Here is a 111,220-nt window from a genome sequence, read left to right as displayed (position 1 = left end):
GGCACCGACCGCTGGGCCGTGGCGCAGGCCGCGCCGTTCCGCCGCATCCACGTCGAGGGCGGCCTCAACCTCGCGCCCAACGGCTACGGCTGGGCGTCCGGCGGCTACATCGCCGACTCGAAGATCGACGGCACGGTGGGCCCGTACTCGCAGCAGCAGTGGTACACCCGCGACAGCTCCGTGGGCGGCTGGACCAACGGCGTGTGGAACATGACCTTCTCGGGCGTGCAGGGCGCGCCGGCGACCAACTTCGACACCGGTCCGTACACCACGCTGGACACCACGCCGGTCTCCCGCGAGAAGCCGTTCCTCTACCTCGACGGCAACGACTACAAGGTGTTCGTCCCGGGCAAGCGCACCAACTCCCGTGGTGTGTCGTGGCCGGCCAACGCGGGCGGTACGTCGCTTCCGCTCAGCCAGTTCTACGTCGTCAAGCCCGGTGCTACGGCCTCGACCATCAACGCGGCGCTCGCCCAGGGCCTCAACCTGCTGTTCACCCCCGGGGTCTACCACCTCGACCAGACCATCAACGTCACCCGCGCCAACACCGTGGTCCTCGGCCTCGGACTGGCGACCATCGTCCCCGACAACGGCGTCGACGCCATGCACGTCGCCGACGTCGACGGCGTACGGCTGGCCGGCTTCCTCATCGACGCCGGACGCACGAAGTCCGACACGCTCCTGCAGATCGGCGGTGCCGGCGCCTCGGCCGACCACGCCGCCAACCCGACCACCATGCAGGACGTGTTCATCCGCATCGGCGGCGCGGGTCCCGGTCTCGCCACCAACTCGGTCGTGGTCAACAGCGACGACGTCATCGTCGACCACACCTGGATCTGGCGTGCCGACCACGGTGAGGGCGTCGGCTGGGAGACCAACCGCGCCGACTACGGCCTCGTGGTCAACGGCGACGACGTCCTGACCACGGGCCTGTTCGTCGAGCACTTCAACAAGTACGACGTGCTCTGGAACGGCGAACGCGGCCGGACCATCTTCTTCCAGAACGAGAAGGCATACGACGTGCCCAACGCGGCCGCCGTCACCCACGACGGGATCGTCGGGTACGCCGCCTACAAGGTCGCGGACAGTGTCGACACCCACGAGGCCTGGGGCCTGGGCAGTTACTGCAACTTCACGTCGGACCCGAGCATCGTGCAGCAGCACGGGTTCCAGGTGCCGGTGAAGGCGGGCGTCAAGATGCACGACATCCAGGTCGTCTCCCTCGGCGGAAAGGGCCAGTACGCCCACGTCATCAACAACACGGGAGCGCCGACCTCGGGAACGGACACGGTGCCTTCCAAGATCACCCTGTTCCCGTGACACCAGGTGACCGGCCGGCCGGCTGACGGACTCACCGGCTGACCGGCCTTCCGGGGCCCGCCGCACCCGCGGCGGGCCCCGGATCCGTCTCCGGAGGACGGCATCACTTGATCCTGCGCTCCGGCCCCGCCAGGATCCGGCCCTCCAGCGCCTCGTACTCCTTGCGCTGCCGATCCAGGCTGCGGCGACCCGACAGCATCGTGCCGAGCCAGCCGAACGCGAAGCCGACCGGGATGGACACCAGACCCGTCGTCGTGAACGGGAACCAGTTGAAGTCGACGTCCGGGAAGGCGGCCATCGGCGTCCCCGACACCAGCCTCGTGCCCGGCATGAGCAGCAGCACCGTGACCGAGCCCCCGATCAGCGTGCACAGCAGGCCCGTTCGCGTGTAGCGGCGCCAGAAGAGGCTGTAGACGAGGGCGGGGGCGATGGCCGAGGCGCCCAGGCAGAAGGAGACGGTCGCCAGCGGCTGAAGACTGCGGTCCTGGACCAGACTCGCCAGCAGGATCGCCGGCAGACCGACGACGACCGCGCACACCCGGGCGAGCCCCATCTCGCGCCGGGGAGCGAGCGGCTTGTCACGGCTGCCGAAGACGTCGTGCGCCAGCGAGTTGGCGCAGGCGAGGATCATCCCCGCCACCGAGGCGAGCAGGGTCAGGAAGATCGCCGTGGTGACGGTGGTGAACAGAAGCGTCTCGGCTCTCGACAGGTGCGGTCCGAGTGCCGCCCGTGACCCCAGCAGATACGCGGTGTGGCCCCTCGGGTCGGCAGAAGTGAGACCGGCCCGGCCCACAAGCGCCGCCGCGCCGACGGCCACGACGGTGATGATCGCCACGAACAGCGCGACGGACGACACCGCCCACGACATCGCGCGACGGACCTGTCCGGCGCTGTCCGCCGTGAACATGCGCATCGTGACGTGCGGCAGACACGCGCCGCCCAGCACGATGGCGAACTGCGAACTGATCATGTCCAGTTCGGGGTGGGGACCGCCCGCGAACTGGAGCCCGGACCGCAGGAACGCCGAGCCGCCTCCGCTGCCGGCCGACGCGGCACCGAACAGTGCCCCCAGGTCCCACCCGAAGCTCCGCAGGATCAACACGGTGACCACGGCGCCCGAGCCCAGGAGCATGACCATCTTCAGGATCTGGACCAGTGCGGTGCCCTTCATCCCGCCGATGGCCGCGTAGCTGATCATCAACGCGCCCACCCCGATGACGCACCCGGTCTCCATCGTGCTGCCGGAGAATCCGAGGATGTACGCCAACAGCTGCCCGGTGCTGGCGAGTTGCACCAGCATCATGGGCATCAGCGAGGCGATGGTGACCGCACACGTGGTGATGCGCACGGCACGCCCCGGCATCCGCCGGGCCAGCGCGTCACCCATGGTGAACCGCCCGGTGTTGCGCAGGGGTTCGGCGAGCAGGAACATCAGCAGCACCAGGGACAGCAGTGTGCTCAGGGCGAGCACGATGCCGTCGTAGCCGCACAAGGCGATGACCCCGCCGATGGTGAGGACCGTGGCCGCGGAGATGTAGTCGCCGGCGATGGCGAGGCCGTTGCGCATCGGCGGCAGTGAGCGGTAGCCCGTGTAGAACTCGTCCAGGTCGTCGTGGTCCGGGCCCGTCATCACGCACAGCAGGAGCGTCACGGTCACGACGGCGAAGAAGGCCACGAGCGACCAGGACTGCGCGGAGCCGCTGAAGTCCGTCATCGGCCCGGCTCCGGCCGGCCGAGGTGCCCTCTCCTGCGGCGCAGGCGGCGCGCGAGCGGATCGACGTACCGGCGCGCCGTGAGCTCGTAGAGGACGACGGCCAGCCAGGTGACGGGGAGTTGGATCAGCCCGACCAGCATGCCGGTGGTCAGGCCGCCGGTGACAGGTTCGGTCATGACCGAGGGGGCGAAGGCGGAGAGGCACAGGAAGAGGGTGAAGTAGCCGAGTGCCGCGAAGGTCGCCACCCGGCGCTGCCAGCGGTAGGCGCGCCGGAGGACGCGCAGGTCCCTGTGGTGACCGATCGGCGAGCGGAGCGAGGACCAGCCGCGTAAGGGCTCGCCGGAGGGCGGTTCGGCGCGGGGGACGGACGAGGCGGAATGCCGGGCGCTGTGCGGTCGGGCTGGGTACGACTCGGACGGGTCGTAGGACATCCCGGTTCTCCTAGCACGGCTCGGGTCCGGTGGGTACGGACCGCGGGAGGTGGGGGGAGCGGTTTCGATTTCAAGTTCGAGTCCCCGCACGCTATTCGGGGAAATGCGTGGCTCGCCGGACTTTCCGCGAACTGGCTGGTCGGACCGCCCGCAGCCCGCTGACCTCGCATGTTGTCCCTGTGAAGGCTGAGGTTCATGCGCCTGACGGGGCCGCCGACCCCCTCGCGACCGACGTCCGCGGACGGCCGGCGAGCGGGTGCCTGAGGGGTCGCCGGGACGGGTGGCGCGGACAGTCGAGAGGGCAGTTCGGCTCAGAGGTCGACCGTTGCGGGGGGGGGGGGGGCGTCACGGACGCCAGTACAGCGACGGGTCCGGGTGGTCGGTGAAACCGAGGGCGCGGTAGAGGGGTTCGCCGTCCTGGGAGGCGTAGAGGTCCACGCGGGCGACATCCCGTTCGCGGAACCAGTCGAGCAGACCGCGCATGATCGCCCGGCTGTGGCCGCGCCGCCGGTGCCCGGGGTCGGTGACGACGCCGATCACGTGCCCGATCCGGCCGTTGCGCAGATGCGGTCCCGGCAGGCGCTGCTCGATCGTGCCGATCCCGCAGGCGGCGAGGCCGTCGTCACCGCGCACGACGAGGATGCGCACGTCCTTCGACGAGATCTGCTCCCGGAGCACGGCGGCGAGGGCGACCTGCCAGTCCCCGTCCTCCGAGGGGGAGTTGAAGAAGTCACCGCCGAGCGTCTCGAAGAGCAGGGCCCGCAGGCGCACGAGCTCGGCGACATCCTCCGCGGCTGCCTGCCGCACCAGTGACATGTAATAAGCGTAGGCGCCCCTAGGGTGTTACGTCCAGAGGGTCGTGTCCGTCGGTGGATCAGGCGCGACACTTCGCCCGCGCAGGTCCGGACGGAGCGACGGGCATCGGACCGCCCGGCGCTCCGTCGATTTGGGGCGGGCCGGATCTCGGGTGTGCCTGTGGGTGCGGCGAGGGATTTCTGTGAATTCCAGGGGCGGTTGAACACGCCGGGGTTCCCCTCCGTACAGAAGGTGGCCATGCCGGCCCGGCAACGAAGCGGTAGGAGTACTTCCTTGGGACGCAACACGCGGAGACGTCCGACAGGTGCACGGCGCGCCAGCTTTGCGGCGGTCGCGCTGATGTTGGGCGGAGGCGGACTGATGGCGGTGAACGTGTACGCCACGGCCTCCGAAGGGGACGCGGCGCAGCCGGGTCAGAGCCGGACCGCGCAGGTCCTGGCCGCCGGAGGCGCCACGATCGACTGCCCGGACGTCGGCAGTCAGCTGACGGAGACGCCGGACGGTGCCAGGGCGGAGGTGGACAAGGAACTCGCCCTGCTGGACAAGCAGATCACCGAGGCGTACCAGCAGCTGCAGGACGCGACGCGGGACGGCGGGCAGGACGCCTCCTTCGCCGACAACGCGATCATGACGCCGCTGAAGGACAAGCGGGCCGCGACGATCGAGCGCATCGCGGTCGCCATCGACCGGGTGGGCGACCGGCCGCAGGGCCTCGACGCCTTCGCGCCGTGTACGCTCCGCGCCTCCGGAAACCAGGACCAGCAGGGCAACGGGGAGTCGGACGAGCCCGGTTCGGAGGGCCAGGACGACGCCGGCCAGCAGGACGGTCAGGGCCAGGACGGTCAAGACGAGGGCGACGGCGGCAACGGGGGCCAGGCGGGCAACGGCCCCGTCGCCGCCGACTTCCAGGACATCACCACCGTCCAGCCGAACGTGCGCACCCCGAACCCCCAGGGCGACGCCTCGCGCGGCACCTTCAGCACCAGCTGCGGCGTGAACGCCAACGGCCTGTTCAACTCCGACAACGTCATCGTGGCGCCGGGTGTCTCCAACGGCGCCCACCACTTCCACGACTACGTCGGCAACCAGGCCAACAGCGCCTTCGCGAGCGACGACGACCTCGCCGGCGGCGAGACGACCTGTGAGGACGAGGGCGACAAGTCCTCCTACTTCTGGCCCGTGCTGCGCGTGCAGAACGGCAACCAGGAGAAGGACGCGAACGCGCCCGGCGGCGGAGTCGAGGGCAACGCGGGCGAGATCGTCACGCCGAAGCAGGTCACGATGACGTTCGTGGGCAACCCGCGCGGCGAGGTCACGGCCATGCCGAAGCTCCTGCGCATCATCACCGGCGACGCCAAGGCGTTCGTCAACGGCACCGCCAACGCCAACGCGTCGTGGAGCTGCACCGGCTTCGAGGACCGGCAGTTGAAGGACAAGTACCCGCTGTGCCCGGACGGCAGCGACGTGGTGCGCACCTTCAAGTTCCAGAGCTGCTGGGACGGCCGCAACATCGACAGCGCCAACCACCGTACGCACGTGGCGTTCGCGGACGCCGAGGGTAACTGCGCGGGCGGCTTCCGGGCCATCCCCCAGCTCGTGCAGCGCATCGTCTACGACGTGGACGCGCCCAGCCTGGAGGACGGTGGCAAGACGACCCCGCTCTTCGGGGTGGACTCCTTCCCCGAGCAGCTGCACAAGCCGGTCACCGACCACGGCGACTTCATCAACGTCTTCGACGAGGACCTGATGCGGGAGATGGTGGACTGCATCAACGACGGCCGTAAGTGCGGCGCGGGCGCAGGAGGCGGCGGCGGTGGCGGCGGCGAGGAGCCCAAGCCGACGCCGAAGCCGACCGACAAGCCGGACCCGACCCAGAAGCCGGACCCGACCGAGAAGCCGGACCCGACGCAGAAGCCGGAGCCGACCGAGAAGCCGGAACCCACCGCGACGGCCTCCACCCAGGCTCCGTCCGGCGGCGACGACGAGGACGACTCGGCGGACACCGGTGGCGACCCCGCCACCGACGAGCCCGCCGAGGAACCGGCGGGCGGGTCGGACGGTGACGACGCGTCGCCGAAGGCCGACACGTCGCCCTCGGCCGTCCACCGCGATCCGGTCACCACGTCGGACGAGGTCGGCGGCCAGGAGAGCGCCGTCCCCGGACCCGAGCCGACCACGGTCGCGCAGGGCGAGCAGTCGGGCGGTTCGCAGGCCGAGGCGCAGGCCGACACCGGCGGGCTCGCCGACACCGGAGCCCAGCTGTGGCCGGCGGCCGCCGGAGCGGTGCTGCTGATCTTCGGCTTCGTACTGCTGCGGCGCGTCAACCAGAGGTAGGGCCGGAAGCAAGCAGAAGGGCGAGCGGAACCGCACGACGGTTCCGCTCGCCCTTCGGGCTTTCCCCCCGGGACTGCAAGCGACGGCCCGGACGGGATCCGACCGGCCCAGAAGAGCGGCAACCCGATCATCGTGTGAGAAGAAACGCTGATCACGAGCGAGGTCACACGTAAAACCCCGCTGGTGGCACCATGGACGGTATGGATGTAGCGAGCAGGAACAATGTCGTGGTCACCGGCCGCGAGGACGGGCCGGTGATCGTGCTCGCGCACGGCTTCGGCTGCGACCAGAACATGTGGCGCCTGGTCGTACCGGCTCTGGCCGAGCGTTTCCGAGTGGTCCTCTTCGACTACGTCGGCTCCGGCTCGTCGGACGTGTCCGCCTGGAGCGAGGAGCGCTACGGCTCCCTGGACGGCTACGCCCAGGACGTGATCGACATCTGCGAAGAGCTGGACCTGCGGGACGTGACGTTCGTGGGTCACTCCGTGAGCGCCATGGCCGGCGTCCTGGCCGCGGCGCGCGCCGAGGAGCGGTTCGCCAGGCTGGTCCTGCTGGTGCCCTCACCCCGCTACATCGACGACGGTGACTACAAGGGCGGCTTCACGGCCGAGGACATCGACGAACTGCTGGAGTCGCTGGACTCGAACTACCTGGGCTGGTCGGCGACCATGGCGCCGATCATCATGGGCAACCCCGAGCGGCCGGAGCTGGGGGAGGAGCTGACCAACAGCTTCTGCCGTACCGACCCCGACATCGCCCGGGTCTTCGCCCGCACCACGTTCCTGACCGACAGCCGCGCGGAGCTGGCCTCGGTGCGGCTGCCGACGCTGGTCCTGGAGTGCGCCCAGGACGTCATCGCCCCGCAGGGCGTCGGCGCCTACGTGCACGCCTCCATCCCCGGCAGCCGCCTGGTCACGCTGGACGCGACCGGCCACTGCCCCCAGCTGAGCGCACCCGAGGCCACCGCCGAGGCGATCGTGACCTTCGCGGCGCCGCCCCGATGACGTGCCGCACGGACCAGGATCCGGAATCATCCAGGCCCGCCGAGAAGCACCCGGAGAGCACCACACGAACCGATGAGGATCGCCCGTCCGACGCGGCGTTCAGCGCGCTGCTGGAGGACGACGTGGAAGACCTGTACGAGAACGCGCCGTGCGGCTATCTGTCCACGCTCCTCGACGGGCAGATAGCCAAGGCGAACACGACCCTGCTGAGCTGGCTGGGCCGCGACCGCGAGGAGACGGTCGGCCGCCTGTACTTCGCCGACCTGCTCACCGTCGGCGGCAAGCTCTACCACGAGACCCACTTCGCGCCGCTGCTGCGCATGCAGGGCGAGGTGAACGGCATCGCCCTGGAGCTCAAGGGGGCCGACGGCACCCGCCTGCCCGTGCTGATCTCCTCCAAGGTGAAGAAGGGCAGCGACGGACAGCCCCTGCTGATCCGCACGACGATCATCGACGCCCGGGACCGCCGCGCCTACGAGAACGAGCTGCTGCGACGGCGGCGGGAGGCGGAGGAGGCCCGCGAGGAGACGGAACGGGCACGGCGGGAGGCGGAGCGCGACAAGGAGCGTCTGCAGAGCGTGCTGGCCGTCCTTCAGCGCAGTCTGGTCCCGCCGTCCTTGCCCCAGGCCCCCGGGATGGAGGCGGCCGCCTACTACCACACGGCTTCCGCGGACCAGCTCGGCGGCGACTTCTACGACGTCTTCGCCCTGGGTGACGGCCGTTGGGGCTTCTTCCTCGGCGACGTGTGCGGCAAGGGCCCCGAGGCGGCCGCGGTGACCTCGCTGACCCGCTACACGCTGCGCGCGGCGGCGATGCACGACGCGGACCCGATCACGGTGCTCACCACCCTCAACACCGTCCTCCACCAGCACTACATCCGGGGCGACCCCCGCTACTGCACGGCCGTCTTCGGCACCCTCACCCCGCACGCGTCCGGCGTGACCATGCGTCTCGCCAGCGGCGGTCACCCGCCGGCCGTCCTGATGCGGGCCGACGGCGCCGCCGAGTACCTGCCGACACCGGGCGGCCTGCTCGTGGGTATCCTGCCGGACGCCCCGTTCAAGGACGTCACGCGGGAGCTGAGGGCGGGGGACACCCTGCTGCTCTACTCCGACGGCCTGACCGAGGCCCGTATCGGCCCCGAGGGCACCCGCTACGGTGACGACGCCCTGCTCGACTTCACCACCGACCTGGCGCCCGCCGGCGCCGACAAAGCCGTCTCCGCCGTCACCACCCTGCTCGAGAGCTTCGGCGACGGACTGGACGACGACACCGCCGTCCTGGCGATCGGCATTCCCGCACCCACCACATCCCACGAAGAACAGACGTGACAGAGCTGACCACCACCATCCGGAACACCCCGACCGGACCCGTGATCACCGTCGAGGGCGAACTCGACCACTACAGCGCCGGGAGGCTGCGCGAGACCATCCGCGGCCTGACGCTGCAACCGGGGCAGCTCCTCGCCCTGGACCTGGGGAGTCTGACCTTCTGCGACTCCAGCGGCATCTCGGTCTTCGTGGCCGCGCACCGCCAGGTCGTGGCCACGCAGGCCCGCATGGCACTCGTCGCCGTGCCCGCCATGATCACCCGGACCCTGGGGATCGTCGGCCTCGACCAGGTCCTGGACGTCCACCCCGACCTGGAACAGGCCGTCCGCTCACGCTCGGCGTGAGCGGGAAGCGGTCCGCGCGGTGACGCACGCCGCCGGACCGCTCGCGTCGCCCAGCAGTCCGGTCACGGTCCCCGCCCCGGCGGCACGCCCCCGCAGACGGAACGCGAAACGCTGCCCCGCCTCCAGGGGGACGGCGCGCTCCAGCCTGACCGTCACGGGAGCCAGGTGCAGCGGGCTAAGCGTGTCGAGACCGGCGGGCAGGGGCACCGTGCCGGGCAGCGATGCGGCGCCCAGATGGCACCACAGGACGCCGCCCGTGGACAGGTCCGTACCGCCCTGCGCCTCGGGCAGCAAGGCGATCTCGGCGGTGAAGGCCGCGTGCGCGCCGATCGAGCCCGGCGTGGCCAGTACCTGCCCCCGCTCCAGGGCCGACGCGACCGGGCCCGGGAGCAGCAGTCCCGGGTTCGAGCCCGCGCGGGCCTCCTCGACGTGCCGTGCGCCGAGTCGGATGCCGATGACGCGGACGATGCGGGCGGTACCGAATCCGACGATCTCCACCTCGTCGCCGCCGCGGACGCTGCCGCGCTCCGTGCCGCCCGTCACCATGACCGTCCTGCCCTGATGGAGCGGGAAGATGTCCTCCACGCGCATCAGGAACGGGCGTGACACGGCGCTCACCGGTCGTTCGCGGCGAGCCCGTGGGCCCCCGACCGGCCGAGGCGTCACAGGCGGCTGAAGGGCTCGGCGTACTCGAAGGTGCCCCGCGTGGCGGGGTCGTACGCGGTCAGGGTGCGGACCTGGAAGTACTTGCCCCAGGCGGGCTCCGGCGGGTCGATGCCGTGGTCCGTGCTGGTGCGGAAGCCGTAGCGGCCGTAATAAGCGGGGCTGCCGAGGAGGCCGACCAAGGGCTCGCCGAGGGCGTCCGCCGCCCCGAGCACGGCATGCATGAGCGCGAGGCCGACACCCCGCCGCTGGTGGCCTGGGTGGACGCTGAGTGGGCCGAGGCCCACGACGGGTGCCGTGCCGACATGCGCGCGCGTGCACACCACATGTCCGACGATCTGGCCGTCGTCGTCCAGCGCCACGAGGGACAGCGAGGGCAGCCAGCCGGCGCAGTCGCGGAGGGAGTCGAGCAGGGTCACCTCGACGGGAACAGGGGTGTCCGGTGCGACGAAGGCGGCGGCGGTGACGGCACGCACGGCAGCGATGTCGGCGGGTACCTCGCGTCGGATCAGCACCGGCACAGTCTGAGGCAGCCGCAACCAGGGCGCAAAGGAATTGAGGTGGGTCTCACGCCGGGGGACTCCGGGCACATGCCCGAGCCGTCGTGGACGCGGCGGCCCTTCCCCTCGTGGAGTCCCGCCGTGCGCTTCTCTCGGGATGCACCCATCCGTGTGCTGCCCGGGCGGCCCGTGTCCCGCTCGGCACCGCCGCCCGACACGCCGGTGCCTGACCCTCCCTCATGTCGAGTTGCGCGACGGCACCGTGGCTGATGTATGCTCGATCTTGAGCGTGCCGCCGAGTTCATCGGAGCCGCGTCTCGCGTCGATGGTCCAAGGAAAGGCGCCCCGCTTCCTGCGGGGAGATGCAGGTGCAAGGCCTGCTCGGCGCTCGACGAAGCCCCATCCCGGTTCTCCGGGGTGGGGCTTTCTTCTGTGCGTACCCGCGGTGGACCCGGAGCGGCGCCGTCCGCGGGCCGGCGGTTTCCCGCCGTCCTGGACGGTTCGACCGCGACCGCGATCGTCCCCGTCCTACTCTCCCTGGCATGCTGCTTCGCCGGATGTCGCGGATGGTCCTGGTTCTGGTCTTAGCGCTTGTGGCCGCCCTGACCGGGGTGGCCGACGGGGGCACCCACACGGCTCGGGCCGACGGGGAAAAGCCCTTCCCGGGGCGGCAGTTGCTGTTCTTCAACCATGCCTACGGCGTGCTCGACCGGGAGACCGCCGACGCCATCGAGCACTCCGGTTACCTGCGCTACTTCGCGAACTTCCAGGTCCGCACGACCACCGGAGCTGGCGGTCAGACCTGGACCGGCCGTTACCTGACGGGCCGTGAGACCTACCTCGAACTGTTCGGGGTCGGAGACCTCCCCGGCCAGGACGGCACCTTCGGCGCCGGGGGCATGGGGGTCTCGACCGAGCGCTCCGGCGACCTGAGGACGGTGACGGCGCGTCTGCGCGAGGCGGGCGTCACCGACCCGGTCGAGTTCCGCCAGACCCGCGACTTCGGCGACGGGGTCCCGGTGCCGTGGTTCGACGCCGTTTTCACCACGGCCCAGTACGACACCTTCGGGGCCTGGGCGATGGAGTACCTGCCCGAGTACTTCGCCGACCCGCGCGGCAACACCGAGCCCGCCGACCACCCCGGCGACGTGGGGCGGGAGCGCTACCTGTCGGACGCCTACCGCGACCACCTCATGCGTGACGTGGCCTCCATCCGCCTCGCGGTCTCCGAGCGCGACCTCGCCGCCACGGTGACGCTGCTGCGGGCGGGCGGGTTCGTCGTCCGTCCGGCGCCGGGCGGAGGCGGTACGGTCGCCCGGCGCGGCGGCACCACCATCCGGTTCGACGCCGTTCCCGTCGGCGAGGTGGGACTGCGCGAGGTCACGTTCGCGTTGAACCGGCCCGTGTCCGACCGGCACGAGGAGCGGATCGGCCGCTCGACCCTCGTCGTGGGCCCGGGCGCCCGCGCCGTGTGGAACTTCGCCGGGAGGCCGTGACGGCGGCGTGCCCGACGGACCGGGGCCGGGCGGGCCCGCGATCGACGGACCTACTTCGACGACCGGCCGGTGAGGTTGTCCGTGAGGGGGAGGAGGGCCGTGGTGCGTTTGCCCGACAGGCCGGGGCGCACGTCGTACTCCTGGCAGACCGCAAGGACTATCTCCAGACCGTGCTGGCCGATGCGGGCGGGGTCGGGCCCGCGGGGGGTCGGCAGGGTCGGGTCGCCGTCCCACACGGTGATCTCCACGCTGCCGTCCACGACGCGCAGGTCGAGCCGGCAGGGCCCGGGAGCGTAGCGGCAGGCGTTGGTGACGAGTTCGCTCACGACCAGTTGAGTCATGCCCAGCGCCCGGGCGGAGACCGGGACGCCGTGATCGGCCTGCACGCGCGTCAGATAGGCGGTGGCGAATCGGCGTGCGGCGCCGATGCAGCGGGTGTCCCCGTCGTAGGCGGCGCACGCCGCCGGAGCGGAACGTGCGCCGGGAGCCTTCTGCTCGCTGTCGTGCGCGGTCTGGTCCATACGGTCGCCTCGCGTTGCCTCGGTCACATGGCCCCGTTGGACGCGTACCCCTGAAGCGTGCCTCCACGTGACTGTCTGGCCGGTCTTTCGCCTCGGCCGCAAGGCCGCGGATCGGTCCAGGCTGATGGTGACATTAACAGGCGGCCGGTTGACACCAGAGTGATTGTTCCGTTTGCGTGGACGCAGCATCAGCGGAAAGGCCGCTGAAGACGATGAGGGAGATGGCATGAACGCCGCCCGTCTGGTCATCTCCCGCCACGTCACCCCAGAGGGTGTGAGCGTGCTGGGGATGGTGGGGGAGATCGATTTCAACACCGTCGGCGACTTCCGCGCGGCACTGGCGGACCGCGAGGGCGCCGAGGGGCATCGCACGGTGGTGGACTTCAGCCGCGTCACGTTCATGGACTCCAGCGGGATCAACGTCCTGGTGGCCGCGAACCGGGACGCCGCCGAGGGCGGCGGCTGGATCCGGCTGGCGTGCCTGCCCGCCGGAGTCCACGACGTCCTGCACATCGTGGGACTCGACGAGGTGCTCCCGCTGTACCCGACGCTGGACCTCGCCCTGACGTCCTGAGGACGGCCGGCCCGGGAGGCAGGGGTGCCGCCCGGGCCGGGCCCCGGCGGTGAGGGACGTAGAATCGCCGTCCACCCGCAAGGGTCCCCGTCCGCAGATCCGCCCCGCAGGTCCCGTCCCGTGGAGTCCGCCGTGTCCCGTCCGCGAAGCACGCCACGCTCCGTGGCGCACCCCGCTCCGGAGGAGTTCACGCTGCAGCGGCTGCTGGAGGCACTGGCCGACCCGGTGCGGCGCGCGGCCGTGCGCCGGCTGGCGCGGGCCGGCCAGGACCTCAGCTGCGGGAGCTTCGAGATGCCGGTCGCGCCGTCGACCTCCACGCACCACTTCAACGTGCTGCGGGAGGCCGGCGTGATCCGCCAGTACTACGTGGGGACGACGAAGATGAACGCCCTGCGCGCCGAGGAACTGGAGGCGCGGTTCCCCGGCCTCGTGTCCGCCCTGCTGTCGGCGGAGGAGAGCGAGCCGGACGCGCGGGCGGCCCGCTGAACCGGACCGGCGCGCGCGGCGGTCAGTGCCGGACGGTGACCACGATCTTGCCCACCTGGGCGTTGGACTCCATGTAGCGGTGCGCCTCGGAGATGTCCTCCAGGTCGAAGGTCCTGTCGACGACCGGGGTGAACGATCCGGTGGACAGCCCGGCGTTGACGAAGGCGACGGCGCGCGCCAGGCGCTCGGGGTCGGAGGTGACCTCGAAGAGGGTGTAGGTACGGGTGCTCAGTGCGGGGTAGCTCCGGGCGTTGGGCAGCGGGGTGGTCCGCGGGTCGAGGGTGCCGTACACGATGAGCCGGCCGCCCGGCGCGATGCCCAGGGCGATCGTCTCGACCCCGGGTCCGGCGACGGGGTCGAAGGCGGTGCGCACGCCCGTGCCGCCGGTGATCTCCTTCAGCCGGGCGGGCAGGTCCTCCTCGTCGGTGACGACGACGTGGGCGGCGCCGGCGTCGAGCAGGCGCTGCTTCTTGTCGGCGGTGCGGGTCGTCGCGACGGGGATCGCGCCGATGTGGTTGGCGGTCTGGATCGCGGCGAGTCCCACGCTGCTGGAGGCGGCGGTGATCAGGACGTGGTCCCCGGGCCGGGTGTGGCCGTCCTCGACGAGCGCGCCGTAGGCGGTCAGGTAGGCCATCCACACCGCGGCGGCGCTCTCGGCACTGACGCCGGCCGGGCGCGGGACCGTGGCGGACGCGGGGACCAGGACATGATCGCCGTAGGTGCCGTAGTCGGTCTGCAGGAACGACGGGACGACGCCGACGGGGTCCCCGACGGCGAAGCCGGTGACGCCGGGGCCGACGGCCTCGACCACTCCGGCGGCCTCGTAGCCCAGCCCCGAGGGGAAGACGGGCTGGTAGAAGTACGAGCCCTCGCGGAACATCAGCTCGGCCCGGTTCAGCCCGATCGCGTCGACGCGGATGCGCAGTTCGCCGGTGCCGGGCTCGCCGACCTCGACCTCCCGCACCTCCAGGACCTCGGGGCCGCCGGTCCTGTCGAACTTCACTGCCTTGGCCATGGGGTTTCCCGTTCCTTCGTCCGTGGTGACTGGGCGCTGCCCGGCCGCGTCGTGCGGCGGGCGCACGTCCACCAAACCCCAAATTACGACGAACGTCAAACTACGACGTGCATCGAATTAAGGGCCACGGAGGTGTGGCGCGTGGAGGTGTCACGGGGGCAGGGAAGGAGCGGCCGACGCCGCCGGCCCCCGGGTGTCCGGGGGCCGGCCCGGTGGTCAGTCGGACCTGAGGTTCTCCAGCGTCGATTTCGTGTCGGTCTTCAGCCAGCCGGACACGTCGGTGACGTCGGCCGGTGTGCTGCCGTAGGACGAGGCGTAGGCGCTCCAGCTCATCTGGTACGTCATCCAGCCGTCGCGCACGGCCAGGATGACCGACTTGCTGCCGCTGGTCCCCGAGCCGGACGTGGTGTCCTGGGTCACCAGGTAGGCCTCGTCGCCGAAGCCGTTGACCTCGTCCACCTCGTAGTCGTCGTACCGCTGGTCGTACTCCGACCACAGGGCCGTGAACTCGGCGGCGGGGTCCGTCTCCTTGTGGAGGTCCATCTGCACCGACAGGTACGCGTCCGAGTACGAGGAGGCGGAGGATTTCTTCAGGGAGATGCTGCAGTAGCTCTGGTCCAGGGCGTCGTGCTCCAGCGAGTTGTGGGTGGGCGCCGAGTCCTCCTCCGTGTACTCGGTCCGCACCGACGAGTAGTCGACCGCGGAGCAGAGATTGGACTTGGCCCGGTACCCGGCCAGGTCCGCCTTGTCGCCGTCGCCCAGGTCCAGCAGGAACACCCCGCCGGCCCACAGGGCGGAGGCGATCAGCGCCCCCACGGCCGCCCACGCGACGGCGTGCCCCGCCGTGCCCTTCCCCCCTGCCTGCGGCGGCGCGGGCTGGATGTAGCCCGGCTGCGCGTACGGATGCTGCTGTGCCGGGATGGACGGGGGCGGAGGCCCGTAACCGCCCGGTTGCTGGCCGGTCGCGTACGGGTCGGCGGCCGGTCTGGGTGGCGCCGCCGGCTGCTGGGCTCCTGGCTGCCCCGCGGGTGCGGCCTGCATGGCGGTCAGCGTGGGGTCGGCGTGGTTCCCGGAGCCCGCGGGCGGTGTCGCCTGCGGCTGGTGGGCGGCCTGGGCCGGAACGTCGTCGGGCCGATCCTTCATCGTTCTGCTCCTTCTCCATGGTCGGTGGAGACGCACTGGGCCCGGGGCGTCGCTCCCCGGGCTGCTCGGGCCGCCGTCACGCGGGCGCGGTCGGTCCGCGGGCGGCGGGGTGGGACGGGCACGGAACCAACTCGGACGATCACGACATCTCCCCGTGAGCCTCGGGACCGGACGGCGGAGCCGGGGTACAACACGCGCGGATGGCTCAACCAGCCGATTCTAGAGGGAAGTTCGGCCGGACGCCGCATTCCGGGAATGGCCGACTCGTGGGTTCTGTTCCTCTCCGTGAAGCCCCTCCGAGTACGTGGACCCGGGCACGGTGAGGTCTAGGGCCTGTCGTTTGGATCAGGCCGGTGTCGTGGGGTCTGGCACGCACATCTGCGGCGTTGTCGTCGGTCGCCGACTCCCCCACTCTCGGCTCCGCTCGATCGAGCGGGGGGACCCCCATCGCGTCGACGCCCTCCTCCGCCTTGCAGCTGCACGCACCAGACCCCGCTCGGGTCGGCCGGGACGAACCGTCTGTCACGGCCGACCTGATCCAAACGACAGGCCCTAGGTGCTCGGCGCGCGGAATCGACGTCTCCGCCTCCCGAGGGATACGGCTTCCGGCCTTCCGGCCGGGCGGGGCGGGAGCCGGAAAAGGATTCCGTGAGGCGGGAATGCGAAGGCGAGGGGCGCTGTTACACCCCACGTAGCTGACATGCGCGAGTCAAGAATCGCGTATGTGGGCGGAAGGAGGACCCTCATGGCACGCACCAGCGCACGCCCCGTCGTCACCCTGAGGTCGACGGCCGGGACCGGAGTCACCTACGTGACCCGCAAGAACAGCCGGAACGACCCCGACCGGCTCGTCCTGCGCAAGTACGACCCGGTGGTCGGCGAGCACGTCGACTTCCGCGAGGAACGCTGAACCGGTCCGGCGTCACCAGGCGAACAGCCACGAGGAGGGACAGCCCCATGAAGCCCCGCATCCACCCCGAGACCCGGCCCGTCGTCTTCCGCGACAGCGCCGCGAACGTCTCCTTCCTGACCCGTTCGACCGCGCGGTCCGCCAGGACCGTCGCCTGGGAGGACGGCAACACCTACCCGGTGATCGACGTCGAGATCTCGTCGGCGAGCCACCCGTTCTACACCGGGACCTCGCGGGTCCTGGACACCGCGGGCCGAGTGGAGCGCTTCGAGCGCCGCTACGGCCGCGCGCCCTCGGTCGGCCGCTGACCGCACGCCCGGACACGGGCGAGCAGAAGGAGAGCAGAGCCATGAAGGTACGCAAGTCCCTGCGCTCGCTGAAGTCCCTTCCCGGGGCTCAGGTGGTCCGCCGCCGCGGTGTGACCTTTGTGATCAACAAGAAGAACCCGCGTTTCAAGGCCCGTCAGGGCTGACGCCGCTTCTTCCGGCCCGCGTCGACGACGCGCCGGGCCACCGACGACCGAGTGCCCGGGCCCAGTTGGGCCCGGGCACTTCGGCGTCCGGGCCCACTCGGGCCTGGGCGCCCCCGTGTTCGGGCTCAGGGGGGCGGACGCGCGGACGTGATCGCGTTGTCAGTGGTCGCGTCTATGTTCAGTCGTGTCCCCGCCGGTGTGGCGGAAGGCTCCCTGGTGCATTGGAGAAGGTGCGTTGTCGGAGTGGGAGAGGTCGAGCACGGCACGGGTGGCGGCACCCGCGCAGCCCCGCAAGCTCGCCAAGGTCCCGTTCGTCGAGCTGGCCGACGGACGTGTGCAGGGCGTGGTGTCCAGCGGATCCGACATCGAGCGGGTCTACGTCTCGTCGGTCGCGTCGGGCACCTACGCGTACGCGTGCAGCACCAACAACAACCGGCCGTGCGGAGGCGCGCGAGGGTCGTTCTGCAACCACATCCGCGCCCTCGTCACCGAAGCGGTCCTGCAGTACGGGGCTGCCCGTGTCGCCCGCTACCTGAGAGTCGACACCGGCGACCAGGAACCGAGCGCGCCGGTCCTCACCGCGGCCATGACCGCCACGGGCCCGGCGCAGGGAGACACCAAGGCCGCGGCGCCCGTCTTCAGCCGGTTCCTGCGCCACCTCGCCTATCTGGAACTGGACGCGAGCACCGCCCCGTTGCCGGAGATGCAGTGGTTCCCGCCGACCAGGACGGCCGCGTGATGCGCGCCGACCTGCTCGCCGAAGGCGAGACCCCCGACGGGCTCGACGAAGCCCTCACCGCCGTCGACTCCTTCGACCGGGTCCTGGTGGCGGGCCTGCTCCGCCCCCAGCCCGCCCAGGCGGCCGGACTGGCCGCGCTCGCCCGGGCCGTCTCCGGGACACCTCTTGCCGCCCGGGTCGGCGAGGCCGCCGACAAGACCGCCGCCGGAGCCGCGGGCGAGGACCACTTCGTCGCCCTCGCCGCCGCCCGTACGGCCCTGCTCGGTTGTGTCCACGACGCCCTCGTGAGCCGCGTGGACGAGGCGACCGGCCGCACCCGCGGCGAGGCGCCGGCACCGGTGGCCGTCGAGCGGCCCGAGGTGAACCTGCTCGCCGCCGCCCGCTCCTGGCTCTGCGACCTGGTGCGCGCGGGGTGGCAGGGCATCGACCACGAGCTGGTGTCCGGCTCGGCGCAGATCGTCTCGGCGATGCTGCCGGACCCCGGGCTGCGCCGCCTCGCGACTCTGCTCGACGGGTTCTCCGCCGAACTCGCCGCCTCCTGCCCGGGTGCCACCCTGGAGCGCGTACCCACCCGCCGCTGGGCCGACCTGTGGTCACGTGCGCTGCTCCTGACGCTGCCCGGCGCGGCCGGCCTGCCGCCCACCGGCACGCTCACCGGCCGGCTGCTGCCGCTGGGCATCGACCTGCAGGAGCACCCGACCGCCGTACAGGCCCAGGTCCACGCGGTGTTCGAACCCGCCGACGGCTCCGCGTCCCGCCTGGTGCGCGCCGCCGTGTCGGCGCCGAAGCCCGACACGGTCGTGGGAGCCGGTCTGTGGCAGCTGCTGCGCCCCCACATGTCCCTGCTGGCCGCCGTGAGCGAAGGCCGGTCGATGGAGCTCACCGACATGCCGGCCACCGCCGCGGGCGACCTCCTGTGGAACGACGGGCACGCACGCACCGGCGAGCCCGCCGACGCCCTCGCCACCGCCCGCGTCGCCCTGCCCACGGCCACCGACCCCGCGACGGCGCCCCTGGACCGGCACCCGGCCGCGATCGCCGTCCCCGTCTTCCTGGAGGGCTACGAGAGCCGGCAGGAGGACGACATGGTCACCTTCACCGTCGCCGGACACCCGCTCCCCGTGGACACCGACCGCATCCCGGCCGCCGGACCGCTCACCCCCGAGGCCGTCGCCAAGTCCGGTGCCTGCGTCGGGCTGCTCCGCTGGGACGCCGGAGCCTTCCGCGTCCAGCCCCTGGCCGTGGAGACGACCGTGCGGAAGAAGGCGGTGGCGGTCCACGCCGGAGCCTGGGCTGGCGGCACCGCCGACAAGGCGGCCGTCAAGGCCGAGAAAGCCGCCATGGACGCCGTCACGGCACTGCGCGAGCGCGCGGGAAGGCTGTTGCGCAAATGACCGAGCACAGCGGTCCCGACACCGCCTCCGCACCCGAGGCCGACTCCGACGAGAACCGCCGCCAGGCCCTGTACTGGCTGCTGCTCGCCCGCCTCTTCGACCCGGAGGAGCAGCCGACCCTGGAGTCGGCCGGTCTCGGCGTCGTCGAGGACCTCGGCCTGCCTCCCGCGCTCCTCGATCCGCAGGCGTCCATCGACGCGATCGTGCAGCGCCACCCCGCTCTGGCCGACGAGTTCGACGCCCTGATGGTGCCCGCGCCGGACGAGGGCGGACGCGACCGGGCCGCCGAAGTGCGACGCGCGGCACTGGTGTCCAAGGTGCTCCTCAACACCTTCGCCACCGGCTCCGGCGCGGTCACCGCGGGACAGCTGTCGCGCTGGCAGTCCGACGCCGGCTGGCTGGAGCGCGCCCTCGGCTGCGAGCCCGGCGAACTGCGTGGCGGCCGGGCGGGCACGGGCGCCGCCGGTCGGGGCGCGGGCCGGGACGCCTCCGGAGGCGGGGGTACGACACCGGACCTCACCCACCTCGTCCCGGCGATCGGTCCGGAACTGGCCGGCATCGAGGCCGACCTGGTCCGGCGGATGAAGCTGCGCGAGGTGCTGGCCGACCCGAAGCTGGCCGCGCGGCTGACCCCGAGCATGTCGCTGATCGAGCAGCTGCTGAGGGACAAGAACAACCTCTCGGGCGTGGCGCTGGCCAACGCCAAGGCGCTCATCCGCCGCTTCGTCGACGAGGTCGCCGAAGTGCTGCGCACCCAGGTCGAGAAGACCACGGTGGGCGCCCTGGACCGCTCCGTCCCGCCCAAGCGGGTGTTCCGCAACCTCGACCTCGACCGCACGATCTGGAAGAACCTCACCAACTGGAGCCCGGAGGAGGAGCGGTTGTACGTCGACCGCCTCTACTACCGGCACACCGCCCGCAAGACGACACCCCAGCGGCTCATCGTCGTCGTGGACCAGTCGGGCTCGATGGTCGACTCGATGGTGAACTGCACGATCCTCGCGTCGATCTTCGCCGGGCTGCCCAAGGTGGACGTCCACCTGATCGCGTACGACACGCAGGCGCTCGATCTCACGCCCTGGGTGCACGACCCCTTCGAGACGCTGCTGCGCACCAAGCTCGGGGGCGGCACCGACGGCACGGTCGCCATGGCCCTGGCCCAGCCGAAGATCGCCGAGCCCCGCAACACGGCGGTGGTGTGGATCTCCGACTTCTACGAGTGGCAGTGCGAGCCGCTGTTCCAGAGCATGGCCGCCGTCCACCGCTCCGGAGCCAAGTTCATCCCCGTCGGCTCGGTGACCAGCGCAGGCCGCGGCAGCGTCAACCCCTGGTTCAAGGAGCGCTTCAAGGACCTCGGAACCCCCGTGCTCTCCGGCCACATCCGCAAGCTCGTCCACGAACTCAAGACGTTCCTCGCCTAGAAAGAGATCCCGAGATGTCCGACCTGCTGCGCGCCCCCGCCGAGATCAAGTACGCCGAGGAGCTGGACTGGCTGGAGTCCGTCGACGACAACCCCAAGCCCTTCTCCTGGCGCCTGTCACCGAAGATGGTCCGCCTGTTCGTCCTGGGCTCCGAGCGCTCCGACGGCCTCGACCGGGAGATCGCGCCCAAGTGGTTCGGCGACCGCAGCTTCGTCGAGCGGTCCATCGTCACGCTCGCCTCCGACCGCGGACTGCTGCTCATCGGCGACCCCGGCACCGGCAAGAGCTGGCTGGCCGAGCTGCTGTCCGCCGCGATCTCCCGCAACTCCACGCTGGTCGTGCAGGGCACGGCAGGCACCACCGAGGACCACATCAAGTACTCGTGGAACGTGTCCATGGTCATCGCCAAAGGCCAGTCACGCGAGTCCATGATCCCCTCACCCATCATGACCGCCATGGAGACCGGTGCGATCGGCCGCTTCGAGGAGCTCACCCGCTCCACCAGCGACGTCCAGGACGCGCTGATCTCGATCCTCTCCGAGAAGTACATCTCGGTCCCCGAACTCGACAGCGACAGCATCGTCTTCGCCAAGCCGGGCTTCTCCATCATCGCCACCGCCAACAGCCGCGACCGGGGCGTCAACGACCTCTCCTCGGCACTCAAGCGCCGCTTCAACTTCGTCCGCATCCCCGTGGTGACGAACAAGAAGAGCGAGGTGGAGATCGTCCGCTTCCGCACGGAGGAACTGCTGCGCCGCCACCAACTGGAGCTGGACGTGCCGCCGACGCTGCTCGACGTGCTGCTGCAGAGCTTCGCCGACCTGCGCGCCTCGGCGGCCGCGGCCGGCAGCGACGACGAGAAGCTGGAGTCCGCGCTGTCCACCGCCGAACAGATCGGCGTGCTGGAGGACGCCATCCTGCACAGCAACTTCTTCGGCGAGCGCGCCCTGACCGCCCGGACGCTCGCCTCCTCGCTCGTCGGCTCCCTGGCCAGGCGCGAGCCCGAGGACCTGGCCATCCTGAACAAGTACCTGCACGGCGTCGTGGAGCCGCGCAGCAAGGAGGAGGGCGGTTCCTGGCCCGAGTTCCTCGAAGGCGGGCGCGACGCGATCGCCACGCTGTCGTGAGCGCCCCCGAGGAGACCTTCAGCGCACTGCGCGGTCAACTCCACGAGGCGGCGCAGACGTTCGCCGGCGGGCCGGACGCCCTGGAGGGCATCCTCCTCGGCATCGTGGACGACGTCGACCGCGCGGTGCGCGAACCGCTGGAGATCTTCCCCGTCTGCCACCACTCGCCCGCCTCGGCGATCGCCATGGCCAGGCGCCTGCGGGAGAAACAGCCCAAGGTCGTGTACCTGGAGCTGTGCGAGGACATGACGCCCCTGCTGACGGAACTGCGCAACTGCAAGCTGCCGGTGGCGATCCAGGCGTTCGCCAGCGAGGTCGACGGTTTCCCGGCCGAGTGGTCCCCGCTGTCGGTGGTCGCCCCCATCACGGAGGCCTCGGCCGAGTACCAGGCGATCGCCTACGCCCTGGACACCCCCGGGGTCGAACTGGTCCTCGTCGACCGCTCCTCGGACCACGTCTTCCAGTGGGACGCCCGCGCGACCGGCTCGGACGAGCCGACCGACCCGGACGCGCCGCCGGCCGAAGAGGAAGCGGCGCTGCACGGCGACGCGGTCGGCGTGGAGATCGGCGACCTGCGGCCGCGCTTCGCCGAACTGGAGGAGCACCTGCTGCGGCACGGCAAGGTGCGGCACTGGTCGGAGTGGTGGCACCAGTACGTGGAACTGCCGCTCGGCGACAGCGACCACGACACCTACCGCCAGGTCATGTTCCTGATCGGCAGCCTCTTCCGGCGCCTGGCGCCGGGGGACCCTCACCGGGTAAGTGTCGACGAGGACCGCGAGCGGTTCATGTGGACCCGGATGCGCGAACACCTGGCGGCCACCGGCACCGACGTGGAGGACTGCCTCTACGTCTGCGGCGCCTACCACGCCGCCAGCCGCGTCGCCGAGTTCGGCGTCCACGGCACCGACACCTTCGAGATCAGCCCTCGTAGCGCAACCGAGTGGCGGTACGGCCTGATCCCGTCCAGCCACGCGGCGATAGAGGCGCAGTTCGGCCTGGCCGCCGGGTCCGTGTCCATCGCGGCGACGGTCTGGGCGAAGAACGTACGCCGGACGCGCGTGCGGCCGTACCGGCTGGCGGGCCAGGCCGGCACGAAGAAGCCGCGGAAGGCCGTGGCGGCGACCGCTTCCGTACCGGCGCCGCCGGCCTCCGACAGACTGACCGGCTTCCTCCAGCGGCCGCCCGTCCTCGACCGCCTGGACGAGACCGAGCTGCTCGGCTGGTCGGTGGACATCGTGCGTGCCGCCCGCCGCAACGGCTACCTCGCCTCCACCGCCGACGCCATCGCGGTGTTCGAGACGTCGATCCTGCTGGCCGGGATGCGCGACCGCGCCAAGCCCACGCCGTACGACTTCCAGGACGCGGCGGTCACCTGCATCGAGAAGGACTCCGTGCCCGGCCGGCGCGACGTGCGCCGCCTCGTCGAGATCATGATGGGCGGCGACCGGGTCGGCCAGGTCGGCTACGACGCGCTGCCGCCCCTGGCCCGCGACGTGCACGACAGGCTCGCCCCGCTCGGCCTCGGACTCCAACAGCGGGGCGTGCAGCGGGCGTTGCTGGACATCGCGTCCGAGCCGCGGCTGGAGCGCTGCTCCGACGTGCTGTGGATGCTGCGGTACCTGATGCCGCAGGGCGCCGCCCGCCCGATCATGGGGGAGCGGAAGCTGGGGGAGCGGCCCATCCAGGAGTCGTGGGACCTGGCGCTCGGCACACACCAGCGTGCGCTGATCGAACTCGGCTACGAGGGCGTCAGCATCGAGCAGGTCCTCGAACAGCGGCTGCGCCGTACCGCGTACAGCGCGCAGGCCACCACGGCGACGGTCCTGGAGGCGGTCGAGGACGCGACGCTGTATCTGCGCAGCCACCGCCTCGCCGACGAACTGGGCACCCGCGCCCTGGAAGTGCTGTCCGCCGAGCGCGGCGTCGAGGGCGCGCCCGAAGTGCTGCGCAGGATACGGCGGTTGCTGGCGTACTACCGGACCAGCCGGCCCGTGCTCCCGCCATGGATCGAGTCCTTCGTCAAGGCGGGCTACGCGCACTACTGCACCCTGCTGCCGACGGCGTTCACCGACGAGGACGCCACCGTCCGCCAGGTCGGGGCCATGCTTGGCTTCCTGTTCAGCATGGAGGGACTGGCCCTGTCACTGGGCTGCGACCGGACCCAGCTGGAGCTGGCCGTCGTCCAGTCGCATCCGCATGACCCGTCCAAGACGGCGCTGCTGTGGGCGGCTCAGGTGCAGCTCGGGCAGTTGTCCCGCGCGGACCTCAGGGCGAGGTGCGACGAACTGCTGGGCAACCCCCTGGTGGTGCCGGCCTATCCGCGTTACCTCAGCGGATTCGTGCACGCGCTGGAGCCTGTCCCCGGCCTCGCCGACTTCGTGGTGGAGGCCGTGTCGAACGCCTTCGGGCGGTTGCCCGACCCCGTGCTCCTGCCATGGCTGCCGACGCTGATCACGACGCTGCGGGCCGACGGTGCCGAGTCGGCGCCGCTGCTGGTCCGCGAGGCCGGGCGGATGTTCCCCGGCCGGCTCGCGGCGCTGGACGCGTGGGTTCCGCCGTGGCGGGCCCAGCCGGAACCCGCGGCCGGCCTGCCTCCGGCGGGAGCGGAGAAGGGCGGCTGCGCGCTCCTCACCGCTCACCCGGCGACGTGCGACGCCGTGGCGGACCTACTGGGCTGCGACGGAGTCTGGGAGACCCCGGACGAGGGCCCGGCGGGGGCGGCGCTGACCGCCCGCCACCCGGCGACGGCCGAGGCACTGGCGGTGCTTCTCGACAGCGCCTGAGCCCGCGGCCCGCCCCGTTCCCGCCCTCGACGGTCACCGCCCGTCGGGACGGACACCCTGACACCGTCACGTCGGGACGAAGGACCCGCGGCGCCTACCGGGACCGCCGGCATCGACGGCTGGAGGCTCGCCTTCGCCTTCGCCGACGGCCAGAAAGTCACCAACATGTGGGGCGGTACCCCTTCCCAGGACGGTGGGAAGGGCCGCGTCTCCGCCGCCTCCACCGTGCCCGCGAAGGGCTCGGTCACGGTCGGCTTCACCGCCGCCAAGGGGGAGCACCAACACGGCGCCCACCGCGTTCACCCTCGACGGCGCCGCCTGCGCCACGTCCTGAACCGGCCCCGACGGGCCCGCGGCCGCCTCCCGTAGGCGGTCGGAGTGGAGGCCGAGACGACGGGGGACTCGGAGTCGCCGCTGACACGGACGACGTCGTAGCCGGTGACACCGACGTCGTCCGCGGAAGCGGCCCAGGTCAGGGTCACGGAGGTGGCCGTCACGGCGGACGCGGCCGGGGCGCCGGCGGGGTCGGGGCGCGGGTGTCGCCCTGGGAGCCGCCGTAGACGGTGGCTTCCCGGGAGGTCTGGAGGATGCCGTTCTCGCCGTGGAAGACGCGTTGTCCCCGGGAGCTGAGCCGGGCGGGGTCGAAGTCGATGGCCAGGTCGAGCACGGGGCCGGTGTTCCCGCTCCAGGACCAGGCCAGGCAGCCCAGCCCGAGTTCCTCGGCGGCGGCCATCATGGTGTCCTCGTCCGGATCGCCGTACTGGTCGGGCGGCCCGCCGAACTCGCCGATCAGGAGGGGGAGTCCGGCGTCCACGAAGGCCTGGGGGTAGTCGGTGACCTTCTGGGCGGTGTCGTAGACGCTGTACATGTGGATCGAGAGGATGAGGTTGCCGGTCGGGTCCGCCGTGTAGACGGACCGGGCCTGGGCGCGCATGACGCCCTGCCGGTCCTGGCCCCAGTTGGGCGCGTCGACCATGATCGTGTGCTCGAACCCGGCGCTGCGGAGTTTGCGGAGCGCGGCGGTGGTGGGTGCGGTCCAGCCGGCCGGATCGGTGTTGCCCCAGGGCTCGTTGCCGATGTTGATGACGACGTGGTCCTCCTCGCCCGTGAGCACGTCCTTGAGGCCGATCCAGTAGTCGGCGGCCTGGTCGACGAGGGACGCGGCCGACTCCTCGCCGTAGCCGGTGGTGTCGTGGACCTCCAGCACACAGATGAGCCGGTCGGCCTTGCACCGGCCGATGACGGCGGCTACGTCCTCGGTGCTGTTCCGGCTCCAGCGGTGACCGTTGGAGAGCCGTTGGCCCGCTTCCGCTACTGCCATGAGGCAGACGTCTCCGCCCGCCTCCCCTGGACCCGAGCGTGTGCCTCGGTCGGTTCGGAAGCCCCAGCTTCCTAGAATGACGTCCGTGACGAACACGGCGGGAGCGCGGCGGGGCCGCAGGCCGGGGAGCCCCGACACCCGGGCCGCGATCCTTGCCGTCGCCCGGCGCCGGTTCCTCCAGGAGGGCTATCACGCGGTCACCCTGCGGTCGGTCGCCGCCGAGGCGGAGGTCGACCTGGCGCTGATCAGCTACTACTTCCGTTCCAAGAAGGGGCTGTTCGGTGCCGCCCTCGCGCTGGGCGCCAACCCGGCCGAGGTCCTGGCCGAGCTGCTCGAAGAGGGGGACCTGGCCACCCTTCCGGAACGTGTCGTGCGGCAGGTCGTCGCCGTCTGGGACGACCCCGTCTCCGGGCCGCCGCTGCTGGCCATGCTCAAGGGTGCCGCCGGCGACGAGGCGTTCGGGGAGCTGGTCAAGGAAGCCGTGGAGCGCGAGATCGTCGAACGGGTCGCGGCCCTCCTGCCGGGGAGGAACGCGCGGCAGTTCGCCGGCGCGTTCACCACCGTGGTCGCGGGTCTGATCACCTCCCGCTACCTCCTGCGGCTCGAACCGGTCGCCTCCATGAGCCCCGAGGAGGCCGTCCGCTACCTGGCTCCGCAGGTGCGGCTGGCCCTGCGCGGCCCGGCACGCCCGCCGACGGCTCCTCGCCGTCCGCGGTGACCCCCGGTGCCGCTGCCTATGTCGATGTCGACGCCACCGTCGCGGAGGTCCGCGACGCGGAACCGGCGCCTCCCGTCGTGCGAGGGAGACGCCGGTCGCCTGGATTAACCGGTCACCTGGACTCACCGGTACGAGTGCTGCTCCTGAGCCGTAGCCGTGGAGGGGCGTGAACCCGCCGCGTCGGTACGGGAGTTGTCGTCGCCGGCGGACGTGGGGGAGTGGGCGGCGGAACGCAGCAGGACGGTGACGGCCAGGGCGGCGAGCCCGGCTGCCACGGCGGCGCCCAGCAGCGCGAGGTGCATGCCGTCGACGAACGCCGTGGTGGCGTGGCCGGCGACCGGGTCACCCATGGCGTGCGCGGCGGCGAGGGAGGACCGGGCGGCCTCGGCCGCGTGGTGCGGCAGGCCGGGCAGGTCCAGCCGCTCACGGTAGGTCGCGCTGAGCAGGCTGCCGAGGACGGCGATGCCCAGCGCTCCGCCGAGTTCGCGCGAGAGGTCGTTCATGGCGGACCCGATGTTCTGCAGCGCGTTCGGCAGCGCGTCCGTGATGCAGGTGGTGGCGGGCGTCATGGCCAGGCCCATGCCGGCGCCCAGTGGCAGGAGTCCGGCGGCGATGAGCCAGTACGAGCTCGACGCGTCCAGCCGCGACAGCACGAGCATCCCGGTCGCCACGCCCACCAGACCGGCCGTCCAGGGACCACGGATACCGAACCGTGCCACCAGGTGCGGGGTGGCACGGGCGAGCGGAATCATGCCGGCGGCCATCGGCAGCATCGCGACCGCCGCCATGAGCGCACTGTCCCCGCGCACCAGCTGGAGGTACTGCATCATCACGAAGATGAAGCCGAAGAAGACGAAGAACTGGAGGGTGATCGACAGCGAGCCCGCGGTGAAGTGGCGGTTCAGGAACAGCCTGGGGTCCAGCAGAGGGTGCTTCTGACGCAGTTCGAAGAACACGAAGCCCGTCAGGACGGCCAGGCCGAGGGCGATGCCGCCGAGGGTCGCCGCGCTGTCCCAGCCGCGGGTCGGAGCTTCGATCACGGAGTAGACGAGGGCGACGAGACCGGCCACCGCGAGGAGCGCGCCTCCGATGTCGAGACGCGGCTGGTCGGCCGCGGCCGACTCCGGCACGAAGAGCAGCGTGCCGATCAGGGCGATCAGCGCGAGGGCGACGTTCAGCAGGAACACCGAGCGCCACGACCAGCCCTCCAGGAGCGCGCCGGTGGCGAACAGGCCGACCAGGGCGCTCGCTCCCGCGACGGCCGCCCAGACACTGACCGCACGCGTCCGCTCCGCCCGCGGGAACGTGCTGGTGATCGTCGACAGGGTGGCCGGCATGACCAGCGCCGCCCCGGCGCCCAGTACGGCGCGCAGACCGATGAGCAGGGAGGGATCGGTCGTCAGCGCGGCGGCGGCCGAACCTCCGCCGAAGAGGGCCAGCCCCGCGAGCAGTGCCCGCCGACGGCCGAAGCGGTCACCGAGGGCGCCCGCGGGCAGCAGGAGCGAGGCGAAGACGAGGCTGTACGAGTCGATGATCCAGGACAGTTGGGTCTGCGTCGCGTGCGTCTCCCGGGCGAGATCGGGCAGAGCGACGTTCAGTGATGCCATCGCGGCGACCACCGTGCCCAGAGCGAGGCACGTGACCACCAGAATCAGGTTGTGGCGTACGACCGGAGCGGGGCCGGCGGCGTTGGCGCGCGTGGGCGACATGTCGCTCTTCCTTCGTCGAGGGGTCCGGGGGATCCCGGTGTCCTGGCTCAACACTCGGCCGCCCGCCCATCGATTTCCACGTTGATGAATTAGGCGAGGCGGGTTCCGTGGATTTGGGACAGGCCGCGCCCGGGCGGCGGATTCTGCGACTGTCGGCGGATCGTCGCTGGTGAGACGACCGGACGCTGCCGTGCGGCCCCGCACCCCACGTGTGCGCTCCCGTGCCGTGGTCACCGCGTTCCCCGCCAAGTCGCGCATCTGTTGAATTCGCGCCGGGGGCAGGAGGTGACCGGCCGTTGCTGCGGCGGGCTGGGCCCGCGGTGCGGCTCATGGGCTCCGCGCGCCCGCGTCCCGCCGGGCACCTTCGCCCGGGACTCTCTGGGCCGGGCGGATGCAATAACGGGCGTGGCCGAGACGACGTTGTCCAAAACCTGGTTCAGGAACCTACCTGCCGGTATACAAGCGCGTAGGTCTTGCGGGGCAGCAGTTCACCACGTCACGTCACCACGGTGGCGCATGTCCGCGTGCGCTCCCTCGGGAGTCCGGCATGTCCCGCACACGGTCACGGTTACAGGGGAGGGCACGATGGACCACGAATCGCGCGAGGGCGGCGCTGTGCCGAGACGGCGGCGCGCCGTCGCACTGGGGGCCGCTCTCGGCAGCTGCGCCCTGGTGGCGGGCTTCGCTCCCGCGGCCACGGCCACGGACGGCACGGGGCACTCCGGGCATCGTACGGACTACGTGGCGCTCGGCGACTCGTACACCTCAGGTCCGCTGATCCCACGTCAGGTCGACGCCAACTGCGCCCGCTCCGACCACAATTACCCGTCGCTCGTTGCCGCCGCCCGCAAGGTCGCCACCTTCACCGACGTCAGCTGCGGTGGCGCGACGACCGCGGAGATGTGGAAGGCGCAGGGGACCAACGGCCCCCAACTGGACGCCGTACGCCGTGACACCGACCTGGTGACCGTGCAGATCGGTGGCAACGACATGGGCTTCGGCTCCATCATCGGCACCTGCGCCGCCCTCAGTTCGAAGGACCTGACGGGCAACCCCTGTCAGCAGTACTACGGTTCGTCCGGCGCCGACCAGCTCACGCTCAACATCCTGGAGACGGCACCGAAGGTGGCCCGCGTGCTGCGCGCCGTGCACGCCAAGGCGCCGCACGCCCGCGTCGTCCTCGTCGGCTACCCCGACCTCCTTCCGGAGGACGGGAGCGGCTGCTATCCGTCGGTTCCGTTCGCGGCGAAGGACTTCCCGTACCTGCGTGACACCGGCAAGCGGCTCAACCTGATGCTGCGCACGGTCGCGCTGCTGAACCGGGCCGAGTACGTCGACACGTACAAGCCGACCATCGGCCACGACATGTGCAAGGCGCCCGCCGACCGCTGGATCGAGCCCCTCCGTCCGGCCGCGCCCGCCGCACCCGCGCACCCGAACGCGACGGGCATGGAAGCCATGGCGGGAGCGGTGCTGGCACGTCTGGACCGGCGCGGCGGTCACCGCTGACGGCACGCGGGCGGGCGGGGTGTCGCAGCGGCGCCCTGCCCGCCCGCTCAGGGCGTCTCGCGCTGGGCTTCCGCTCGTCGGCACCAAGTAGGTACCATTGTCGTATGCCATCGCTCAACGTGTCCTTCACCGACGAGGAACTCGAGGGTGTCCGCGCGGCCGCCGCCGCCGCCGGCAAGAGCCTCAAGCAGTACCTCCACGACCTCGGGGTGCGCGAGATGCAGCGCAAGCAGTTCGTGGACGGCGCGGGTGTGTGGGCCGAGCGGCTGCGCGGTGAGTTCGACGACGCGTTCCCGGACGAGGTGCCGCCCTCCGAGCGACGTGACGGCGCTGCGGCTGCCTGATGCACTTCTACGTTGACGTCGCCTGGCTGCTCGACGTCCAGGAGACCGCCCTGCTCAGCGAGGACATGTCGGTCGCGGACTACTCCGCGCTCGTGGCCGCCGTCGCCCGGCACCGGACCAAGCTGCCCACGCTCGCCGCCGCCGACCCCGACGCGGCGTGGCGGGCGGCAGCGCTGATGCACACCATCGTGCGCCTGGAACCGCTCCCGCACCGCAACAGCCTCTTCGCGGCGTTCGTCGCCGCACAGTACATGGATCAGTCCGGTGAGGGCATCGACCCGCCCTACGGCGGCCTGTCGGACCTGGTCCGCAAGATCCGTGACACGCGTCTCGGCATCCTGCCTGTCGCCGACCAGCTACGGGCGTGGAAGGTCTGAGTCCTCCTGGAGGACAGGGGGTGTCCTCTACCCGCCGGACCTCTCCCCGCCGGTGAGGGCTGGCCCTCGGTCTCAGCGGACGGTGGGCCGGTCCAGGAGGTCGGTGACGTGCCGGCGGACCACATCCCAGGCCATGGGGTGCAGCGCGCCGACGTCCGTACGGGCCAGGGCCTGCACGACCTGCTCCGCCCCGGTGCCGGGGTCGTACGCGGCGCTGTCGGCTAGCACCTCGTAGCCGTCACGGACGGCGACGCGCATCCGGTTGCTCCCGTCGGCGTCGGTGTGCACCGCGGCGGCGACGACCAGAGGGGGTGGGCCGCCCGCGTCACCCTCAAGCTTGAGGTACGAGCTGGCCACCGGCTCGCGCCAGTGGAGGCTCAGCAGCAGCGGGCGCTTGGCGACCAGCTCGACCAGATCGGTCTCGTAGGCGCCGTCCGGCGTCAGGACGCGCGCGCGGGCGTCCAGGACCAGGGCCGCCGGGAGCAGACAGCGCAGGGTGCTGCCGACGACGTTGCCGCCGACGGTGGCCGTACGGCGGACCGCTCCGGTCCCCACCGAGGAGGCGGCCAGTTGCAGCACCTCGGGCACGCGGTCGTCGACGCGGTGCAGCACCACGGCCCCGCCCAGCGCGTCGCGCTCGACCACGTTGGCCTCCGGCAGGCCGCGCAGGGACATCGCCTGCTCGGGGAAACCGTCCCGCTGCCAGGTCGCCCACACCAGTGTGGCCCCGCCTACCGGCACTGCTCCCTCGGCCAGGCATTGCTGCGCTTCGGACACGGACGTGGGAAGACGCAACTGCACGGCAACCGACCTTCTTTCCTGGGAAGTTGAGGCGGCGGAGACCCGGCCGAATGACGCCGACGTGGCGCATTCTGCCTACGTACGCGGGGGCGCGTACAGGGCTCATCACCTCATGCTGTGCGCCCCTCGCACCGGGCCGGCCGTGCTTGGCGTCGCAGTCGACGCGTGCCCGGGGTGCCCGCCCGGGGCGCTGGGCCGCTGCATCAACTCCCATTGCCTGCACGGCCGGACGGAGCTCAGCTGCACCCGCCCCGGCGGGGACGTGCCGACCCTGGCGCGACAATTCATCCCCGGTGGAGTGGCCGTGCCCGGCACCGCCGCCGTTCCGCTCCGGACTTGACGAACTGCAGAGCCTCGAACTCGCGTACGTGTGACCCGAACCTGTGTACGCGCAACCGGAATTGCCCGCGAAAGACGCCCGCTCGATCCATGAAGACCAGGCGCCGCGACCGAATTCCGTGGAGTTTCGGTGAAGGCGGCTCGCTAGGGCGGACAGGCAATGTTTGCCTCGGACAACCTGTGATGGGAACGAGCGGGCAATTCGATGACCCCTCGACGGGGAATGTGTTATTCCATCACAGAGTTGTGATCCGAGTGACTGTGAGGGAATCCCCGTGCCGTCACGGGAAGGTCTGTGGAGAAACGGTGACCGCGCCGAGCCGTAATCCGGACAGCGGTCACGAATGACGGGCTCTCGCCAGGGGGAATCCCGCGCGTTCCCGCTCCATCGGCTCGGTACCTGCGATTCCGCTCATTCTTTCTCTCGCTCATATGACCGAAAGTGGAGAGCTGATTCGGCGGGGTGAATGCCTTTACCCCCCGATTCTTCATTCATGACGGCGGATGCCGGGTGCGCGTGCAGCACGGAGAGCGGCAGGAGGCATGCCGTAACTCCGGGTGTGCTCCGGTCGAATCGCGTGCGCCGTTGTGGTCGGCGAGAATCGCGCCTAGCTTTATGCCTTGCGTCGACCGGCCGATCGAGAAAAGGCGGCCCGTCGATTCGCGGAAAGCGACGCTGTGTTCAACGGAATCAGCGCCGAATTCACCGACGAAGGGATACGACGATGGCGTACGAGCGTCCCACCCTCATCAAGGCCGGCAGCTTCCACAAGACGACCGGCCTCGCCGGTAAGGGCAGCCCCGACCTGCTGGGCGGCCACAGCCTGCTCTGACCCGAACCGGCCGCACCGTCCTCCCTCGTCGCCGGCGTGAGCGGGTGGCGTGGGACGGGCGGACGGTCATGAGCGTGGGCGGCCTCGTGCCGCCCACGCTCGCCCGTGCACCACCACGGACACGCGTCAACTCGCCCGTACATCACGGGCACGCGTCGACTCCCCGTGTACTGCGGAGCACGTCGACCTCCCGTGTCCGCGGGCATGTGTCGACTCGCCCGTACATCACGGACACGCACCGAGCGGAGGGGCCCGCCCATGGCGATTGGTACCTCATTTCCCACCACGTCCAGCTGGTTCGTGGTGCTCCCGGACACCGACGCCGTCGCCGGTCAGGCGGCGCGGCTGCGGTCCTGCGCGTCGCAGGAGCTCCCGCACGCCTCCGGCCGGCCCTGGCTGATCGGCCGGTGGTCCGCGCGGACCTTGACGACGGCACGGTGCGGAGGCAGCCGCGTCGCCGTGATCGGGCAGCACGCCGTGACGGCCGAGGAAGCCGAACGCGCCGCGCGTACCGGCTCGTCGGCGGGCGTCGAGCGCATTGCCGCCCGGTGGCCCGGCAGTCACCACCTGCTCGCGAGCCTCGACGGGCAGGTCCTCGTGCGCGGCCCCGTCAGCGGCGCACGCACCGTCTTCTTCGCCGCGGCGCGTCCGTCCCGTGCCCACCTCGCCTCCGACCGCGCCGACGTCCTCGCCGACCTCGTCGGCGCGGACCTGGACGAACGCCGGCTGGCCGTCCAGCTCCTCAGCCCCGGCATCCTGCACCCCTTGACGGCTCAGAGCGTCTGGCACGGCGTCGATGTCCTGCCCGGTGACCGGCGTCTGCGGCTCGACCGGGACGGGAATGCCCGTACCGGCCGGTGCTGGTCCCCGCCCTCACCCGAACTGCCGCTGACCGAGGGCGCCCGGCTGGTCCGCGACCGGCTGGCCGCCGCCGTGGCGGCCAGGACCGGTGGCCACGACCTGATCAGCGCCGACCTCGGCGGTGTCGACTCCACCGCCGTGGTCTGCACCGCCGTACGGGCCGAGGTGAAGCTCGTCGCGTACACCGCCGCGGTCCACGACGTGCTGGGCGACGACGTCACCTGTGCGCGACGCACGGTCGAGGCACTCGGGGGAGTCGAACACCATGTGGTGCCCGCCCAGTTGGTACCCCTGACCTTCGACGGTGTGGACACCCTCGACGACATCCTGGACACGCCGTCGCTCTACACCGTCAACCGGCACCGGCGCATGTACATCGTCGAGCAGGCCGCCCGGCACGGTTCACCCCTGCACCTGAGCGGGATGGGCGGCGACGAGCTGTTCAGCGGCGCCTCCGCGCACGTCCACGGCCTCCTGGCCCGCCACCCGCGTACGGCCTGGCGGCACACCCGCGGCTTCACCTCGAAGCACCGCTGGTCCCGGCGCGCGGCACTGCGCCAGCTGTTCGACCGGCAGGATTACGGGAGTTGGCTGCGGCTCGTGGCCCGGGACCTCGCCTGCCCGCAGCCCGACATGTCGGCGCCCATGTTCGAGTGGGGCATCCCGCCGAGGCTGCCGCCCTGGGCCACGGCCCGAGCGGTGGACGCCGTCCGCGACCTCGTCCTCGAAGAGGCCGGGACCGCGAAACCGCTGGACACCGGGCACGGCGGGCACCGCGAGCTCGCCACCCTGCGCACCCTCGCCCGCTTCTCGCGGCACGTCGACCAGATGTCCGAACCCCTCGGCACCACCTTCGCCTCGCCCTACTACGACGACGCGCTCGTCGAGGCCGCACTCGCCGTACGGCCGGAGGAACGGGTCACCCCCTGGCGTTACAAGCCCCTCATCGAGGAGGCGATGCGCGGGGTCGTCCCCGAGACCAGCCGTCACCGCACCACCAAGGCCCACGCCGCGTTCGAGGAGGAGACCGGGCTGCGCCGCCACCGAGCCTCGCTGCTCGCCCTCTGGGAGGACTCGCGACTCGACCGGCTCGGACTCGTCGACGTCGACGCGCTGCGCGCCTGGTGCCTCCGGCCACTCGCGGCCGACCTCGAGAGCGCGCTTTTGCATCCGACGGTCGGCTGCGAGGTGTGGCTGCGTTCACGCGAGAGCCGGCGCCCGGGCGAGGCCCCGCGCTCCGGCGACGACACCGCCCCGGCCGATGTCGGGCGCCCCGGACACACCGGGCGCCCGGGGGACGGCGGCCGCGCGGGTGAAAGCTCCCACGGCCCGCTGGGGGCCGCGGAAACCGACGCAGGAGGTCCTACGGCATGACGATGACACTGCGCCCCGGAGTGGTGACCGCCGACACCGAGTACGGCATGGCACTGCTCGACCAGAACAGCGGGGAGTACTTCACACTCAATCCGACCGCGGCCCTCATAGTCCGCACGCTGCTCGAAGGCATGACGAGGGAGCAGGCGGTGTCGACGCTCACCGAGAAGTACGCGGTGAGCGCCGAGCAGGTCGAGGAGGACATCGACCGCATCCTGGACGAGCTCCGCATGGCCCAACTCCTGGGCGCCTGACGGACGAAGCCCCTCGGAGGCCGCCGCCTCGGGGACCCGGCTAGCGGCGCTGCGGTCTCAGGAGAGCCGCGGCGCCTCGCTCACTCAGTGCTCGTGTCTCCAAATCCCTTTGTCCATAAGGCTCCTGTCCTGAGACCGTGTCCCCCGGAGGGAAGGCATACGTGTCCACCTCGCAGGTCGTTCCCCACGACCCTCGTTCCGTTCCACCCGGTCCGCGGTTCATGACCCGGCTGGCCGTCGCTCTCGCACACCTGCTGGCCAGGCAGCCACCGGTGCGCATCCGCGCGGTACTTGTGCGGCTACGTCGAGGAGCGCGCCCGGCGACGCTTGAGGAAGCCGCCCGGGCGCGTGCGACCGTGCTCGCCGTGAGCCTGGCCGCGGGAGGCCAACAAGGGTGTCTCGCCCGGTCGTTGGCCACCGTGCTGCTGTGCCGTTCACGTGGTCAGTGGCCCACGTGGTGTGTCGGCGTGCGCACCCATCCGCCGTTCGCCGCGCACGCGTGGGTGGAGGCGGAGGGCGAACTGGTCGGCGAGGGCGCGCCGGCCGAGTACTTCCAGCGCTTCCTCACGGTGGACTGAGCGGGCGTGGCCGCCTCTTCCCAGCCCCAGCCCCAGCCCCCGCGCCAGCCGCAACCCCAGTCCCGGCACCGGTCCTCGGAGCCACACCAGCCCGTCACCTCGCCGCGTCCGGACAGGCCCGCACAGCCCAAGGACGGTCCTGAACGGACCGAGGGTGCTCCTGGAGGTGCCGAGGCCGCGCACGGAGGGGTGGCGGAGGCTCCCGCGCGTCCGTGGAAGCTCACCGCCCATCTGCGGCCCCACCGCACCGGGATCGTGGCCGGGAGCCTGCTGTCCCTCGTCGGCAGTGTGCTGGCGCTGGCCCAGCCGATGGTCGCCAAGCAGATGGTGGAGGCACTCGACCGGGGGTACCCGGCACTCGGAACCCTGACGCTGCTCAGCGCCCTGGTCGTGGCGGGCGCGGTCGTCGCGGCCCTGGGCCACTACGTACTGGAGCGCACGGCGGAGTCCGTGGCCTGCACGGCCCGCCGACGGCTGTCCGAGCGCCTGCTGCGCCTGTGCGTGACCGAGTTCAACCGCACCGATCCCGGTCAGCTCATCTCGCGGGTGACCTCGGACACCACGCTCCTTCGGCAGGTCGCCACCCGCTCGCTCGCCTCCGCGGGCAGCGGATTCCTGGTGATGGTGGCCACGCTCGTACTGATGGCGCTTCTCGACCCGTTGCTCCTCGGGATCACCCTGGCCACCATCGCCGTGATCGGCGTCGCGGTCGCGGCCGTGGCGCCGCGTATCGCACGTGCCTCACGGCAGGCGCAGGAAGCGGTGGGGCACATGGCGGCCCAACTGGAACGCACCCTGGGCGCCCTGCGGACCGTCAAGGCCTCGGGTGCGGAGGTACGTGAGACCGCTCGGCTGCACGAGGCGGCCGAGGGCGCCCGGGCGGCGGGCACCAGGGCAGCCTGGTGGCAGGCACTGTCGGCCACCGCCTCGACGGTCGCGGTGCAATTGTCCTTCCTCGTCGTGCTCGGCGTCGGAGGAGCGCGGGTGGCGACGGGAGCCATCACCGTGTCGACCCTGGTCGCCTTCCTGCTGTACGTCTTCGCCCTCGCACCCCGGATCGGCCAACTGGTGGAAGCACTCGGCCTGTTCCAGGCCGGGAGTGCCGCCGCGGTCCGCATCGGCGAGGTCTACGACATGGAGACCGAACCGGTTGGACCGCCAACCTCTCCGAGGACCGGGCAGGCGGGCCATGAGCCGGTCCAGGTCGCTTTCGACAAGGTCACCTTCACCTACGGGCCCGAAATCCACCCTGTGCACCGCGAGTTGAGCTTCACCGTGCCGGCCCGCGCGACCACCGCCCTGGTGGGGCCCTCGGGAGCGGGCAAGACCACCGTCTTCTCACTCATCGAGCGGTTCCACCGGCCGGACGGCGGGCGCATCCTCATCGACGGTGAGGACATCGGGGAACGGCCGCTGGCGGAGTTGCGGGCGCTCATCGGCTACGTCGAGCAGGACGCCCCGATCCTGTCCGGCACCCTGCGGGAGAACCTGTTGCTCAGCGCGCCCGACGCGGGTGACCCCGACATCGCGGAGGTCCTGCGCCGGACGCGTCTGGAGACGCTGGTGGCACGGCTGCCGTACGGCCTCGACACGCCCATCGGTCACCGCGGCGGCACCCTGTCGGGCGGTGAACGTCAGCGCGTGGCCGTCGCCCGCGCGCTGCTGCGCCGTCCGGGGCTGCTGCTCCTGGACGAGGCGACGTCGCAGCTCGACGCGGCCAACGAGGCCGCGCTGCACGAGACCCTCGCGGAGGTCAGCCGTACGACCACGGTCCTGGTGATCGCCCACCGGTTGTCGACGGTCACCACGGCGGACCACATCCTCGTCCTGGACTCCGGCCGGGTCCGTGCCGCCGGGACCCACGCCCAACTGCTCGCCTCCGACGCGCTCTACCGGCGCCTCGCGTCCGCACCACGCCCGGCGGGCCTTTGAGACCCCGGTAGTTCGGGCGTAGGCAGGTGCCGGTCACCGGCTCGTGACCGTCACTTGCTCGGGACGGTCACTGGTTCGCGAGGCCACTGGCTCGTGACGGTCGCCGCTTCATGTGGGTCGTCCACCGAACTGCCAGTCGTGCACCTCTACTTCGGCGTACCGGTCGGCGGTCAGGACGGAGCGTGCCGAGGCTGGATCGGGTGCCCGGACGAGTGCGGCCGTGCCCAGCCAGGTGGTGCCCGTGTCGGACAGCAGCGGCCCGTACGCGATCGGCTCGGCCGGACCGGTGGGAAGGGCGAGGTCGGCGGCGTCGTGCCCCGAACCGAGGCCGAGCACCAAGTACCGCTTGCCGCCGGTCCGACCGCCGGGGAAGTCCCACATCGTGCGCCCCAGCGTGTTGCGCCACCGGAACAGCAGCACGTCCCGGTACACGCCCGCCTGGTAGTTGGGCTCCTCGAAGGCGAACGCGCGGGCGGCGGCGGCATCCGGCAGGTCCACGATGTGCACGCTGCCGGTCGCGGCGGCACCGTCGTCGGTGAGGGTGGGGCCACGGGCGATCATCTCCGCCGCGTACTGGTCCATGTAGGACCAGTGCGCTTCCAGCAGCTTGTCGCGCAGGGCTGCGGAGTCGGGACGGTCGCGGTGGAAGCAGAAGAACTCCATGCCCCGGACTCTGTCCCACTCAGCCTCACGACTCAACCGACTTGAAGGGCCGGCCCGCGGCCGGCGGCACGGAGCCGGCCCGTGCGGTCCGCCGGAATCCGGGCGGCGGCGTCAGCGCGCGGCTCCCGTCTCCGCCGCGGCTGTCGCGCTCGGCGACGGAGACTGCGTGGGGGACGGGGTGGTGCCGGGGCAGGTCGGGGCGGGTTCGGGAGCCGAGGGGCCGGGGCTCGGGGCCGTCGTGGCCGTCGGGCAGTTTGTCGGCGGGGTCGTCTCCCCCGGATCCGTGGGCGTGCCCGTGTCCGTCGGACCGGGCGTGGGTGAGGGGGACCCGGCGGGCGGCGTCGGCGTGGCCGTCGGGCCGTGCGTCGCGCTCGGCGACGGTGTCGGCTTGGGCGTGGCGCTCGGACCGCCGGACTCCGACGGGTCGGGACCGACGACGACGCCACCGCCGTCCGGACCGTCGTCGACCGGCTTGGTGGCGGGTGTCCTGCCGCCCGCGCCCGGGCTGTGCGGCACGACCCCCTTGCCGTCGGGCACCGTGTGCGCGCCCGTGCGGTAGAAGGCGAACCACTGCCGCACGGTCCGCAGATACGCGTCGGAGTGGTTGTAGCCGAGTACGGCGGCGTCGAGGTCCCCGGCGCGCGAGAGGTCGCGGCTTCCGGCGCACAGGTAGTGCCCGGCGGCCAGTGCCGCGTCGAAGACGTTGCTCGGGTCGCGGACGCCGTCCCGGTTGCCGTCGGCACCCCAGTGGTGCCAGGTCGATGGCAGGAACTGCATCGGACCCACCGCCCGGTCGTACACCGTGTCCCCGTCCAGGGATCCGCCGTCGCTGTCACGGATCAGCGCGAACCCGTGGCCGTCGAGCGCCGGTCCGGTGATCCGCCCGCGCGTGGTGCCGTCGGCCGTGACGGCACCGCCCCCGGCGTGTCCCGACTCCACCTTGCCGATCGCGGCGAGCAGTTCCCAGGGCAGCCGGCAGCGCGGGTCCGTACGGGCCACCGCGGTCTCAGCCGCCCGGTAGGCACGTAACACCGTCGCCGGGATGCCCGACTGGGCGGCGTACGCGGCCGGGAGCCGGACCGACGCGGGCAGGTCCGGGCTGACCAGCGGGGGGAGTTCCGTGTGGTAGGAACCGTCGCCCGGCGTCTCGGCCCCGGGAGTCGCGGACCCCGTCCAGGCGGGGCCGTCCTGATCGGCGGCGGGCGCGGCGCGGTGCTCCGTGCCGCCGCTCACGGTCTCGGGAGCGCGGGAAGCGGTGAGGACCGCCAGTGCCGCGACGGCGATCGCGGTCGTCCGCACACCCTTGCGGGTACGGACGGACGGACGTGGCAGACGCAGTGCGGACATCTCAAACTCCTGTCGATGGGGGAGTACCGACCGGCCGGCGGCGTCAGCGGCCGAACGTGTCGATGCCGGAGACCAGCCACCGTCCGTCACGGCGCACCACGTCCACGGCGAGCACGGCGCCCGCGTACGTGCCCTGGTCGTCGGTCTTGGCGCTCTTGGCGGCGGTGCTGACGCTGCTCTGGTCGGCGTAGACGAGGACCCGGGCACGGTCACCGTCGATCCGCTCCACACCGCTGTCGGTGACCGTCGTCGTGATGACGGCCTTCTGCTCGGCCGCGCGGTCGCGCACCTTCGCGAAGAGGTCACGGTGCTGCGCGACGGCCCTTCCGGTGAGCAGCTTGCGGGCGGCCTCGTCGAAGGCGGCCGGGTCGGCGTGGTCGTACGAGAAGAGCGCGGCCACCGCGCGCGAGGTCTGGCCCTTGATCTCACTGGTGGCGGCGCTGTCGGTGAGTGCCGTGTTCCGGCGTTCGGGCTGTTCCCGCAGCGTCTCGGCCCGGGAGTGGGCCCACCCCGCGAAACCGCCGAGCAGCAGCGTCAGTACGCACAAGGCGCCCACGACGTAGGGGGTGCGGCGCGGACGGCTCATGGCGCCCGCGGGCTTGTCCGGGGCGTCATCGGCATCCGGCCCGGTGTCCCGGCGTGGTGCGGTGCCGACCGTGGGGGGTGAGATGAGGGGGACCCGGATGAACCGGCGCGCCCCCTCGTTCGCCGGCCTCGGCGGGTCCTGCGTGACGGTGCCCGCCGTGGGGCGGGATTCCGCGGCGGTACGGGGCCGGTCGGCGCGGGCCTGGCGGCGGCGCTGGTGGTTGATGTGGTGCCGGGTGCTGGACATGGTGCGCGGGTCCTCTCGGTGCGGCCGGGTGACGGGGCGTGCGGGGCTCAGTCGCTCGCCGCCGAACCCACGGGTGCCTGGCCGAGGTCGCTGAGTTTCCACCGGCCGCCCGTGCGGGTGAGTTCACCGAGCATCCGGCTGTCCTTGTCGGTGCTGCCGGACGAGGCCCTGACGGTGACGCGCAGGGCGACCAGGACACGGGCGCGGCCCGCACGTTCGTCGAGTTCGGTCACGGCGCCGGACAGCACGCGTGCGGTGGTGATCGTCCCGGCCGCCTTCACCTGCTTGGCGAACGCGGCACGCCCGTCGACGAGTTGCTCGTGCAGGTCACCGGTGGTCGAGGATTCCCACAGGTCCAGGCCGTCGTCCACCTTGCGGTGGTCGAGGGTGTTGAGGTTCTGCACGGCCTGTTCGCCCGCCGCCAGTGCCCGGTCGCGCTGGACCGCGTAGGCGGCGGAGTCGTCGTGCGCGGCCCGGTACCAGTCGGTGCCGGCCCACACGGCGGTGCCTCCGGCCGCCAGGGCGAGGGCGAGGGCCGCGGCGGGTACGGCCCGCCGTCCCGTCAGGGCCCGTACCGGGTTTCTCATCAGGTGCTCCCGTCTCGCGCTGGGGTCAGCGGGTCTGGATGTCGGCGATGCGCCAGCGGTCGTTCACGAAGCGGGCCGTGACGGTCAGTTGGGCGGCCGCGTGACTCTCCTTCGCGTCGCCGCGTCGTGAGGTCTGGTCGAGGAAGACGAGCAGCTTCGCCGTTCCGTCGCGCAGGTCGACCACGCCGGTGCGGACCGCGGCCGTGGTCAGGCTGACCTTCTGCTCGGCCAGGTCCGACCGGACCCGGTCGAACAGCTCCCCGTACTGCCTGGCGGCCCGTCCCGTGAGCACCGAACGTGCCGATTCCTCGGTTGCGTCGGTGCCCTTCGGGGTGTACGAGAAGATCCGTGCCAGGGCGTCGTCGACATCGCCGGCGACGCGGTTGGTGGCCTCGGCGTCCGTGAGGGCATGGTTCTCGGCGGACGGCGTGGACCGGAGCCGGTGGGCCTCGTACAGGAACCCGCCGCCGGTCACGAGCAGGACGACGGCCAGCGCGATGAGGGCGATCCCGCGACGGCCGGCCGCGAGACCGGTACGCCGGGCGTCGTCGGGTTCCCCGGGCGTGTCATTCCCGTCGTCGCTCTCCTGGTGTTCCGCCGCGTCGGACGTGGACCCGGCCGTGTCCGCCGCCGGCGTGGCCCCCGGGGTGTCCGTCTCGGACGTGGGCTTCGGGGTGTCCGCCGCGGGCGTGGTGTCCGAGGGTTCGTTCGTGAGGGGGGCCGCCGCGTCCTCGGCGTTCTCCCGCGACGCGGTGCGGGCTCCGCCCCACAGCCGGTTCACCGCGTACCCCCCTTGCTCTTCCTCGGGGCGGGTGACTCGCTCGCGCCGTCACCCGCCTGTGGGATGGCGCCGAGGGCCCGCACCCGCCACCGCCCGTCGCCGTCACGCGCCAGGACGGCCTCCAGCCGCTTGCGTTGTGGGGTGGCGGTCCTCGACCCGACGGGCGTGACGTCGACCCGCACCGTCGCGATCAGCTTCGCCGTGCCCGCCCGGGTGTCGAGCGCGGTGACGGCGGCTTCCGTGACGGTGCCGCGCGCCGAGGGCCCCTGCCGCGCGCGGGTGGTGCCCAGTTCGTCGCGCAGGGGTCCCGTGGCGACGGTCCGCCATGCGCGTACGCCGACCTCGGCGCGTTTCTGCGTCGAGGCGTCGAGGGTGTTCAGTACGGCGAGAGCGTGCCGTCCGTCGTCCAGCGCGGTGTCCCGTGCCCGCCCGTAGGCGAGGGTGTCGTCGCTCCGGGCCTGGGCGTACGTCCAGGCCCCCGTGGCGCAGAAAGCGAGGGCCACGGCCAGCCCCGCGCCGGCCAGCGCGCGGGCCCGCCTCATCGGTCACCCCCGGTGCCGAGGCCCAGGAGACCGGCCATGCCGCTCGGTGAGGTGTCACCCGTGTCGGGCAGGGCCAGGGCGCCGGGCAGTGCGGCGGAGGCGTGCTGCGATGTGCCCGGCGCCGTTACCGAGGGCGCCGCGGAACCCGACGGCAGAGAACCGGGCCGGGCCGGTGCCGGTACGCCGCCCCTGCTCGGAGCGTTCGCCGAGCCGCGCACGTTGACCGCGCTCGACGGGGAAGCGGTGCAGGAGGCGCCGGTGTTGAGCGCGGGCGCCGTCCCGAGGTCGAGCCCGTTGCGGTAGCGGGTGGCGCCGTAGCCCTCGGTGCAGGGCAGCGGCTTGAAGAACGTCAGCGCCAGACCGAGGTTGAGCTTCCCCCCGTCGACAGCGGTGGCGCCGGCGGCGACCGCGGCCGGGTACTTCACCAGGAGTTCCTCGACGCCGCGCTGCCGGGTGACCGCGACCTGCGAGGTGGTCAGGAGATTGGCCAGGACCACGCCGAGGCTCGGATCGACGTCCCGCAGCAGTCCGCTGACCTGGGCCGTCGCGTCCGGAGCGGTGGCCAGCAGCCGACGCAGGTCGGTGTCCGAGCCCTTGAGGGCGCGGGCCAGTTCGACCGCCCCGGATCCGAAGTCCCTGATCGCCTCGCCCTCTTCGGCCTGGGTCCGCAGGACCGTCTCCGCGTCGGTGATGAGCCGCGTCGTGGCCGGCAGCGCGTCGTCGGCCGCGTCGACGAACGAGGTGCTGCTGTCCAGCAGCACCTCCAGGTCGTCGCCCCGGCCCTCGAATGCCTTGCCGAACTCGTCGACCACCGTGCGCAGATCGTCCAGCGGTACCGACCTTACGAGGTCGTCGACGCTGGTGAGGACGTCCGTCACGGGTGCCGGAACCCGGGTGTCCGCGCGGTCCACGTGGGAGCCGTCCACGAGATACGGACCGGTGTCTGCGGCCGGCCGCAGATCGATGTACTGTTCGCCGACCGCCGACAGGCTCGCCACCACGGCCTGGGTGTCCGCGGGGATACGGGGCGCCGACTTCTTGATGCGCAGCTGTGCCACCACTCCGTCGTCGGTCAGCTCCAACGGCCCGACCCTGCCCACCGACACGCCGCGGTACGTGACGTCGGAGTGCGTGAACAGGCCGCCGGTGGAGGGGAGTTCGACGTCGACCGTGTAGTAGTCGGCGACTCCGACGTACCGGCCGAGGTCGGCGTACCGGACACCGAGGAATCCGAGCACGGTGACGGACAGGGCGAGGAAGGCGATGTTCTTCAGCCAGACGGCCCGAGTGATCACCGGTCCTCACCTCCCGCGGTGGCCGTGGCCCGGCCTGGGCCCGCCGGCACGGTGCTGACCGACGGCAGCGGCAGCGGTGACGCCCTGCGGGCGGACGGCTCCGACGGCGCGTCGGGCGGGTCGGCCGTGGGGGACGGGGTGGGCGAGGGCGACGACGGTGCGGGGATCAGCGGCGGGATGACGACCGTGTCCCTGGGCGCGGTCATCGTCAGATAGACGTTCAGGTAATCGCCCTTCACCCCGCTGAGCACCTCGTCGGTGAACGGGTACGTCAGCAGGACCTCCAGCGAGTCGGGCAGGTCGGTCCCCGCGTCGGCCAGTGCCTTCAGGCTGGGGGCGATGGCCTTGAGATCGGCGATCATGTCGTCCTTGCTCGCGTTGACGGTGGAGACGGCGGTGTCGGACAGCGTGTCGAGTGAGCGCAGCATGGTCAGCAGGGAGCCGCGCTGGTGCTCCAGCGTCTTGAGCCCGGGGGAGAGGTCGGTCAGGACGGTGCTGACGTCCTTCTTGCGTGTGGCGAGGGTCGATGCCAGCCGGTTGACGCCGTCGAGTGCGCCGGTGATGTCGCCCCGGTGCCGGTCCAGTTCGGTGACCAGCTCGTCGACCCGTCTCAGGGTCGACCGGATCTGCGGTTCGCGGCCCCCGAGCGCGGAGTTCAGCTCGGTGGTGATCGTCTTCAGCTGGTTGACGCCGCCGCCGTTGAGCAGCAGCGACAGGGCGCCGAACACCTCCTCGACCTCGGTGTTGCGGTTGGTGCGCGAGGCGGGGATGACACTTCCGTCGGCGAGCCGTCCCGTGGCGTCCGACTTCGTCGGCGCCACGAGCTGGATGTACTTCTCGCCGAGCAGGCTGGACTGCTCCAGCCGGGCGCCCGCGTTCTCGGGCAGTCGTACCGACCCGTTGATCTCCAGGGTGACGCGCGCCGACCAGTCGTCGTTCAGTTCGATCCGGGTGACGCGGCCGACGGCGACGTCGTCGACCTTCACCGCGGCCTGGGGGACCAGGCTCAGTACGTCGTCCAGGTCCGCGGTGACGCGGTACGGGTGGGAGCCCAGGTCGGCGCCTCCGGGCAGTGGCACGTTCTCGATGCCGTCGAAGCCGGGCAGCACCACCACCGCGGCCCCGACGGTCAGCACGAGGCCGATTCCGACGGCGATGAGGCCGCGCAGGCTGGAGCCGGTGACCACGCCCGCGCTGGTCGCGCCGCGGCTGACCTCCGCCGAGTCCTCACGTGTCTTTCTGCGCATCATCGGCCCGCTCCCCCCGACGAGGACGCGGCGCCGCCACCCGCGACCGGCAGCGGCAGCACGCTGATCTCGTTGAGGTCGGCGCGCCCGTTGAGCCGGCGCGTGTCCGGGTCGTAGGCGGCCACCAGGTTGCCCGCGGCGAGCGGCGCCACGTCCATGGCCTCCGCCAGGGACGCCCGCTGCCTCACGAGCGCCTGGGTGACGGGCACGAGCTTGTCCACGTTCTTCTTCAGCTCGCCCCGGTTGTCCTTGATGAAGGTCTTGACCTGACCGAGGGCGATGCCGAGTTCCTTCAGCGCGTCGGTCAGGTCGTCCTTGTTGTCGGCGAAGAAGCCGACGATCTCGTCGAGGCGTTCCTGAGCGGTACGGACGCCGGTGTCCTTCTTCTTCAGCATGGTCGTGAACGACTGGAGCCGGCTGAGGGTGGTGAACAGGTCGTCGCTGCTGCCGTCCAGGGTCTTGGCCGCCTTGCCGAACTGCTCGACGGTGTCACCGATCGCGGCGCCGTTGCCGTCGAGGTTGGCGGCGCCGGTGGCGAGCAGCTTGTTCAGGGCCCCCTCGGAGTTCACACCCTCCGGGCCGAGCGTCCTGCTCAGCTCGGTGATCTGGTCGTAGAGCTGGTCGATCTCCATCGGAGTGCGGTTGCCGGCCGCGTCGAGCACGGCGTCGTCATCGAGGCGGGGTCCGGAGCGGTAGGCCGGGGTCAGCTGGACGTACCGGTCGGCGACGACGCTGGGCGCGACGACGACGGCGTGCGCGCCGACGGGCACCTGTACGCCCTCGTCGAGTTCGAGCCGTACCCGGACCTTGGTGCCCTGCGGACGCACGGACTCCACCTCACCGACGCGGACCCCGAGGATGCGCAGGTCCGAACCGGGGTACACGCCGACGGCCCGGTCGAAGTAGGCGGTGAGCCGGATGCCGCCGGAGTCGTCGGCCAGCGTGGTGACGGTCAGGCCGCCGGCCAGCACCACCATGGCGGCCCCCGCCGCGAGGAGAGTTCTGCGCCTGGTCATGACCGGCCCCCCTTCGTGGACGCGGGCGACTGCCCGGCGCCCGTCATCCGCGGCGGCACGCAGCCGGACCTCGGCCGGGAGGGCTCGGGCAGGTACTCCGGCGGGACGACCCCGCACAGGTAGCTGTCGAACCAGCGGCCGCTGCCCAGGGTGTTGCCGACGAGCCGGTAGTAGGGGCCGACGAGAGCCAGGGTCCGGTCGAGCTGGTCGCTGTTGGCCTCCAGCACGCCGGTCACCCGGCCGAGCGCCTTGAGGGTGGGGCCGAGCTGCTTGTCGTTGTCGTCGACGAGACCGCGCAGCTCCTTGCCGAGGTTGCGGCTGCCGGTCAGCAGCGCCTTGATGGCGTCGCGCCGGTCGGTCAGTTCACCGAGCAGCGGGCCGCCGTCGTCGATGAGCCTCTCGAAGCTCGACTTCTGGTCCTTGAGCGTCTTGGTGAACTTGCTGCTCCCCTTGAGCAGGTCCGCCAGCTGCTGGTCCCGCTCGGACACCGTCCTGGACAGCGCCGAGAGGCCGGTCGCGGCCTTGCGGACGTGCGCGGGCGAGTCGGCGAACGTCTCCGAGATCGTCTCGAAGCCGGCGGCGAGCTGCTTCGTGTCGATGTCGTCGATGGTTCCGCCGAGGTCCTGGAACGCCTGGGTGACGTCGTACGGGGAGGTGGTGCGGGACAGCGGGATCGGCACGTCGGGGCTCTGGCGGGACCCGCCGAGCGGGTCGAGCGCCACGTACTTGTCGCCCAGCAGCGTCTTGATGGCGATGGCGGCGGTCGTGCGGTCCCCGATCCAGGCGTCCTTCACGTCGAAGGTCACCTTGACCTTCGCGCCGTCGAGGGAGACGCCGGTGACCTCGCCGACCTTCACCCCGGCGATCCGCACCTCGTCACCGTCCCTGAGACCGGCCGCCTCGCTGAAGTCGGCGCTGTACGTGGTGCCGGACCCGATGAACGGCAGGTCCCGCACGTTGTAGGCGAGCAGGCCGAGGACGCTCAGCGCGGCCAGACCGGCGAAGGCCACGGCCACCGGGTTGCGTTCCCTCACGGGCTTGATCCGGGGCGCGCGTCGCGCGGGCCGGCGGCCCTGGACCTGAGCGGTCATGCGCCGCACCTCGATTCCGTGACGGAGATCCCTGTGGGCGGCCTGGAGCCGTCGGAGGTCCGCACGCCGGTCACCTTCGCCTCGCACAGGTAGAGGTTGAACCAGGACCCGTACGACGACAGCCGCGACAGCGTGGTGAGCTTCGCCGGGGTCCGGTCGAGGAAGTTCTCGATCTGGGGGGTGCCGTCGGCGAGGTTGTCCGAGAGCCGGCCGAGCTGCTTGATGTCCTGTTTGAGCGGTGCGCGGCCGTCCTGGAGCAGGTCCGCGGTGACCGTGGTCAGCGAACCCACGGCGGTCACGGCCCGGCCCAGCGGCTTGCGGTCGGCGTTGAAGCCGGAGACGAGCTCCTTCAGCGTCACGACGAGGTCGTCGAAGGAGGTCTCGCGGTCGTTGAGGGTCTTCAGGACGGTGTTGAGGTTGGTGACGACCGCGCCGATCACCTTGTCCTTGGCGGCGACGGTGCTGCTCAGTGAGCCGATGTGCCGCATCAGGCTCTCGACGGTGCCGCCCTCGCCCTGGAGCACCTGGACGATGGAACCGGCCAGTTCGTTGACGTCCTTGGGCGACAGCCCCTCGAACAGCGGCTTGAACCCGTTGAAGAGCAGGGTCAGGTCGAGCGCGGGCGTGGTGCGGTCCAGCGGGATGGTGGAGTCGGCCGCGAGTGTCCCGGACAGACGGCCGGTGCCGCGGTCGAGGGACACGTACCGCTGGCCGACCATGTTCAGGTACTTCACGGCCGCGGTCGTCGAGCGGGGCAGCGTCCGGTCCTCGCTCACGGTGAACGTGACCCGGGCGGTGCGGCGGTCGACGACACGGACGTCCGTGACCTCGCCGACCTTGACGCCGGAGATGCGCACGCTGTCGCCGTCGACCAGCCCGGTCACGTCACTGAACAGTGCCCGGTACGTGCGGCCGGAGGAGCCGGCGCCGGTGCCGGCGACGCTGTATCCGAGGATGGTCGTGGCCAGCGCGGTGACCACGATGAAGATCAGCGATTTCAGGAGCGGCCCGGTCAGGGGGCGGCGCCTGATGTGCGCGTCCGAAGGGCGGGTCATTTCAGTGTCACCTCCGTTCCGCGCAGTACGGGGCCGACCAGCAGGCTGCTCCAGTCGGGCAGGTCGCCGGCCTTCTTCCCGGTGGCCGGCGCGATGAGTTCGTTCACCAGCGCGTTCTCCTGGGGGGAGTTGGCCGGGCCGAGATCCTGTGCGACGTCGGCGGACGCCGTGGCCGCGGGACGGGCGGCCGCGCCGAGATACGGCACCGGGTAGCACTTCGGACCGCCGCCGGAGTCGTAGACGGGCGTGTCGCGGCCCGCGGTGTACGCGCCGCGGCTCGTGTCGGTGGTCACGTCCACGTGCAGCCCCGGCCGGTCGGTCCCCTTGCCCAGCGCCTTGTCCATCTCCGGGACGAACTCGGCGAGCGTGCGCAGCGTGCAGGGGAACTCCGAGGAGTACTGGGCCAGCAGGCGCAGCGTGGGACGGGACGTCGCGGAGAGCCGGATGATGTTGTCCTTGTTCTGCCGCAGGAAGGTGGTCACGTCCTCGGCGGTGCGCGTCGTCGCGCCGAAGGTCCGGGACAGGTCGCCTTCCTTCTCGGCGAGTGTGCCGCTCGTGGTGGTGAAGTCGGTGAGCGCCGTGATGATGTCGGGCGCCGCGTCGGCGTACACGTGGCTCACTTTCACGAGTTCCTGCAGATCCCTGTTGAGGGCGGGGAGCTGGGGGTTGAAGCGGGCCAGGTGCCGGCCGAGGTGGGAGAGGGTGTCGCCGAGCTGCTCGCCGCGCCCCTCCAACGCCTGGGAGACGGCCGACAGGGTCTGGGACAGTTCGGCCGGTCGTACCGCCGTGAGCATCGGCAGGACGTCGTCGAGCACCTGCTGGAGCTCGACGGCGCTGGAGGAGCGGTCCTGCCGGATGACGGCACCCCTGGCCAGACGGGTCGGCGAGGGCGCGGCCGGCGGTACGAGGGCGACGTAGCGTTCGCCGAACAACGTGGTCGGCAGCATCTGCGCGCGCACGTCGGACGGGATGTCGGCGAGGACGCCGGGCCGCAGAGCGATGCCGAGCCGGGCCCCGTCGCCCGCGGAGCTGATCTCGCGGACCTCGCCGACGACCACGCCGCGCAGTTTGACCTCGGCGCCCCGGTGCATCTCGTTGCCGACGCTGCCGGTCTCCACCGTGATCGGGTCGTAGTCGGTGAACTCCTTGTCGTAGACGGCGATCGTGCCGTAGATCAGCAGGGCCGTTACCAGCGGGAACGCGAGGCCGGCCGACCGGCGCACCACGGTGGACGAGCTCCGTCGGCGCCGCTTCGGCGGCTGCCGGGTCTCGCGCCGCTCCTCGGGGAGCAGAACCGCGTTCATCTCAGCCCGCCACCTTCACGGTCGTGGTGGCGCCCCACAGCGCCAGTGACAGGAAGAAGTCAGTCACGCTGATCAGCACGATGGCGTGGCGCACCGACCGTCCGACGGCGACACCGACGCCGGCGGGGCCCCCGGCGGCCCGGTAGCCGTAGTAGCAGTGCGCCAGGATCACCATCACGCTGAAGAGCAGCACCTTGAGCACGGACAGCAGCACGTCCGTGGGGGAGAGGAACAGGTTGAAGTAGTGGTCGTAGGTGCCCCGGGACTGGCCGTTGAACAGCACGGTGACGTACCGGGAGGCCACGTAGGAGGTGAGCAGCCCGACCGCGTAGAGCGGGATGATGGCGATCACGCCGGCGACGACACGGGTGCTGACCAGGTAGGGCTTGGAGCGGATGCCCATGCCCTCCAACGCGTCGACCTCTTCGTTGATGCGCATCGCGCCGAGCTGCGCCGTGAAGCCGGCGCCGACGGTGGCGGACAGGGCGAGTCCCGCGACGAGGGGGGCGATCTCCCGGGTGTTGAAGTAAGCGGAGACGAATCCGGTGAACGCGGCGGTGCCGATCTGGTCCAGGGCGGCGTACCCCTGGAGGCCGACGACGGTGCCGGTGAACGCGGTCATCGCGATCATCACGCCGACGGTGCCGCCGATGACACCGAGTCCGCCGGAGCCGAAGGCGACCTCCGCGAGCAGCCGCTGGATCTCTCGGGAGTACCGGCGCAGAGTGCGCGGAATCCACAGCAGGGTCTTGGTGTAGAAGATGAGTTGGTCGCCGGAGCGGTCGAGCCAGACGAGCGGGGAGGCCACGGGCGCTCAGCCTCCCTTCGGGGGGACGATCTGCAGGTACAGGCCCGTCATCACCATGTTCACGAAGAACAGCAGCATGAAGGTGATGACCACCGACTGGTTCACGGCGTCACCGACGCCCTTGGGGCCGCCGCGCGGGTTCAGGCCCCGCTGCGCGGCGACGATGCCGGCGATGAAGCCGAAGACGAGGGCCTTGAATTCGCTGATGTACAGGTCGGGCAGCTGGGCCAGCGCGGAGAAGCTCGAGAGGTAGGCGCCCGGGGTGCCGTCCTGAAGGACGATGTTGAAGAAGTAGCCGCCGAGGGTGCCGACCACCGAGACCAGCCCGTTGAGCAGCACGGCGACGCCCATGGTGGCGAGCACGCGGGGCACGACCAGCCGCTGGACGGGCGAGACACCCATGACCTCCATGGCGTCGAGCTCCTCGCGGATCTTGCGTGAACCCAGGTCGGCGCAGATCGCGGAGCCGCCCGCGCCGGCGATGAGCAGTGCGACGATCAGCGGGCTCGCCTGCTGGACGACGGCCAGCACACTGGCGCCGCCGGTGAAGGACTGGGCGCCGAGCTGCTCGGTCAGCGAACCGACCTGGAGGGCGATCACCGCGCCGAACGGGATGGCGACCAGCGCGGAGGGCAGGATGGTGACGCTCGCGACGAACCAGAACTGCTCGACGAACTCCCGGAACTGGAAGGGGCGTCGGAACACGGCCCGGCACACCTCGGCGGCCAGCGCGAACATCAGTCCGGTCTGGCGCAGTGCTGCGTTCACGCGCCGCTCCCGGAGACGGGGACCGGCACGGTGGGGGCGGTGGCGCCGCTCGTCGCGTAGGTGCGCTCGATGGCGGCCCGGGCGGCCGGCGGCAGCTGGTCCAGCATGCCCAGCACCCGTTCCCGCCGCCGGGCGACGGCACGGCGCTGGGGGAGGCCGGGGGAGGGCTCCAACTGGGGCACGATCTCCCGGGGTTGCTCCGGACCGCGGGTGGCTGCGGCCTCGGCGGCGAGCGTGGCAGCGTCCTTCTCCTCGGACATGCCGATCGGGCCCTCGCGGCGTCCGCGCAGGAACTGCGCCACCACCGGTTCCTCGCTGGTGAGCAGCACTTCGCGGGGGCCGAACGTGACCAGCTCGCGCCGGAAGAGCATCCCCATGTTGTCGGGCACGGTCGCGGCGATGTCGAGGTTGTGGGTGACGATCAGCATCGTCGCGTCGATCTGCGCGTTCAGGTCGATCAGCAGCTGCGACAGATAGGCGGTGCGGACCGGGTCGAGGCCGGAGTCGGGTTCGTCGCACAGGATGATCTGCGGGTCGAGCACCAGGGCACGGGCGAGTCCCGCGCGCTTGCGCATGCCGCCGCTGATCTCGCCGGGCAGCTTGCCCTCGGCACCCAGCAGGCCCACCACCTCGATCCGCTCCATGACGATGCGGCGGATCTCCGCCTCCTTCTTGCGCGTGTGTTCGCGCAGCGGAAAGGCAATGTTGTCGAACAATGACATGGAGCCGAACAGGGCGCCGTCCTGGAACATGAGCCCGAACATTTTCCGGGTTTCGTAAATCTCGTGTTCGGGACTGTTCGCCATGTCCACTCCGTCGATGAGGACACGGCCGCTATCCGGTTTGAGCAGCCCTATGAGCGACTTCAGGAAAACGGTCTTTCCGGTGCCGGACGGACCGAGCATGACACTCACTTCCCCCGCAGGCAAAGTCAGTGTCACGTCCTGCCAGATGTTCTGCCGACCGAAGGACTTGGTCAGTCCCTCGACCACGACTTCGATGCCCATTTCACCTCCAGCAGGCGCAGGTCGCGTGTGCACCGTGTGGCGCACGCTAGGTGGTTCTGTCGTTCGTTGACAATGGGTAGGGAGCCCGCTCTCGGGAGTGCTCCTCGAATTTGTCACCGCGGAGACAAAAACCGGATCGGAACTTGTCTGTGCGGAGACAGCTGGGCCTCGCACCTCCGGGGGGCCGGCTGTACGAGGCCCTGCTGACGGGGATCCGGCCCTGATGGAAGGCGGGGTCGGAACCGCCCGTCACGGGTCCGGCCGGCAGGGTGCGCCGACCTGGACCGTTGCTGCGCATCGGAACATTACGGCTGAGTAACCTGGGCGGGCAATACCGGTCGCCGAGTTTTTGGAACGGCCGATCGCGGTCGCGCCCCATGTGTGTGCCAGGAGACAAAAGACGGCCGAGACTTTGTCACTCGGTGCGCAATTCACCGGGTCGGGCCTCTCTGGCGGCCGGTGACGGCGGATTGCGGAGCCGTCGGCGGACTCGTGTGAAGCGGCAGGGATTTGGCATCGGATGACTAACGCCGGCAGTGGACCGCTCACCTGGGAAACAGTCCCGGAAAGAGCCGAAAGAATCATGGTCTGCGCCATTGTTCTGCGATGTTTCCGGCGAGTAACGTCGAGGCGCGGTCGAGGAATCCAGAGCCGCAGGAGTCAGACGCCCGTAATTCACTGTCGGGTGACGTGCACCCTCTGCCGGTCAATCCACAAGGAGCGTTTGAGAGTTATGAAGAAGTCTCTCAAGAGAACCGCAGTCGTCGCGGGTACGGCCGCAGCCGCCTTCGGCATGGCCATCAGCCCGTCGTCGGCCGTGCCGTCCACCGTCTGGACCGTCAACCCGACGCCGTCCAGCTTCACGGCCACCAACAGCGGCAACATCGTGCTGACGGCAAACATCCCGATGACGTGTACGACGTCCTCCGCCTCCGGCACGATGGCGAGCGCCACCGGCAACCCGGCGACGGTCGCGAGCATCTCCGCCATCAACTTCGGCACCAGCGCCTCGCCCTGCACCAGCGTCCTCGGCAACGTGACGACCGTCGCCACCACCCCGTGGACCGTCGTCGCCCAGGACTACACCGCCGCAACCGGCGTGACCAAGGGCTACATCGGCAACGTCAACGCCACCGTCACCGTCGGCGCCTGCGTGTTCAAGGTCGTCGGCAAGGCGTCCGCCACCTACACCAACTCGACCGGCATCCTCGCGGTCGCCAGCGTCTCCGGTGACCTGACCGTCGCCTCGGCGACCGGTTGCGGATCGGTCGTCACCACCTCGACCAAGCCCACCTTCAAGGGCAACTACGCCGTGAAGGTGGCGAACACGACCACCATCCCGACCATCAAGGGTTCGAACCCGTAGGCCGTTCCCTGCTCGGATGCGCCCGGCCGTGACCATCGGTCGGGCGCATCCGAGTCGTCGGCGTGCCCGACCCCGTACGACCGCACACCCCTGATCCAACCGAGCGGAGCCGCGTGATGAGACTGCACTCGACGGTGGGTGCCACCCGGGCGGGCACCCGTGGACGCCGTGCCACGGTCGCCACGTTCGTCGTCCTCGCCGCCATGGTGCCCGCCGGAGCCGTCGTCGCCGCCGGCCAGACGGTCGACGTCTCACTGCCCTACACCTGCACCCTGCCGTCCGGGAAGGTCGACGCGGCCGTGCGAGTCTCCGCGTCGCTGCCGGCCCGGGCCGGTGTGGGGCGAGCCATCCGGGCGACGGACGTCGAGACCGCCGTCGAACTGCCCGAGGAGGCGGTGAAGGAACTCCTCGGGAGCGAGGCCGGCGCCGTCTCGGTCGCCACCCGTCTCACGGTCGACGTGGCGCAGGGCGACTCCACCGCCCGAGCGCTGTGGCGCGGCTCCGCCGAACCCCAACCGGTCCCGGCCGCCGGACCGCTGACGCTGACGACCACGGGGGACGTCCCCACGGTCACCGGGCAGAGCGACGGCGACCTGACCTTCACGGCGGGGGCCCTCGGCCTGGACCTGGCGCCGACGGGGACCGCACCGGACAGCGAACCGGCGTCCCTCACCCTGCAGTGCGAGCCCGGCGAGGACGCCGCCACCCTGCTCGCCACCGTCTCGGTCGGAAACGGCACGGGCGCACCGGGCGGCTCCCCGACCGCCTCGTCCTCCGTCGCTCCCTCCAAAGCGCCGGACCGGGGAACCGCGACACCGGGCGGCGGCAAGGACCATCGCGCCCCGAAGGTCGGGGACCGGCCGTCCGCAGGGGCCGACGACCGTCCGGCCGCGCCCCCGTGCAAGTACGACGAGGGCTACCCGGCCGGCCCGATGTCGCTGAACGCCTACGTCACCGGGTACTCCAACGTGCGCAAGCAGAACGCCGCGGCGCTCATCACGCCGTTCTGCACCCTGCTCGAACAGGGATCGCCCGAGTTCGAGCCCTACCCGGACTGGAGCGGCGGCGTCATCCGCCAGCACTCCACCGGCGACCTCTACAACAACGGCCGCAAGGAGAGCATGCCGTTCAAGGCGACGTTCCTGACCTTCCGCTTCATGCCGGCCGAGGCGACCATGGTGCTGGAGCAGGCCGGACCGCTGACGGTCGACTCGCTCGGCGCCACCGACTTCGTGTTCACCAGCACCGACACCTACATCCGGGTGCCGCTGGTCCTGCGTGTGGTCAAACTCGTGGTCGACGGCACACCGCTGGACGTCGGCCCGGCGTGCCGCACCAGCGGCCCGCTGAAGTCACCCGAGCCCGACAGCGCCGCGTTCCCCGGGGACCATCTCGTCCTGCACGGGCGTGGCGAGCAGAACTCCGGCGAGCCGGCGACCGGCTACCAGCTGCTCTCCGGCGGACCGCTGACCGGCGAGGTCACCATCCCCGCCTTCCGCGGATGCGACAACGCCGGCGAGAACCTCGACCGGCTGTTCACGGCGGCCGTCTCCGGACCCGGCAACTACATCAAGCAGATACAGGGCCAGACCTGCTACGCCGCCGCCGAGGTGCCCAACCCCGACGAGTGCACCGAGGACCGACAGCCCCTGAAGGTTCCCGTCCCCGAACGCTGAACCGTACCCGGCCGTTCGAGGCTCCCCCGCACCCTCCCTCCCGTCACGAAAGGCACCCCATGACCCGCCTGCGCCTCTCCGCCCGATCCGCCACCGTCGCCACGGCGCTGACCACCGCGCTCGGCGCCTTCGTCTCGGTCGGCACGGCGACCGCGGCCACCGTTCAGCTGAACGGGGAGTGGGCACCGTTCACCCGATGCCCCGTCGACGCGCCCGCGCTCCTCGCCGCCGACGGACTGGAGCGGACCCCGCAGTGCGTGGTGTCCTCGTCCGCCAGCGGATCCATCAAGCTGGGCAACACCACCGTGACCACCGGGCGCACCAATCTGCAGATGGGCGTCGTCCAGAACTCCGACGGCAGCAGCACAGTGGTGGCGCCGCCCGGCGGCGCGCTCGTCGCCGACTCGGCCACCGTGCCCGGCGGCCTGCTCGGCCTGATGTGCCCCAGCAACGTGCCCGCGGTCACGGCGATCTGCAACCAGATCACCAACTCCACCCTCAACAAGATCACGGCGACCGTGGAATCCGCGGGGACGCCCTTCGCCTTCGACCAGAGCGCCGGCGCCCTGACGGACCTGCCCATCGTGTCGATCCCGGTCCGCATCCACCTGGAGAATCCCCTTCTCGGCAGCAGGTGCTACATCGGCAGCACGTCCAAGCCGATCCTGCTCCGCCCGAGCAACGTCAACTACCCCGACTTCTCACTGACGTTCTTCGACGGCGCCGGCAACCTGAACGACGAGGGCGAGATGAGCCGCGTCAACCTCGTGGGCGCCACCCAGAAGGACAGCACGTTCGCCGTTCCCGGCGCCGGCGGCTGCGGCCTCGGCCTGCTCGGCCTGATCGACGCCGCGGTGAACCTGAAGACGGGCCTGCCCTCTGCCGCGGGCAACAACAGCCTGACGCTGAACAACACCACCACGTCACTCGCCGCCCTCGGAGCGCCGGGCACCGTCGCACCGAACGCGGGCAAGGAGCTGTCGGAGAACTGGCACAGCGCCGTCAGGTAACGGCCGCCGAGCGACTGTTCTCGGCCACCTCGGCAGCGCACAGTCGCCTCAGCAGACCATTTGGTGCCCAAAGTGTGTACGTGCTAAGGAAGTTGAACTACTTTCAACTGCCATGGACGTCATACGTCCTTCGTCCGGCCCGGACGCCGAACCCGCTCGTCGGGGCCCCGGTGTCCGCGCCGGCGATCTCCCCTGGGCACGTAGAAGAGCGAGGGACCACGGATGCCTTCACCCGCACGTACACCGGAAGTCGGTGAGCCGCTCGATCCACTGCCCACCGAGTTCGCCGCCTTCATGAGACCGGAGTTACCCGGGCTCATCAAGGAGATCCGGGCCGAGGTCACCCGTGCCTACCCCGTGTACGGCCGCCTCCTGGAGGGACCGAACGCGGACACCATCCGGCAGGGCGTGGAGCAGGCCCTCACGGCGTTCGTCGACCGGGTCGCCGAGCCCGGCAAGCCCTCCACGCTCCGCGACGCGCTGCTGCGCCGGTTCGGCCGCGTAGAGGCGTACGAGGGGCGCGACCTGGAGTCCCTCCAGGGCGCGTACCGGCTGGGAGCCCGCATCGCCCTGCGGCGCGCGCAGTCGGTGGGCCGCCAGTACAGCCTCTCGCCCACCCTCATCCTGGCCTTCGCCGACGCCCTCTTCGCCTACGTGGAGGAGCTGGCGGAGGTGTCCCGCGAGGGGTACAACGAGGTGCAGGCCCGCGGTACCTCCGAAGTGGCCATGCTGAGACGGCAGTTGCTCCATCTCATTCTCGCGGCGCCGCCGTTGCCGCAGCCGATCGTCACGGACCTGTGCGAGGCCACGGGGTGGCCCCTGCCGACCGAATGCACCCTGGTCGTGTTCCGCCCGGGCGTGCCCGACACCGTGGAGATGGCGGACCTGGCCGGGGACGTGCTCACCGAGCCCGACGCCCCCTACCCCCACCTCCTGGTCCCGGGACCCCTGACCGCCGAACGCCAGGCCATGCTCGGCCGGGCCCTGAACGGCACCCACGCCGTCATCGGTCTGACGCTGCCGACGGCACAGGCAGCCGACTCCCTCCGCTGGGCCCGCCGAGTTCTCCAGCTCATCGACGACGGCATCGTCCCCGACGCCCCCGTCGTCCGCTGCGAGGACCACCTCACCACCCTCTGGCTGCTCTCGGACCCGCCGTTGGTGTGCCAGGTCGCCGCCCGCGAACTGGCCCCGCTGGCCGGTCTGCCGGCCAGTCGGCGCGAGCGGCTGGTGGAGACGCTCCGGGTGCACATCTCGACCCGGGCGCCGGCCGATCAGGTCGGTGACATGCTCGGGGTGCACGCCCAGACGGTCCGCTACCGCCTGCGCAGCCTCGACGCCCGCCTCGGCGAACGCCTCACCGACCCGGACCACCGCTTCGCGCTGGAAGCGGCGCTGCGCTCGCTGCACCTCCAGAACGGCGCGGGCACGTGCCCGTGAGGCCGGCGGGCAGGCCGCGTACAGCCGCTGGGCCGTGGGCGGGGCGGCACAACGGCCGGGAGCCCGCCACCGGCGTACGGTGGCGGGCTCCCGCGGCGCTCGACCGGCGCCGCTCCTTCGTCCTGACCGGAGCAGGTCGGGTGACTCACTGAGTGGTGAGCATGCCCTCACGCAGGTGGGCCAGCGTGCGGGAGAGCAGACGCGAGACGTGCATCTGCGACACCCCGAGCCGCTCACCGATCTGGGACTGGGTCAGTTCCTCGACGAACCGCATGTGGATGATCTGCCGGTCCCGCTCATCGAGCTCGGCGATCATCGGCGCGAGCGCGTGGAAGTCCTCCACCAGCTCCAGGGAGGCGTCCTGGGTGCCGATGAAGTCCGCGAGGGCGGTCTCGCCGTCCTCGTTGCCGCTGATGGCGGCGTCCAGGGAGGCGGAGTTGTAGCCGTTGGCCGCCAACCTGGCCTCGATGACCTCCTCCTCCGGGAGGCACATCAGCTCGGAGAGCTCCTTGACCGTGGGCGTACGGCCCAGGCGGCTGCGCAGCTCCTCGGTGGCCTTGGCCAGCTGGACGCGAGCCTCCTGAAGGCGCCGTGGCACGTGCACGGCCCAGCTGGTGTCACGGAAGAAGCGCTTCATCTCCCCGACGATGTAGGGGACGGCGAAGGAGGTGAACTCGACCTCGCGCGTGAGCTCGAACCGGTCGATGGCCTTGATCAGACCGATCATGCCGACCTGGACGATGTCCTCCATCTCCTGTTCGCCGCGGCTGCGGAAGCGGCCGGCCGCGTAGCGGACGAGAGACATGTTCATCTCGATCAGCGTGTTGCGCACGTACTGGTAGTCGGCGGTGCCTTCCTCGAGGACCGCCAGTTGGTCGAAGAACTGCCGTGAGAGCTCTCTCGCGTCCTTCGGCGCCACTTTCTGCGGGTCCGCGACCTCCGGCAGCCCAGCTATACCCGCGTCGACCCTGCTGGCCGTCAATACCGTCATTCTCATGCCCTCCCAGATAGATCGGCCCCTCACTCGCCCCCTGTGGGCCGACGACCCGCGATTACCCCGGGCCTCGCAACACATGCACGTCTTTTGCGGGCGATCGCCGAAGGGCGCCGCAGCGCCCGGTGGCGGGCTCGGCGCAGGTGGGTCCTGTGGGGCGTGCATCGTGGCCTGAGCAGGGGGAGTTGGGGAAACGGGCCGGTTGCCGGGGGTGCTCAAGCGGCCGGGCCCGCCGGAGCGAAAAGCTCCGGCGGGCCCGGCAACAGCACTACCTGAGTGGTGTCCTGTCGGTCAGAGACGGCCGCCACTGAGACGCGAGAGCGGTCCGCGCTGCCTCAGTCCGGCACGACGGCCGAGGGTGTAGGAGCAGAGGACCACGGTCGCGGTACCCGCGCCCGCGGCGGCGGCCACGACCTTCCTGGCCTTCAGGAGGGTCAGGGCCAACCCGGCCTTGCCGACCGTCTGCTGAGCGGCCGACGTGACGGTGCCCTGCACCGTCTTGGCCGCCACCCGGGCCTTCTCCGAAGCCGCACCGCCGATGCCCGCCAGGACTTCCTTGCTGCCGCGGCCCGCGGCGCCGGCTGCCTCGCCGGCGCTCTTCGCCGCTTCGGTGGCGGACTGCTGTGCCTCCTTCGCCGGTGCCGAGGCGTTGTCGGTCACGGCCTTCTTCGCCGCTCGCGCGTTCGCCGTCGGCGACTGTCCGTTCGTCGTCTTGTTGCTTGTTCCAGCCATACCGCTCGGTTATCCGGCCCTTCCATCGGCAAACCGGGAACCGCCAACCCGCTGTCACCGACAGCCGCGTTGACCGGATCCGTGTCCCTCCCGCCGCCACGGCGAGGCGAGCGCCCGGAGGTGTCACCGGGGAGGACAGGGTGGTGACGGCCGCGGGCCTGTCCCCGTAGGCGCTCCTAAGTCCAGCTTGCATTTGCCTAAAGGTCTTAGGGAAATGCATAATAGGTTTCGACGAGCTGAGAGGACCGCCATGGTGCGCGCAGGACTGACGACGGAACGCCTGACCCGGGCAGGGGCCGAACTGGCCGACGAGGTCGGCTTCGAGCAGGTGACCGTCTCCGAGCTCGCCAGACGGTTCGACGTGAAGGTCGCGAGCCTGTACTCGCACGTCAGGAACTCCCAGGACCTCAAGACCAGGATCGCCCTGCTCGCCCTGGAGGAACTCGCCGACAGGGGCGCCGCCGCCCTGGCAGGCCGTGCGGGCAGGGACGCCCTGAGCGCCTTCGCGAACGTGTACCGCGACTACGCACGCGAGCACCCCGGCCGTTACGCGGCGGCGCAGCTGCGGCTCGACCCCGAGACGGCCGCCGCGAGCGCCGGTGTCAGGCACGCCCAGATGATGCGGGCGATCCTGCGCGGATACGACCTCACGGAGACCGACCAGACCCACGCCGTCCGGCTGCTCGGCAGTGTCTTCCACGGGTTCGTCACGCTGGAGGCCGGCGGCGGGTTCAGTCACAGCGCTCCCGACTCGCAGGAGTCCTGGTCGCGCATCCTCGAATCCCTCGACACCCTGCTCCGTAACTGGACCGCCCCCTGATCCGTCCCTGGCGCACCGGCCGGGGAGCCGGAGAGCAAGCGCGCCATCGCCATGCCGGACCGGACCGGCGCAACGCACCCAGCAACAGGTTGAAGCCATGAACTCCGAGCACGACCCCGCCATCATGACCGGCACCGCATCCGCCATCGCACCCATCACCACGCCCGTCACCGACGACCTGGTGCGCGGCGCCCTCGATCTGGAGCGCACCGAACACGGCGTGCTGCCGCACCGGTTGCCCGCCCGGGCCCGGGCCCAGTACACCGACGGGCAGCTGGCCCTCGCGGAGGCCCAGCCGTCGGGCGTACGACTGGTGTTCCGCACCCGAGCCACCGTCGTGGAGCTGGACACGCTGCGCACCAAGATGGCCTACCAAGGCGCACCGCCGCGCCCGGACGGCCTGTACGACCTGGTCGTGGACGGCCGGTTCGCGGGGCAGACCAGTGTGACCGGCGGCAAGGTCCTCCTGATGGACATGGCCACCGGGGCCGCGGAAACCCTGCCCGGCCCCGTCGGCACCGTGCGGTTCACCGGCCTGCCGGACCGTACGAAGGACGTGGAGATCTGGCTGCCGTACAACGAGATCACGGAGCTGGTCGCCCTGCGCACGGACGCTCCCGTCGAGGCGGTACCGGGGGACGGGCGCCCCGTGTGGCTGCACCACGGCAGCTCGATCAGCCACGGCTCCAACGCGGCCGGCCCGACCTCGACCTGGCCCGCGCTCGCCGCCTCACTCGGTGGCGTGGAGCTGATCAACCTCGGTCTGGGCGGCAGCGCCCTGCTCGATCCCTTCACGGCCCGCGCCCTGCGGGACACCCCGGCGGACGTCATCAGCGTCAAGATCGGGATCAACCTCGTCAACACCGACGTGATGCGACTGCGCGCCTTCACCCCGGCCGTGCACGGCTTCCTCGACACCGTCCGCGAGGGACACCCCACCACCCCGCTGCTCGTCGTCTCGCCCATCCTGTGCCCGATCCACGAGGACACCCCCGGACCCAGCGCGCCGGACTTCAGCGGCCTCGACAAGGGACAACTGCGGTTCCGGGCAGCGGGCGACCCCGCGGAACGGGCGGCCGGGAAGCTGACCCTCACCGTCATCCGGGACGAACTGGCACGCATCGTGAAGCAGCGGGCGGCCGAGGACCCGCACCTGCACTACCTGGACGGCCGCGAGCTCTACGGAGCGGAGGACGTCGCCGAACTGCCGCTGCCCGACGAGCTCCACCCCGACGCGGCCACCCATCGCCGTATGGGTGAACGCTTCGCCGCTCTCGCCTTCGGAGCCGGGGGAGTCCTCACGGCGGACGGCCACTGACGGCGAGGCCGAGCGGAAATCCGGGCGTGGGGCGGGCAGTTCAGGGCCATGGTCCGTGGTCGAGGTGTACTTCGTGGGGCCGCTACGGTCGCCTCCCGGCGGCACCTGGCGAGTGTCTCGGGGGGATCGCTCATCTCGTCGCGGATCACCTTGACGGCCAGCAGGCGCCCGCCGGGCCACCGCCCCAGTTACGGCTGCCCCATGCCGCCCGCCCCGAGCCGGGCGAGTGTCCGCCAGGCGCCTGCGCGCGCGGGGTCCTGCGGTCGCAGCTCGCCCACGCGCTCGACTCTGCCACACCTGATCATGGAAGAGGGGCCGTCCGCCCATGAAGTCCGCCCGCGACGGCCTGGTCCCTCACCGGGGGCGGCGTCCGCGGGCGCGGAGGTCCGCCACTGCGCCCCGTTCGGCCCCTGGCGCGTGTGGACCCGCCGGTGCGTAATACTCGACGTATGAACCCGAGCATTACGTCCAGGAACGGCGCGACCGTGATCCGGCGGGCCGTCGCCCGGGACGCCAAGCGGCTCACGAAGCTCGTACGCGGGTCGCGCGCCTACGAGGGGCAGTACGCGGCGATGGTCGCGGGCTACCGCGTCGGACCCGACTACATCGAGGCGCACCGCGTCTTCGTGGCCGTCGACACCGACGACCCCGCCGGTCCCGCCGGTCCCGTCCTCGGGTTCTACTCGCTCGTCGTCGTCCCGCCGGAGCTGGACCTGCTGTTCGTCGCGGACGGCACCCAGGGGCGCGGCATCGGGAGGATGCTCGTCGAGCACATGAAGTCGCAGGCGCGCGCCGCCGGACTCGACCGCGTGCACGTGGTGTCCCACCCCCCGGCCGAGGGTTTCTACCGCAGCGTGGGCGCGCTGCGCACCGGGACCGCGCCCGCGAACCCGCCCGCGGTGGCCTGGGACCGGCCTGAGCTGGAGTTCCGCATCACGTGACCTGCACCGGGGTACCCACCGGCCCCGTGGAGAACACGCACCTCGCAGGACAGGCGATCGGGCCTTCAACGCCCGTGCCGTAGCCCGCGGTTGCACCTGACCGCCCCCGGACCGCCACTGAGGGGCGATCCCGGGGGTAACCGCTCGGCATGACTGTTTACGGATTGCACGCCTCGCACGAACAGATACCGCCCGCGGATCTGCTCGACGCCGTGGTCCACGCGGAGAGCGCGGGATTCACCGCCGCCATGTGCTCCGACCACTTCTCGCCGTGGAGCGTCCGCCAGGGCGAGTCCGGCTTCGCCTGGTCGTGGCTCGGAGCCGCCCTGCAGGCCACCGAGCAGATCCCCTTCGGCGTGGTGAACGCGCCCGGCCAGCGCTACCACCCGGCGATCATCGCCCAGGCCGTCGGCAGTCTGGCGTCCATGTACCCGGGCAGGTTCTGGGTGGCGCTCGGCAGCGGCGAGGCCTCCAACGAGCACATCACAGGCGCGGGTTGGCCGCGCAAGGACATCCGCAACGCCCGTCTGCGCGAGTGCGTCGACGTCATCCGGGCGATGCTGCACGGGGAGGAGGTGAGCCACGACGGACTGGTCACCGTGGACCGGGCCCGGCTGTGGACCCTGCCGCCCGCCGTGCCGCCGCTGATCGGGGCCGCGTGCAGCACGGCCACCGCCGCCTGGTGCGCCGAATGGGCCGACGGCCTCATCACGGTCAACGCCCCGCGCGAGCGCCTGCGCGAGATCGTCGGCGCCTACCGGGACGCCGGAGGCCGCGGACCCCTGCATCTCCAGGTGCACCTGAGCTGGGCGCCCGACGAGGACGAGGCCCTCGCGCTGGCACACGACCAGTGGCGCACCAACGTCCACGCGCCCCCGGCCAGTTGGGACCTCGACTCCCCGGAACTCTTCGACATCGTCAGCGAGCACGTCACGCCCGAGCAGGTGGCCGGCACGGTCAACGTCTCGTCGGACCTCGGCCGGCACACCGCCTGGCTCCAGGAGTACGCCGAACTCGGCTTCGACGCGGTGATGCTGCACCACGTGGGCCGCGAACAGGCCCCGTTCATCGACGCGTTCGCCGCGGAAGTACTGCCGCGACTCGACGTCACCCGTCCGCTGCCCGCCACCGCCAAGGAGTACCGATGCGTCTGACCCGGACATCCGACCTGTGGTGGAAGAACGCGGTGGTGTACTGCCTGGACGTCGAGACCTACCAGGACGGCAACGGCGACGGGATCGGCGACTTCGCGGGACTCACCCAGCGCATCGACCACCTCGTGCGGCTGGGCGTGACGTGCGTCTGGCTGATGCCCTTCTACCCGACGCGGGAACGCGACGACGGGTACGACATCACCGACTTCTACGGGGTGGACCCCCGGCTGGGCACCCTAGGAGACTTCACCGAGTTCGTCCGCACCGCCAAGGACCGCGGCATCCGCGTGATCGCGGACCTCGTCGTGAACCACACCTCCGAGGACCACCCCTGGTTCAAGGACGCCCGGTCCAGCCGGGACTCGGCCCACCGCGACTGGTACGTGTGGGCGGACGAGCCCCCCGAGGACGGACCCAAGGGCGTGGTCTTCCCCGACGCGGAGGACAGCCTGTGGGAGTACGACGAGGGCAGCGGCCAGTACTACCTGCACCGCTTCTACAAGCAGCAGCCCGACCTGAACGTCGCCAACCCCGCGGTGCGCGACGAGATAGCCCGCGTCATGGGGTTCTGGACGGAGCTGGGGCTCTCGGGGTTCCGGGTCGACGCCGTGCCGTTCCTGCTGGAGACGGACGGGCAGGACGACGCCGGGAACCTGCCGGACCCGCACGAGTACCTCGCCGACCTGCGCGCCTTCCTCGGCCGCCGCAACGGCGAGTCGGTGCTGCTCGGCGAGGTCAACCTGCCCTACGACGGTCTCGCCCGCTTCTTCGGCGACCCCGCATCCGACCGCGGCGACGAGCTCACCATGTGCTTCGACTTCGTCGGCATGCAGCAGATGTACCTGTCCATGGCGCGCGAGGACGCCGGTCCGCTGGCCGCCGCGCTGCGGGACCGCCCGGCCGCCCCGCGGGACGCCCACTGGGCCACGTTCGTGCGCAACCACGACGAGCTCACTCTCGACAAGCTCAGCGACGACGAGCGCGCCGAGGTCTTCGCCTGCTTCGGCCCGGACAAGGACATGCAGCTGTACGACCGGGGCCTGCGCCGCAGGCTGCCGCCGATGGTGGGCGGCGACCGGCGCCGCGTCGAACTCGCCTACAGCCTGCTGTTCACCCTGCCGGGCACCCCGGTGCTCTTCTACGGCGAGGAGATCGGCATGGGGGAGAACCTGGCCGTCGAGGGGCGTCAGGCCGTACGGACACCCATGCAGTGGACTCCGGAGGCCGGCGCCGGCTTCTCCACCGCCGAACCGGAGGCGTTCCCCAACCCGCTGGCCGAGGGCGAGTTCGGGCCGCAGAAGGTCAACGTGTACGAGCAGAGCCGCGACCCCGGCTCCCTGCTGAGCCGCATCCGGCTGTTCACCGAGCGCTACCGGGAGGCGCCCGAACTGGCCTGGGGCGACTACGAGCTCGTGGAGACGGGGGAGCCCGCCGTCCTGGCCCACCTGGGGTGCACCACCGACGGCAGGGTCCTGGCCGTGCACAACTTCGCGGGCCGCCAGGTCACCGTACGCCTCAGGCTGCCCGAGGTCGGCCCCGGTGCACGCCTGACGGATCTCCTCGACGACGGGCACGACGGTCTCACCGTGGGCGACGACGGCCTGCTCCGCGTGGAACTGCCCGCCTACGGGTACCGGTGGCTGCGCGTCGGTACTCCGGCGGACGACCCCGAAAGGGTCGCTTCCGACTGACACCGCGCCCGCCGGGAAAGTCATCTGAGGTGATCGAGGACCCCGGCGGCCGGCCGGTCCGGCGCCGTCGGTCCGCGAGCACGGCACGACCCGCTCATACGCTCAGCTCATCGCAAGGAGAAGCCGGTGGACTCAGCCCGTACCCGCACCTCCTGGTGGCGTGACGCCGTCATCTACCAGGTGTACCTGCGCAGCTTCGCCGACGGGAACGGCGACGGGACCGGTGACATCGCCGGACTGCGCCGGCGCCTGCCCCACCTCGCCGGGCTGGGCGTGGACGCGCTGTGGATCACCCCCTGGTATCCCTCACCGATGGCCGACGGCGGATACGACGTCGCGGACTACCGGAACATCGACCCGCTGTTCGGCACGCTGGACGACGCACAGGCCCTGCTCGACGAGGTGCACGGGCACGGCATGCGACTGATCATCGACATCGTGCCGAACCACACCTCGACCGCCCACGCCTGGTTCCGCCGGGCACTGGCCGAGGGGCCGGGGTCCGCCGCCCGGGAGCGGTACATCTTCCGTCCGGGACGCGGCCCCCGGGGCGCCGAGCCGCCGAACGACTGGCGCAGTGTCTTCGGCGGCTCCGCCTGGACGCGGATCACCGAACCCGACGGCTCGCCCGGCCCCTGGTACCTGCACCTGTTCGCCCCCGAGCAGCCCGACCTGAACTGGGACGACCCGCAGGTGCGCGCCGAGTTCGAGTCGGTCCTGCGGTTCTGGTTCGACCGCGGTGTGGACGGGGTCCGCATCGACGTCGCGCACGGTCTGGTCAAGGCCCCCGGGCTGCCCGACCTCGGCTCACTGGACGGCAAGCTGCTGGAGGGCGCCCACCGCGAGGACCACCCGCACTGGGACCGCGAGGAGGTCCACGAGATCTTCCAGGGCTGGCGGGCCGTGGCCGACACCTACGACGAGCCCCGGGTCTTCGTCGCCGAGGCGTGGACGGGCGCCCCGGAACGGCTCGCGCGTTACGTGCGCCCCGACGAGCTCCACACCGCCTTCAACTTCGACTACCTGATGACACCGTGGCGCCCGGACCGGCTGCGGCGGGTGATCGACTCGTCCCTGAGCGCCCTCGGTCAGGTGGCCGCCCCCGCCACCTGGGTGCTCTCCAACCACGACGTGGCCCGGCACGTCTCCCGCTACGCGCGACCCCAGCCGGACGAACCGCTGCGCTCCCTGTCCGACCTCAAGGGCCCCGCGGACCTGGACCTGGGCACACGGAGGGCCCGCGCCGCCGCGCTGCTCACCCTCGCCCTGCCCGGCAGCGCGTACCTGTACCAGGGTGAGGAACTGGGCCTGTGGGAGGTTGAGGACCTTCCCGAGGACCTGCTCCAGGACCCCACGTGGCTCCGCTCCGGGCGCACCGACCGGGGCCGCGACGGCTGCCGTGTCCCTCTGCCGTGGCAGGGGGACACCCCGCCTTTCGGCTTCAGCCCCGAGGGCAGCAGGGCGCGGACGTGGCTGCCGCAGCCGGAGGCGTGGAAGTCGCTGACGGTGGCGGCCGAGGAGGGGGACCCGTCCTCGATGCTGGAGCTCTACCGCGAGGCGCTGCGCGTCCGCCGCGCCGAGCCGGCCCTCGGCGACGGCACGCTGGCCTGGGAGAGCGACCCCGACTCCACGCTGCTCGTCTTCCGCCGCGCCCCCGGCTTCCGCTGCGTCGTCAACTTCTCCGAGGAGCCGGCCGCGCTCCCCGAACACGGCACCGTCCTGCTGGCCAGCGGCCCCCTCCACGAGGGCCGCCTTCCCTCCGACACGGCGGTGTGGCTGAAGGACTGACCAAGAGGTTGCCATCAGAGCGGGCGCGGCCGGCTCCACGGGGGCACACAGGCGGCGGCGTCGTGCGGCGGCCCCGGCCCGCCCGCCGCGCCCGCTCGGCGTGACACAGATGCACGGCGGTGTCCTCGCGACGGTTCGCGACGTCCTCGCGGGCGTTGGCGGCACGTTCCCGTTCGGCGCCCTGGGCCGCCAGGCTGCCGGCGCCCGAGTCGGGCGGGCCACCCAGCGGATCGATGCCCATGCCCCCCGTACGCTCCGATTCGCCTAGCGGCTCGGCGGTGTGCCGGGGCAGGGCGTCAAGTCCCGCTGGAGCAAGGGCGTTACGGTCAGGCAGCCGCCGCGTACGCCGCCGCGACGGCCGTGTCCACACGTGCGTGGACGACGAGCGGGGTGCCCTCGGGTTCGGCGGAGGCCTCCAGGCGGCGCCGGGCGGGAGCGCTGTGGGAGGCGACGGACACCAGTACGCCGAGGTGGGCGCACGCGCGGTGGGCCTCCACGACGGCGTCGACGGTGGCACTGCCGGTCGCCGGTCCCTCCAGCACTATCACCACCGGGAACGGCTGATAGGTGTGCACGAGGTCGCTGATGTGCGCGGCGAGCGCCGTTCGCTCCCCGGTGTCCGTCGCGGCGTCCGGCGTGATCATCAGGACGCCGCGCTCAATGGTGTGGGACAGCAACACGACCTCCCGGTTCAGTCAGTCCAACGGTTCGTCCTCGGCGATGCGGGTGCCCGTCCGCGGCGTCCCCATGCCGCAGGTTTGCGTATGAGATCCGTCAAGGACGAACCGGACGTCGTCAGGGAGGCGTCAAGAGCGAGCTGGCTCGATCATCCCGGGGGTTTGCTGAGGTCGTCCGTTCGATCCGAATCTCTTCTAGGAGCTCGCGATGGCCGACCTGGCCTTCGTCGTCGTCACGCTCGCGGTGTTCGCGCTGGTGGCTCTCGTCGCCAAGGGGGTGACGAAGCTGTGACCGCCGAGAACATCGTCGGCCTCGTCGTGGCCGTCGCCCTGCTGGGCTATCTCGTCCTCGCCCTGATCTACCCGGAGAGGTTCTGAGAAGCACCATGAGCCCCGTCCTCGCAGGCGTGCTCCAACTGCTCGCGCTCATAGCGGCTCTGGCACTCGCCTACGTCCCCCTCGGCAACCACCTGGCCAGGGTCTACTCCTCCGGCAGGCATCTGCGTGCCGAGAAGTGGATCTACAAGGCGATCGGCGCCGACCCGAACGCCGGGATGCGCTGGCCCGCGTACCTGCGCGGCGTGCTGGCCTTCTCCGCGGCCGGCGTCTTCTTCCTGTACGCGCTTCAGCGGCTGCAGGGCCACCTGCCCGGCTCGCTCGGCTTCCGGTCCATCGACCCCGACCAGGCCTTCAACACCGCGGCGTCGTTCGTCACGAACACCAACTGGCAGTCCTACTACGGCGAACAGGCCATGGGACACGTCGTGCAGACCGCCGGTCTGGCGGTGCAGAACTTCGTCTCCGCGGCCGTCGGCATGGCGGTCGCCGTGGCCCTGGTGCGGGGCTTCGCACGCTCCCGCACCGGTGAACTCGGCAACTTCTGGTCCGATCTGGTGCGCGGTGTCGTCCGCGTCCTGCTACCGGGCGCGGTGATCGCCGCGATCGTGCTCGTGGCCTGCGGTGCCGTCCAGAACTTCTCCGGCATCCACGAGGTCGGCCAGTTCCTGGGCGGCTCACAGCAGTGGAACGGCGGCGCGGTCGCCTCACAGGAGGCCGTCAAGGAACTGGGCACGAACGGCGGCGGCTACTTCAACGCCAACTCCGCGCACCCTTTCGAGAACCCCACGCCCTTCACCAACCTGTTCGAGATCTTCCTGATGTTGGTGATCCCGGTCGCCCTGACCCGCACCTTCGGCGTCATGGTCGGCTCCGTCAGGCAGGGATACGCGATCCTCGCGACGATGGCGGCCATCTGGGTCGGCTTCGTCGCCCTGATGATGTGGACCGAGTTCCAGCACCACGGACCGGCGCTCGACATCGCCGGCGGTGCGATGGAGGGCAAGGAGACCCGCATCGGGGTCGGGGCCTCGTCGATCTTCGCGGTGTCCACGACGCTTACCTCGACGGGCGCCGTGGACTCCTTCCACTCCTCGTTCACCGGCCTCGGCGGCGGGATCACGCTGCTGGGCATGCAGCTCGGCGAGATCGCGCCCGGCGGCACCGGCTCCGGGCTGTACGGGATGCTCGTCATGGCGGTGATCGCGGTGTTCGTCGCCGGCCTGATGGTCGGCCGCACCCCCGAGTACCTGGGCAAGAGGATCGGCGTCCGCCAGATCAAGTTCGCGGCCCTGTACATCCTCATCACCCCGGCCCTGGTGCTCGTCCTGACCGCCGCCGCCATGGCCCTGTCGACGCCCGGGCACTCGATGACCAACGCGGGCGCGCACGGCTTCTCCGAGATCCTGTACGCCTACACCTCGGCCGCCAACAACAACGGCTCCGCCTTCGCCGGCCTGAACGCCGACACGCAGTGGTTCAACACCACGCTCGGGCTGGCCATGCTCCTCGGACGCTTCCTGCCGATGGTGTTCGTCCTGGCCCTGGCCGGTTCGCTCGCCGGACAGCGGCCGGTCCCGGCGACCGCGGGCACCCTGCGCACCGAGAAGCCGCTGTTCGCGGGCCTCCTGGTGGGCGCGATCATCGTCATCACCGGCCTGACCTACTTCCCGGCCCTCGCACTGGGACCGCTGGCCGAGGGGCTGGCGACATGAGCACCCGCACCCGTGGAACCGGCGCCGGCAAGTCCCCCGCGGACGGGGCCCGAAGCGACAAGAACCGTACCGAGAACCAAGAGGACGCGATGTCCACAGCCACCCCGACCCGGGCGCCGCACGGCGATGTACCGGCCGTTCACCAGGACCGACAGCGCGCGGGCGCCGGCGTGTTCGGTCCCCGGCAGCTGCTCAAGGCGCTGCCGGACGCCCTCCGCAAGCTCGACCCGCGCGTGATGGTCACCTCGCCCGTGATGTTCGTCGTCCTCGTCGGCTCGGTGCTGACCACGGCGTTCGCGTTCAAGGACCCGGAAGACTGGTTCGGCTGGACGATCAGCGCGTGGCTCTGGCTGACCGTGATCTTCGCCAACCTCGCGGAGGCGGTCGCCGAGGGACGCGGCAAGGCGCAGGCGGACACCCTGCGCAGGGCGAAGACCGGCACGGTCGCCCGGCGCCTCGACGGTCCCTCGGAGGAGCGGGTGCCCGGCACCGAACTGCGCGTCGGCGACCTGGTGGTGTGCGAGGCGGGCGACATCGTCCCCGGCGACGGTGACGTCGTCGAGGGCGTGGCGTCCGTGGACGAGTCGGCGATCACGGGCGAGTCGGCACCGGTCATCCGCGAGTCCGGAGGCGACCGCAGCGCCGTCACCGGCGGGACCAGGGTCCTGTCCGACCGGATCGTCGTCCGGATCACGACGAAGCCGGGGGAGACCTTCATCGACCGGATGATCAGCCTGGTCGAGGGGGCGGCACGGCAGAAGACGCCCAACGAGATCGCGCTGAACATCCTGCTCGCCTCGCTCACCGTCGCCTTCCTGCTCGCGGTCGCCACCCTGCCCCCGTTCGCCGGGTACGCGGGTACGCACCTGACCATGGTCGTCCTGGTGGCGCTGCTGGTCTGCCTGATCCCCACCACCATCGGCGCGCTGCTGTCGGCGATCGGCATCGCCGGCATGGACAGGCTGGTCCAGCGCAACGTCCTCGCGATGTCGGGCCGCGCCGTCGAGGCGGCCGGTGACGTATCGACGCTGCTGCTCGACAAGACGGGCACCATCACCCTCGGCAACCGCCGCGCCTCGGAGTTCGTGCCGGTGACCGGCGCCACCGAGGCCGAGGTCGCCGAGGCCGCCCGGCTCTCCTCGCTGGCGGACGAGACGCCCGAGGGCCGCTCCGTCGTCGTCCTGGCGAGGGAGGCGTACGGGCTGCGCGAGGCCGATCCGGTGGTCCCGGCGCACGCCGAGTGGATCGGGTTCACCGCGCAGACCCGCATGTCGGGCGTGGACGTGGACGGGCGCAGCATCCGCAAGGGCGCCGCGGGCTCGGTCATCGCCTGGGTCCGGGACCGCGGGGGAGCGGTGTCCGCGGACGCGGGCGCGCTGGCCGACCGGATCGCCGAAGCGGGCGGCACACCGCTGCTCGTGGCCGTCGAGGACGAGCGGGGCGCCCGGGTGCTGGGCGTGATCCACCTCAAGGACGTCGTCAAGGAGGGCATGCGGGAGCGGTTCGGCGAGCTGCGCCGCATGGGCATCAGGACCGTCATGATCACGGGTGACAACCCGCTGACGGCCAAGGCGATCGCGGACGAGGCGGGTGTCGACGACTTCCTCGCGGAGGCGACACCCGAGGACAAGATGGCGCTCATCAGGCAGGAGCAGTCGGGCGGCAGGCTCGTCGCGATGACCGGCGACGGCACGAACGACGCGCCGGCCCTCGCCCAGGCCGACGTCGGCGTGGCCATGAACACCGGAACCTCGGCCGCCAAGGAGGCCGGGAACATGGTCGATCTGGACTCCGATCCGACCAAGCTCATCGAGATCGTCGAGATCGGCAAGCAACTCCTCATCACTCGGGGCGCGTTGACGACGTTCTCGATCGCCAACGACGTCGCGAAGTACTTCGCGATCATCCCCGCCCTGTTCGCCGCGGTCTACCCGGGCCTGGACCGGCTGAACATCATGCGGCTGTCCTCGCCGGACTCCGCGATCCTGTCCGCCGTCGTCTTCAACGCACTGATCATCATCGCGCTGGTCCCGCTCGCCCTGCGGGGTGTGCGGTACCGGCCGATGAGCGCGGACCGGCTGCTGCGGCGCAACCTCGGCGTCTACGGACTGGGCGGCCTGATCGCGCCGTTCGCCGGGATCAAGCTCATCGACCTGCTCATCTCCCTCATCCCAGGAATCGGCTGAACGCCATGAACAACTCGGTCACCAACTCCGCCCGGCTGCTCTGGGCCGGCCTGCGGGCCCTCCTGGTGCTCACCGTCGTGACGGGGATCCTGTATCCGCTCGCGGTCACCGGTGTCGCCCAGGCACTGTTCCCCGACAAGGCGAACGGCTCGCGGACATCGGCCGACGGCAGGGTCGTGGGCTCCTCGCTCATCGGCCAGTCCTACGACCTGCCCTCGGCGAAGGGCCGGCAGACGCCCGAGCCCGACCTGAAGTGGTTCCAGGGCCGCCCGCGGAACGGGCTCGGCACCAACACCGTCAACACGCGGTACGACCTGATCCTGTCCGGCGCCACCAACCGTGCCGCCGACGACAAGGACCTCATCGCCTGGGTGACGGCCGCGAAGAAGGCCGTCGTCGAGGACAACTCGGTGAACGGCTACACGGTCAGGCCCTCCGATGTGCCCCCCGACGCGGTGACGTCCTCCGGATCGGGCCTGGACCCGGACATCTCCCCGGAGTACGCCGACCTCCAGGTGCACCGCGTGGCCGAGCGGAACGCCCTGCCGGTCGCCCGGGTGCAGCGGCTCGTCGACGAGCACACCGAGGGCCGCACCCTCGGCTTCATGGGTGAACCGCGCGTCAACGTCCTCGAACTCAACGTCGCGCTGCGGGCGTTGACAGCGAAGGGGTGAGTCAGCTCGCCGCCGCGGTCTCGGCGAGCTTCTGGAACTCACCGAGGTCGTAGTTGGCCAGCGCCGAGTCCAGGTTGGTCAGCGCGCCGATGTGCTCCACGAAGCCCTTCGGGTCGTACTCGATCTGCAGGGCCACCCTGCTCGACGTCTCACTGAGCCGGTGGAAGGTGACGACACCGGCGTGGTGGACGCCCTCGGTGGTCCGCCAGGCGATCCGCTCCTCGGGGATCACCTCGGTGAGTTCCGCGACGAAGTTCTTGTCCGCGCCCGGCAGGGACAGCTGCCAGGCGAAACGCCGTTCGTCGAGCGGCTCCACGATGCGTACGTGGCTGAGGAACGACGGCCATCGGGTCACGTCGCTCCACAGCGCCCAGGTGACGGCCACCGGGGCTTCGATGTCGACGGTCTCCACCAGGGAGGCGGACATGCGGCACCTCTTTCTCGACTGCGGTCGTACGGGTCCGTGAGGCCTCGGCTACCCGCCGCCGCCGTGCTCACACGGGCACCGCCGCCTCACCCGGTGGACACCGCCGTCACCTCCGGCGGCGGGTCGGCGAGGAGCCGCAGCAGCCAGTACGCGCTCTCCTCCGCCCCGTCGGTGTCGGCGGCGCCCTCGGCCACCGGGGCCGGCGCGGGGAACAGCCGCATCCAGGACGCGGCCCGGCCGAGGGCGCTCAGCCGCCACGCCAGGTCCACGGCCCGTCGCAGGTCAGCCGTCGTCCGCCCCGGCTCCGTCCACGGTTCGAGGTAGGCGTCCCGGAGCCGCGGCAGCACCTGCGGCCGGTACCGTTCGGCGGCGCTCCGGGCGGCGACCGGCAGGCTGCAGAAAGGGTGCGAGACGGCCGCGTCGCCCCAGTCGAAGAAGACGAACCGTCCGGGCTCCGGACGGAACAACTGCCCGTCGTGCAGGTCCGAGTGGTCGAGGGAGTCGGCGATCCCGAGGGCCGCGAGCTCCGCGCACCACTCCTCCAGACGCGGGCGGAGCTTCTCCAGCCTCGCCCGCTCGTCCGGCTCCAGCGCGGAGTTGCCGGCGAGGAGCCGGTCGAAGACGTCGGGCAGGGCGGAGGTGCGGGCGCTCGGGACACCCAGCGTCTCCATCTGCCGGGTGTGACCCACCAGCGTGCGCTGCATCGCCGCGTACCGGCCCAGGAACTCCTCCCACGCCCGCGGGCCCGCCGTCTCCCGGTCGAGTACGTCCCTGAAGAGTTCACCGCCGTCGGGCAGCAGCGACCAGCCCCGATCGGCGTCGACCGCCAGCGGCTCCAGAACCTGCCCCGGCACCCAGCGCGCCAGCGACTCCGTCAGAGCGCCCTCGAAGGCACCGGCCGGCGGACTCGCCTTGAACCACACGGCGCCGTCCGCGCCGACGGGGAAGCGCACCAGGACGGACCACGGCCGCACCCGTACCGTCGACGGCCCCTCGACGCGCAGGCCATGACCGGACAGTCGCTCCCGCACCCAGCCCAGAGCCGCCTGCCGCCACGCCTCCCGCTCCCAGGGAGTCACCGCGTCCTGGTACCGCCCCCGGTCCACGACCGCCACCTCGTACGCCATCGCGCCATCACAGCAGCGCGCCGGACGAGGTGCCACCTGTTTTTCCGGTGCAGCCCCGGTCAGCCGGCCGCCGACGACCGCCACGCGGAAGACCGCAGCAGCCGCAGCCCGTTGAGCCCGACGAGCACGGTGGAACCCTCGTGACCGGCCACGCCCAAGGGCAAAGGGAGATGCCCGGCCAGGTCCCACACCACCAGGGCCCCGATGCACACGGAGGCGATGACGAGGTTCTGCACCACCAGTCGCCGGGCCCGGCGCGAGAGGGCGACGACGGCGGGCACGGTGGCCAGTTCGTCACGCACGACGACGGCGTCCGCGCTCTCCAGGGCCAGGTCCGAACCCCGCCCGGCCCATGGCGATGCCGCAGTGCGCGGCGGCCAGCGCGGGAGCGTCGTTCACCCCGTCGCCGACGACCAGGACCCGCTCGCCGGCCCGCCCCCATTCCCGTACGGCCGCCACCTTGTCCTGGGGCAGCAGCGCGGACCGTACGTCGGTGATCCCGGCCTCGCTCGCCAGGCGGCTCGCGGCCCGCGCGTTGTCGCCCGTGAGCAGTGCCGGGGCCGAGCCGGTGAGACGGCCGAGCGCGGCGACGGCGTCCGCCGCGCCCGGACGCAGCCGGTCGCTCACGCCGAGGACCGCGACCGGCGTGCCGTCGACCAGGACGACGACTGCCGTTCGCCCCTCGGCCTCCGCCTCCGCCACGGCCGCCCGGGCCGTGGCGTCGGCGTCGGGCAGGTGGGCCGGGCTGCCGACCCGCACCTCGTGGCCCTCGACCACGGCCCGCACGCCCCGGCCCGGCTCCGCCGAGAAGTCCTCCGCCGGCGCCGGGCGCACACCGGCCTCGCCGGCGGCGGCGACCACCGCGCGGGCGAGCGGGTGCTCGCTGGGGTGTTCGGCGCCGGCGGCGAGGGCGAGCGCCCGCCGCGCGTCCATGCCCGCACCGGGCAGTGCCCGTACCTCGACGACCTCGGGGGCGCCTTCGGTGAGCGTGCCGGTCTTGTCCAGGGCGACCCGGGTCACGCTCCCCAACCGCTCCATCACCACGGCCGACTTGACGAGGACGCCGTGCCGTCCGGAGTTGGCGATCGCGGACAGCAGCGGGGGCATGGTGGCCAGCACCACCGCACAGGGCGAGGCCACGATCATGAACGTCATCGCCCGCAGCAGGGTCTCGGTGACGTCGGCGCCGAAGGCGGTCGGCACGGCGAACAGGGCGAGCGTCGCGACCACCACGCCGACCGAGTAGCGCTGCTCGATCCTCTCGATGAACAGCTGGGTCGGCGCCTTGGTGGCGCTCGCCTCCTCGACCATGGCGACGATCCGCGCGATGACCGACCGGGAGGGGTCCTCGGTCACGCGCACGCGCAGTGCCCCGGTGCCGTTCAGCGTCCCGGCGAACACTCCGTCCCCGACCGTCCTGGGCACCGGGAGGGGCTCACCCGTGATGGTGGCCTGGTCCACGTCACTGGCCCCCTCCAGCACGGTCCCGTCCGCGGGCAGCCGCTCACCGGGCCGTACGAGCACGGTGTCGCCGGTCCGCAGGGCGGACGCCTCGACGCTCTCCTCGCCGCCCTCCGGGGTCAGCCGCACCGCCGTGGCGGGGGCCAGGTCGAGGAGCCCGCGCACGGAGTCCTCGGTACGCCGGGTCGCCAGGGCCTCCAGCGCGCCGGACACCGCGAAGATCACGATCAGCAGTCCGCCGTCGAGGAACTGCCCGATGGCCGCGGCGCCCAGAGCGGCCACCACCATCAGCAGGTCGACGTCGAGACTGCGCTCGCGCAACGCCTGGACGCCCGCCCGGCCGGGCTCCCAGCCGCCCGCCGCGTAGCAGAGGGCGTAGAGCGGGCCCCAGGTCCAGGCGGGCGCGCCCGCGAGATCTAGCGGGAACGCCGACAGGAAGGCCACCAGGGACAGCGCCGCCCACCGGACCTCGGGAAGCGCCGACAGGCGGGTGCGGCGGGGCCGAGGGGGTGCCGGGCGGCCGGAGACCGGGGACGGCCGGTCGTCGACCAGCGCAGAAGCCATCGGAGGACACCTCGTGGGTCGTGCGGGGACAGGGACGGAAGCCTCCACCATAACGGAACGTATGAAGATGTCTTCAAGTGTTCCCTCTGAACTGTCCGGGACCAGCAGTCCCGGGGTCTCGTCCCCGCGCTCCAGGTGAACGGCGCGAGGGTCGGGGGCTCGACGCTCCGTTGTGGGCCCGCCACCGTGAGTGCGAGGATGCACGACGCCAGCACATGACGACCGGGGGGCGAAGAGTGAGCGACGCGCAGCGGGAGCCGGAGGCGGCCGTGGTGTTCGACGCGCTGGGGGCCGACTACGAGAAGGCGTTCGCCGGATCGGAGCCGCACCGGCGGTCACTGGAGGGGCTGCTCGCCCGGCTGCGCCCCGGCAGCAGAGTGCTCGACGTGGGGAGCGGCACGGGGCGGCCCACCGCCTCGACGCTCGCCGCGGCGGGCCACGACGTGCTCGGCGTCGACGTCTCGCCGGTCATGGTCGAACTCGCCGCCCGCCAGGTGCCCGAAGCCGCCTTCCGCTGCGCGGACATCCGTGAAGTCCCCCTGGAGGAAGGCTCGTTCGACGCGGTCTGCGTGTACTTCTCGTTGCTCCAGCTGTCCCGCGAGGAGCAGTCGGCCCTGGTGGCGCGGCTGGCGCGGACGGTGAGGCCCGGCGGGGACCTGGTGCTCGCCACCGTGCCCGTGGACGTCGAGGGCGTCGACGCCGTCTTCATGGGGCAGCCCGTGCGGGTGACGAGCTACTCGGCCGCGGACTTCACCGCGATGGTGAAGGGGGCCGGTCTGGAGGTGCTGGCGGAGGAGAGCGCGATGTTCACCCCCGCTCACCCGGACGCCGCCCCCGAACCGCATCTCTTCCTGCACTGCCTGCGTCCGGCCCTCTGACCCGGCGTCCGGCCGGGCGGGGCGGTCCTACGACGGGACGGCGGCACCGTCGAGCGAGTCGTCCGCCTCCGGTTCCTGCGGCGGATCGCTGAGCTGTTCGCGTACGTAGTTCCAGACGACGGCGATCAGCGCGGCGACCGGGACTGCCAGCAGGCTGCCCACGATGCCGGCCAGGCTGCCGCCCAGCGTGACCGCGAGCAGGACCACCGCCGCGTGCAGGCCGAGGCCGCGGCTCTGGATGATCGGCTGGAACACGTTCCCTTCGAGCTGCTGCACCACGATGATGATCGCCAGCACGAGGAGGGCGTCCGTCAGGCCGTTCGACACCAGCGCGATGAGCACGGCCACGAAGCCCGCGAACAGGGCGCCCACGATCGGCACGAACGCGGACACGAAGGTCAGCACGGCCAGCGGAAGCACCAGCGGCACTCCCAGCACCCACAGCCCGATGCCGATGAAGACGGCGTCGAGCAGGCCCACGAATGCCTGGGAGCGCACGAACGCGCCGAGCGTGTCCCAGCCGCGCTCGGCCACGGTCGGGATGTCGGTCGCCAGACGGCCGGGCAGCTGACGGGTCAGCCACGGCAGGAACCGCGGGCCGTCCTTGAGGAAGAAGAACATCAGGAAGACGGCCAGCACGGCGGTGACGACACCGTCGATCACGGTGTTCACCCCGGTGAAGACGGCGGTGACCCAGCTGCCCGCGCTGTTCCTGATCCGGTCGGCGGCGGCGTCGGAGGCCCCGCTGATCTGGTCGTCGCCGATGTTCAGCGGCGGCCCGGCCGCCCACTCCCGCAGCTTGTGGATGCCGTCCACGACCCCGTCGGTGAGTTCGCCGGACTGGGACGCCACCGGCACCGCGATGAGCGCGACGATCCCGGCGGTGACGAGGAGGAACAGCACGGTCACGACCGAGGCCGCCAGGGCGGGGCGCCACCCGCGGCCGCGCAGGAACCGGGCCAGCGGCCAGGTCAGGGTCGTGATGAAGAGGCCCACTATGAGGGGCCAGACGACCGACCACATGCGGCCCAGCAGCCAGAGGGCCACCGCGGCCAGCACGAGGACCAGCAGCAGATCGACGGAGACCCGTGCCGTGTTGCGCAGCGCGGCGCGCGATTTCGTGGAACTCAGCGTGGCAGACATGGGGGTCACCTTATGGGTACCGCCGACACGCCCTTCTCGGGTGCCGCAGGGACGGCGGGACCTCCGGCGGCTGACGGGTCGTCAACTGCCGGGCGGCTCGGCCTTACCCGTGACGCAGCGCGCCCCCCGCCGGTCGTGACGACCGGCAGGGGGCGGCTTGCGCGGACTGCGCGGGCTCGGAGGCGAGCCCGGTCGGCCCCCGTCGGGGAAGGGGGCCGGAGGGGGACTCAGACAGTCCCGGACTTGACGATCTTGACGGACGTCTTGGGGGTGCCGCTGGAGGAGCCCTGCGCCTCGATCTTCTTCACGAGGTCGAAGCCCTCGACGACCTCGCCGAACACGACGTGCTTGCCGTCGAGCCAGCTGGTGACGATGGTGGTGATGAAGAACTGCGAGCCGTTGGTGTTCGGGCCGGCGTTGGCCATGCTCAGCAGGCCCGGCTTGGTGTGCTTGAGCTGGAAGTTCTCGTCCTTGAACTTCTCGCCGTAGATGCTCTTGCCGCCCGTGCCGTCACCCCGGGTGAAGTCACCGCCCTGGAGCATGAACTCGGGGATGATGCGGTGGAACCGCGAGCCCTCGTAGCCGAAGCCGTGCTCGCCGGTGGCGAGCTCCCGGAAGTTGCGAGCGGTCTCGGGCACGACGTCGTCGTACAGCTTGAAGACGATGCGGCCGGCCGGCTCATTGCCGATCTCGATGTCGAAGAACACGTTGTCAGTGGTCATACCCACCATGATCACACCATCGTGGCGTGGAACCGACCGATTCCGCGGAGCTGTCACTCTCGTCTCACCGTTTGCGGCATGATGTCCAGCCGCAACGCGTGACGCACCGTGACGGCCGTGTCGCGTGAGGTGGCCGCGGCGGCCCTGGCGGTGGCGGGCCCCTGGGGGAGGTGCGAGAGTCGTTACGACTGTCCGCGAACCTCGTGAGCACAGGCAGGTGCCCCATGCCGCGACCACAGGCGCCTCTGTTCGTCATGGACGGACGGGCGAGGGTGCTGAGCTGGAGCGAGTGGGCCCGGCGACTTCTCGGCCGGCCGGCCGAGGACGCGGTGGGTACACCCGCCCTGCAGGTGCTGTCCGCGGAGCCGGACGACGTGGCGCCGTCCCCAGGCGACCGGGGCGACGGCTGGTACGTCCGCCGGGTACCCGGCGACTCCGCGGGACAGGAATGGGGGGTGTGGCCCGCCGGACCGGCCGAACCCGACGGACTGGACGACGCCGTACTCGACGCGGTCTTCACGCAGTCGGCGGTGGGCCTGCACGTGCTCGACACGGACCTGCGGGTCGTCCGCGTCAACACCGTGGCCGTCGGCATGCGCGGCGTGCCCGAGGACAGCATCGTGGGGCGGTCCGTCACCGAGGCCTACGCGGGGCTGAGCGACGACGTCGTGGAGAGCACCGTGCGCGAGGTGCTGGAGACGGGGCGCCCGAGCCGTGACGTGCTGGTGCGTGCGTACCCGCGTGTGGACCCGGGCCGCGAGCACGTCTTCTCGACCTCGGCCTTCCGCCTCCAGGACAGGACGGGCCGTCCGCTCGGCGTGGTGGCCACCGCCGTGGACGTCACCGAGCGCGAGCGCGCCCAGGCCCGCCTGCGGCTCCTGCGCACCGCGCACGAGACGATCGGCCGCAGTCTGGACGTGCTGCACACCGCCCAGGAACTGGTCGACGTGACCGTGCCCGCGTTCGCCGACGGGATCCTGGTGGCGCTCACCGACTCGGTCCTGCGCGGCAAAGCGCCGGAGACGCTGCCGAGGGAGATCTCCCCGCTGCTGCGCTGCGCAGCCGTCGCGGGCGCCCATTGGCAGCCGCCCGAGCCCGGCGCGATCCTGCTTCCGGGCCTCTTCGGCGGCGAGCTGCCCGCCAAGCCCGCCCTGGTGCCGTCGCCGTCCCCGGACGCGAGTGACGGCGACGGCCTGTCCGGGCAGGTGTCCCTCGTCGTACCGCTCACGGCACGCGGCCAGATCTTCGGTGTCGTCGCCTTCCGCAGGGCCGCGGGTGCGGAGCCGTTCGAGCCGGACGACCTGACCCTCGCCGACGGCATCGCCGCCCGTACGGCGACCTGCCTGGAGAACGCGCTGCGCTTCACCCGCGAGCACATCGTCATGACGGCGCTGCAGGGCAGGCCGCAACGGCAGGAGGCCGCGACCCACCGCGCCGTCGAGATCGCCCAGGGACACCGCGCCGACGGCGGCGGAGCGGGGGCCTGGTGCGACGTGATCCCGCTGTCCGGCGCGCGGGTCGCCCTGGTCGTCGGACAGGTCCAGCAGCCAGGCATCAGCGGCGTGGCGACGATGAGCCAGCTGCGGACCGCCGTGCACAGCCTCGCCGGCCTCGACCTCGAACCCCACGAGCTGCTCGCCCGCCTGCACGCCACGACCCTCAGGCTGGCCGCCGAGCAGGGGGAAGCCTCCGTCGCCGACGCGCCGACCGCGAGCTGTGCGTTCGCCGTCCACGACCCGGTGGCCGGGCGGCTCGACATCGCACGTGCGGGGATGTCGCTGCTGTGCCTCGTCCGCCCGGACGGTTCCGTGGACCCCGCACCGGTGCCGGCCGGGCCGCTCCTCGGCGCCGAGGGACCGCCGTTCCCCTGCGGGTCGGAGGTCCTTCCCGCCGGAAGCACCCTCTGCGTGGCCTCGCAGCCGCTCTCCTCCCGCGGGGTCGCGTCGACGGAGCGGCTGGTCGAAGCCCTCGCGCACCCCGGTCAGAGCCCCCGGTCCATGGCCGACGAGGTGGAGAAGATCGTCGCGGAGGACGCGGTGGTGCTCATCGCGCGCACCCGCCACCTGCCTGCCGACGAACTCGCGGAATGGCACGTACCGGCCGAGCCCTCGGCGGTGCGGCAGACCCGCCGGGACGTCGAACAGCGACTGGAGGAGTGGGGCGTGGACGTCGACCCGTTCTCCGTGCAGCTGGTCGTCAGCGAACTCGTCACCAATGCCGTCCGCTACGGGGAGGCGCCGATCACCCTGCGCCTGCTCAGGGGTGAGGACAGCCTGATCTGCGAGGTGAGCGACGCCGCGCTGACCGCCCCGTACCTGCGGCACGCCAAGGCGAACGAGGAGGGCGGACGAGGACTGCACATCTGCGCGAGCGTCACGGAGAGCTGGGGCGTGCGGTACTCGGACACGGACAAGACGGTCTGGACGGAGATCGCCGTGGGCGGGACCGGCCCGACGGCATGACCGCACGCCTCACCCGCGGCGTCCGCCCGCAGCCTCCCGCGCCGCGTCCGGCCGCCCTCGCCATCCGGCGCTTCGGGTACACGGCGGGACGAGTCCGTACGCCGTCATCCCGGCCGGGTCGCCGGGGACCGCGGCCGTCCCGAGCGCGCTCATGTCACCCGCTCCTGACCCCGTCACCGTTCGCCGCCGACGATGCGATCGCCGTCCCGCCACGGCCGACCCGCCGCCCGGGCGCGAGCCTGCGCACCGGGCGTCGCGGGCCCGCCCGGGTGAGAGCCGGACGAGCGGGAAGAAGGGGTGCGGCCGGCACGGCGGGGCGGCGACCGCCCCGGTGCGGGCGACGACTTCGGCAGGTCGCATACTCGATGATCGTCTGCCCGTGCCGGCCACCGCGACGGGTGCGCCGGACGGCAGCAATCGGAAGGATCGATCGGGGACATGAAGGCAGCGAACGAGCCGGCCATGCCGGAAGAGGTGGAGAGTCCCGCCCTGCGGGAGCAGCCCACCGGTGGACTGGCGAGGTGGCTGCTCCGCCACCGGGTGCAGCCAGTGGGGCCCGCGGCGGGGGAGGGACACACCAAGCCGCAGTCCTGGTGGAAGGTGATGTGCCTGACCGGTGTCGACTACTTCTCCAGCCTGGCCTACGTCCCGGCGATCGCCGCGCTCGCGGCGGGAGCGGTGTCACCGCTGGCGACCCTGCTCATCGTCGCCCTGACCCTGGTCGGCATGCTGCCGATGTACCGGCGCGTGGCCCGAGAGAGCCCGCACGGAGCCGGCTCGGTGGCGATGCTGGAGGACCTGCTGCCGTTCTGGTGGGGCAAGCTCTTCGTGCTGGTCCTGCTCGGGTTCGTGGCCACCTCGTGGATCATCACGATCACCCTGTCCACGGCGGACGCTTCCGTGCACGTGGTGGAGAACCCGTTCTTCCCGCACGCCCTGCACGGCCACGAGGTCGGCCTCACCGTGACCCTGCTCTTGCTCCTCGGCGGGGTGTTCCTCCTCGGGTTCAGCGAGGCGGTCAAGGTGGCCATCCCGCTGGTGGGCGTCTTCCTGGCGCTCAACGCGGTCGTGGTCGGCGTCGGCCTGGTGGACGTCTTCACCACGTCCGGCGCCCTCTCGGCATGGACGGACGCCCTCGGCGACACCGGGGGCGGCTTCGGCGACCTGGCCGAACCGGCCCTGCTCGCTTTCCCGCTGCTCGTCCTCGGTCTGTCCGGATTCGAGACCGGCGTCAGCATGATGCCCCTGGTCGCCGCGAAGGGCAGCGACCCCGAGCAGCAGCTCCGTTCCCGGATCCGCAACACGCGCCGCCTGCTCACGACCGCCGCCCTCATCATGAGCGTGTACCTGCTGGCCGCGAGCTTCGTGACCACCGTCCTCATCCCGCACAAGGAGTTCGAGTCCGGTGGCGAGGCCAACGGCCGCGCACTGGCCTGGCTCGCGCACGAGAAGGTCGGCGAGGCCTTCGGCACCGCCTACGACATCAGCACCATCCTGATCCTGTGGTTCGCCGGGGCGTCCGCGATGGCCGGACTCATCAACATCGTGCCCAGGTACCTCCCGGACTACGGCATGGCCCCCGAGTGGGGACGCGCGGTACGCCCCGTCGTCATCGTCTACACCATCCTGTGCGTCGCCATCACCATCGCCTTCGACGCCGACGTCGACGCGCAGGCCGGGGCCTACGCCACCGGCATCCTGGCCATGATGGTCTCCGGAGCGTTCGCCGTCACGGTCTCCGTCGTCCGCGGCGGCAAGCGTGTGCACGGCATCGGCTTCGGCCTGCTCACCGCGGTCCTGCTCTACGCCCTGATCGCCAACATCATCGACAAGCCCGACGGCATCGCCATCTCGGGGGCGTTCATCGCCGGCATCATCGTCGTCTCACTCGTGTCCCGGGTCTCGCGCACCACCGAACTGCGGGCCGACCGGATCGTGTTCGACGCCGAGGCGCGCCGCTTCATCGACGACACGCTCGCCCACGACAACTCCATCAACATCATCGCCAACCGGCGGGAGACCGGCGCCAGCGCCGAGTACGCCCACAAGGAGCGTGAGCAGCGGGGCAACAACCCGGTGCCCGGCCCGGCCGACGTGCTGTTCCTGGAGATCGACGTGGTGGACCCGTCCGACTTCAGCGAGACCCTCTCCGTACGCGGTGTGGAGGTCGACGGCTACCGGGTCCTGCGCGCCGAGGCCCCGGCGGCACCCAACGCCATCGCGGCGATCCTGCTGGCGCTGCGCAACGCCACCGGCGTTCTTCCGCACTGCTACTTCGCGTGGGCGGAGGGAAGTCCGCTGATCCACATGTTCCGTTACTTCCTGCTCGGCCGCGGCGACACCGCTCCCGTCACCCGCGAGATCATCCGCAGCAACGAGCCGGAGCCCGACCGCCGTCCCGGCATCCACGTCGGCGGCTGACGAAACCACACCCGTGGGGCGGCCCGGCTCCCGTCCCACGGGCCCGGTCTCGTCGGCTCCCCGGGAAACGAGACCGCCGCCCGGCCCCGGGAAACGGGACGGCGGGCGGCGGTGACGAACGAGAGCCTGGTCAGACGTTGACACCGAAGTCGGAGGCGATGCCGGACAGACCGGACGCATAACCCTGCCCGACCGCGCGGAACTTCCAGTCGGAGCCGTGCCGGTACAGCTCCCCGAAGACCATCGCGGTCTCGGTGGAGGCGTCCTCGGACAGGTCGTAGCGCGCGAGTTCCTGACCGCCCGCCTGGTTCACGACGCGGATGAACGCGTTGCGGATCTGGCCGAAGCTCTGGCCGCGGCTGTCCGCGTCGTGGATCGAGACCGGGAACACGATCTTGTCGACGTCGGCGGGTACGGCGGCGAGGTTCACCTTGATGGACTCGTCGTCACCCTCGCCCTCACCGGTGAGGTTGTCACCGGTGTGCTCGACCGAACCGTCGGGGCTCTTCAGGTTGTTGTAGAAGACGAAGTGCTGGTCGGAGAGGACCTTGCCCGAGGCGTCCACCAGCAGCGCGGAGGCGTCGAGGTCAAAGTCTGCTCCCGTGGTGGTCCGTACGTCCCAGCCCAGGCCCACGAGGACCGCGGTCAGACCGGGCGCCTCCTTGCTGAGCGAGACGTTGCCACCTTTGGACAGGGAAACTCCCACGCTGTTCTCCTCCGCGATACGGCCGTTTCGGGCACCCGCACCGGATGAGCGGACCCCCCACGACGAAACCTACAACACCGAGGAAAAATCGGTGCGGTTCGGGATCGGCCACCTCAAGAAGCCAGACACGCAGTTCAGATGCGGGTGGGCAGGCCGAACCGCCGTACGTGCGCGGGGTCGTGGAAGGCGGTGACGGCGGCGACGGCCGGACCGCGCAGGGTGAGGACCTGGACGGAGAAGGCGTCCCCGGAGTGGTAGACGGCGAACCCGGGCTGCCCGTTGGCCCGCACCGGCACCAACCGGGCATCTTTGCCGCGCAGTTTGGCGGCGAGCAGCGCGGCCACGCTGTCACGGCCGGAGAACCAGGACGGGTTGGGCGGCATCTGCCAGACCGCGTCCTCGGTCAGCAGCCGGGTCAGTGCCGCGACGTCGGCGCGCTCGAAGGCGTCGACGTAACGGTCGAGCAGTTCGCGCCGGTCCCGCTCGGGAGGCTCGGTGATCTCGTCGATGGCCGGCTCCAGCCGGTCGAGGCGGGCCCGGGCGCGCTGGAGGGCGCTGTGCACCGCCGCCGGGGTGATCGCGAGGACCTCGGCGGTCTCCTCGGCGGACCAGGAGAGCACGTCCCGCAGGATCAGCACCGTGCGCTGCCGCGCCGGCAGATGCTGCAGGGCGGCGATCAGGGCCAGCCGCAGTCCGGTGCGCCCGGCCACGACGGCCGCCGGATCGGCCAGCTCGTCGGGAAGGGGCTCCAGCCACGGGATCTCCGGTCTGCGCGGATCCAGCGCCGTCGGGTCGGTGGCCGGGCCGCCGAGACCGGCGGGCAGCACCCGGCGGCTGCCGTGGCGCAGCGCGTTGAGGCAGGCGTTGGTGGCGATCCGGTAGAGCCAGGTACGCAGCGACGCACGCCCCTGGAAGTCCTCGTACGACCGCCAGGCCCGCAGATATGTCTCCTGCACCAGGTCCTCCGCGTCCTGCGCCGAGCCCAGCATGCGGTAGCAGTGGGTCAGCAGTTCCCGCCGGAACGGCCCGGTCAGTCGGACGAACTCGTCGTGCGGCTGGTCTGTCGAGGTCACCCTGCACTCCTCCTTTTCTTGTACAGACACCCGGGGCCGCCCGAATTCATCGGGTGCGGCCCGGCCGATCCCGGCGGCGCCGCGGGTCGGTACGGGCATGAACAGAAAATGGGTACTGGGGCTCACTTCCGCGGCCTCGGTGATGGTGGCGCTCGACGCCACCGTGGTGACCACGGCACTGAGCCGGATCCGGCTGGATCTCGGCACCTCGATCGAGCAACTCGAATGGACGGTGAACGCCTACAGCCTGAGCTTCGCGGTCCTGCTGATGACCGGCGCGGTGCTTGGCGATCGCTTCGGGCGGCGGCTGGTCTTCATGACGGGACTGGCACTCTTCACGGCGGCCTCGGTCGCCTGCGCGCTCGCACCGGGCGTGGGCTGGCTGATCGCGGCACGCGCGGTGCAGGGCGCCGGTGCCGCCCTGGTCATGCCGCTGGCGATGGCCCTGCTCAGTGCCGCCTACCCGCCGCCGGAGCGGCCGAAGGCCCTGGGTCTCTTCGCCGGGCTGACCGGGCTCGCGGTGGTCGCGGGGCCGGTCGTGGGCGGCGCGGTCACCCAGGGACTCGCCTGGCAGTGGATCTTCTGGCTCAACCTGCCCATCGGCCTGGCCGTCGTCCCGCTCGTGCTTCGGCGGGTCCCGGAGAGCCGGGGCGGGGCGGCGGCGGTGGACACGGGCGGTCTGGTGCTGGTCACCGGTGCCGCGCTCGGGCTGGTGTGGGGGCTCGTCCGCTCGCACGGCGCGGGGTGGGCGAGCGCCGAGGTGACCGGAGCGCTGGCCGCGGGCGTGCTCTGCGCGGTCGCCTTCGTGGCCTGGCAGCGGGCCGCCCGGCACCCGATGGTGCCCCTGGCGCTGTTCCGGCTCCCCGGCTTCGCCGCGGGCAACGCCGCCGGGGTGTTCCTCTACGCCTCGTTGTACGGATCCCTGTTCTTCACGGCGCAGTACTTCCAGACCGGCCGCGGGGACACGCCGCTCGGCGCCGGACTGCATCTGCTGGCGTGGACCGGGGCGGTCACGGTCGTGGCACCGCTGGCGGGCAGGCTGACGCAGCGGATCGGCGCGCGTCCACCGGCCGCACTCGGGCTGGCACTCCAGGCGGCCGGGATGGGATGGCTCGCGCTCGTCTGCACCCCCTCCGTGCCGTACGAGCAGCTCATCGCCCCGATGCTCGTCGCCGGGACGGGCGTGAGCATGGCGATGCCGGCCGCCCAGACCGCCGTACTGAACGCCGTCCAGCCGGAGCAGATCGGCAAGGCCTCCGGGGTGTTCAACACCGGCCGTCAACTGGGCGGGGTCTTCGGAGTGGCCGTCCTGGCGCTGGTGTTCAGCAAGGCCGGCGGCTACGCGGACACCGCCGCCTTCACCGACGGGTTCACGGCGGCGATCGCCGTCAGCGGCGCGCTGTCGCTCGCCGGAGCGCTGGCAGCGCTGTTCGTCCCCGGCCGCCGCCCCGCACCGGCACCCGCCACCCACGCACCGCCGGTGGTCACGTCACAGCGCTGACGGTGCTCCGGTCCGGCCGGCGGCCCCTGACCCGCCGGCCGGCCGCGTCGAGTGGTTGCGGCGGGTGCGGGCCGCGTGGAAGCGTTGATCATTGCTGGGTGCGGGCGGTGCGGAGCGAGGGTATCCGGGAAGGGTGAAGGCGGTGAGTCCCTCGGAGGGTGGCCGGGGGCCGTCCAGCGCTGGGAGTGCGACGGGGGCGGACGGCGCCCGGATCGCGCACGGTTGGCGGGAACAGAGGAGTGCCGGTGAGTGAACAGCGTCAGGACCGCGACTGGACGGCTATGACGCCGGGAGACTTCGACCGGGACGCCCCGCTGCGCCTGAGCGTCGGCACGGGGCCCACCGCCGTACCGGCCGAGCCCGACGAGTACGGCACCGAACCGCTGTTCGGCAACGAGACCCCGGCCCGGCGGACCGGCCCCCGCGCGCGCCGCCGGTCCGCGACCGCCGAGCAGGAACACCTCTTCTAACCGGACCGGACCGGACCGGACAGAACCGGACCGGCCGGGTAGAAAGGGTGCCGGCGCGGGCTTGGGCGCCGGAAGACCCCCGTGCCACGCCGTCACCCCCCGACGGCCAGGCGGAGTGCGGGATAGCAGGGGATGACGGCGTCGAGCCCGACGATGCGTATGACGCGCAGCACCGACTCCTGCGGGGCGGCCAGCCGGATCCAGCCCCCGGCCCCGACGGCGGCGCGATGAGCGGCGATCAGTACGTTGACGCCGGTGGAGTCCATGAACGTCACCCCGCTGAGGTCGACCACGATGCGCAAGGGCGCTTCGGAGTCGTGGGTGAGCAGGGCCCGGCGGAGGTGGTCACGGATGCTGTGGTCGATCTCCCCGTGCAGGGCGACGACCCGGACGTCGTCGAAGGCGGTGGTGCCGATCGACAACCGGCCGGGCCGCGCTGCTTCGTGAGCGTCTGTCACCGGTCCCTCGTTCGCACTTGCTGGTCGGCCCCATGAGCGACGGCGTGTGGGAAGAGGCTGCCCCGCCGGTGCCCGGAAATGCCTCCCGGCGAGCGATCGGAAGCCCGGGACGCATGAGCGGCCGAGGGCGGGGTAGGCGCGCGCGTGAACGGGGGAACGAAGGTGGAATTGGTGCAGTCAGTTTCCGGCGGTGAGGAAGGCGGCGACGGGGTGCCGGCTTCCGATCCGATGAAGACCGTCGTCGCGCTCGAGGGCGGCGGTGCCTGCATCGCCGAGGCCCGGCATCTGGCGGCGGGTTTCCTGACCCGGGTCCAGGCCGAGCACGGCCTGCTCGTGTCGGCGCGGGCGATGGACCTCACGCAGCTCGTGGTGAGCGAGCTGGTCACCAACGCCCGCAAGTACGCGCCCGGACCCGTGCTGCTCGAACTGCGCATCACCGGGGACGCGGTGGAGGTGACCGTGTGGGACAGCGATCCGCTGCTCCCCGTCGCCAAGGAAACCGACCCGGGCCGGATCGGACAGCACGGCCTGGAGATCGTCATGGCCGTCGCCCTGGGCTTCGAGGTCGAGCGGGAGCCCGTGGGCAAACGCATCACCGCCCGCCTGGCTCTGTCCGACTAGGACGCAGGTGAGCCCGGCGTCCGGCCGAGACGACGGGGCCTTCCGCGTCTCGCGCGGGAAGGGGCATTTCCGGTCGTGGCGCGGACACGCGTCGGCCCTCCCGTGGGGAGGGCGCGGGAGGGACGGCGCGGGCCCGTCCGTACGACTGCGCACGGACGAGACCAGGCGGTTTCCGTCTCGCAGTGCGAGGATCACCGCCGGCTCAGCATCGCACCGGATCCGGCCACGCAACAGAGTCGTGACCGAAACCCGTCGTGCAAAAAGATCGTCGGTCGCCCCTCCCGCCGCGAGGTCCGGGCCCGCCGCTCCGGCGGGCCCGACCCGGGTCAGTGGAACGACCTCCGCGCGGTCCCGGGCGCAGTCACGCCCCGCTCCGACGGCCGATGAGGCGTGTGCGCAGCCTCTGCAGCGGTGGCATGAGGCCGTAGATGACGATGGGGACGGCGATGGTGGCCAGCACCAGCGTGCGCAGGACCATCGGTGCCCCGTCGAGCAGGCCGCGCAGCACCAGTTGGAGCACGGTGAGGGTGGGGAAGACGGCCAGCCAGATCATCAGGGCCATGTGATGTCTGGGCGGTGGCCCGACGCGCGGGGCGGGACGGGTGGCGGAGTACTCGGTCATGTCGGTCGGTCCTCACTGGGTGAAGGGAGACGTGGGGGAGAAGGGGTGGGTGTTCACAGGCCGTGCCGGCGGTCGCCGAGGACTGCTTCGGTGACCTGCCGCTCGATCTCCGGTGAGAAGGCGCGGTGTTCGGCCCATGGCTCGGCGGTGGCCCGCTCGTCCGCTGCGGGTTCGGCGGCGACGGAGGTCGCGTCATCGGGCTGACTCCGCCCGCCGGGGAACGGATTCGGCGCCTGCTGGACCTCGCGGAAGAGGGGGCCGGGTAGGGCACGGGCGTACGGGCGCTCCGTCGCCGCCAGGTGACGGGTCGGCGCCGACAGAAGGGCCGTACCGAGTGCGGCGAACGCCGTCAGGACGGCGTATGCGGTTGCTGTCATGGCGCCAGACTGCGATCCGGGCGGGCCCGCCGACCTGATTTGTTGCCGTTTCCGGGAAGAGGTTGCTGTTCCCGCGAACGGCGCGGTGCAATCGCCACGTGGAACACCCGCCCGCCGACGCCCTCCTGGCCGCGCTCGGACCCCGGCTCAGACGCCTGCGTGTCCGGCGGGGCATGACGCTGGCCGGGCTGGCCGAGGGCACCGGCATCTCCCGAAGCACGCTGTCGCGCCTGGAGACCGGCGGACGCCGCCCCGACCTGGAACTCCTGCTTCCCCTCGCCCGGTTCCACCGGGTGCCACTCGACGAACTGGTCGGCACGCGTGAGCCCGCCGAGCCGCTGACGGCGCTCGACCCACGCCGGGTCGGCCGCCGTACGGCACTCCCGCTGACCAGCCGGCCCGGCGCCCCGGCGGCCTGGAAGGTGATCATCCCGATGACCCTGAACGAGCCGGACCTGCGCGTCCACGCGGGGCACGTGTGGCTGCACGTCCTCTCCGGACGGCTGCGTCTCGTCCTGGGCTCCGAAGACCTCGTGCTCGCCTCGGGAGAGACGGCGCACTTCGACACGCGGATGCCGCACTGGTTCGGCAGCACCGGCCTGCGACCCGTCGAGCTCCTCAGCCTGTCCGGCCACCGGGACGAGCACGTACGCGAACGCGCCGGGCGTCGCTGACGTGCTCGGGACGAGGGTGCGCCGGGCACTGCCGTCCGGGCCTGCTCAGCGCGGGGTCAGCGGTCCGGCGACTGCCTCGGCCTCCGAGCGCAGCATGGGCCGCAGCCGTTCCGTGAAGACGGGGACGTACGGCCACATGACCGTCTGCCGGGCCCGTGTCGCGGGCGTGGCCGCCCACACGACACCGTTCCGGTCGGTGAAGTGGGGCCAGAGCGAGGCGTGGCCGCGCATCATGTCGGTCCGCAGACGCTCGATCAGATCCGCGGGGAGCGAGGTGATCCTCGGCGGCGGTGGCGTCCAGCCCGGCAGCGGCCCCCGGAAACCCACACCGTGACGGCGTCGCAGCAGGACGATCTCGATCACCGCCGTGACGGTGACCCCGACAGGACCGGCGAACAGGGCCACGTAGTAGGCCCGGGTCGGATCGGTGAAGGTGAAGACGTAGTCGATGAGCAGGGCGTGACCCACGGCGGTGAGCCAGACGAGCGGGACGCTGGTGAGTGGCCGTACGAGGGGATGGCCGCCCACGGCGAACGCGTTGCGCTGGATCAGGTAGAGCACGGAGCCGAAGAACACCACCAGCCAGGGACCGAACACCAGCGTGAGGAACAGCGTGGTCGTGGACCGCGGGTTGTAGTTGGCTCCGCCGTGACTGGCCCAGTACACGAAGAGGCCGCAGAACGCAGCGGTGATCAGCGCGGTCACCAGGGGCCTGGTGACCAGCCGGACGACGGTCCGCCGGGTGCCGGGGCGGGCCAGGGCGACGAGCGGACCGCAGGCCAGGAGCAGCGACACCGGTCCGGTGGCGAGCATCAGGAGACTGTCGCCGAACGCCTCTTCGAACAGGTCGTTCCCGCCTGTCCCGGTCACCAGCCGGATCAGGATCATGAGGGCGCCGAGGCCCATCAACGCGCGTGGCAGCAGCAGCCGTTCGATGAGCGGATCGGCGGCCTGTCCGGCCACCGTCGTGGCGACCGGCTGTCCGTACCGCCCCGGCACGACGCCGGGCCCGGCCAGCCCCACGACGTCGGCCGCCGAGAACCGGAACACGCGGAAGGGCCCGTAGACGCGCCGGGCCAGTCGCCAGGGGAGGAAGACGTCGAGTACCCAGGCGCCTGGCCGTTCGGGCCGCGCCGCCACGGCAGGACGGTAGGGCGGCCTGTCGTAGGCGTCGACGGCGGTCATGGTCTCTCTCCCCCGATCGGGACCCGGAACGCCGTCATGATGACATGGCAACATCAACTCGGACCTGCGATTTTCGCGCGCTCGCCTTCCGCCCCAACTCCCCGGCCGCACAGGCTCCGAGAGGCGGAACGGGGAGCCGCCCGGCCGTGACGCGGGCGCGGGCGCGGGCAGAAGCGTCTACCGCTTCTGTGCCCGGTACCGCTTGAGGAGCGCGGTGATCCGCTCGTTGTCCGCCCGCCCGTTGAGTTCCGTCAGGAGGTCGTCCGGGCAGAGCTCGTAGTGATCGCCCCACCACCGGCGTCCCCGGTTGTCCCAGATGCGGTAACCGCCCGGCACACCCCGCGCGACATAACGCCGTCCGCTCACCGGTCCCCGACCTCCCGCACCACGCTCGCCCTCCATCGCCCTCGGCGCCGAACGACCCTACGTGCGGGGCGGGCGCTGGGCGAGGTGATAATCCGGGGCCGGGCCTGGGGAGGACAGTCGCCCGCGAGCCCCCACCCGTTCGACGGCGAAGATCGGCATCGCCGTTACCGCACGTTCCACCTCGTCGTTCTAGTAGCGCGCTACCGACCTACGGAGCGTCTTCCGCACGGAACAGAGGTGCGTCCAGGTGAGCGGGTGGGTCACTGTGGGTCTCGGAGTCGCCGCCTTGTGTCCGCTGCCCGGTGTCACCGGCACGGCCGCCGCCGTCGACATCGACCACACCGCCGGGCACGGCCATATCGTGGTCTGCGCCCCGGACGCGTGGGTCGAGATCGGAGCCGGTCCACCGGCCGACCCCGTGACGCCGCCGACCCCACCCCCCTCCCCGCCTCCGGCACACACCGCGCCACCGAAAGAGCTGCCCCCGCGGCCCGCCGCTCCGGAACCACCGGTACGCCACCGCTCACCGATTCCAGCGGCCGCACCCGGCGCCACCGCGCCGGAGACACCTGCGCCCGCCCCCGCGCCACCGCCGGTCCAGCGCGTCCGGCCGGCCAGACCGGCCCCGCCGGGAGCGGCCCCCTTCCACTGGGTGCCGCGCCGCCACTACACCGGCGGAACACGGCGCCCTGTCCCCGTAGGCATGTCGACGGTCATGACCACGACCGCCGTCACCACACCGGCCGTCCTGGCCGCCGCCGCCCTGCGCCCCGGTTCCCGGCGCCGCAGCCGCGGCTGACCGCCCTCCACCCCCTCACCCGTAGTCCTGGAGTTCTCCCGTGCCGGAATGGTTGATCTACACCCTGGCCTCCGTCGTGGTCTGCGCCCTGGTCGTCTCGGTCACCGTGATGCGCCACCGCCGCCTCGCCGACGAGGACACGACGCAGACACCCGACGTCCTGGAATACATGGTGATGATGGTGGGCGTCGTCTACGCCATCGTCCTGGGCCTGGCCATCGCCGGCGTCTGGGAGGCCCGCAGCGCCGCCGAGGACACCGTCCAGCGCGAGGCCCAGGCCCTCTACGAGATCGACCAGCGCCTGGACGTCTACCCCGCCGCCTTCCGCAGCCGGGTGGGCGACCACATCGACACCTACGCTCGCCACGCCGTCACGGCGGAGTGGCCGGCCATCCAGAACGACGAGGAGCCCGGAGCCGAGGGCGCCCGGCTGATGAGCCGCATCCGGGCCGACATCGCCCGCCACACGCCCGCCGACGAACTCCAGGCGCAGGCCTACCAGCCCCTGCTGGACCAGGTGGCCGCCGCCGACGACGCCCGGCACCAGCGCCTCGACAGCGCCGGCACCACCCTTCCCGGCGTGGTCTGGTTCGGCCTCCTCGCCGGGGGAGCCGTCACCCTCGGCCTGCTCTACACCCTCCAGATCCGCCACTCGCCGCGGGAACTGCTGCTGGCGACCACCTTCAGCGCCCTGGTGGTCCTGCTGCTGTTCATGGTGTGGAGCTTCGACGCCCCCTTCGGCCACTCCGGAGCGGACTCCGCCCAGCCCTTGCGGGAGTTGTACGCCACGAGTGCCTGAAGTCCGTCGCCGGCGTCAGGAGTGCAGCAGGCTCCTGAGGTCGGTGACCCGGTAGCCGCGGGACTGGACGGCGTCGATGATCCGGGGGAGGGCCTGCACGTCCAGGGGTGCTCCGCGGCCGTCGGACGTACCGACGTGCATCTGCACGATCTCGCCCGGTGACAGCCCGTCCAGGACCCGGTCGACGACCTTCTGGACCGTCATCCCGCGCGCCGTGCCGAGGTAACCGTTGGTGTCGACGGTGAACTCGATGTCGGCGTACCCGAGCGCGTTGACGTCGGAGATGCCCCGAGGCGTGGTGGCGCTGTACGGGAACCTGAAGAACGGCAGCGGCTCCGCGCCGCTCGCCCGCCGGATCGCCCGGTCGGCCCGCAGTACCTCCCCGGACACCTGACGACTCGTCAAGTCGTCGAACCGGGGGTGACCGTAGGAGTGGTTGCCGACGCCGTGCTCGGCCGCGATCGTCCGCGCCGCGCCGGGATGACGCTCGGCGAACCGCCCTGTCAGGAAGAACGTGGCGGGAACCGCACGCCGGCGCAGCTCGGCCAGGGCTGTGTCGATCCCGGAGTCGTCCCAGGCGGCGTTGAAGGTGAGGGCGACCACTCGGTGGGTGGTGGGGATGCGCCGGACCTCCGCGCCGAGGAGCGTCTTGGGTGGCCGGGGTCGCGCGGTCGGCTCGGGTGTAGGTGAGGGTGGCGAGGCTGGGGCCAGCTGCCCTCGCGAGCGGGGGTCGGCTGCCGACCCCGTCCGCGCGGCGTCGGACGATCCGGCCGACGCGGGCCTGCTCGTCGGCGCCACGCTCGCGGCCGCCGCCACGCCCGGGCGGGGGAGGAGCAACGGCGGGGTCAGCACGGCGGCCGTAGCAAGGATCAAGGGCACGGCGCGACGCACGACGGTGCGTACAGGTCGAGGAGTCATGATCAGTCAACGGCGGCCTGGGGGAGCGGTCACGCTGGTCCTCGGTCACCGAGCTGTTGGAAGAGCTCGCCACCCGCGAGCCCGTGGAGGCCGACCTGGAGCGGGCCGCGGGTCGCCGAGGATACGCCGTTCACCGCGGTGCACACGTACCTGACGCGGCGGGCACTGGACGACGTGAGACCTTGGGCTCCTGGGTAGGGATGGCAGCGAAGGGCCAAAGATGTCCGGGCTCCGGCGTAGTCAGGCGACACCGAGGCCAGCGAGGATGTGGACGTCTTCGGGCCGGGCGTCACTCGCGTTCCGGTCTCTTGCTGTTGGATCGGATCGACACCATGGCTTGGGTAGTAGGAACGGGCGCGTTGTTGGGGCTGCTGGCGATCGCGTCGGGAATCGTCACCCTCCAGAAAGGGTGGATCCCGCCCATGGCGCGCTGCCACGTCACCAGGCCCCAACTACATGGATTCGGTGCCGTGTTCACGGGCGCCTCCGTCCTTCTGCAGAGCCTCCTCTACTTCCGAGTCGTGCCGCGCGTTTCCTGGGAGACCCGCTTCTTCGCCGGCAATGCCCTCCTGTTCGCTGGGCTGCTCCTCATCGCCTGCAGCCAGCTGCCGCTCCGCCGAAGCAGGGATCACGCGGATCCCTCAGGCGTCTGAAGGGTGGCGGTGGCTTCGCCGCGGGAACGAGAGTCCCACGTCAGGTCCCTTCGGGCTTGCGCGGCCATGACGCAGTCGTGCGGGCCGATGCAACCGTCCGCCGGGCTTCTGATTGCAGCCTCGAGCTGGATGCTGCCGAGGCGAGGCCACAACATGAAGAGTCACAAGGCCGATGGGGTTTGGCTGCTCGACCGCAGAAGCAGCCGACCGATGTTGGTGGGGCCCAGGAACCGTCAGGCTGTCGTCACGAGCGCCGCGTCGGCCGGGTCCGGCGGCGTGATCTTGTCCACGGGCCGGCCCTCCCGGGGAATGCTGGGACCCGCGGCCTCTGATCAAGGTTGGGTGGTGGCTCACGCACAGTGGGCTCGGATCGGTGCCGCCACTCGCCGATCGAACACTGCGGCGGTAGGCCGGGGCTGAAACCAGCCCCGAGTTCCGTGACGGTCAGCCAGCACAACCGTCACGAAACCCGAGGCCAAGGGGTCCTAGGGGCGCTGCCTCAGACGGTCGACGATCGCCCATTCCACCGTGTGCGACAGCTGGACATATGTCCTGCCGGAAGCGGTGGACCCCTCACTGCGGAAGCCCAGGAATTCATAGGACTCCGCATCAAAGATGAGGTAGCTGCCCTTCTGGGAACCCTCCCCGGTGTAAGCGATCCCCACTCCCGTGCGACCGGCAGAATCCTTCACTCCCGGAATCGCTTTGACCCCGGGCACCAGGGCCAGCGCCTCGTAAGCGGCGGGGCGCAGTCCCTCGGGCAGCACCGGCCATTTCAGGAGCTCGCCGAGCATGAAGTAGGCGTGGAACCAGTCGAAGCCGGCGAGGTCGTCGATCGACCGGTCGGTCGTGCCGCGGGCGGAGACGAGGGCCGGAACGAGCTTCTTCGGATCGGTCGGGAGCTTCTTGAGCTTGCTCCACTCCCGGGGAGGCCACACGAAGCTGCCCTCCTCCATCGGCTCCTCCCAGATCACGTTGCCGCGCTCCATGGTCAGGGAGCGCTTGGAGCCGTCCACCGAGTCCCAGTTCACGTCCACAAAGGTCTTTACCTTGCCGGTCTTCCGGTCCGTCTCCTTGATGATTCGCTTCGAATAGATGAACTGGTCGTCGCGCGGCGCTACGGCCGTCTCCTGATTGCCCGCGTACACAGCCGCCCCGTTCAGCACCTTCGCAGCGGCGGCGTTCTCCATCTGCGGGGCGACCGTGCCCGCGCGATCCGGGCCTTCGCCTTCGCTGGTGATAAGCACCGCCGTCCCGGTGATCGCCATGGCGACCATCCCGGCCGTCGCGAGGCGCAGCGCGCGGCGACGGCTGAGACCGGTGTCGGAGTGCCGCTCCGTGCGCGCCATCGTGTTGAGCAGTCGGTACCGGGCCTGTGCCCGGGCCGGTTCGGTGAGCGGGCCGGCGTCAGTGTCCCAGTCCCGCAGAAGTTCGAGTTCGTCACTCATGGCCGGATGCCTCTCGCAGTGTCGTCGGATCGGATCCGCCCAACGCTTCGCGTAGCTTGCTGCGAGCCCGATGCAGCCGTGATCTGACCGTGCCGATGGGGACACCGAGGGCCTGGGCCGCCTCCTCGTAGCCGAGGCCGCCCCACGCCACCAGCAGCAGCACGTCCCGGTGCCGAGCGGGCAGCGCGGCCAGTGCCGCCGCCAGCTCGCGGCGTACGGCCCGTGCCCCCACCGTGGCCGCGACACGATCGGCCAGCGGCTCCTCGTGGTCGGCGGGAGCCGGGATGCGCGCCAGGGCCTTGAAGCGGCGGGCCTCGGCCCGCCGGTGCCGGCTGACCAGGTTGGTCGCAATGCCGAGCAGCCAGGGCCTGGCGCCGTCGCCGGTGACCCGCGCGGGGTCGTACCGGTGCCGCTGCTGGAAAGCAGTGGTGAAGGTCTCTGCCATGAGGTCGTCGGCCGACTCGCCGCCGAGCCTACGGGCCAGATAACGGTGTACCGCATCCGCGTGCCGGTCGAAGAGCACGGCGAATGCCTCGGGCTCATCCCGGGACCGCGCAATGACCGAGGCATCGCTGTCCACCCCCGTGCGGACGCCTGGTTCGACGGTCATCGGGGCTCCTCTCGTTCTGGGGAACGCTTCGAAGGCTTGGGCTTTCATCTCTACTTCGCCCTTCGCCCCCGATGAGTTCCCTCGACGTCCGGCCGCCGGTCATGCGAGCGTGCGCTCCACGACCCAGCGGAAGGTGCCAAGGCCGATGCCCAGAGGCAGACCTCACCGCCGGCGCGGCCATGTGCGCCCTCACTGCCGATGTCGGTGCGCGTTTCCCACTGGGCACGTTCGCTGCCGCACACGACCGCGTGGACGCCGAGGGCGGGGCAGCATCCTGATCGACATATCCGGGTGACGAGCAGGCCGCGGAAGGCCCGAGGGCGGTCGTCGCGGCGGGTCGGCTCAGGCGGTGATCGAGCGGTCCAACTCCCGCGCCCGCGCCTCCAGCGCGTGGGCGACAGCCGGCACGGGCCGAGGACCGCCGACGTGTACGCCACGCCGGTCATCCTCGTCGCCCGTGACGGGAGCCGCGCCGGGCACCTCCACTTCGATTCCCGCGCGCCGGGCGAGGGCCAGTGCGATCGCCACGAACCCCTCGGAGAGGGCGAGGGTCACGGAGTTGCTCGTCCCGCAGTGCCGGCTGACCAAGGCGCGGGTGAACTCCCCGTACGCCGCGGGATCGACCTCAAGGGTGTCCGGGTCGCCCCAGTGCGCGCCCTGGCCGATTCCCGAGGGAAGCCCCAGCTCCGCCTCGAAGACCTGGAGCTGTCGCAGGAACAGGCGTCCGGAACCGGTCGACGGGTTCCACAACGTCTCGTCACCGGCGTCGAAGTACATGCTCATCCGATTCCCCTGTTCTGCGACCTCGGCCAGGGTAGGAGACCGGACCGTCGAGGCACACGCGGGTAAGCCTGCGCCCCAAGTCGCGTCCACCTCGTCGGCGGTTGACATGCCTAGGGCCCCGTAGTGGACGACCGGGAACCACGACATGCTCGGACAGGGGAGCGCGACCTCGTCCCCTGGCCCGATGCCTTGCGAATCAAGCAGGTTGGCCTGGGAGGCGTAGTTCCTTGTCGGTCACCTTCGGACCGGGAGAGAGTGTGATCGCAACTCGCGCCCCCTGCGTCAGGTGATCAACTGGTAGATGCTCACGGCCATCAGCCACAGGCCGGCGAGCAGAGAGAGCGTGATGATCAGCTGCTCTTGGTGCCGGCCCAGCCAGTTCCGCAGTGCGTTCAGCCGGCTCTTCGCGGCCGCAGGTGCCCAGACCGCGTACATCTCCATGACGATGAGGCTCAGGGTGGCCAGCAGGCAGTACCCCGTCAGTGCGAACCAGTCGCCGGCAGTGGAGAGGTTGGCCTTCAGGGCCGTCGCGGCACCGGCGCCAACCAAGCCCCAAGGCTGCAGCAGCCACGCCACACCGGCTGCCGTGACCCAGGAGGCGTTGTCGATCCGGGCGGCCCAGCGCGGTGGGCCGTGCGGGCGGGGCGGCCTGCGCCGCCGGTGCGCGCCGTACAGCACAAGGCCCAGACCGATGGCGAGTTTCGCGGCGATCGCGGCAGTCGAAGGCGTGCTGTGGCGGGCCGGCGGCTGACCGCCCGTCAGCAGCACCACGACGGCGATCACGGCGACCAGGTTGGCCAGCCACGACAACAGGAAGGCCAGACCCAGACGAACGCCGCTCCGCGCGGAAAGCAGAAGGATGAAGGCGCTGTTGTGCAAAGGCCCCAGACTGATGGCCGTACCGATCACCACCAGGTCGAGGACCATCGGACCAGCCGCTCCTGAGCGTCAGGGCCGTCCGTCACCCATGATCAGGGAACAGTCGGCAGACGGATGCGGCGCTTCCACCGTGCCGCATGCCCGACTTTGCTGGTGGCCGACCGGCGGGTCAAGCAGGCCACGCCCACGCAGCCGTACGCGTCGGTTTGGGAACGTACGCGAAGTTTTCGCAAGCGTGGCATCCGAGTGGTGACCCCGGTCCTTGGGGCCAGTGAGGTCACCGGCTGCGACAGGGGCCACCCGGGCTTCATGCCGCGTCCCGCGAATTCGCGCGTGCACGAGCCTTGACGCTCTCAGAGCAACGGATCTAGCTTCGACACGATTTAAACGATTCAAAACCGCAGGCCCTTAGGGGGTCTCCTCGTGCTGCCCTCCGGGAAGTGAACCAGAACATGAACGACCACTCCGCCACTCACCCGAGCCCCGGGTTTCGCCGCCGTACGCTGCTGGGTGCCGCCGTTGCCACGGCAGCCGCAGGGGCCCTCGACTGGGGGACGCCCGCCGTCGCGGCGGCCGACGCGTCCGCGGACGCGGTCATTGAACGTTTCAATGCCGACTTCTTCGCCCGGCCGGGGCGGGCCGTGGCACCGAAGTTCCGCTGGTGGTGGCCGGACGGGCTGGTCCAACCGGACGAGATCCGGCGGGAGATCGACCAGATCGCCGACGCCGGGTTCGGCGGTGCGGAGATCGCCGCCGTGCACCACAGCGTCAGCGACACCTCGGTGCTGGACACCGAGCGGCACGGCTGGGGCGGCGCCGCCTGGGTCGCCGGTGTGGAGGCCGCACTGAGCCAGGCGGCCCGACGTGGCATCACCGTGGACCTCACCATCGGCCCGAGCTGGCCCGCCGCGGTGCCCGGCATCACCCCCGACAGCGACGCGGCCGTCAAGGAACTCGCCTACGGCACGGTCACGCTGGCCCCCGGCGGCAGCCACTCGGGACCCGTGCCGGCCCCCGTGTACACGGCGGAGGCAGGCGTGACCAAGCAGGAACTGCTGCTGGTGCAGGCGGCACGGGTCGACACCGCCAACTCCACCCGCAAGGAGACCGGCCTTGCCCAGGACTCGGTACGAGACCTCACTCCAGCCGTCAAGGACGGCACCCTCGACTGGACCGCGCCGGTCGACGGCACCTACGTCCTCATCTCGTACTGGGTACGCGGGTCGGGCCAGACCCCCGAGGCCGGCCCGCACACCGCTCCCGCGGCCTACGTGGTGGACCACTTCAGCGCGGCCGGCACGCGCGCGGTGACCGACTTCTGGGAAGCCCACATCCTCACGCCCGCCGTCCGCCGGCTCCTGAAGGTCTCCGGCGGGGCCCTGTTCGAGGACTCCATCGAGCTGGAGACCGACGGTCTTCAGTGGACGCCGGGACTGCCTGAGGCCTTCGAGAAGCACACCGGACGCTCCCTGCTGCCCCTCCTGCCGGCTGTCGTCCTCGGCAACAGCAACCAGGTCTTCGCCTTCGAGGCCGCCGCCACCCGGCAGATCAGGCACGACTTCTGGGAGACCGTCAGCGCCCTCTACAACAAGCACCACGTCACGGCACTGCGTACCTGGGCCCACGGCCTCGGCCTGGAACTGCGCGCACAGCCGTACGGCCTGCAGACCGACTCCATCGCCTCCGCCGCGCTCCTGGACATCCCCGAGGGGGAGTCCCTGGGCTTCAAGAACCTGGACGACTACCGGTGTCTGGCCGGCGGCCGTGACATGGCCGGCCACACCGTGCTGTCGTGCGAGGCGGGTGCCTACGCGGGAGGGGCATACAGCACCACCTGGCAGAAGTTCCTGCGCACCATGGGCGGCGCCTACGCCGCCGGAGTCAACCAGACGGTCGTCCACGGCTTCTCCTACGCCGAGCTGCCGGGCGTCGACTGGCCGGGCTACGCGGCCTTCACCCCGTACAAGGGGACCGCGGGCTACGGCGAGTCATGGGGCCCCCGGCACGCGACCTGGAAGCACGTCCCGGACATCGCGGGCTGCCTCAGCCGCGTCCACCGGGTGCTGCAGACCGGCCGGGCGCGGGCGGACGTGGCGGTCTTCCGGCAGACCGGCTACTCGGCGACGGGCATCGGCGCCTCCTGGTTCACCGCGAGCGGCATCACCTCCGGCTGGACCCACCAGTTCCTCAGCGGGCCACTGCTCGATCTGCCCTCCGCCACCGTGCGCCGCGGCCGGCTCGCCCCCGACGGCCCCGCGTACAAGGCGCTGTTCGTCGAGGGGGACTTCTTCTACGGCTCCAGCATCACGCTGGCCCTCTCCGACGCGCGCGCCCTGCTCCGGCTCACCCGGGCCGGCCTGCCCATCGTGCTCCTCGGAGCCTGGGACACCGTCGTGCCGTCCGGCGTGCCCGACAGCGGGGAGACCGACGAACTGCGGTCCGTCGTCGCGAGTTTGCTCGCCGAGCCGCTGGTCAGGCGGGTCGGCGACAAGACGGCGGTGCCGACCGCGCTCGCCGAGCTGGGGGTGCGGCCCGACGTGCGGTACGCGACCTCCTCCACGTTGCTGAACTTCCACCGGGTGGCCGACGGGGTGGACTACTACTACCTCTGCAACGGCAAGCACGCCGAGACCGTCAAGCCGCCCGTGGCCGCCATCGATCACGAGGTGACCCTGTCCCGCACCAGCGGAGACGGGGTGCCGTACCTCCTCGACCCGTGGTCCGGGCGGGTCGAGCGGATCGCCCGCTACACCGAGGACGAGGACACGGTCACCGTGCGCGTCGCCCTCCAGCAGGCGCAGATGCAGATCGTGGCCATCGGCAGGCCCGGCCTGTTCGGGGACCGCCACGGCAACCGCCCGCACGCCGTCGACAGCGAGGCGGAGCAGGTGCGCTTCACCGAGGACGGCCTCACCGTCCGTGCCTCGCAGTCGGGCACCTACCGCACGGTCCTGTCCCAGGGGCGCACCGTCCGCACGACCCTGAAGGACGTCCCGTCGGTCACCGAACTGACGGCGTGGCAGCTGCACGTCGAGGACTGGCGGCCCGGCCCCACGGCCACCCGCACCACGGTCGTCGAACACGACCTCGACCTGGACGCCCTGCTGCCCTGGTCGCAGATCCCCGCACTCGCCGACGTCTCGGGCATCGGCCGCTACCGCACCACGGTCACCCTCGGCGAGGGCTGGAGCGGCGGCCACGGCGCGTACCTCCAGCTCGGCACGGTCACCGACACGTGCCGCGTCACCGTCAACGGACACCGCCTGGACCCGGTCGACCAGATCCGCCCGGTGGTGGACCTCGGCGGGCTGCTGCGGCAAGGCCGCAACGTCATCGAGGTGGAGGTCGCCACACCACTCGCCAACCGGCTGCGGGTCAGCGACCCGGCGGTCTACGGGGGCCTGGCGCGCGCGGCGTACGGGCTGGTGGGGCCGGTGCGCCTGGTGCCCTACGGAGAGGCCCGGATCGGCTGAGCCGGCGGGCGGTACGGCGTGCGGTCCCGGACGGAGCGCACGCCGTACCGCCCCGGACTTCCTAGCTGTTGATCATGTCCCGGGACTGGGCGTACACCGTCGCGTCGTCGAACAGGCCGGTGTGGCTCAGGCAGGCGGTCCTGGTGTTGACGGCGCCGGACACCGCCACGGAACTGTCCGGGTTGATCACCGTGTCGCAGGGCGACCACCAGGTCGCGTACCGGGGCGAACCGGGGCTCTCGTCACCGGAGTTGAGCGCCCCGAGGAAGGAGGAGCCGACGCGCATCTCCGTACATGACGTGTCGAAGCAGGAGTTGGCGCTGTCGGTCCCGTGGTTCGGGCCGCCCAGCGACACCCAGGCGTCCACCTCGGACGTGCCGCCGAGGTTCTTCAGGAAGTAGCGCGAGGAGAGGCCGCCCATCGAGTGGCTGACGATGTCGACCTTGGTGGCGCCGGTGGCGGCGAGCAACCGGTCCACCTCCGCGGCCAGTTGCTGTGCGGTGACGGCGTTCGACTGGCGCCAGTTGTACGACCACTGGTCCAGGTGCGTCGACGGCCAGCCGTCGTTCGCGAACCGGGCCGCCATCGTGTTCCAGTTGCCTCCGTCGCCGGTGTAGCCGTGTACGAACAGGATCGGGTTGCTGGAGGAGCGGAATGCGGAGGCGCTCGACGCTTCGGCGGGGACCGACGCCTGCGCGGCGAACAGAGCGGTGGCCGTGGCGACGGCCGAGATCACGAGGGATCTCTTCATCGGGGAATCTCCCAGGGGTGGGGTCGTACAGCGCGCGACGGCGCTTCGGACGGAACAGGAGGGCGTCGCGTGGTTCCCCGGCCATGGGACGAGGACAGCCCGGGGCACGGGGGAACGGTTCCCGGGTCACGGGAGAGCCGAGGGCCCTGGGCACGTGGGGGCGTGCCGCGGGCGCGTTGGTGGGACGCGGCGGGGGAGAACACCGGTGTTCGTCGAGGGGTGGCGTGAGCGTACTGACCAGTAGGTACGGAGCGTCAAGACTCGTGCCGGGGAAACTTCAACTGTTTCCGGGGCAAGGACATGCGCGGACGGCGAGCCGCCGGTGGCCGCTCGCCGTCCTGGGCCCTGTGCCTGTCGGGGCCGGCCGCCCTGGCGGTCGCTCAGGCGGGGTGGTCCGGCTGCTGGTCCGGCGGCGTGCCGCCGCCCTCGCCGCCGCCCTTGTCACCACGGTCCGTGCCCTTGGCGCGCCCGCCTCCCTCGGCGGGCTGCGATGCCTTCAGCGACTGGCTGTCCTCCGGCGTCGCCGCTCCCTTGTCGCTGCGCCGCAGCTCGGGCTGCTGGGGATCGGGCATGATCGTCGCACCTCCCACTCCTGAAGGGCTGTTGTCACGCCGGCGGGTCTCCGTGAGGGCGTACGGCAAACGTGCCTGGTCGCCGCTACGGGGGCGCTCGCGCGCCCTGGCCGCCGTACCCCCGTCCCGGACAGGTGGGACCCGGTCCGGCGGGTGATCCGGCGTTGTTTGTTTGGATCGCCCGGATCCGGGTGCTCGTCACAGTGGCCGCAGAGCGCTGAAGCGACGACATGCCCGCCTTCACGCCCGACTCGTTCAGGAGTGAACCATGACGACCGGACTGGAACCACGTACGCGAACCGAGAGCCCGCCCGGCGGGACACCACCCGCCTCGGACCGGCCGCGGAGTTCGCCCGCCGCCCTGCGGCACGATCCGCTGGTCCGCGGTCTCGGCTGGGCCAGTGCGCTGCTCGGGGTGCCGCAGGTGGTCAAGCCCGGGCCGGTCGCGCTGGGCCTCGGGGTGGCGGGCGAGCCGCGCCACCGGCTGGCCACCGTGGCGGTGGGAGCACGCGAGCTGACGGCGGCGGCCGGCCTCCTCGCGAAGCCGCACCCCGCCTGGCTGTGGGCCCGCGTCGGCGGGGACGCCATCGACCTGGCGCTGCTGACCAGAGCACTGAGGAACCACGACGGCCGCGGCATCCGCCGCACGGCGTTCGTCACGGCGGCCGTGGCGGCGATCGCGGTCACCGACGTCTACGCGGCCGTGAGCCGTTCGAGCAGGAGCACGCCCATGGAACTCACCGCCAGCACCACCCTCATGCGATCCCCGGACGAGGTGTACGCCCACTGGCAGCAGCTCGACAGGCTGCCGGACTTCATGGCCCACCTGGACGAGGTGCGGTCCACCGGAGGAGGCACCAGCCACTGGAAGGCGTCCGCGCCGTTCGGCAAGACCGTGGAGTGGGACGCCGAGATCGTCGAGGACGTACCCGGCCGGATCCTGGCCTGGCGGTCACTCGAAGGCGCCGACATCGCCAACTCCGGCGAGGTGCGGTTCGCGCCAGCCCCCGGGGACCGGGGCACCGAGGTGCACGTCACCCTCCGCTACGACCTCCCCGCCGGCTCGCTCGGCAAGGCGGTGGCCCGCTACTTCGGCGAGGAACCGTCCCAGCAGCTCGACGACGACCTGCGCCGCTTCAAGCAGGTCGTGGAGACCGGGGAGGTCGTCCGCTCGGAGGGGGCACCCGGCGGCAAGCAGGCCCGCGAGGAGTTCCCCCAGCACCCCGCCCGGCCACTGACCAAGCGCGAGCTCAAGGAGGTGCTGTCGTGAAGGCCAACTGCTGGATGGGCAAGAACAAGGTCAAGGTCAAGAAGGTCCCCGACCCGTCGATCCTGAACCGGCGTGATGCCATCATCAAGGTCACCTCGACGGCGATCTGCGGCTCCGACCTGCACCTCCTCGACGGGTACGTCCCCAGCATGCAGAAGGGGGACATCCTGGGCCACGAGTTCATGGGCGAGGTCGTCGAGGTCGGGCCCGGCGTCGACTCCGACAAACTCCGCGTCGGGGACCGGGTCGTGGTGCCCTTCCCGATCGCCTGCGGGTCCTGTGCCGCCTGCCAGGCCGAGCTGTACTCCTGCTGCGAGAACTCCAACCCCAACGCCGGCATGGCGGAGAAGCTCTTCGGTCATCCGACGGCCGGGATCTTCGGCTACTCCCACCTCACCGGCGGCTACGCCGGAGGCCAGGCGGAGTACGCGCGCGTGCCGTTCGCCGACTTCAACCCCCTCAAGATCGAGTCCGACCTCACCGACGAGCAGGTCCTCTTCCTCTCCGACATCCTCCCCACCGGATACATGGGCGCCGAGATGTGCGACATCCAGGACGGGGACGTCGTCGCGGTGTGGGGCGCGGGCCCGGTGGGCCAGTTCGCCATGGACAGCGCCCGGGTGCTGGGCGCGGCGCAGGTCATCGCGATCGACAAGGAGGGCTACCGGCTCGACATGGCCGCCTCCGAGGGCTACACGACCATCAACTTCGAGGAAGTCGACGTCCGTTCGGCCCTGCTGGACCTGACCGGCGGGCGCGGCCCGGACAAGTGCATCGACGCGGTGGGCCTGGAGGCGTCCCACGGCGCCGGTCACGTGCACTTCTACGACAAGGCCAAGCAGGCCGTACGCTCCGAGACCGACCGCCCGCACGCCCTGCGCCAGGCGATCACGTCGTGCCGCAGTGGCGGCGTGGTCTCGGTGATCGGCGTCTACGGCGGCTTCGTCGACAAGTTCCCGGCGGGTGCCTGGATGAACAGGTCGCTGACCCTGCGCACCGGGCAGTGCCACGCCCAGCGGTACATGAAGCCGCTGCTCGAACGCATCGAGCGCGGGGAGATCGACCCGACCCGCATCATCACGCACACCATGCCGCTGAGCGACGCGCCGCACGGTTACGACATCTTCAAGAACAAGCAGGAGAACTGCGAGAAGGTCGTCCTCAAGGCCTGACCGCCCTGTTTGACCTTCACCGCACGACGGCACGACACGGCAGAGACGGTACGAGTCCGTCTCTGCCGTTCGTCGTCGGGCAGTTGCCGGTCAGCCGGGGGCGTGGCCCCCGGTTCGCCGGTACGCTCCCGCCCTCGCGCCCGGCATCACCAGTCCCGCTGCCACCGGATCTCACCGTCGTGCACGGTGTCGGTCGGAGTCAGGCCGGCGGCTCTGGCGACCGCGGCGGACGCGTGGTGGTCGGGGTGCACGTGTGCGATGACGCGCCCAACGGACCGGCGGCCGAGCCAGTCCACGAGTCCCCCGGCCGCTTCCGAGGCGATGCCCCGTCCTTGCCACGCCGAGCCCACGACCCAGGCCACCTCGGCGACCGGGCCGTGCTCGGCGGGGCCGACCGTCGCCTGGACCGTGCCGGTCAGGCACCCCTCGTCGCGCAGCCTCACGACCCAGTTCAGCCAGGAGACGGCCGGGTCGGGAGAACCCGCGGTCATACGTGCGTAGCGCGAGCGGAGGCCCTCCACGGTGTCCGGTGTGCCGCCGATGAAGGTGTGCAGAGCCGGGTCGGACAGCACCGTGGCCATCTCGTCGGCGTGCTCGACCAGCAGCGGCAGCAGGTCCAGCCGCGCGGTCCTGATGGTCTCGGCCACCATGACGGTCATGCCACCACCACCTCGTGGGATGCGTCGAAGTGGCGGTGCCCGAGGTGGACTCCGGCGTGTGCGGGTGCGTGCGGGCGGGACACGTCGCCGGATGGCGAGGCGGTGTACCTGGCCAACTGGGCTGTCCCGTAAGCGACTTCGGGGCGAAGTATCTGCCCAGTACCGTCAAGGGTGTTCGTTTCGGCGCCAAGTCCTTGGCCGGTGGCCGTGCGAGAGCCGTGCCGTGTGGAAACGTCCTCGCCGGCCGGGCTGAGTACGGACATACCGATCCCGCCCCTACGGCGCACACCGCTCTGTCCGTCGATCATCGACCCACCTCCCCGGGAAAGGTACGCCCTTCCTGCGAGCACTGTCGCGGGACGAGGTCTTGGGAAAGGTGCTGCTCGGCACCCCCGTGGACCGGTCCGGACGGTTACGGTGACCCTGCGCAGCCCGGGGCGACCCCGGCGCTGTCCAGCACCACCCGTCCATCGGAGGAACGCGCATGACCCGGATGCCCGGTACCGCCCGATGGGCGCGCGCCCTGCTCGTGGTCGTGGGCGCGTGCGGTGTCGTCCCCGCGGTGCGGCTGACGGTGAGCGCGGTGAGGTTCGAGACAGGTGCGATGGGCGCGTTCGTGCTGGGCATGCTGCTCGCCGCGGCTCTCGCCTGCGCGTCGCTGGCCGGGTCCTGTCTCGTCATCGCGGCGAGGTTCGCCGACGGCGGCGACAAGGTGCGCGTCGGCGCGCTCGCCGTGGGCTGGCTGGTCGCCGTCGGGAGTGCCGTCGCGGTGCTGAGCGGCCGGGGCGTCTGGGGTGCCGGAGTGGCGACGGGCGCGCTGCTTGCCGTACTCACCACGGGACGCGACACGAGGGAGTGGTTCGACCGTCCCCGTCTCACGTCGTCGCCGGGTGAGGAATCGCGGAACTCGCCGGTGTCCGGGCGCCCGACCGTCGGCCTGGGCGGAAGCGGTGTCCGAGGCGAGGATTGACTCACCTCCGTGTCCCTGCGATGGCCAATCTGATGACTGCTCGGCGCGATCAAGGCCGCCGGGAAGCCTCTGAGGGCATGGAGAAAGGCCGATGTGCGCCACGGGGGAGCCCATCGGCCCTTCTCTCGGTGCGTCGTCGGTCAGTCGACGTGGAACGCGCCGGCCTCGAACGTCTCGATCTCGATGCCGTCCACGCGGACGTGGCTGCCCTCGATGTAACCGCCGTCGATGTCGGAGTCGTGAGCGGCGGCGGGGGACGCGGCCATGAAGCCGGCAGCGGTCAGACCGACCAGCACCAGGGAAATACGCCGAAGCATGGGTTTCTCCTTCGAGAGGGGGACTGTGACGACTCTTAACCAGCCCACGGTCCGTCGCACGTCGAGTCGACCGGGTGGGTGGTGCGCGCCGCCCCTACGGCCCGGTCTTCACCCGCACGGACCTACCGCCGAGCCGCGACCACGTCGGCGACCACGCAGCTGACGTTGTCGGGGCCGCCCGCGTCGTTGGCCAGGGCGACGAGTTCGCGTACCGCCCGCTCCGGGCTGTCGGCCGCCGCGACGACCTGCCGTACGTCGTCGGGCGGTACGACGGCGGACAGGCCGTCGGAGCAGAGCAGATACCGGTCCCCGGCCCCGACGTCGTGCAGGCGCATGTCCGGTGCGACGGCTTCCTGGCCCAGTGCCCGCACGAGCAGCGACCGCTGGGGGTGGGAGACGGCCTCGTCCGGGGTGATGCGTCCCTCGTCCACCATGGACTGCACCACGTGCGACCTTCCCCAAGGTGAAGGTCAATCAGGCCGTCGGAGCCGGCGCACGGCGCCTGCGCGGGAGCCGGGAAGCGGCCTGGACCGGGGCACGGCGGGGTGCCGCACGCTGCGCCCCCAAATACACATGCGCTCCGCTGCGCCGCGCGTCACGATGAGCCATGACCTGGCAACTGAGCGAAGACGTCCACAAGTTCCGTGCGGCCACAGGGGAGTTGCTGGCGGGTGACCTCGCCCGCGCGTCCGTACTCCTCACCGTGTCCGAGGGGGTCCGTGCCGGAGTGTGGCCGGACGCCCGCTTCGGCTGGTGGACCGAGGGTGACATGGTCACCGGGGCCTACCTCCGTACACCGCCGCACCCGGCGGTCCTCGGCCCCATGCCCCAGGAGGCGGCCCGTGGGCTCGCGGGGGTGCTGCGGGGCACCGGGCTGGTGGGCGTGCGAGGGGCCGATACCGTCGTGTCGGCGTTCGGCGGGGCCTGGGGTCCGTACGAAGTGGAGCGCGCGGAGCGGCTGTTCGCGCTGACCGAGCTGGTCGCTCCGGCGTCGGTCCCGGGCAGGGCGAGGCTCGCCGAGGCGGCGGATCTGGCGCTGCTGACGTCCTGGCTGGAGGCCTTCCTCACGGAGGTGGGGCTTCCCGCGGACCCGTACATCGAAGCGCTCGCGAGGCGTCGGGTCGCCGCCGGTCAGCTGGTCGTGTGGGAGGTCGACGGCCAGGGCCCGGTGTCTCTGGCGGCCACCTCCGACGTACTGGCCGCCCACGCCCGGATCGGCCCCGTCTACACCCCGCCCTCGCGACGCGGCCGAGGGTACGCCGCCGGTGCCACGGCCGCGGCGACCCGGCTCGCCCAGGAGCGCGGGGCCGCGCAGGTGATGCTCTTCGCCGACCACGCCAACCCGACCAGCAACGCCCTTTACCGCAGGCTCGGTTATCGCGAGCTGGAGGACCACCTGTCGCTGCGGCTGTCGGACTGAGCCGTGCCCCGTCGGGGTGCGGACGGGGTCGTACTGAGGATCGGTGTGCGAGCGCCGCGGGGACCCGACTGGATCGGGCACAGGATGTCGGGTCCGGGGCGGGGTGCACTGCCTAGCGTGGTGATCGACAGACAGGAAGGAGGCCGGACGTGCTGGAGCGGCTCAACCAGGCCATGGAGCACATCGAGGGCCACCTGGACCGGTCCCTCGACGTGGCGGAGCTGGCGCGCATCGCGGCCACGTCGGAGTACCACCTGCGCCGGATGTTCTCCGCGCTGGCGGGCATGCCGCTGTCGGAGTACGTCCGGCGCCGGCGGCTCACCGTCGCGGGTGCCGAGGTACTCGCGGGAGGCGAGCCGCTGCTGGGGATCGCGGTGCGCTACGGCTACGGATCGGGTGAGGCGTTCGCCCGGGCGTTCCGGGCCGTGCACGGTGTCGGTCCGGGCGAGGCGCGGCGCACCGGTGCCTCGTTGGTGTCCCAGCCCCGGCTGTCCTTCCGCCTCACCGTCGAAGGGACAAGCAGCATGCGCTACCGCGTCGTGTACAGGCCGGACTTCAGCGTCGTGGGACTCAAGGCCCGGGTGCCACTGGTGCACAGCGGTCCGAACCAGGCGATCATCGACTTCGTCCGCGGCATCGACCCGGGGACGCTGGAGCGGCTGAAGGGGATGTCGGACCAGGAACCACTGGGCGTCGTCGCGGTCTGCGACGACCTGGACCCGAGCCGTGCCGAGGGCACCGAACTCGACTACTACCAAGGGGTGATCACGTCCGCGGCCGCTCCCGAGGGCACGGTCAGGCTTCCGGTCGCGGCCGGTACCTGGGCGGTCTTCAATGTCTCGGGGCCCGTGCCGGAGGCGATCCAGAATCTGTGGCGGGACGTGTTCACCGAATGGTTCCCCTCCAATCCGTACCGCAGCAGGCCCGGCCCGGAGATCCTGCGGACGAGCCTGTCGCCGGACGGGACGGAGGCCGACGCGGAACTGTGGCTCCCCGTCGAGCGTGAACAGCGCTGACAGCGGCGCGAGTTCGGGTGCGTGCCCCCGCGCTCCTCGTGACGGGGGCCGGGCGGTCGGGCGGCGGTCCGCCAAGTCGCGCTCCGGAATGACGGATTGGTCTTCGTTCCGGTGGGGGAGGGAGTCAGCGAATGTCATGTGCACGACTGCCTGCCCCCACAAGGAGGTCGACCATGCACGTCCGGACCACGACCGGCGGTCTCGCCGCCACGCTGCTGCTGTCCCTGCCCCTGATGGGCGGCCAAGCCACGGCCGCCCCCACCCCGAGCGCCGGATCCGTCTCGGCCGCCCGTGTCGTCACGTACGACGCGAGCGGCTCCGCCGAGTTCCGGAGTGCGGTGGACCGGGGTGCCGCGATCTGGAACGAGAGCGTCGACGGCGTCGAACTGCGCCCCGTCGCCTCCGGACAGCGCGCCAACATCCGGGTCCTCGCGGACAACGGATGGCCCCGCGCGCTGACCACCTCGCTCGGCAACGGAACCGTCTACATCGGACGGGAGGCCGTCAACCAGGGGTACAACACCGTCCGCATCTCGTCCCACGAGCTGGGGCACATCCTCGGCCTGCCCGACCGCAAGCCCGGCCCCTGCTCCAGCCTGATGTCCGGCTCCAGCGCGGGCGTCTCGTGCACGAACCCCTATCCCAACACCGCCGAAAAGGCGGAGGTGGAGGGGAACTTCGGAGCCGCGCTGACCACGGCGGCCCCACGCGAAACGCTCACCATCGGCTGACACGCCACAGCCCGACACAACGTAACGACCGGTGCCCCGGGGAAGCACGCACCCCGGGGCACCGCGATGTCTCCGGGGGGGCGTGCACGGATCTCGTGGCGGACCCCCACGTCCTATCCCAGGCCCAGGATTCCTCGTATGGGTGAATCACGAAGGCAAGTTCTGAGGCCCGGACCGGGCCCGGCCACGCGGGGCCGCCCATGGCCCCGACCGGCTCCGTCGTGTTCGCGTTGCTCCAAAACCGGCCACCGAAGTGATCATCGCGTCAAGTCCGGCGCTCTGCCTGAGGATTGTTGTTGCGGTCACTACGATCGGAGCCCAAGACAACCGATCGGCCGGTGCCGGTGGAGGGCGCCGGTCGGGGTCGCCG

At 71.5% G+C, this 111,220-nt stretch carries 103 protein-coding genes and 4 pseudogenes (1 of these 107 only partly in view); 56 read left to right on the top strand and 51 right to left on the bottom strand.

Annotated elements, in window-relative coordinates:
- Positions 1-1,320 carry the 3' portion of a discoidin domain-containing protein gene (locus ACZ4VA_RS06850; RefSeq protein WP_388905151.1) on the top strand. 1,227 nt of this gene lie to the left of the window's left edge, so the window shows 1,320 of its 2,547 coding nt (coding positions 1,228-2,547); the start codon falls outside the window, past its left edge; its stop codon occupies positions 1,318-1,320.
- 103 nt (positions 1,321-1,423) lie between these two features.
- Here the strand turns inward: ACZ4VA_RS06850 and ACZ4VA_RS06845 are convergent, their stop codons facing one another.
- The 3 genes from ACZ4VA_RS06845 to ACZ4VA_RS06835 form a co-directional block, all read right to left on the bottom strand.
- Entirely contained in the window at positions 1,424-3,034 is a 1,611-nt protein-coding gene (locus tag ACZ4VA_RS06845; RefSeq protein ID WP_355788984.1) for a sodium/solute symporter, read from the bottom strand.
- On the bottom strand, positions 3,031-3,465 hold the full coding sequence (locus ACZ4VA_RS06840) for a DUF485 domain-containing protein (RefSeq protein WP_389389937.1): 435 nt from the start codon (positions 3,463-3,465) through the stop codon (positions 3,031-3,033). Before ACZ4VA_RS06840 ends, ACZ4VA_RS06845 begins: the two co-directional genes overlap by 4 nt.
- A gap of 345 nt (positions 3,466-3,810) precedes the next feature.
- Positions 3,811-4,281: a GNAT family N-acetyltransferase gene (locus ACZ4VA_RS06835; RefSeq protein ID WP_355788978.1), complete on the bottom strand. Its 471-nt coding sequence runs from the start codon at positions 4,279-4,281 to the stop codon at positions 3,811-3,813.
- A gap of 360 nt (positions 4,282-4,641) precedes the next feature.
- On the opposite strand from ACZ4VA_RS06835, the gene ACZ4VA_RS06830 reads away from it, so the two are divergent.
- The 4 genes from ACZ4VA_RS06830 (at position 4,642) to ACZ4VA_RS06815 (ending at position 9,294) form a co-directional block, all read left to right on the top strand.
- The gene (locus ACZ4VA_RS06830; RefSeq protein WP_356175517.1) at positions 4,642-6,615 is read left to right on the top strand and encodes a DUF1996 domain-containing protein; all 1,974 of its coding nucleotides are present in this window, start codon (positions 4,642-4,644) and stop codon (positions 6,613-6,615) included.
- Positions 6,616-6,815: 200 nt separating this feature from the next.
- Entirely contained in the window at positions 6,816-7,619 is an 804-nt protein-coding gene (locus ACZ4VA_RS06825; protein WP_356239942.1) for an alpha/beta fold hydrolase, read from the top strand.
- Positions 7,616-8,950: a PP2C family protein-serine/threonine phosphatase gene (locus ACZ4VA_RS06820; RefSeq protein WP_355788401.1), complete on the top strand. Its 1,335-nt coding sequence runs from the start codon at positions 7,616-7,618 to the stop codon at positions 8,948-8,950. Before ACZ4VA_RS06825 ends, ACZ4VA_RS06820 begins: the two co-directional genes overlap by 4 nt.
- Positions 8,947-9,294: an STAS domain-containing protein gene (locus ACZ4VA_RS06815; RefSeq protein ID WP_356175526.1), complete on the top strand. Its 348-nt coding sequence runs from the start codon at positions 8,947-8,949 to the stop codon at positions 9,292-9,294. The genes ACZ4VA_RS06820 and ACZ4VA_RS06815 overlap by 4 nt, the downstream gene beginning before the upstream one ends.
- Here the strand turns inward: ACZ4VA_RS06815 and ACZ4VA_RS06810 are convergent.
- Positions 9,280-9,903: a hypothetical protein gene (locus tag ACZ4VA_RS06810; RefSeq protein ID WP_356175529.1), complete on the bottom strand. Its 624-nt coding sequence runs from the start codon at positions 9,901-9,903 to the stop codon at positions 9,280-9,282. The two genes, ACZ4VA_RS06815 and ACZ4VA_RS06810, sit on opposite strands and share 15 nt — an antisense overlap.
- A 53-nt stretch (positions 9,904-9,956) precedes the next feature.
- Positions 9,957-10,472, bottom strand: a complete 516-nt coding sequence (locus tag ACZ4VA_RS06805; RefSeq protein ID WP_355794903.1) for a GNAT family N-acetyltransferase — start codon at positions 10,470-10,472, stop codon at positions 9,957-9,959.
- Positions 10,473-10,999: 527 nt separating this feature from the next.
- Here ACZ4VA_RS06805 and ACZ4VA_RS06800 point away from each other — a divergent pair.
- Complete coding sequence (locus ACZ4VA_RS06800) at positions 11,000-11,953, top strand: DUF5829 family protein (protein ID WP_355794393.1); 954 nt, start codon at positions 11,000-11,002, stop codon at positions 11,951-11,953.
- A gap of 50 nt (positions 11,954-12,003) precedes the next feature.
- Here ACZ4VA_RS06800 and ACZ4VA_RS06795 read toward each other — a convergent pair whose 3' ends face one another.
- Complete coding sequence (locus ACZ4VA_RS06795; RefSeq protein WP_355794392.1) at positions 12,004-12,474, bottom strand: ATP-binding protein; 471 nt, start codon at positions 12,472-12,474, stop codon at positions 12,004-12,006.
- 226 nt (positions 12,475-12,700) lie between these two features.
- Here ACZ4VA_RS06795 and ACZ4VA_RS06790 point away from each other — a divergent pair, with 226 nt between their 5' ends.
- Together ACZ4VA_RS06790 and ACZ4VA_RS06785 are read left to right on the top strand one after the other, a co-directional pair.
- Entirely contained in the window at positions 12,701-13,048 is a 348-nt protein-coding gene (locus ACZ4VA_RS06790) for an STAS domain-containing protein (protein WP_355794391.1), read from the top strand.
- Between the two features lie 162 nt (positions 13,049-13,210).
- Positions 13,211-13,534: a helix-turn-helix domain-containing protein gene (locus tag ACZ4VA_RS06785; protein ID WP_356175534.1), complete on the top strand. Its 324-nt coding sequence runs from the start codon at positions 13,211-13,213 to the stop codon at positions 13,532-13,534.
- Positions 13,535-13,556: 22 nt separating this feature from the next.
- On the opposite strand, the gene ACZ4VA_RS06780 is transcribed toward ACZ4VA_RS06785, so the two are convergent.
- Positions 13,557-14,549 (bottom strand): zinc-dependent alcohol dehydrogenase family protein, encoded by a 993-nt coding sequence (locus tag ACZ4VA_RS06780; protein ID WP_355795536.1) that lies wholly within the window; start codon positions 14,547-14,549, stop codon positions 13,557-13,559.
- Between the two features lie 216 nt (positions 14,550-14,765).
- A complete protein-coding gene (locus ACZ4VA_RS06775) occupies positions 14,766-15,692 on the bottom strand; it encodes a hypothetical protein (RefSeq protein ID WP_355782767.1) in 927 nt (308 codons plus the stop codon).
- 745 nt (positions 15,693-16,437) lie between these two features.
- Between ACZ4VA_RS06775 and rpmG the strand changes: the two genes are divergently transcribed.
- The 9 genes and pseudogenes from rpmG to ACZ4VA_RS06730 form a co-directional block, all read left to right on the top strand.
- Positions 16,438-16,602 carry a 50S ribosomal protein L33 gene (rpmG, locus tag ACZ4VA_RS06770; RefSeq protein ID WP_356172349.1) on the top strand — a complete coding sequence of 55 codons (165 nt, stop codon included), beginning with the start codon at positions 16,438-16,440 and terminating at the stop codon, positions 16,600-16,602.
- Between the two features lie 47 nt (positions 16,603-16,649).
- Positions 16,650-16,910: a type B 50S ribosomal protein L31 gene (locus ACZ4VA_RS06765; RefSeq protein WP_356172346.1), complete on the top strand. Its 261-nt coding sequence runs from the start codon at positions 16,650-16,652 to the stop codon at positions 16,908-16,910.
- A gap of 41 nt (positions 16,911-16,951) precedes the next feature.
- Entirely contained in the window at positions 16,952-17,074 is a 123-nt protein-coding gene (gene ykgO / locus ACZ4VA_RS06760; RefSeq protein ID WP_356172343.1) for a type B 50S ribosomal protein L36, read from the top strand.
- A 235-nt stretch (positions 17,075-17,309) separates the two neighbouring features.
- The gene (locus ACZ4VA_RS06755) at positions 17,310-17,813 is read left to right on the top strand and encodes a hypothetical protein (protein ID WP_355792446.1); all 504 of its coding nucleotides are present in this window, start codon (positions 17,310-17,312) and stop codon (positions 17,811-17,813) included.
- Positions 17,813-19,207, top strand: coding sequence for a hypothetical protein (locus tag ACZ4VA_RS06750; RefSeq protein WP_468080338.1), 1,395 nt, complete (start codon positions 17,813-17,815; stop codon positions 19,205-19,207). Before ACZ4VA_RS06755 ends, ACZ4VA_RS06750 begins: the two co-directional genes overlap by 1 nt.
- Positions 19,204-20,628 (top strand): VWA domain-containing protein, encoded by a 1,425-nt coding sequence (locus tag ACZ4VA_RS06745; RefSeq protein ID WP_468080144.1) that lies wholly within the window; start codon positions 19,204-19,206, stop codon positions 20,626-20,628. Before ACZ4VA_RS06750 ends, ACZ4VA_RS06745 begins: the two co-directional genes overlap by 4 nt.
- A 14-nt stretch (positions 20,629-20,642) precedes the next feature.
- Positions 20,643-21,755 (top strand): ATP-binding protein, encoded by a 1,113-nt coding sequence (locus tag ACZ4VA_RS06740; protein ID WP_355787103.1) that lies wholly within the window; start codon positions 20,643-20,645, stop codon positions 21,753-21,755.
- Positions 21,752-24,541: a DUF5682 family protein gene (locus ACZ4VA_RS06735; RefSeq protein ID WP_468080142.1), complete on the top strand. Its 2,790-nt coding sequence runs from the start codon at positions 21,752-21,754 to the stop codon at positions 24,539-24,541. Before ACZ4VA_RS06740 ends, ACZ4VA_RS06735 begins: the two co-directional genes overlap by 4 nt.
- A 96-nt stretch (positions 24,542-24,637) precedes the next feature.
- A pseudogene (locus ACZ4VA_RS06730) lies at positions 24,638-24,875 on the top strand (cellulose binding domain-containing protein); the annotation flags it as partial.
- Between the two features lie 37 nt (positions 24,876-24,912).
- Here the strand turns inward: ACZ4VA_RS06730 and ACZ4VA_RS06725 are convergent.
- Positions 24,913-25,835, bottom strand: a pseudogene (locus ACZ4VA_RS06725) (cellulase family glycosylhydrolase); the annotation flags it as partial.
- 112 nt (positions 25,836-25,947) lie between these two features.
- Between ACZ4VA_RS06725 and ACZ4VA_RS06720 the strand changes: the two are divergent.
- Positions 25,948-26,580 carry a TetR/AcrR family transcriptional regulator gene (locus ACZ4VA_RS06720; RefSeq protein ID WP_356172332.1) on the top strand — a complete coding sequence of 211 codons (633 nt, stop codon included), beginning with the start codon at positions 25,948-25,950 and terminating at the stop codon, positions 26,578-26,580.
- Between the two features lie 122 nt (positions 26,581-26,702).
- Here the strand turns inward: ACZ4VA_RS06720 and ACZ4VA_RS06715 are convergent, their stop codons facing one another.
- Positions 26,703-28,289 carry an MFS transporter gene (locus ACZ4VA_RS06715; RefSeq protein ID WP_468080139.1) on the bottom strand — a complete coding sequence of 529 codons (1,587 nt, stop codon included), beginning with the start codon at positions 28,287-28,289 and terminating at the stop codon, positions 26,703-26,705.
- Positions 28,290-28,874: 585 nt separating this feature from the next.
- Between ACZ4VA_RS06715 and ACZ4VA_RS06710 the strand changes: the two genes are divergently transcribed.
- The 3 genes from ACZ4VA_RS06710 to ACZ4VA_RS06700 all read left to right on the top strand — a co-directional run bounded on the left by ACZ4VA_RS06710 (position 28,875) and on the right by ACZ4VA_RS06700 (position 30,519).
- Positions 28,875-29,798 (top strand): SGNH/GDSL hydrolase family protein, encoded by a 924-nt coding sequence (locus tag ACZ4VA_RS06710; RefSeq protein ID WP_355787720.1) that lies wholly within the window; start codon positions 28,875-28,877, stop codon positions 29,796-29,798.
- Between the two features lie 104 nt (positions 29,799-29,902).
- Positions 29,903-30,142: a hypothetical protein gene (locus ACZ4VA_RS06705; protein ID WP_183117239.1), complete on the top strand. Its 240-nt coding sequence runs from the start codon at positions 29,903-29,905 to the stop codon at positions 30,140-30,142.
- Positions 30,142-30,519, top strand: a complete 378-nt coding sequence (locus tag ACZ4VA_RS06700; protein ID WP_355787716.1) for a toxin Doc — start codon at positions 30,142-30,144, stop codon at positions 30,517-30,519. The genes ACZ4VA_RS06705 and ACZ4VA_RS06700 overlap by 1 nt, the downstream gene beginning before the upstream one ends.
- 72 nt (positions 30,520-30,591) lie before the next feature.
- Here ACZ4VA_RS06700 and ACZ4VA_RS06695 read toward each other — a convergent pair whose 3' ends face one another.
- The gene (locus ACZ4VA_RS06695) at positions 30,592-31,320 is read right to left on the bottom strand and encodes an FAD binding domain-containing protein (protein ID WP_356172326.1); all 729 of its coding nucleotides are present in this window, start codon (positions 31,318-31,320) and stop codon (positions 30,592-30,594) included.
- A gap of 1,064 nt (positions 31,321-32,384) precedes the next feature.
- Between ACZ4VA_RS06695 and ACZ4VA_RS06690 the strand changes: the two genes are divergently transcribed.
- From ACZ4VA_RS06690 to ACZ4VA_RS06670, 5 genes are all read left to right on the top strand, one after another.
- Positions 32,385-32,492 (top strand): keywimysin-related RiPP, encoded by a 108-nt coding sequence (locus tag ACZ4VA_RS06690; protein WP_355787710.1) that lies wholly within the window; start codon positions 32,385-32,387, stop codon positions 32,490-32,492.
- Positions 32,493-32,750: 258 nt separating this feature from the next.
- Positions 32,751-34,727, top strand: coding sequence for an asparagine synthase-related protein (locus ACZ4VA_RS06685; RefSeq protein ID WP_468080136.1), 1,977 nt, complete (start codon positions 32,751-32,753; stop codon positions 34,725-34,727).
- Positions 34,724-34,981: a lasso peptide biosynthesis PqqD family chaperone gene (locus tag ACZ4VA_RS06680; RefSeq protein WP_356172320.1), complete on the top strand. Its 258-nt coding sequence runs from the start codon at positions 34,724-34,726 to the stop codon at positions 34,979-34,981. The genes ACZ4VA_RS06685 and ACZ4VA_RS06680 overlap by 4 nt, the downstream gene beginning before the upstream one ends.
- Before the next feature lie 221 nt (positions 34,982-35,202).
- Entirely contained in the window at positions 35,203-35,559 is a 357-nt protein-coding gene (locus ACZ4VA_RS06675; protein WP_355794247.1) for a lasso peptide biosynthesis B2 protein, read from the top strand.
- Between the two features lie 189 nt (positions 35,560-35,748).
- The gene (locus tag ACZ4VA_RS06670; protein ID WP_468080134.1) at positions 35,749-37,491 is read left to right on the top strand and encodes an ABC transporter ATP-binding protein; all 1,743 of its coding nucleotides are present in this window, start codon (positions 35,749-35,751) and stop codon (positions 37,489-37,491) included.
- Between the two features lie 108 nt (positions 37,492-37,599).
- Here ACZ4VA_RS06670 and ACZ4VA_RS06665 read toward each other — a convergent pair whose 3' ends face one another.
- From ACZ4VA_RS06665 to ACZ4VA_RS06595, 15 genes are all read right to left on the bottom strand, one after another.
- On the bottom strand, positions 37,600-38,154 hold the full coding sequence (locus tag ACZ4VA_RS06665) for a YciI family protein (RefSeq protein WP_388905170.1): 555 nt from the start codon (positions 38,152-38,154) through the stop codon (positions 37,600-37,602).
- Between the two features lie 111 nt (positions 38,155-38,265).
- A complete protein-coding gene (locus ACZ4VA_RS06660; RefSeq protein WP_388905172.1) occupies positions 38,266-39,501 on the bottom strand; it encodes a lytic murein transglycosylase in 1,236 nt (411 codons plus the stop codon).
- Between the two features lie 43 nt (positions 39,502-39,544).
- Positions 39,545-40,333, bottom strand: a complete 789-nt coding sequence (locus ACZ4VA_RS06655) for a hypothetical protein (protein WP_452922581.1) — start codon at positions 40,331-40,333, stop codon at positions 39,545-39,547.
- A gap of 47 nt (positions 40,334-40,380) precedes the next feature.
- Positions 40,381-40,920: a hypothetical protein gene (locus ACZ4VA_RS06650; RefSeq protein WP_356172306.1), complete on the bottom strand. Its 540-nt coding sequence runs from the start codon at positions 40,918-40,920 to the stop codon at positions 40,381-40,383.
- Between the two features lie 25 nt (positions 40,921-40,945).
- Positions 40,946-41,701 carry a hypothetical protein gene (locus ACZ4VA_RS06645; protein ID WP_468080130.1) on the bottom strand — a complete coding sequence of 252 codons (756 nt, stop codon included), beginning with the start codon at positions 41,699-41,701 and terminating at the stop codon, positions 40,946-40,948.
- Positions 41,698-42,243 carry a hypothetical protein gene (locus ACZ4VA_RS06640; protein ID WP_356172300.1) on the bottom strand — a complete coding sequence of 182 codons (546 nt, stop codon included), beginning with the start codon at positions 42,241-42,243 and terminating at the stop codon, positions 41,698-41,700. Before ACZ4VA_RS06640 ends, ACZ4VA_RS06645 begins: the two co-directional genes overlap by 4 nt.
- Complete coding sequence (locus ACZ4VA_RS06635; RefSeq protein WP_468080128.1) at positions 42,240-43,538, bottom strand: MCE family protein; 1,299 nt, start codon at positions 43,536-43,538, stop codon at positions 42,240-42,242. Before ACZ4VA_RS06635 ends, ACZ4VA_RS06640 begins: the two co-directional genes overlap by 4 nt.
- Positions 43,535-44,785 (bottom strand): MCE family protein, encoded by a 1,251-nt coding sequence (locus ACZ4VA_RS06630; RefSeq protein ID WP_468080336.1) that lies wholly within the window; start codon positions 44,783-44,785, stop codon positions 43,535-43,537. The genes ACZ4VA_RS06635 and ACZ4VA_RS06630 overlap by 4 nt, the downstream gene beginning before the upstream one ends.
- On the bottom strand, positions 44,785-45,801 hold the full coding sequence (locus tag ACZ4VA_RS06625; protein WP_356172295.1) for an MCE family protein: 1,017 nt from the start codon (positions 45,799-45,801) through the stop codon (positions 44,785-44,787). The genes ACZ4VA_RS06630 and ACZ4VA_RS06625 overlap by 1 nt, the downstream gene beginning before the upstream one ends.
- Positions 45,798-46,892 (bottom strand): MCE family protein, encoded by a 1,095-nt coding sequence (locus ACZ4VA_RS06620; RefSeq protein ID WP_355789765.1) that lies wholly within the window; start codon positions 46,890-46,892, stop codon positions 45,798-45,800. Before ACZ4VA_RS06620 ends, ACZ4VA_RS06625 begins: the two co-directional genes overlap by 4 nt.
- Positions 46,889-47,947 (bottom strand): MlaD family protein, encoded by a 1,059-nt coding sequence (locus ACZ4VA_RS06615; RefSeq protein WP_356172292.1) that lies wholly within the window; start codon positions 47,945-47,947, stop codon positions 46,889-46,891. The genes ACZ4VA_RS06620 and ACZ4VA_RS06615 overlap by 4 nt, the downstream gene beginning before the upstream one ends.
- Positions 47,944-49,251, bottom strand: a complete 1,308-nt coding sequence (locus ACZ4VA_RS06610) for an MCE family protein (RefSeq protein ID WP_452922588.1) — start codon at positions 49,249-49,251, stop codon at positions 47,944-47,946. The genes ACZ4VA_RS06615 and ACZ4VA_RS06610 overlap by 4 nt, the downstream gene beginning before the upstream one ends.
- A gap of 1 nt (position 49,252) precedes the next feature.
- Entirely contained in the window at positions 49,253-50,059 is an 807-nt protein-coding gene (locus tag ACZ4VA_RS06605; RefSeq protein WP_355791961.1) for an MlaE family ABC transporter permease, read from the bottom strand.
- Between the two features lie 6 nt (positions 50,060-50,065).
- Positions 50,066-50,797, bottom strand: a complete 732-nt coding sequence (locus ACZ4VA_RS06600) for an MlaE family ABC transporter permease (RefSeq protein WP_355791966.1) — start codon at positions 50,795-50,797, stop codon at positions 50,066-50,068.
- 26 nt (positions 50,798-50,823) lie between these two features.
- Positions 50,824-51,834, bottom strand: a complete 1,011-nt coding sequence (locus ACZ4VA_RS06595; protein ID WP_355791963.1) for an ABC transporter ATP-binding protein — start codon at positions 51,832-51,834, stop codon at positions 50,824-50,826.
- A 733-nt stretch (positions 51,835-52,567) separates the two neighbouring features.
- Here ACZ4VA_RS06595 and ACZ4VA_RS06590 point away from each other — a divergent pair.
- The 4 genes from ACZ4VA_RS06590 to ACZ4VA_RS06575 all read left to right on the top strand — a co-directional run bounded on the left by ACZ4VA_RS06590 (position 52,568) and on the right by ACZ4VA_RS06575 (position 57,326).
- Positions 52,568-53,200: a hypothetical protein gene (locus tag ACZ4VA_RS06590; protein WP_355795618.1), complete on the top strand. Its 633-nt coding sequence runs from the start codon at positions 52,568-52,570 to the stop codon at positions 53,198-53,200.
- 116 nt (positions 53,201-53,316) lie between these two features.
- The gene (locus tag ACZ4VA_RS06585; protein ID WP_468080123.1) at positions 53,317-54,876 is read left to right on the top strand and encodes a DUF6801 domain-containing protein; all 1,560 of its coding nucleotides are present in this window, start codon (positions 53,317-53,319) and stop codon (positions 54,874-54,876) included.
- Between the two features lie 59 nt (positions 54,877-54,935).
- A complete protein-coding gene (locus ACZ4VA_RS06580; protein ID WP_355791770.1) occupies positions 54,936-55,886 on the top strand; it encodes a hypothetical protein in 951 nt (316 codons plus the stop codon).
- Positions 55,887-56,108: 222 nt separating this feature from the next.
- Complete coding sequence (locus ACZ4VA_RS06575; protein WP_356172279.1) at positions 56,109-57,326, top strand: PucR-like N-terminal domain-containing protein; 1,218 nt, start codon at positions 56,109-56,111, stop codon at positions 57,324-57,326.
- 145 nt (positions 57,327-57,471) lie between these two features.
- Here the strand turns inward: ACZ4VA_RS06575 and ACZ4VA_RS06570 are convergent, their stop codons facing one another.
- Both ACZ4VA_RS06570 and ACZ4VA_RS06565 read right to left on the bottom strand, forming a co-directional pair.
- Positions 57,472-58,317, bottom strand: coding sequence for an RNA polymerase sigma factor SigF (locus ACZ4VA_RS06570; protein ID WP_355795934.1), 846 nt, complete (start codon positions 58,315-58,317; stop codon positions 57,472-57,474).
- Between the two features lie 294 nt (positions 58,318-58,611).
- Positions 58,612-59,052, bottom strand: coding sequence for a hypothetical protein (locus ACZ4VA_RS06565; protein WP_355796098.1), 441 nt, complete (start codon positions 59,050-59,052; stop codon positions 58,612-58,614).
- Positions 59,053-59,302: 250 nt separating this feature from the next.
- Here ACZ4VA_RS06565 and ACZ4VA_RS06560 point away from each other — a divergent pair, with 250 nt between their 5' ends.
- From ACZ4VA_RS06560 to ACZ4VA_RS06535, 6 genes are all read left to right on the top strand, one after another.
- Positions 59,303-59,872 carry a TetR/AcrR family transcriptional regulator gene (locus ACZ4VA_RS06560; protein ID WP_356172276.1) on the top strand — a complete coding sequence of 190 codons (570 nt, stop codon included), beginning with the start codon at positions 59,303-59,305 and terminating at the stop codon, positions 59,870-59,872.
- 97 nt (positions 59,873-59,969) lie between these two features.
- Complete coding sequence (locus tag ACZ4VA_RS06555; protein ID WP_356172273.1) at positions 59,970-61,190, top strand: GDSL-type esterase/lipase family protein; 1,221 nt, start codon at positions 59,970-59,972, stop codon at positions 61,188-61,190.
- A gap of 449 nt (positions 61,191-61,639) precedes the next feature.
- Positions 61,640-62,131, top strand: a complete 492-nt coding sequence (locus ACZ4VA_RS06550; RefSeq protein ID WP_355787562.1) for a GNAT family N-acetyltransferase — start codon at positions 61,640-61,642, stop codon at positions 62,129-62,131.
- Positions 62,132-62,280: 149 nt separating this feature from the next.
- Positions 62,281-63,285, top strand: a complete 1,005-nt coding sequence (locus tag ACZ4VA_RS06545; protein ID WP_355787559.1) for a TIGR03885 family FMN-dependent LLM class oxidoreductase — start codon at positions 62,281-62,283, stop codon at positions 63,283-63,285.
- A complete protein-coding gene (locus ACZ4VA_RS06540; protein ID WP_356172269.1) occupies positions 63,276-64,976 on the top strand; it encodes an alpha-amylase family protein in 1,701 nt (566 codons plus the stop codon). Before ACZ4VA_RS06545 ends, ACZ4VA_RS06540 begins: the two co-directional genes overlap by 10 nt.
- A gap of 126 nt (positions 64,977-65,102) precedes the next feature.
- The gene (locus tag ACZ4VA_RS06535) at positions 65,103-66,764 is read left to right on the top strand and encodes a glycoside hydrolase family 13 protein (RefSeq protein ID WP_355790098.1); all 1,662 of its coding nucleotides are present in this window, start codon (positions 65,103-65,105) and stop codon (positions 66,762-66,764) included.
- A 326-nt stretch (positions 66,765-67,090) separates the two neighbouring features.
- Here ACZ4VA_RS06535 and ACZ4VA_RS06530 read toward each other — a convergent pair whose 3' ends face one another.
- The gene (locus tag ACZ4VA_RS06530; RefSeq protein WP_388905185.1) at positions 67,091-67,444 is read right to left on the bottom strand and encodes a hypothetical protein; all 354 of its coding nucleotides are present in this window, start codon (positions 67,442-67,444) and stop codon (positions 67,091-67,093) included.
- A 285-nt stretch (positions 67,445-67,729) separates the two neighbouring features.
- Here ACZ4VA_RS06530 and kdpF point away from each other — a divergent pair, with 285 nt between their 5' ends.
- From kdpF to ACZ4VA_RS06510, 4 genes are all read left to right on the top strand, one after another.
- Entirely contained in the window at positions 67,730-67,819 is a 90-nt protein-coding gene (gene kdpF, locus ACZ4VA_RS06525) for a K(+)-transporting ATPase subunit F (RefSeq protein ID WP_018533641.1), read from the top strand.
- 8 nt (positions 67,820-67,827) lie between these two features.
- On the top strand, positions 67,828-69,492 hold the full coding sequence (gene kdpA / locus ACZ4VA_RS06520; protein WP_468080118.1) for a potassium-transporting ATPase subunit KdpA: 1,665 nt from the start codon (positions 67,828-67,830) through the stop codon (positions 69,490-69,492).
- A gap of 89 nt (positions 69,493-69,581) precedes the next feature.
- Complete coding sequence (gene kdpB, locus ACZ4VA_RS06515; RefSeq protein ID WP_388905305.1) at positions 69,582-71,678, top strand: potassium-transporting ATPase subunit KdpB; 2,097 nt, start codon at positions 69,582-69,584, stop codon at positions 71,676-71,678.
- Positions 71,679-71,683: 5 nt separating this feature from the next.
- Positions 71,684-72,352, top strand: coding sequence for a potassium-transporting ATPase subunit C (locus ACZ4VA_RS06510; RefSeq protein ID WP_355793335.1), 669 nt, complete (start codon positions 71,684-71,686; stop codon positions 72,350-72,352).
- A gap of 1 nt (position 72,353) precedes the next feature.
- Here ACZ4VA_RS06510 and ACZ4VA_RS06505 read toward each other — a convergent pair whose 3' ends face one another.
- The 3 genes and pseudogenes from ACZ4VA_RS06505 to ACZ4VA_RS06495 form a co-directional block, all read right to left on the bottom strand.
- Positions 72,354-72,779: an SRPBCC family protein gene (locus tag ACZ4VA_RS06505; RefSeq protein ID WP_355793337.1), complete on the bottom strand. Its 426-nt coding sequence runs from the start codon at positions 72,777-72,779 to the stop codon at positions 72,354-72,356.
- Between the two features lie 86 nt (positions 72,780-72,865).
- Complete coding sequence (locus ACZ4VA_RS06500) at positions 72,866-73,906, bottom strand: phosphotransferase (protein WP_468080115.1); 1,041 nt, start codon at positions 73,904-73,906, stop codon at positions 72,866-72,868.
- A 59-nt stretch (positions 73,907-73,965) separates the two neighbouring features.
- Positions 73,966-75,931 (bottom strand): annotated as a pseudogene (locus ACZ4VA_RS06495) (heavy metal translocating P-type ATPase).
- Between the two features lie 215 nt (positions 75,932-76,146).
- Here ACZ4VA_RS06495 and ACZ4VA_RS06490 point away from each other — a divergent pair.
- Entirely contained in the window at positions 76,147-76,809 is a 663-nt protein-coding gene (locus ACZ4VA_RS06490; RefSeq protein WP_452922606.1) for a class I SAM-dependent methyltransferase, read from the top strand.
- Between the two features lie 27 nt (positions 76,810-76,836).
- Here the strand turns inward: ACZ4VA_RS06490 and ACZ4VA_RS06485 are convergent, their stop codons facing one another.
- Both ACZ4VA_RS06485 and ACZ4VA_RS06480 read right to left on the bottom strand, forming a co-directional pair.
- Positions 76,837-77,952, bottom strand: a complete 1,116-nt coding sequence (locus ACZ4VA_RS06485) for an AI-2E family transporter (RefSeq protein WP_468080113.1) — start codon at positions 77,950-77,952, stop codon at positions 76,837-76,839.
- A gap of 227 nt (positions 77,953-78,179) precedes the next feature.
- Positions 78,180-78,674: a peptidylprolyl isomerase gene (locus ACZ4VA_RS06480; protein WP_356172246.1), complete on the bottom strand. Its 495-nt coding sequence runs from the start codon at positions 78,672-78,674 to the stop codon at positions 78,180-78,182.
- A 224-nt stretch (positions 78,675-78,898) separates the two neighbouring features.
- Here ACZ4VA_RS06480 and ACZ4VA_RS06475 point away from each other — a divergent pair, with 224 nt between their 5' ends.
- Both ACZ4VA_RS06475 and ACZ4VA_RS06470 read left to right on the top strand, forming a co-directional pair.
- Complete coding sequence (locus ACZ4VA_RS06475; RefSeq protein ID WP_468080111.1) at positions 78,899-81,136, top strand: SpoIIE family protein phosphatase; 2,238 nt, start codon at positions 78,899-78,901, stop codon at positions 81,134-81,136.
- A 438-nt stretch (positions 81,137-81,574) separates the two neighbouring features.
- Complete coding sequence (locus ACZ4VA_RS06470; protein ID WP_356172240.1) at positions 81,575-83,557, top strand: APC family permease; 1,983 nt, start codon at positions 81,575-81,577, stop codon at positions 83,555-83,557.
- Positions 83,558-83,687: 130 nt separating this feature from the next.
- On the opposite strand, the gene ACZ4VA_RS06465 is transcribed toward ACZ4VA_RS06470, so the two are convergent.
- Together ACZ4VA_RS06465 and ACZ4VA_RS06460 are read right to left on the bottom strand one after the other, a co-directional pair.
- Positions 83,688-84,263, bottom strand: a complete 576-nt coding sequence (locus ACZ4VA_RS06465) for a TerD family protein (RefSeq protein ID WP_355793321.1) — start codon at positions 84,261-84,263, stop codon at positions 83,688-83,690.
- Between the two features lie 134 nt (positions 84,264-84,397).
- Complete coding sequence (locus ACZ4VA_RS06460) at positions 84,398-85,435, bottom strand: sigma-70 family RNA polymerase sigma factor (RefSeq protein ID WP_355793323.1); 1,038 nt, start codon at positions 85,433-85,435, stop codon at positions 84,398-84,400.
- On the opposite strand from ACZ4VA_RS06460, the gene ACZ4VA_RS06455 reads away from it, so the two are divergent.
- Positions 85,434-86,837: a DHA2 family efflux MFS transporter permease subunit gene (locus ACZ4VA_RS06455; RefSeq protein ID WP_388905192.1), complete on the top strand. Its 1,404-nt coding sequence runs from the start codon at positions 85,434-85,436 to the stop codon at positions 86,835-86,837. The genes ACZ4VA_RS06460 and ACZ4VA_RS06455 overlap by 2 nt on opposite strands.
- Before the next feature lie 281 nt (positions 86,838-87,118).
- On the top strand, positions 87,119-87,307 hold the full coding sequence (locus ACZ4VA_RS06450) for a hypothetical protein (protein ID WP_356172352.1): 189 nt from the start codon (positions 87,119-87,121) through the stop codon (positions 87,305-87,307).
- A gap of 92 nt (positions 87,308-87,399) precedes the next feature.
- Here ACZ4VA_RS06450 and ACZ4VA_RS06445 read toward each other — a convergent pair whose 3' ends face one another.
- On the bottom strand, positions 87,400-87,765 hold the full coding sequence (locus ACZ4VA_RS06445; RefSeq protein ID WP_355787184.1) for an STAS domain-containing protein: 366 nt from the start codon (positions 87,763-87,765) through the stop codon (positions 87,400-87,402).
- Between the two features lie 228 nt (positions 87,766-87,993).
- On the opposite strand from ACZ4VA_RS06445, the gene ACZ4VA_RS06440 reads away from it, so the two are divergent.
- Complete coding sequence (locus ACZ4VA_RS06440) at positions 87,994-88,386, top strand: ATP-binding protein (protein WP_355787191.1); 393 nt, start codon at positions 87,994-87,996, stop codon at positions 88,384-88,386.
- A 361-nt stretch (positions 88,387-88,747) separates the two neighbouring features.
- On the opposite strand, the gene ACZ4VA_RS06435 is transcribed toward ACZ4VA_RS06440, so the two are convergent.
- A complete protein-coding gene (locus ACZ4VA_RS06435) occupies positions 88,748-89,008 on the bottom strand; it encodes a putative antibiotic biosynthesis monooxygenase (protein ID WP_355787181.1) in 261 nt (86 codons plus the stop codon).
- Positions 89,009-89,061: 53 nt separating this feature from the next.
- On the bottom strand, positions 89,062-89,385 hold the full coding sequence (locus ACZ4VA_RS06430; protein ID WP_355787179.1) for a hypothetical protein: 324 nt from the start codon (positions 89,383-89,385) through the stop codon (positions 89,062-89,064).
- Between the two features lie 98 nt (positions 89,386-89,483).
- Here ACZ4VA_RS06430 and ACZ4VA_RS06425 point away from each other — a divergent pair, with 98 nt between their 5' ends.
- Positions 89,484-90,059 carry a helix-turn-helix domain-containing protein gene (locus ACZ4VA_RS06425; protein WP_356172229.1) on the top strand — a complete coding sequence of 192 codons (576 nt, stop codon included), beginning with the start codon at positions 89,484-89,486 and terminating at the stop codon, positions 90,057-90,059.
- 45 nt (positions 90,060-90,104) lie between these two features.
- On the opposite strand, the gene ACZ4VA_RS06420 is transcribed toward ACZ4VA_RS06425, so the two are convergent.
- Positions 90,105-91,244: a hypothetical protein gene (locus ACZ4VA_RS06420; protein ID WP_356172226.1), complete on the bottom strand. Its 1,140-nt coding sequence runs from the start codon at positions 91,242-91,244 to the stop codon at positions 90,105-90,107.
- A 177-nt stretch (positions 91,245-91,421) separates the two neighbouring features.
- Entirely contained in the window at positions 91,422-91,610 is a 189-nt protein-coding gene (locus ACZ4VA_RS06415; protein WP_355787170.1) for a hypothetical protein, read from the bottom strand.
- An 839-nt stretch (positions 91,611-92,449) separates the two neighbouring features.
- Between ACZ4VA_RS06415 and ACZ4VA_RS06410 the strand changes: the two genes are divergently transcribed.
- The gene (locus tag ACZ4VA_RS06410) at positions 92,450-93,208 is read left to right on the top strand and encodes a bestrophin-like domain (protein ID WP_356172223.1); all 759 of its coding nucleotides are present in this window, start codon (positions 92,450-92,452) and stop codon (positions 93,206-93,208) included.
- 15 nt (positions 93,209-93,223) lie between these two features.
- Here the strand turns inward: ACZ4VA_RS06410 and ACZ4VA_RS06405 are convergent, their stop codons facing one another.
- Positions 93,224-93,811, bottom strand: a complete 588-nt coding sequence (locus ACZ4VA_RS06405) for a polysaccharide deacetylase family protein (RefSeq protein ID WP_468080105.1) — start codon at positions 93,809-93,811, stop codon at positions 93,224-93,226.
- A 647-nt stretch (positions 93,812-94,458) separates the two neighbouring features.
- On the opposite strand from ACZ4VA_RS06405, the gene ACZ4VA_RS06400 reads away from it, so the two are divergent.
- The gene (locus ACZ4VA_RS06400; RefSeq protein ID WP_468080103.1) at positions 94,459-94,779 is read left to right on the top strand and encodes a hypothetical protein; all 321 of its coding nucleotides are present in this window, start codon (positions 94,459-94,461) and stop codon (positions 94,777-94,779) included.
- Between the two features lie 485 nt (positions 94,780-95,264).
- Here ACZ4VA_RS06400 and ACZ4VA_RS06395 read toward each other — a convergent pair whose 3' ends face one another.
- The 4 genes from ACZ4VA_RS06395 to ACZ4VA_RS06380 form a co-directional block, all read right to left on the bottom strand.
- Positions 95,265-96,227: a CU044_5270 family protein gene (locus ACZ4VA_RS06395; RefSeq protein ID WP_356172217.1), complete on the bottom strand. Its 963-nt coding sequence runs from the start codon at positions 96,225-96,227 to the stop codon at positions 95,265-95,267.
- Entirely contained in the window at positions 96,220-96,837 is a 618-nt protein-coding gene (locus ACZ4VA_RS06390; protein ID WP_468080101.1) for an RNA polymerase sigma factor, read from the bottom strand. The genes ACZ4VA_RS06395 and ACZ4VA_RS06390 overlap by 8 nt, the downstream gene beginning before the upstream one ends.
- A 342-nt stretch (positions 96,838-97,179) precedes the next feature.
- Positions 97,180-97,620, bottom strand: a complete 441-nt coding sequence (locus tag ACZ4VA_RS06385; RefSeq protein ID WP_355793423.1) for a DUF6086 family protein — start codon at positions 97,618-97,620, stop codon at positions 97,180-97,182.
- A 282-nt stretch (positions 97,621-97,902) separates the two neighbouring features.
- Positions 97,903-98,547, bottom strand: coding sequence for a GAP family protein (locus tag ACZ4VA_RS06380; protein WP_452922617.1), 645 nt, complete (start codon positions 98,545-98,547; stop codon positions 97,903-97,905).
- A 404-nt stretch (positions 98,548-98,951) separates the two neighbouring features.
- On the opposite strand from ACZ4VA_RS06380, the gene ACZ4VA_RS06375 reads away from it, so the two are divergent.
- On the top strand, positions 98,952-101,972 hold the full coding sequence (locus tag ACZ4VA_RS06375) for a glycosyl hydrolase (RefSeq protein ID WP_468080333.1): 3,021 nt from the start codon (positions 98,952-98,954) through the stop codon (positions 101,970-101,972).
- A gap of 61 nt (positions 101,973-102,033) precedes the next feature.
- Here ACZ4VA_RS06375 and ACZ4VA_RS06370 read toward each other — a convergent pair whose 3' ends face one another.
- Positions 102,034-102,723, bottom strand: a complete 690-nt coding sequence (locus ACZ4VA_RS06370) for an esterase/lipase family protein (protein ID WP_468080099.1) — start codon at positions 102,721-102,723, stop codon at positions 102,034-102,036.
- Between the two features lie 380 nt (positions 102,724-103,103).
- Positions 103,104-103,295, bottom strand: a complete 192-nt coding sequence (locus tag ACZ4VA_RS06365; RefSeq protein WP_355794834.1) for a hypothetical protein — start codon at positions 103,293-103,295, stop codon at positions 103,104-103,106.
- Positions 103,296-103,563: 268 nt separating this feature from the next.
- Here ACZ4VA_RS06365 and ACZ4VA_RS06360 point away from each other — a divergent pair, with 268 nt between their 5' ends.
- Together ACZ4VA_RS06360 and ACZ4VA_RS06355 are read left to right on the top strand one after the other, a co-directional pair.
- Positions 103,564-104,565, top strand: coding sequence for an SRPBCC family protein (locus ACZ4VA_RS06360; protein ID WP_356172202.1), 1,002 nt, complete (start codon positions 103,564-103,566; stop codon positions 104,563-104,565).
- On the top strand, positions 104,562-105,737 hold the full coding sequence (locus tag ACZ4VA_RS06355; protein ID WP_388905199.1) for a zinc-dependent alcohol dehydrogenase: 1,176 nt from the start codon (positions 104,562-104,564) through the stop codon (positions 105,735-105,737). Before ACZ4VA_RS06360 ends, ACZ4VA_RS06355 begins: the two co-directional genes overlap by 4 nt.
- Positions 105,738-105,883: 146 nt before the next feature.
- On the opposite strand, the gene ACZ4VA_RS06350 is transcribed toward ACZ4VA_RS06355, so the two are convergent.
- Complete coding sequence (locus tag ACZ4VA_RS06350) at positions 105,884-106,396, bottom strand: GNAT family N-acetyltransferase (RefSeq protein ID WP_355793128.1); 513 nt, start codon at positions 106,394-106,396, stop codon at positions 105,884-105,886.
- Between the two features lie 484 nt (positions 106,397-106,880).
- Between ACZ4VA_RS06350 and ACZ4VA_RS06345 the strand changes: the two genes are divergently transcribed.
- Positions 106,881-107,366: a hypothetical protein gene (locus tag ACZ4VA_RS06345; RefSeq protein ID WP_355793130.1), complete on the top strand. Its 486-nt coding sequence runs from the start codon at positions 106,881-106,883 to the stop codon at positions 107,364-107,366.
- A 140-nt stretch (positions 107,367-107,506) separates the two neighbouring features.
- Here the strand turns inward: ACZ4VA_RS06345 and ACZ4VA_RS06340 are convergent, their stop codons facing one another.
- Together ACZ4VA_RS06340 and ACZ4VA_RS06335 are read right to left on the bottom strand one after the other, a co-directional pair.
- Positions 107,507-107,683, bottom strand: coding sequence for a hypothetical protein (locus ACZ4VA_RS06340; protein WP_355793132.1), 177 nt, complete (start codon positions 107,681-107,683; stop codon positions 107,507-107,509).
- Between the two features lie 122 nt (positions 107,684-107,805).
- Positions 107,806-108,129 (bottom strand): annotated as a pseudogene (locus tag ACZ4VA_RS06335) (PP2C family protein-serine/threonine phosphatase); the annotation flags it as partial.
- Positions 108,130-108,290: 161 nt separating this feature from the next.
- On the opposite strand from ACZ4VA_RS06335, the gene ACZ4VA_RS06330 reads away from it, so the two are divergent.
- The 3 genes from ACZ4VA_RS06330 to ACZ4VA_RS06320 all read left to right on the top strand — a co-directional run bounded on the left by ACZ4VA_RS06330 (position 108,291) and on the right by ACZ4VA_RS06320 (position 110,850).
- Positions 108,291-109,103, top strand: a complete 813-nt coding sequence (locus tag ACZ4VA_RS06330; RefSeq protein WP_356172193.1) for a GNAT family N-acetyltransferase — start codon at positions 108,291-108,293, stop codon at positions 109,101-109,103.
- 149 nt (positions 109,104-109,252) lie between these two features.
- Positions 109,253-110,119 carry an AraC family transcriptional regulator gene (locus ACZ4VA_RS06325; protein ID WP_356172190.1) on the top strand — a complete coding sequence of 289 codons (867 nt, stop codon included), beginning with the start codon at positions 109,253-109,255 and terminating at the stop codon, positions 110,117-110,119.
- 173 nt (positions 110,120-110,292) lie between these two features.
- Complete coding sequence (locus tag ACZ4VA_RS06320) at positions 110,293-110,850, top strand: snapalysin family zinc-dependent metalloprotease (protein ID WP_355791014.1); 558 nt, start codon at positions 110,293-110,295, stop codon at positions 110,848-110,850.
- Positions 110,851-111,220: the final 370 nt, after the last annotated feature.

This window comes from Streptomyces sp. NPDC028308 (assembly GCF_055565855.1).
Note: the sequence above shows the minus strand (reverse complement) of the source record. Positions and strands in the feature narration are given on the sequence as shown.

Excerpts from the sequence above, each read along its gene's own strand:
- ACZ4VA_RS06655 (WP_452922581.1), bottom strand. The coding sequence starts at position 40,333 with ATGTCCAGCACCCGGCACCACATCAACCACCAGCGCCGCCGCCAGGCC.
- ACZ4VA_RS06795 (WP_355794392.1), bottom strand. The coding sequence starts at position 12,474 with ATGGACCAGACCGCGCACGACAGCGAGCAGAAGGCTCCCGGCGCACGT.
- ACZ4VA_RS06375 (WP_468080333.1), top strand. The coding sequence starts at position 98,952 with ATGAACGACCACTCCGCCACTCACCCGAGCCCCGGGTTTCGCCGCCGT.
- ACZ4VA_RS06685 (WP_468080136.1), top strand. The coding sequence starts at position 32,751 with ATGGCGATTGGTACCTCATTTCCCACCACGTCCAGCTGGTTCGTGGTG.
- ACZ4VA_RS06540 (WP_356172269.1), top strand. The coding sequence starts at position 63,276 with ATGCGTCTGACCCGGACATCCGACCTGTGGTGGAAGAACGCGGTGGTG.
- ACZ4VA_RS06840 (WP_389389937.1), bottom strand. The coding sequence starts at position 3,465 with ATGTCCTACGACCCGTCCGAGTCGTACCCAGCCCGACCGCACAGCGCC.
- ACZ4VA_RS06455 (WP_388905192.1), top strand. The coding sequence starts at position 85,434 with ATGAACAGAAAATGGGTACTGGGGCTCACTTCCGCGGCCTCGGTGATG.
- ACZ4VA_RS06600 (WP_355791966.1), bottom strand. The coding sequence starts at position 50,797 with ATGTTCGCGCTGGCCGCCGAGGTGTGCCGGGCCGTGTTCCGACGCCCC.
- ACZ4VA_RS06395 (WP_356172217.1), bottom strand. The coding sequence starts at position 96,227 with ATGAGTGACGAACTCGAACTTCTGCGGGACTGGGACACTGACGCCGGC.
- ACZ4VA_RS06545 (WP_355787559.1), top strand. The coding sequence starts at position 62,281 with ATGACTGTTTACGGATTGCACGCCTCGCACGAACAGATACCGCCCGCG.
- ACZ4VA_RS06620 (WP_355789765.1), bottom strand. The coding sequence starts at position 46,892 with ATGACCGCTCAGGTCCAGGGCCGCCGGCCCGCGCGACGCGCGCCCCGG.
- ACZ4VA_RS06660 (WP_388905172.1), bottom strand. The coding sequence starts at position 39,501 with ATGTCCGCACTGCGTCTGCCACGTCCGTCCGTCCGTACCCGCAAGGGT.
- ACZ4VA_RS06560 (WP_356172276.1), top strand. The coding sequence starts at position 59,303 with ATGGTGCGCGCAGGACTGACGACGGAACGCCTGACCCGGGCAGGGGCC.
- kdpB (WP_388905305.1), top strand. The coding sequence starts at position 69,582 with ATGTCCACAGCCACCCCGACCCGGGCGCCGCACGGCGATGTACCGGCC.
- ACZ4VA_RS06740 (WP_355787103.1), top strand. The coding sequence starts at position 20,643 with ATGTCCGACCTGCTGCGCGCCCCCGCCGAGATCAAGTACGCCGAGGAG.
- ACZ4VA_RS06800 (WP_355794393.1), top strand. The coding sequence starts at position 11,000 with ATGCTGCTTCGCCGGATGTCGCGGATGGTCCTGGTTCTGGTCTTAGCG.
- ACZ4VA_RS06585 (WP_468080123.1), top strand. The coding sequence starts at position 53,317 with ATGAGACTGCACTCGACGGTGGGTGCCACCCGGGCGGGCACCCGTGGA.
- ACZ4VA_RS06390 (WP_468080101.1), bottom strand. The coding sequence starts at position 96,837 with ATGACCGTCGAACCAGGCGTCCGCACGGGGGTGGACAGCGATGCCTCG.
- ACZ4VA_RS06690 (WP_355787710.1), top strand. The coding sequence starts at position 32,385 with ATGGCGTACGAGCGTCCCACCCTCATCAAGGCCGGCAGCTTCCACAAG.
- ACZ4VA_RS06490 (WP_452922606.1), top strand. The coding sequence starts at position 76,147 with ATGACGACCGGGGGGCGAAGAGTGAGCGACGCGCAGCGGGAGCCGGAG.
- ACZ4VA_RS06705 (WP_183117239.1), top strand. The coding sequence starts at position 29,903 with ATGCCATCGCTCAACGTGTCCTTCACCGACGAGGAACTCGAGGGTGTC.
- ACZ4VA_RS06640 (WP_356172300.1), bottom strand. The coding sequence starts at position 42,243 with ATGAGGCGGGCCCGCGCGCTGGCCGGCGCGGGGCTGGCCGTGGCCCTC.
- ACZ4VA_RS06700 (WP_355787716.1), top strand. The coding sequence starts at position 30,142 with ATGCACTTCTACGTTGACGTCGCCTGGCTGCTCGACGTCCAGGAGACC.
- ACZ4VA_RS06595 (WP_355791963.1), bottom strand. The coding sequence starts at position 51,834 with ATGGGCATCGAAGTCGTGGTCGAGGGACTGACCAAGTCCTTCGGTCGG.
- ACZ4VA_RS06590 (WP_355795618.1), top strand. The coding sequence starts at position 52,568 with ATGAAGAAGTCTCTCAAGAGAACCGCAGTCGTCGCGGGTACGGCCGCA.
- ACZ4VA_RS06825 (WP_356239942.1), top strand. The coding sequence starts at position 6,816 with ATGGATGTAGCGAGCAGGAACAATGTCGTGGTCACCGGCCGCGAGGAC.
- ACZ4VA_RS06830 (WP_356175517.1), top strand. The coding sequence starts at position 4,642 with ATGGCGGTGAACGTGTACGCCACGGCCTCCGAAGGGGACGCGGCGCAG.
- ACZ4VA_RS06710 (WP_355787720.1), top strand. The coding sequence starts at position 28,875 with ATGGACCACGAATCGCGCGAGGGCGGCGCTGTGCCGAGACGGCGGCGC.
- ACZ4VA_RS06430 (WP_355787179.1), bottom strand. The coding sequence starts at position 89,385 with ATGACAGCAACCGCATACGCCGTCCTGACGGCGTTCGCCGCACTCGGT.
- ACZ4VA_RS06790 (WP_355794391.1), top strand. The coding sequence starts at position 12,701 with ATGAACGCCGCCCGTCTGGTCATCTCCCGCCACGTCACCCCAGAGGGT.
- ACZ4VA_RS06745 (WP_468080144.1), top strand. The coding sequence starts at position 19,204 with ATGACCGAGCACAGCGGTCCCGACACCGCCTCCGCACCCGAGGCCGAC.
- ACZ4VA_RS06440 (WP_355787191.1), top strand. The coding sequence starts at position 87,994 with ATGAAGACCGTCGTCGCGCTCGAGGGCGGCGGTGCCTGCATCGCCGAG.
- ACZ4VA_RS06820 (WP_355788401.1), top strand. The coding sequence starts at position 7,616 with ATGACGTGCCGCACGGACCAGGATCCGGAATCATCCAGGCCCGCCGAG.
- ACZ4VA_RS06765 (WP_356172346.1), top strand. The coding sequence starts at position 16,650 with ATGAAGCCCCGCATCCACCCCGAGACCCGGCCCGTCGTCTTCCGCGAC.
- ACZ4VA_RS06630 (WP_468080336.1), bottom strand. The coding sequence starts at position 44,785 with ATGCGCAGAAAGACACGTGAGGACTCGGCGGAGGTCAGCCGCGGCGCG.
- ACZ4VA_RS06675 (WP_355794247.1), top strand. The coding sequence starts at position 35,203 with ATGACCCGGCTGGCCGTCGCTCTCGCACACCTGCTGGCCAGGCAGCCA.
- ACZ4VA_RS06485 (WP_468080113.1), bottom strand. The coding sequence starts at position 77,952 with ATGTCTGCCACGCTGAGTTCCACGAAATCGCGCGCCGCGCTGCGCAAC.
- ACZ4VA_RS06470 (WP_356172240.1), top strand. The coding sequence starts at position 81,575 with ATGAAGGCAGCGAACGAGCCGGCCATGCCGGAAGAGGTGGAGAGTCCC.
- ACZ4VA_RS06420 (WP_356172226.1), bottom strand. The coding sequence starts at position 91,244 with ATGACCGCCGTCGACGCCTACGACAGGCCGCCCTACCGTCCTGCCGTG.
- ACZ4VA_RS06550 (WP_355787562.1), top strand. The coding sequence starts at position 61,640 with ATGAACCCGAGCATTACGTCCAGGAACGGCGCGACCGTGATCCGGCGG.
- ACZ4VA_RS06475 (WP_468080111.1), top strand. The coding sequence starts at position 78,899 with ATGCCGCGACCACAGGCGCCTCTGTTCGTCATGGACGGACGGGCGAGG.
- ACZ4VA_RS06845 (WP_355788984.1), bottom strand. The coding sequence starts at position 3,034 with ATGACGGACTTCAGCGGCTCCGCGCAGTCCTGGTCGCTCGTGGCCTTC.
- ACZ4VA_RS06570 (WP_355795934.1), bottom strand. The coding sequence starts at position 58,317 with ATGACGGTATTGACGGCCAGCAGGGTCGACGCGGGTATAGCTGGGCTG.
- ACZ4VA_RS06835 (WP_355788978.1), bottom strand. The coding sequence starts at position 4,281 with ATGTCACTGGTGCGGCAGGCAGCCGCGGAGGATGTCGCCGAGCTCGTG.
- ACZ4VA_RS06330 (WP_356172193.1), top strand. The coding sequence starts at position 108,291 with ATGACCTGGCAACTGAGCGAAGACGTCCACAAGTTCCGTGCGGCCACA.
- ACZ4VA_RS06565 (WP_355796098.1), bottom strand. The coding sequence starts at position 59,052 with ATGGCTGGAACAAGCAACAAGACGACGAACGGACAGTCGCCGACGGCG.
- ACZ4VA_RS06650 (WP_356172306.1), bottom strand. The coding sequence starts at position 40,920 with ATGAGAAACCCGGTACGGGCCCTGACGGGACGGCGGGCCGTACCCGCC.
- ACZ4VA_RS06615 (WP_356172292.1), bottom strand. The coding sequence starts at position 47,947 with ATGACCCGCCCTTCGGACGCGCACATCAGGCGCCGCCCCCTGACCGGG.
- ACZ4VA_RS06750 (WP_468080338.1), top strand. The coding sequence starts at position 17,813 with ATGCGCGCCGACCTGCTCGCCGAAGGCGAGACCCCCGACGGGCTCGAC.
- ACZ4VA_RS06505 (WP_355793337.1), bottom strand. The coding sequence starts at position 72,779 with ATGTCCGCCTCCCTGGTGGAGACCGTCGACATCGAAGCCCCGGTGGCC.
- ACZ4VA_RS06480 (WP_356172246.1), bottom strand. The coding sequence starts at position 78,674 with ATGACCACTGACAACGTGTTCTTCGACATCGAGATCGGCAATGAGCCG.
- ACZ4VA_RS06500 (WP_468080115.1), bottom strand. The coding sequence starts at position 73,906 with ATGGCGTACGAGGTGGCGGTCGTGGACCGGGGGCGGTACCAGGACGCG.
- ACZ4VA_RS06400 (WP_468080103.1), top strand. The coding sequence starts at position 94,459 with ATGGCTTGGGTAGTAGGAACGGGCGCGTTGTTGGGGCTGCTGGCGATC.
- ACZ4VA_RS06385 (WP_355793423.1), bottom strand. The coding sequence starts at position 97,620 with ATGAGCATGTACTTCGACGCCGGTGACGAGACGTTGTGGAACCCGTCG.
- ACZ4VA_RS06370 (WP_468080099.1), bottom strand. The coding sequence starts at position 102,723 with ATGAAGAGATCCCTCGTGATCTCGGCCGTCGCCACGGCCACCGCTCTG.
- ACZ4VA_RS06365 (WP_355794834.1), bottom strand. The coding sequence starts at position 103,295 with ATGCCCGATCCCCAGCAGCCCGAGCTGCGGCGCAGCGACAAGGGAGCG.
- ykgO (WP_356172343.1), top strand. The coding sequence starts at position 16,952 with ATGAAGGTACGCAAGTCCCTGCGCTCGCTGAAGTCCCTTCCCGGGGCT.
- ACZ4VA_RS06360 (WP_356172202.1), top strand. The coding sequence starts at position 103,564 with ATGACGACCGGACTGGAACCACGTACGCGAACCGAGAGCCCGCCCGGC.
- ACZ4VA_RS06450 (WP_356172352.1), top strand. The coding sequence starts at position 87,119 with ATGACGCCGGGAGACTTCGACCGGGACGCCCCGCTGCGCCTGAGCGTC.
- ACZ4VA_RS06340 (WP_355793132.1), bottom strand. The coding sequence starts at position 107,683 with ATGCTTCGGCGTATTTCCCTGGTGCTGGTCGGTCTGACCGCTGCCGGC.
- ACZ4VA_RS06625 (WP_356172295.1), bottom strand. The coding sequence starts at position 45,801 with ATGACCAGGCGCAGAACTCTCCTCGCGGCGGGGGCCGCCATGGTGGTG.
- kdpA (WP_468080118.1), top strand. The coding sequence starts at position 67,828 with ATGAGCCCCGTCCTCGCAGGCGTGCTCCAACTGCTCGCGCTCATAGCG.
- ACZ4VA_RS06610 (WP_452922588.1), bottom strand. The coding sequence starts at position 49,251 with ATGAACGCGGTTCTGCTCCCCGAGGAGCGGCGCGAGACCCGGCAGCCG.
- ACZ4VA_RS06575 (WP_356172279.1), top strand. The coding sequence starts at position 56,109 with ATGCCTTCACCCGCACGTACACCGGAAGTCGGTGAGCCGCTCGATCCA.
- ACZ4VA_RS06680 (WP_356172320.1), top strand. The coding sequence starts at position 34,724 with ATGACGATGACACTGCGCCCCGGAGTGGTGACCGCCGACACCGAGTAC.
- rpmG (WP_356172349.1), top strand. The coding sequence starts at position 16,438 with ATGGCACGCACCAGCGCACGCCCCGTCGTCACCCTGAGGTCGACGGCC.
- ACZ4VA_RS06780 (WP_355795536.1), bottom strand. The coding sequence starts at position 14,549 with ATGGCCAAGGCAGTGAAGTTCGACAGGACCGGCGGCCCCGAGGTCCTG.
- ACZ4VA_RS06350 (WP_355793128.1), bottom strand. The coding sequence starts at position 106,396 with ATGACCGTCATGGTGGCCGAGACCATCAGGACCGCGCGGCTGGACCTG.
- ACZ4VA_RS06510 (WP_355793335.1), top strand. The coding sequence starts at position 71,684 with ATGAACAACTCGGTCACCAACTCCGCCCGGCTGCTCTGGGCCGGCCTG.
- ACZ4VA_RS06380 (WP_452922617.1), bottom strand. The coding sequence starts at position 98,547 with ATGGTCCTCGACCTGGTGGTGATCGGTACGGCCATCAGTCTGGGGCCT.
- ACZ4VA_RS06580 (WP_355791770.1), top strand. The coding sequence starts at position 54,936 with ATGACCCGCCTGCGCCTCTCCGCCCGATCCGCCACCGTCGCCACGGCG.
- ACZ4VA_RS06460 (WP_355793323.1), bottom strand. The coding sequence starts at position 85,435 with ATGCCCGTACCGACCCGCGGCGCCGCCGGGATCGGCCGGGCCGCACCC.
- ACZ4VA_RS06345 (WP_355793130.1), top strand. The coding sequence starts at position 106,881 with ATGACCCGGATGCCCGGTACCGCCCGATGGGCGCGCGCCCTGCTCGTG.
- ACZ4VA_RS06715 (WP_468080139.1), bottom strand. The coding sequence starts at position 28,289 with ATGTCGCCCACGCGCGCCAACGCCGCCGGCCCCGCTCCGGTCGTACGC.
- ACZ4VA_RS06555 (WP_356172273.1), top strand. The coding sequence starts at position 59,970 with ATGAACTCCGAGCACGACCCCGCCATCATGACCGGCACCGCATCCGCC.
- ACZ4VA_RS06435 (WP_355787181.1), bottom strand. The coding sequence starts at position 89,008 with ATGACCGAGTACTCCGCCACCCGTCCCGCCCCGCGCGTCGGGCCACCG.
- ACZ4VA_RS06775 (WP_355782767.1), bottom strand. The coding sequence starts at position 15,692 with ATGAAGGATCGGCCCGACGACGTTCCGGCCCAGGCCGCCCACCAGCCG.
- ACZ4VA_RS06665 (WP_388905170.1), bottom strand. The coding sequence starts at position 38,154 with ATGGAGTTCTTCTGCTTCCACCGCGACCGTCCCGACTCCGCAGCCCTG.
- ACZ4VA_RS06320 (WP_355791014.1), top strand. The coding sequence starts at position 110,293 with ATGCACGTCCGGACCACGACCGGCGGTCTCGCCGCCACGCTGCTGCTG.